Origin of the sequence: Methylicorpusculum oleiharenae (genome assembly GCF_009828925.2) — a bacterium.
GTDB classification, from domain to species: domain Bacteria; phylum Pseudomonadota; class Gammaproteobacteria; order Methylococcales; family Methylomonadaceae; genus Methylicorpusculum; species Methylicorpusculum oleiharenae.
Window position 1 is genome coordinate 1 of the sequence record NZ_WUTY02000002.1, and the last position, 115,343, is coordinate 115,343.

Annotated in this window: 94 protein-coding genes and 1 pseudogene (1 of these 95 running past the window's edge); 39 read left to right on the plus strand and 56 right to left on the minus strand. The window is 47.8% G+C overall.

Annotated elements, in window-relative coordinates:
* Positions 1-332: 332 nt before the first annotated feature.
* Positions 333-647, plus strand: a complete 315-nt coding sequence (locus tag GO003_RS23370; RefSeq protein WP_407942129.1) for a dirigent protein — start codon at positions 333-335, stop codon at positions 645-647.
* Positions 648-1,081: 434 nt separating this feature from the next.
* Here the strand turns inward: GO003_RS23370 and GO003_RS23375 are convergent, their stop codons facing one another.
* The 5 genes from GO003_RS23375 to GO003_RS23395 form a co-directional block, all read right to left on the minus strand.
* Positions 1,082-1,687, minus strand: a complete 606-nt coding sequence (locus GO003_RS23375; protein WP_159654963.1) for a hypothetical protein — start codon at positions 1,685-1,687, stop codon at positions 1,082-1,084.
* 4 nt (positions 1,688-1,691) lie between these two features.
* The gene (locus GO003_RS23380; protein ID WP_159654965.1) at positions 1,692-2,249 is read right to left on the minus strand and encodes a hypothetical protein; all 558 of its coding nucleotides are present in this window, start codon (positions 2,247-2,249) and stop codon (positions 1,692-1,694) included.
* A 151-nt stretch (positions 2,250-2,400) separates the two neighbouring features.
* Positions 2,401-3,096, minus strand: coding sequence for a hypothetical protein (locus tag GO003_RS23385; RefSeq protein WP_159654967.1), 696 nt, complete (start codon positions 3,094-3,096; stop codon positions 2,401-2,403).
* 46 nt (positions 3,097-3,142) lie between these two features.
* A complete protein-coding gene (locus GO003_RS23390; protein WP_159654969.1) occupies positions 3,143-3,799 on the minus strand; it encodes a FlhC family transcriptional regulator in 657 nt (218 codons plus the stop codon).
* Positions 3,792-4,079, minus strand: a complete 288-nt coding sequence (locus GO003_RS23395; protein WP_159654971.1) for a flagellar transcriptional regulator FlhD — start codon at positions 4,077-4,079, stop codon at positions 3,792-3,794. The genes GO003_RS23390 and GO003_RS23395 overlap by 8 nt, the downstream gene beginning before the upstream one ends.
* A 374-nt stretch (positions 4,080-4,453) precedes the next feature.
* On the opposite strand from GO003_RS23395, the gene GO003_RS23400 reads away from it, so the two are divergent.
* The 3 genes from GO003_RS23400 to GO003_RS23410 all read left to right on the plus strand — a co-directional run bounded on the left by GO003_RS23400 (position 4,454) and on the right by GO003_RS23410 (position 7,678).
* On the plus strand, positions 4,454-5,383 hold the full coding sequence (locus GO003_RS23400) for a hypothetical protein (protein ID WP_159654973.1): 930 nt from the start codon (positions 4,454-4,456) through the stop codon (positions 5,381-5,383).
* The gene (locus GO003_RS23405; protein WP_159654975.1) at positions 5,364-6,227 is read left to right on the plus strand and encodes a type 1 periplasmic-binding domain-containing protein; all 864 of its coding nucleotides are present in this window, start codon (positions 5,364-5,366) and stop codon (positions 6,225-6,227) included. Before GO003_RS23400 ends, GO003_RS23405 begins: the two co-directional genes overlap by 20 nt.
* Before the next feature lie 89 nt (positions 6,228-6,316).
* Positions 6,317-7,678: a HAMP domain-containing sensor histidine kinase gene (locus GO003_RS23410; RefSeq protein ID WP_159654977.1), complete on the plus strand. Its 1,362-nt coding sequence runs from the start codon at positions 6,317-6,319 to the stop codon at positions 7,676-7,678.
* Here the strand turns inward: GO003_RS23410 and GO003_RS23415 are convergent.
* Genes GO003_RS23415 through GO003_RS23425 form a run of 3 tightly spaced genes read right to left on the minus strand, consistent with a single transcriptional unit; the run spans position 7,653 to position 12,023 of the window.
* Positions 7,653-8,669 (minus strand): response regulator, encoded by a 1,017-nt coding sequence (locus GO003_RS23415; RefSeq protein ID WP_159654979.1) that lies wholly within the window; start codon positions 8,667-8,669, stop codon positions 7,653-7,655. The genes GO003_RS23410 and GO003_RS23415 overlap by 26 nt on opposite strands.
* A gap of 4 nt (positions 8,670-8,673) precedes the next feature.
* On the minus strand, positions 8,674-9,981 hold the full coding sequence (locus GO003_RS23420) for a cytochrome P450 (RefSeq protein WP_159654981.1): 1,308 nt from the start codon (positions 9,979-9,981) through the stop codon (positions 8,674-8,676).
* Positions 9,982-9,983: 2 nt separating this feature from the next.
* Complete coding sequence (locus GO003_RS23425; RefSeq protein ID WP_331001674.1) at positions 9,984-12,023, minus strand: TonB-dependent receptor plug domain-containing protein; 2,040 nt, start codon at positions 12,021-12,023, stop codon at positions 9,984-9,986.
* 828 nt (positions 12,024-12,851) lie between these two features.
* Here GO003_RS23425 and GO003_RS23440 point away from each other — a divergent pair.
* From GO003_RS23440 to GO003_RS23450, 3 genes are all read left to right on the plus strand, one after another.
* The gene (locus GO003_RS23440; protein WP_231089246.1) at positions 12,852-13,334 is read left to right on the plus strand and encodes a DUF1810 domain-containing protein; all 483 of its coding nucleotides are present in this window, start codon (positions 12,852-12,854) and stop codon (positions 13,332-13,334) included.
* Positions 13,335-13,528: 194 nt separating this feature from the next.
* The gene (locus tag GO003_RS23445; RefSeq protein ID WP_159654983.1) at positions 13,529-13,801 is read left to right on the plus strand and encodes a type II toxin-antitoxin system TacA family antitoxin; all 273 of its coding nucleotides are present in this window, start codon (positions 13,529-13,531) and stop codon (positions 13,799-13,801) included.
* Complete coding sequence (locus GO003_RS23450; protein ID WP_159654985.1) at positions 13,798-14,316, plus strand: GNAT family N-acetyltransferase; 519 nt, start codon at positions 13,798-13,800, stop codon at positions 14,314-14,316. The genes GO003_RS23445 and GO003_RS23450 overlap by 4 nt, the downstream gene beginning before the upstream one ends.
* 285 nt (positions 14,317-14,601) lie before the next feature.
* Here GO003_RS23450 and GO003_RS23455 read toward each other — a convergent pair whose 3' ends face one another.
* The gene (locus GO003_RS23455; protein WP_159654987.1) at positions 14,602-15,915 is read right to left on the minus strand and encodes a hypothetical protein; all 1,314 of its coding nucleotides are present in this window, start codon (positions 15,913-15,915) and stop codon (positions 14,602-14,604) included.
* 10 nt (positions 15,916-15,925) lie between these two features.
* Positions 15,926-16,576 carry a hypothetical protein gene (locus GO003_RS23460; RefSeq protein ID WP_159654989.1) on the minus strand — a complete coding sequence of 217 codons (651 nt, stop codon included), beginning with the start codon at positions 16,574-16,576 and terminating at the stop codon, positions 15,926-15,928.
* Between the two features lie 148 nt (positions 16,577-16,724).
* On the opposite strand from GO003_RS23460, the gene GO003_RS23465 reads away from it, so the two are divergent.
* The 3 genes from GO003_RS23465 to GO003_RS23475 all read left to right on the plus strand — a co-directional run bounded on the left by GO003_RS23465 (position 16,725) and on the right by GO003_RS23475 (position 20,645).
* Entirely contained in the window at positions 16,725-18,206 is a 1,482-nt protein-coding gene (locus tag GO003_RS23465) for a sigma-54-dependent transcriptional regulator (protein ID WP_159654991.1), read from the plus strand.
* Positions 18,207-18,990: 784 nt separating this feature from the next.
* Positions 18,991-20,094, plus strand: coding sequence for a helix-turn-helix domain-containing protein (locus GO003_RS23470; protein ID WP_231089248.1), 1,104 nt, complete (start codon positions 18,991-18,993; stop codon positions 20,092-20,094).
* The gene (locus GO003_RS23475; RefSeq protein ID WP_159654993.1) at positions 20,094-20,645 is read left to right on the plus strand and encodes a PIN domain-containing protein; all 552 of its coding nucleotides are present in this window, start codon (positions 20,094-20,096) and stop codon (positions 20,643-20,645) included. The genes GO003_RS23470 and GO003_RS23475 overlap by 1 nt, the downstream gene beginning before the upstream one ends.
* A gap of 686 nt (positions 20,646-21,331) precedes the next feature.
* Here the strand turns inward: GO003_RS23475 and GO003_RS23480 are convergent.
* Positions 21,332-23,068 carry a tyrosine-type recombinase/integrase gene (locus GO003_RS23480; RefSeq protein WP_159654995.1) on the minus strand — a complete coding sequence of 579 codons (1,737 nt, stop codon included), beginning with the start codon at positions 23,066-23,068 and terminating at the stop codon, positions 21,332-21,334.
* Between the two features lie 500 nt (positions 23,069-23,568).
* On the opposite strand from GO003_RS23480, the gene GO003_RS23485 reads away from it, so the two are divergent.
* Complete coding sequence (locus GO003_RS23485; protein WP_159654997.1) at positions 23,569-24,468, plus strand: DNA-binding protein; 900 nt, start codon at positions 23,569-23,571, stop codon at positions 24,466-24,468.
* A 185-nt stretch (positions 24,469-24,653) separates the two neighbouring features.
* Here the strand turns inward: GO003_RS23485 and GO003_RS23490 are convergent, their stop codons facing one another.
* The 3 genes from GO003_RS23490 to GO003_RS23500 are packed head-to-tail and all read right to left on the minus strand — an operon-like array spanning position 24,654 to position 26,990.
* On the minus strand, positions 24,654-25,037 hold the full coding sequence (locus GO003_RS23490) for a hypothetical protein (protein ID WP_159654999.1): 384 nt from the start codon (positions 25,035-25,037) through the stop codon (positions 24,654-24,656).
* On the minus strand, positions 25,030-26,088 hold the full coding sequence (locus GO003_RS23495) for a ParB N-terminal domain-containing protein (RefSeq protein ID WP_159655001.1): 1,059 nt from the start codon (positions 26,086-26,088) through the stop codon (positions 25,030-25,032). Before GO003_RS23495 ends, GO003_RS23490 begins: the two co-directional genes overlap by 8 nt.
* On the minus strand, positions 26,085-26,990 hold the full coding sequence (locus tag GO003_RS23500; protein ID WP_159655003.1) for a ParA family protein: 906 nt from the start codon (positions 26,988-26,990) through the stop codon (positions 26,085-26,087). The genes GO003_RS23495 and GO003_RS23500 overlap by 4 nt, the downstream gene beginning before the upstream one ends.
* Before the next feature lie 2,752 nt (positions 26,991-29,742).
* Between GO003_RS23500 and GO003_RS23505 the strand changes: the two genes are divergently transcribed.
* From GO003_RS23505 to GO003_RS23515, 3 genes are all read left to right on the plus strand, one after another.
* Positions 29,743-31,044, plus strand: a complete 1,302-nt coding sequence (locus tag GO003_RS23505; RefSeq protein WP_159655005.1) for a replication initiation protein — start codon at positions 29,743-29,745, stop codon at positions 31,042-31,044.
* 271 nt (positions 31,045-31,315) lie between these two features.
* The gene (locus GO003_RS23510; protein ID WP_159655007.1) at positions 31,316-31,585 is read left to right on the plus strand and encodes a hypothetical protein; all 270 of its coding nucleotides are present in this window, start codon (positions 31,316-31,318) and stop codon (positions 31,583-31,585) included.
* The gene (locus tag GO003_RS23515) at positions 31,575-32,042 is read left to right on the plus strand and encodes a hypothetical protein (protein WP_159655009.1); all 468 of its coding nucleotides are present in this window, start codon (positions 31,575-31,577) and stop codon (positions 32,040-32,042) included. Before GO003_RS23510 ends, GO003_RS23515 begins: the two co-directional genes overlap by 11 nt.
* Positions 32,043-32,244: 202 nt before the next feature.
* On the opposite strand, the gene GO003_RS23520 is transcribed toward GO003_RS23515, so the two are convergent.
* Genes GO003_RS23520 through GO003_RS26720 form a run of 3 tightly spaced genes read right to left on the minus strand, consistent with a single transcriptional unit; the run spans position 32,245 to position 33,630 of the window.
* Positions 32,245-32,400 (minus strand): hypothetical protein, encoded by a 156-nt coding sequence (locus GO003_RS23520; RefSeq protein ID WP_159655011.1) that lies wholly within the window; start codon positions 32,398-32,400, stop codon positions 32,245-32,247.
* On the minus strand, positions 32,397-33,449 hold the full coding sequence (locus tag GO003_RS23525) for a PDDEXK nuclease domain-containing protein (RefSeq protein ID WP_206444635.1): 1,053 nt from the start codon (positions 33,447-33,449) through the stop codon (positions 32,397-32,399). The genes GO003_RS23520 and GO003_RS23525 overlap by 4 nt, the downstream gene beginning before the upstream one ends.
* 22 nt (positions 33,450-33,471) lie before the next feature.
* Positions 33,472-33,630: a four helix bundle protein gene (locus GO003_RS26720; protein WP_159655033.1), complete on the minus strand. Its 159-nt coding sequence runs from the start codon at positions 33,628-33,630 to the stop codon at positions 33,472-33,474.
* 622 nt (positions 33,631-34,252) lie between these two features.
* On the opposite strand from GO003_RS26720, the gene GO003_RS23530 reads away from it, so the two are divergent.
* Positions 34,253-35,023, plus strand: coding sequence for a nucleotidyltransferase domain-containing protein (locus tag GO003_RS23530; protein WP_231089250.1), 771 nt, complete (start codon positions 34,253-34,255; stop codon positions 35,021-35,023).
* A 6-nt stretch (positions 35,024-35,029) separates the two neighbouring features.
* Positions 35,030-36,109 carry a DNA polymerase beta superfamily protein gene (locus GO003_RS23535; RefSeq protein WP_206444636.1) on the plus strand — a complete coding sequence of 360 codons (1,080 nt, stop codon included), beginning with the start codon at positions 35,030-35,032 and terminating at the stop codon, positions 36,107-36,109.
* A 391-nt stretch (positions 36,110-36,500) separates the two neighbouring features.
* Here GO003_RS23535 and GO003_RS23540 read toward each other — a convergent pair whose 3' ends face one another.
* From GO003_RS23540 to GO003_RS23555, 4 genes are all read right to left on the minus strand, one after another.
* Positions 36,501-36,938 (minus strand): hypothetical protein, encoded by a 438-nt coding sequence (locus GO003_RS23540; RefSeq protein WP_231089251.1) that lies wholly within the window; start codon positions 36,936-36,938, stop codon positions 36,501-36,503.
* Positions 36,898-37,491 carry a cold shock domain-containing protein gene (locus GO003_RS23545; RefSeq protein ID WP_159658568.1) on the minus strand — a complete coding sequence of 198 codons (594 nt, stop codon included), beginning with the start codon at positions 37,489-37,491 and terminating at the stop codon, positions 36,898-36,900. Before GO003_RS23545 ends, GO003_RS23540 begins: the two co-directional genes overlap by 41 nt.
* Positions 37,481-37,807, minus strand: coding sequence for a DUF6794 domain-containing protein (locus tag GO003_RS23550; RefSeq protein ID WP_159658569.1), 327 nt, complete (start codon positions 37,805-37,807; stop codon positions 37,481-37,483). Before GO003_RS23550 ends, GO003_RS23545 begins: the two co-directional genes overlap by 11 nt.
* Before the next feature lie 158 nt (positions 37,808-37,965).
* Complete coding sequence (locus tag GO003_RS23555) at positions 37,966-38,241, minus strand: ribbon-helix-helix domain-containing protein (protein ID WP_159658570.1); 276 nt, start codon at positions 38,239-38,241, stop codon at positions 37,966-37,968.
* Between the two features lie 257 nt (positions 38,242-38,498).
* Between GO003_RS23555 and GO003_RS23560 the strand changes: the two genes are divergently transcribed.
* Positions 38,499-39,431, plus strand: a complete 933-nt coding sequence (locus GO003_RS23560; protein ID WP_159658571.1) for a DNA-binding protein — start codon at positions 38,499-38,501, stop codon at positions 39,429-39,431.
* A gap of 831 nt (positions 39,432-40,262) precedes the next feature.
* Positions 40,263-40,604 carry a hypothetical protein gene (locus GO003_RS23565; RefSeq protein ID WP_159658572.1) on the plus strand — a complete coding sequence of 114 codons (342 nt, stop codon included), beginning with the start codon at positions 40,263-40,265 and terminating at the stop codon, positions 40,602-40,604.
* A 24-nt stretch (positions 40,605-40,628) separates the two neighbouring features.
* On the opposite strand, the gene GO003_RS26790 is transcribed toward GO003_RS23565, so the two are convergent.
* The 5 genes from GO003_RS26790 to GO003_RS23590 all read right to left on the minus strand — a co-directional run bounded on the left by GO003_RS26790 (position 40,629) and on the right by GO003_RS23590 (position 44,774).
* Positions 40,629-41,537 carry a recombinase family protein gene (locus tag GO003_RS26790; RefSeq protein ID WP_159658573.1) on the minus strand — a complete coding sequence of 303 codons (909 nt, stop codon included), beginning with the start codon at positions 41,535-41,537 and terminating at the stop codon, positions 40,629-40,631.
* Between the two features lie 247 nt (positions 41,538-41,784).
* The gene (locus GO003_RS23575; protein WP_159657960.1) at positions 41,785-41,976 is read right to left on the minus strand and encodes a hypothetical protein; all 192 of its coding nucleotides are present in this window, start codon (positions 41,974-41,976) and stop codon (positions 41,785-41,787) included.
* Positions 41,973-42,731: an IS21-like element helper ATPase IstB gene (gene istB / locus GO003_RS23580; RefSeq protein ID WP_159657961.1), complete on the minus strand. Its 759-nt coding sequence runs from the start codon at positions 42,729-42,731 to the stop codon at positions 41,973-41,975. The genes GO003_RS23575 and istB overlap by 4 nt, the downstream gene beginning before the upstream one ends.
* Positions 42,724-44,340, minus strand: a complete 1,617-nt coding sequence (istA, locus tag GO003_RS23585) for an IS21 family transposase (protein ID WP_231089252.1) — start codon at positions 44,338-44,340, stop codon at positions 42,724-42,726. The genes istB and istA overlap by 8 nt, the downstream gene beginning before the upstream one ends.
* Positions 44,340-44,774: a hypothetical protein gene (locus tag GO003_RS23590; protein ID WP_159658566.1), complete on the minus strand. Its 435-nt coding sequence runs from the start codon at positions 44,772-44,774 to the stop codon at positions 44,340-44,342. Before GO003_RS23590 ends, istA begins: the two co-directional genes overlap by 1 nt.
* 388 nt (positions 44,775-45,162) lie before the next feature.
* Here GO003_RS23590 and GO003_RS23595 point away from each other — a divergent pair, with 388 nt between their 5' ends.
* Positions 45,163-48,156, plus strand: a complete 2,994-nt coding sequence (locus GO003_RS23595; RefSeq protein WP_159654150.1) for a Tn3 family transposase — start codon at positions 45,163-45,165, stop codon at positions 48,154-48,156.
* Here GO003_RS23595 and GO003_RS23600 read toward each other — a convergent pair.
* The 7 genes and pseudogenes from GO003_RS23600 to GO003_RS23630 all read right to left on the minus strand — a co-directional run bounded on the left by GO003_RS23600 (position 48,135) and on the right by GO003_RS23630 (position 56,075).
* Entirely contained in the window at positions 48,135-51,377 is a 3,243-nt protein-coding gene (locus tag GO003_RS23600) for an ATP-dependent helicase (protein WP_159654148.1), read from the minus strand. The genes GO003_RS23595 and GO003_RS23600 overlap by 22 nt on opposite strands.
* 4 nt (positions 51,378-51,381) lie before the next feature.
* Entirely contained in the window at positions 51,382-51,993 is a 612-nt protein-coding gene (locus GO003_RS23605; protein WP_159654146.1) for a hypothetical protein, read from the minus strand.
* On the minus strand, positions 51,990-52,844 hold the full coding sequence (locus tag GO003_RS23610) for a hypothetical protein (RefSeq protein ID WP_159654144.1): 855 nt from the start codon (positions 52,842-52,844) through the stop codon (positions 51,990-51,992). The genes GO003_RS23605 and GO003_RS23610 overlap by 4 nt, the downstream gene beginning before the upstream one ends.
* A gap of 107 nt (positions 52,845-52,951) precedes the next feature.
* Positions 52,952-53,884, minus strand: a complete 933-nt coding sequence (locus tag GO003_RS23615; protein WP_231089253.1) for an ATP-binding protein — start codon at positions 53,882-53,884, stop codon at positions 52,952-52,954.
* Between the two features lie 397 nt (positions 53,885-54,281).
* Complete coding sequence (locus GO003_RS23620; protein WP_159654142.1) at positions 54,282-54,488, minus strand: DUF2934 domain-containing protein; 207 nt, start codon at positions 54,486-54,488, stop codon at positions 54,282-54,284.
* A gap of 447 nt (positions 54,489-54,935) precedes the next feature.
* A pseudogene (gene tnpA / locus GO003_RS23625) lies at positions 54,936-55,363 on the minus strand (IS200/IS605 family transposase).
* A 109-nt stretch (positions 55,364-55,472) separates the two neighbouring features.
* Positions 55,473-56,075: a cation transporter gene (locus GO003_RS23630; RefSeq protein WP_159654140.1), complete on the minus strand. Its 603-nt coding sequence runs from the start codon at positions 56,073-56,075 to the stop codon at positions 55,473-55,475.
* A gap of 773 nt (positions 56,076-56,848) precedes the next feature.
* Between GO003_RS23630 and GO003_RS23635 the strand changes: the two genes are divergently transcribed.
* From GO003_RS23635 to GO003_RS23685, 10 genes are all read left to right on the plus strand, one after another.
* On the plus strand, positions 56,849-58,138 hold the full coding sequence (locus GO003_RS23635; RefSeq protein ID WP_159654138.1) for a TolC family protein: 1,290 nt from the start codon (positions 56,849-56,851) through the stop codon (positions 58,136-58,138).
* Positions 58,131-59,531, plus strand: coding sequence for an efflux RND transporter periplasmic adaptor subunit (locus tag GO003_RS23640; RefSeq protein WP_159654136.1), 1,401 nt, complete (start codon positions 58,131-58,133; stop codon positions 59,529-59,531). Before GO003_RS23635 ends, GO003_RS23640 begins: the two co-directional genes overlap by 8 nt.
* Complete coding sequence (locus GO003_RS23645) at positions 59,524-62,676, plus strand: efflux RND transporter permease subunit (RefSeq protein WP_159654134.1); 3,153 nt, start codon at positions 59,524-59,526, stop codon at positions 62,674-62,676. Before GO003_RS23640 ends, GO003_RS23645 begins: the two co-directional genes overlap by 8 nt.
* A 151-nt stretch (positions 62,677-62,827) precedes the next feature.
* Entirely contained in the window at positions 62,828-63,169 is a 342-nt protein-coding gene (locus GO003_RS23650; RefSeq protein ID WP_159654132.1) for a hypothetical protein, read from the plus strand.
* 86 nt (positions 63,170-63,255) lie between these two features.
* The gene (locus GO003_RS23655; RefSeq protein ID WP_159654130.1) at positions 63,256-64,596 is read left to right on the plus strand and encodes an HD-GYP domain-containing protein; all 1,341 of its coding nucleotides are present in this window, start codon (positions 63,256-63,258) and stop codon (positions 64,594-64,596) included.
* Between the two features lie 74 nt (positions 64,597-64,670).
* Positions 64,671-66,917 (plus strand): copper-transporting P-type ATPase, encoded by a 2,247-nt coding sequence (locus tag GO003_RS23660; RefSeq protein ID WP_231089255.1) that lies wholly within the window; start codon positions 64,671-64,673, stop codon positions 66,915-66,917.
* 70 nt (positions 66,918-66,987) lie between these two features.
* Positions 66,988-67,344, plus strand: coding sequence for a hypothetical protein (locus GO003_RS23665; RefSeq protein ID WP_159654126.1), 357 nt, complete (start codon positions 66,988-66,990; stop codon positions 67,342-67,344).
* Between the two features lie 79 nt (positions 67,345-67,423).
* Positions 67,424-67,849, plus strand: a complete 426-nt coding sequence (locus tag GO003_RS23670; RefSeq protein WP_159654124.1) for a MerR family transcriptional regulator — start codon at positions 67,424-67,426, stop codon at positions 67,847-67,849.
* A gap of 68 nt (positions 67,850-67,917) precedes the next feature.
* Positions 67,918-68,628: a MerT/CopZ fusion-like heavy metal transport selenoprotein gene (locus GO003_RS26730; RefSeq protein ID WP_331725260.1), complete on the plus strand. Its 711-nt coding sequence runs from the start codon at positions 67,918-67,920 to the stop codon at positions 68,626-68,628.
* A 17-nt stretch (positions 68,629-68,645) separates the two neighbouring features.
* Entirely contained in the window at positions 68,646-69,086 is a 441-nt protein-coding gene (locus GO003_RS23685; protein ID WP_159654118.1) for a putative iron-sulfur cluster-binding metallochaperone, read from the plus strand.
* A gap of 330 nt (positions 69,087-69,416) precedes the next feature.
* Here GO003_RS23685 and GO003_RS23690 read toward each other — a convergent pair whose 3' ends face one another.
* The 8 genes from GO003_RS23690 to GO003_RS23725 form a co-directional block, all read right to left on the minus strand.
* Positions 69,417-72,428 (minus strand): Tn3 family transposase, encoded by a 3,012-nt coding sequence (locus tag GO003_RS23690; protein WP_206444612.1) that lies wholly within the window; start codon positions 72,426-72,428, stop codon positions 69,417-69,419.
* Positions 72,429-72,441: 13 nt separating this feature from the next.
* Positions 72,442-73,023 carry a recombinase family protein gene (locus tag GO003_RS23695; RefSeq protein WP_159654116.1) on the minus strand — a complete coding sequence of 194 codons (582 nt, stop codon included), beginning with the start codon at positions 73,021-73,023 and terminating at the stop codon, positions 72,442-72,444.
* 234 nt (positions 73,024-73,257) lie between these two features.
* On the minus strand, positions 73,258-74,382 hold the full coding sequence (locus GO003_RS23700; protein ID WP_159654114.1) for an ABC transporter permease: 1,125 nt from the start codon (positions 74,380-74,382) through the stop codon (positions 73,258-73,260).
* Between the two features lie 2 nt (positions 74,383-74,384).
* Positions 74,385-77,150, minus strand: coding sequence for a ribosome-associated ATPase/putative transporter RbbA (gene rbbA, locus GO003_RS23705; RefSeq protein ID WP_159654112.1), 2,766 nt, complete (start codon positions 77,148-77,150; stop codon positions 74,385-74,387).
* Positions 77,147-78,220 (minus strand): HlyD family secretion protein, encoded by a 1,074-nt coding sequence (locus tag GO003_RS23710; RefSeq protein ID WP_456238220.1) that lies wholly within the window; start codon positions 78,218-78,220, stop codon positions 77,147-77,149. The genes rbbA and GO003_RS23710 overlap by 4 nt, the downstream gene beginning before the upstream one ends.
* Positions 78,221-78,246: 26 nt before the next feature.
* Complete coding sequence (locus GO003_RS23715) at positions 78,247-79,647, minus strand: efflux transporter outer membrane subunit (protein WP_159654107.1); 1,401 nt, start codon at positions 79,645-79,647, stop codon at positions 78,247-78,249.
* Positions 79,637-80,245, minus strand: a complete 609-nt coding sequence (locus tag GO003_RS23720; RefSeq protein WP_159654105.1) for a TetR/AcrR family transcriptional regulator — start codon at positions 80,243-80,245, stop codon at positions 79,637-79,639. Before GO003_RS23720 ends, GO003_RS23715 begins: the two co-directional genes overlap by 11 nt.
* Positions 80,246-80,290: 45 nt before the next feature.
* Complete coding sequence (locus GO003_RS23725) at positions 80,291-80,686, minus strand: DUF2934 domain-containing protein (RefSeq protein WP_159654103.1); 396 nt, start codon at positions 80,684-80,686, stop codon at positions 80,291-80,293.
* A 225-nt stretch (positions 80,687-80,911) separates the two neighbouring features.
* Here GO003_RS23725 and GO003_RS23730 point away from each other — a divergent pair, with 225 nt between their 5' ends.
* The 4 genes from GO003_RS23730 to GO003_RS23745 all read left to right on the plus strand — a co-directional run bounded on the left by GO003_RS23730 (position 80,912) and on the right by GO003_RS23745 (position 84,664).
* Positions 80,912-81,937: an HlyD family secretion protein gene (locus GO003_RS23730; protein WP_159654101.1), complete on the plus strand. Its 1,026-nt coding sequence runs from the start codon at positions 80,912-80,914 to the stop codon at positions 81,935-81,937.
* Between the two features lie 108 nt (positions 81,938-82,045).
* A complete protein-coding gene (locus tag GO003_RS23735) occupies positions 82,046-83,548 on the plus strand; it encodes a DHA2 family efflux MFS transporter permease subunit (protein ID WP_231089301.1) in 1,503 nt (500 codons plus the stop codon).
* A 149-nt stretch (positions 83,549-83,697) separates the two neighbouring features.
* Entirely contained in the window at positions 83,698-84,306 is a 609-nt protein-coding gene (gene gstA, locus GO003_RS23740) for a glutathione transferase GstA (protein ID WP_159654099.1), read from the plus strand.
* Positions 84,307-84,400: 94 nt separating this feature from the next.
* Positions 84,401-84,664, plus strand: a complete 264-nt coding sequence (locus GO003_RS23745) for a DUF2934 domain-containing protein (RefSeq protein ID WP_159654097.1) — start codon at positions 84,401-84,403, stop codon at positions 84,662-84,664.
* Positions 84,665-84,876: 212 nt separating this feature from the next.
* On the opposite strand, the gene tnpA (GO003_RS23750) is transcribed toward GO003_RS23745, so the two are convergent.
* Positions 84,877-85,281 (minus strand): IS200/IS605 family transposase, encoded by a 405-nt coding sequence (gene tnpA / locus GO003_RS23750; protein WP_159654095.1) that lies wholly within the window; start codon positions 85,279-85,281, stop codon positions 84,877-84,879.
* A 125-nt stretch (positions 85,282-85,406) separates the two neighbouring features.
* On the opposite strand from tnpA (GO003_RS23750), the gene GO003_RS23755 reads away from it, so the two are divergent.
* The 3 genes from GO003_RS23755 (at position 85,407) to GO003_RS23765 (ending at position 89,662) form a co-directional block, all read left to right on the plus strand.
* Positions 85,407-85,880: a PaaI family thioesterase gene (locus tag GO003_RS23755; protein ID WP_159654093.1), complete on the plus strand. Its 474-nt coding sequence runs from the start codon at positions 85,407-85,409 to the stop codon at positions 85,878-85,880.
* Between the two features lie 253 nt (positions 85,881-86,133).
* Complete coding sequence (locus GO003_RS23760) at positions 86,134-86,706, plus strand: recombinase family protein (RefSeq protein ID WP_159654091.1); 573 nt, start codon at positions 86,134-86,136, stop codon at positions 86,704-86,706.
* 7 nt (positions 86,707-86,713) lie between these two features.
* Positions 86,714-89,662 (plus strand): Tn3 family transposase, encoded by a 2,949-nt coding sequence (locus tag GO003_RS23765; RefSeq protein WP_159654089.1) that lies wholly within the window; start codon positions 86,714-86,716, stop codon positions 89,660-89,662.
* Here the strand turns inward: GO003_RS23765 and GO003_RS23770 are convergent.
* The 13 genes from GO003_RS23770 to GO003_RS23830 form a co-directional block, all read right to left on the minus strand.
* Positions 89,614-92,268, minus strand: coding sequence for an AAA family ATPase (locus GO003_RS23770; protein ID WP_159654087.1), 2,655 nt, complete (start codon positions 92,266-92,268; stop codon positions 89,614-89,616). The two genes, GO003_RS23765 and GO003_RS23770, sit on opposite strands and share 49 nt — an antisense overlap.
* Positions 92,269-92,275: 7 nt before the next feature.
* Entirely contained in the window at positions 92,276-93,532 is a 1,257-nt protein-coding gene (locus GO003_RS23775) for a metallophosphoesterase family protein (protein ID WP_159654085.1), read from the minus strand.
* Positions 93,533-93,649: 117 nt separating this feature from the next.
* Positions 93,650-95,353, minus strand: coding sequence for an AAA family ATPase (locus tag GO003_RS23780; protein ID WP_231089256.1), 1,704 nt, complete (start codon positions 95,351-95,353; stop codon positions 93,650-93,652).
* A gap of 12 nt (positions 95,354-95,365) precedes the next feature.
* A complete protein-coding gene (locus GO003_RS23785; RefSeq protein ID WP_231089257.1) occupies positions 95,366-100,858 on the minus strand; it encodes a DUF3883 domain-containing protein in 5,493 nt (1,830 codons plus the stop codon).
* Between the two features lie 112 nt (positions 100,859-100,970).
* Entirely contained in the window at positions 100,971-102,608 is a 1,638-nt protein-coding gene (locus tag GO003_RS23790; protein WP_159656246.1) for a type I restriction-modification system subunit M, read from the minus strand.
* On the minus strand, positions 102,605-103,816 hold the full coding sequence (locus GO003_RS23795) for an AAA family ATPase (protein WP_159656244.1): 1,212 nt from the start codon (positions 103,814-103,816) through the stop codon (positions 102,605-102,607). Before GO003_RS23795 ends, GO003_RS23790 begins: the two co-directional genes overlap by 4 nt.
* Complete coding sequence (locus tag GO003_RS23800) at positions 103,813-105,069, minus strand: restriction endonuclease subunit S (RefSeq protein ID WP_159656242.1); 1,257 nt, start codon at positions 105,067-105,069, stop codon at positions 103,813-103,815. The genes GO003_RS23795 and GO003_RS23800 overlap by 4 nt, the downstream gene beginning before the upstream one ends.
* Positions 105,069-106,067 (minus strand): PDDEXK nuclease domain-containing protein, encoded by a 999-nt coding sequence (locus GO003_RS23805; protein ID WP_159656240.1) that lies wholly within the window; start codon positions 106,065-106,067, stop codon positions 105,069-105,071. Before GO003_RS23805 ends, GO003_RS23800 begins: the two co-directional genes overlap by 1 nt.
* Positions 106,060-109,101 (minus strand): type I restriction endonuclease subunit R, encoded by a 3,042-nt coding sequence (locus tag GO003_RS23810; RefSeq protein WP_159656238.1) that lies wholly within the window; start codon positions 109,099-109,101, stop codon positions 106,060-106,062. The genes GO003_RS23805 and GO003_RS23810 overlap by 8 nt, the downstream gene beginning before the upstream one ends.
* A gap of 77 nt (positions 109,102-109,178) precedes the next feature.
* Positions 109,179-109,496, minus strand: coding sequence for a helix-turn-helix domain-containing protein (locus tag GO003_RS23815; protein ID WP_159656236.1), 318 nt, complete (start codon positions 109,494-109,496; stop codon positions 109,179-109,181).
* Positions 109,477-109,863, minus strand: a complete 387-nt coding sequence (locus GO003_RS23820) for a type II toxin-antitoxin system RelE/ParE family toxin (protein WP_159656234.1) — start codon at positions 109,861-109,863, stop codon at positions 109,477-109,479. Before GO003_RS23820 ends, GO003_RS23815 begins: the two co-directional genes overlap by 20 nt.
* A 150-nt stretch (positions 109,864-110,013) precedes the next feature.
* Positions 110,014-110,256 carry a WGR domain-containing protein gene (locus tag GO003_RS23825; protein WP_159656232.1) on the minus strand — a complete coding sequence of 81 codons (243 nt, stop codon included), beginning with the start codon at positions 110,254-110,256 and terminating at the stop codon, positions 110,014-110,016.
* Positions 110,257-110,259: 3 nt separating this feature from the next.
* Positions 110,260-110,880 carry a recombinase family protein gene (locus tag GO003_RS23830; RefSeq protein ID WP_159656230.1) on the minus strand — a complete coding sequence of 207 codons (621 nt, stop codon included), beginning with the start codon at positions 110,878-110,880 and terminating at the stop codon, positions 110,260-110,262.
* A gap of 212 nt (positions 110,881-111,092) precedes the next feature.
* On the opposite strand from GO003_RS23830, the gene GO003_RS23835 reads away from it, so the two are divergent.
* Together GO003_RS23835 and GO003_RS23840 are read left to right on the plus strand one after the other, a co-directional pair.
* Positions 111,093-111,371 (plus strand): hypothetical protein, encoded by a 279-nt coding sequence (locus GO003_RS23835; RefSeq protein ID WP_159656228.1) that lies wholly within the window; start codon positions 111,093-111,095, stop codon positions 111,369-111,371.
* The gene (locus GO003_RS23840) at positions 111,358-111,684 is read left to right on the plus strand and encodes a hypothetical protein (protein ID WP_159656226.1); all 327 of its coding nucleotides are present in this window, start codon (positions 111,358-111,360) and stop codon (positions 111,682-111,684) included. Before GO003_RS23835 ends, GO003_RS23840 begins: the two co-directional genes overlap by 14 nt.
* A 430-nt stretch (positions 111,685-112,114) precedes the next feature.
* Here the strand turns inward: GO003_RS23840 and GO003_RS23845 are convergent, their stop codons facing one another.
* The gene (locus GO003_RS23845) at positions 112,115-112,990 is read right to left on the minus strand and encodes a LysR substrate-binding domain-containing protein (RefSeq protein WP_159656224.1); all 876 of its coding nucleotides are present in this window, start codon (positions 112,988-112,990) and stop codon (positions 112,115-112,117) included.
* Between the two features lie 300 nt (positions 112,991-113,290).
* On the opposite strand from GO003_RS23845, the gene katG reads away from it, so the two are divergent.
* On the plus strand, positions 113,291-115,343 hold the 5' portion of the coding sequence (katG, locus tag GO003_RS23850) for a catalase/peroxidase HPI (protein ID WP_159656222.1). 170 nt of this gene lie beyond the right edge of the window; only the first 2,053 of its 2,223 coding nucleotides appear in the window; it begins with the start codon at positions 113,291-113,293; the stop codon falls past the right edge of the window.

Consider the following 115,343-nt stretch of genomic DNA (forward strand, 5'->3'; position numbering starts at 1 on the left):
GTTATTCTTGCCGCGCTCTTTTTGCATCGTCCTCTGATACTCCAGAAACGAGGGCGATTGCATGAAAAACACCGAAAACGCACTCAGCGCTGCATCGACCATGGTGTATTTCTGGTAAACGAACGCCACTTCCACTAGGACCGTCGGGCACTGTTTTCGAAAACTTGCCTGATTCGCTCGACCCAGCGGGATTGCGTGAATTGTTCTTTTGGGTTAAATGGGTAAGCCATCGTCCGTTTACGGATATGAAAAAAACATCACAGTTTACCAGCATTGGCTAAATTGAGAATTGCTGCGCTGATGCGAGAATTCACACAGCTAAATTCATTGATATAGGTGAGCCAGGTGATTCGGCGGGCGATATCCTGACCTTCGATCAGCCCTTACTAAACGAAAAGGCTGAGCAGATCGGCAACAACAGCGGCACGTGCATACGCACACGCATGGGTCACAGCTTTCAATGCCAATGGACCTTGACACTCAAAAACGGCAGCATCCAGGTGGCGGGACGGGAGTTGGATCAAGGGGCATCAGACATAGCGATTGTTGGTGGCACAGGCCAATACGCGGGCATCAGCGGGCAAATGGAATCCGTCAATAATGGAGATGGTACTTTTACACAAACTTTGCACTATTGGATTAGATAGTATTCGAGAATTATTTATTAGCCACATAATGGCCTGATCACCATGCAATCCTTCCGTCTTCTTTGAAAAAGCCAGAAATCAGTTTTAAGAAGGTTAATAAAATATAAGGTTGGTTACGGCCAATATCTGCCGGCCGGGGTATTTACCAATTTGGCCCAGTGGGAGCGAAGCTACAATTTGACGACATATAAGCAAAAGCCACTTTAGACGACTCTACTCCGCGTTTCCCAAAACGCATCGGAACATCAAGTTTTGGGAATTTATTTCAGGAGACAGTTTTGAGCGATGAAAATCCGGTATTTTGAGTGGCAGATGGATATCTGGTTCGATGTCTTAAAAATGTAGGTTTTCGAGAGACTCTGATTAAAAGCCCTGACACACAAGGCTTTCAGCCCAAATGTCGTCAAATTGTAGCTTCGCTCCCACTGGGCCAGTTAGTGACTCGATCTTTCTTTTTTAATTCTTTCTTCGATTACGATCGTTTGAAGCACCGCAAGTGATCCATACAGCTGCTTGTTATCCCTATTCTCATACATCAGATCACTGATTGAATCATCTGCCTTGCCCAACTCCCTCCAATTCATCAGATAGGGACTCACTGGCAGAAGGCGTGGCTCATAAACTCTCAATACGGATTTATCTCCTATTTGAGCTTGTTTTTCGTTCAGCGCCATTGCTCTTGCCACTTCCTCTTCAGGCGCAAGGTATTGGGGGTAATGCCGTTCTCTGATTCGATCAGTCACTAGGCGCCATGTATTTTCATTGAAATACTTTTGATTTTCCGGATAGGTGAGTTTTGCGCTTTTTGAATAGCTCCGATTGCTCATCCTTTGATAATTTTCATTTAACACCAGCAACTGCTCACATTCTTTACGAATAAGCTGAGAACTTTTGTCACCACCAAAAGCTGAATTGCCTGCCCTTTCTTCCGCGCACTCTTCGATCGACAACAATCTCAACCGATCTTGATTCGTGCGATCAATGCAACAAGCCGACAATAAAATCGGTAGCAAAAGAATTAAAATGATTTTTTTTTGCATACGACTACCCCTTGCGCCGTTTAAGTTCTAAACCAATGGCCGATTCCAGTTCGCGATACCCATTGCTATTGCAAAGCGTGTCGTTGGCATGCCCAATAACAGAATTAACCGCCATCAGCTCATAAATTTCGATAAGCCTTGCGTTGGGTATTTCTTCCAATTTGTCTGGCAGCACATTCAGCAGCGCATTGCGCTCTTGGATTGCTTTTCGACGTTCCGTGGGCAAACGGCCCCAAGGTCCATTCTTCTCAATTTTCATCTCAGGATAATGTTCATCAATATAAAGACTTTTTACGAAATCCCAGCATATTGTGTCCTCGCCTAATGGGTCTTTTGCAACCCTCTCCCTTTCCGAAGGGGATTGTCTTACCAGATTCATCTTTCGAAATTTCTGAAAATTCACAATCTGGTGGCACTCGTGATGAGCTTGCAAGTATCCGTGCTGACCATTGATTTTAGATTCTGCCATCCGCTTCATCGCACATTCATCGAGCTCGGCGTTTTTTATCAGCGCAAATCGCTGAGCTTGAGTACAGCCGGATACCCCAATCGCCACCATCATTAACCATATCAATCTCATCATCCCTATCCCCTAACATCAACAGAGAGCTGTTTGTCGTGTGTTCTCGAATTTACTATTGCATACACCCTGTAGAATGCAATTTCCGGATCCAGTGGCTTTTGGTCAATTTCGCAGTGAAACAATAAAAAATTTATTTGGCGTTTCGCTGCTTGTAATTTTTTATAAGGCTTAACAAGAAATCATTTGATTCTATTGATTTGTCTATTATTGTTAGATCAAAGCTCTTTTCCATTTTGTAAAGCATTCGCAGCAGCGGCTCTTCTCCCATTGCGAGTTTAGCGTTTTGAATTTTTGATACCGTTGATGAATCAAGACCTATATCGTCTCCTACGGCTTGATTTGTTTTGTATCGAAAAAAATATTTGAAAGCTGTAAGAAGTGCGGCAGCATAATTCTCTCGCTCATCGACATTGGCTAGTTTTAGCGCAACTAATTCCTCTGCAACTTGAGCGGACGAGTTTTTCACGCCATTTCCAGTCGCGTCCAGTTTTACTTGATTTTGTGCAATTTCCAAATGTAGTTCTAAAAGCTTTTTCCCAATACTTTCCGTTGCAATTTTCTCCATTAGGCTAACAGCATTCACGCGCCCAAGTCGGTCCAAGACTTTCAGTCGTAGCCCTAATCCTAATTTCTTTGATCCGGCACGAACCTGGGACACGAAAGAATCATTCACACCCAAAAAAATCGCAACGTGATGATAATCTTCAAACCCAAAATTATCTTTTATGGCTTCAATCAGAATGGCGTCATTTTTACGTTTCAAGACAACAAACTCACCACAATTGGCCCCCAACTCAACATTATCATCTCTGACCGCCCAAACCATGGTTCAGTCTATTGGAGATCCTTTACCCAAACTATTTTTAAAAGAATCAGATAGCCTCCGAATGAAATATGTATTTTGAATAAATATCGAATTCCAACTTGTTAGTGGCGTCAATTTGCGGAAACTTCCATTTTTTCCTTCCTAGGGTGTCTCTGGTCGAGTTACACAATGGGCATAATTTATAAATATCAGGGTAATTCTGGATTGAAACGAATGTAGATTTGCAGCAACTGCAAGTCTTGCCTCCTATGTAAGACATTGTCACTTGCTGGCCGATATGCCAGGCGCGATTAATGGTAAGTAACTTTGGGCTATCCCCTACCACTTCCTCATAAAGCGTGTAGGCAGAAAGAAAAATCTCCCCTTTGGTTATATGATTGGAGGCATCTTCCGTTTCTGATGATTTGAGGTTTTTAGTTTTGGATAACATCTTATAGATGTTGAAATAGATGGATGCATGCAGGCAGTTTTGAGGCGACTTTATGATCCATTCCGGATCATACGGTAATTGCCCTGCCTTTGGTCTTTTACCGTGAATCTCTTTGTGGAATTGAAGTGCCGAGGCTTTGGATACTTGACAAACAGCTCGAACAATAGAGGGTCTCCCCCCTTTTTCTATAATCCCTTTAGCAAGATCGATCTTTCTTCTAAGTCCTATGATATCTGTCTCTTTCGGAGTCAGACGTAAGTGAGATTCAGTCATGCTCATACTCTTGATTCGATCTTGGAATGTGGATCAAGGCTGCGGCAATACTGGAAGTTATACCGGTTGGCGTTTTAGTGACTGGGATTCGAAATATTGCTTTTCCACAGTCTGACAAAGTTTTAAGTTCATCCATGGATAAGGAGGATATGTTCTTAATCTCTTTATCGCTGAGATTGAACCGCCACATAGCTTCCATAGGATTGCTTCTTGAACACTCTCTAGCGAGCATCAAAAATTGAAGGTTGATAGCCTTCAAATCTTCATTCAAAAGACTCATAAACAAAGCCCCTCTATCATTTGATATTAAAATATTCCCAGAGGCACCAAATGATTGGGCCTATGTCGCGTTCCATTTACGAGCATTTCTTTTAATAAGTAATGCACTTTATCTAAATTGATTTATGCAGTCGATATAAAGTCCGCTGCGTTTTTTTTAAACTGCCGTTCTTTGTTATGGGCATGTTATGTAATATCGTGGAGGTTGCTGTTTTTTAGCACCTAAAAATTCGTAGTCCTTGTCAATCCTCGTGGTACGATTTGACCGTGACCCTTTCAAATCATCATGTTTTATGTATGCTATTAACGTCGAAAAAAATAATATCAACAATAAGTTACGAATGCAAATACATTAATTTTTTTTAATTTGGTTTTATGAAAATGGTCTATCCTATTAGCGACTTAGGTTGCGCCGTTTTGCGAATGTCATTCTCTGATTGGCTTGATGTACGCGAACCTGAATTCTTTGATGTTGATGAAGGCGATCTTTACGGTTTTGTTCAACAGATTCCGTCCCTGTATGCTTATTCATTCACCGTAGTCTTAGTGAAGGTCGGCACTACGCTCTTCAAATTAACCGGGAAGCGGCGGAAGGAAGCGTGGGTAACCGGCACGCTGTCCAAACCTGATTACCTAACGGCCTTGATCTTCGACATGACCGAATTAGATTTTCAGACGTTATGCACTAAAGCGAAGGCAAAGCAATTTGAGGCGCTACCGCCACATGAAGTAGTGAAAGCCGCCTACAGCGAATTGGGGCTGACCTTTGTTTCCGAGAGACTGCGTAATGGATTTATCAATGAGGCTATTCATATCGCGCTAAGGGGCCGTCAACGCTCTCTACAAGACAAACGATCAATCAGAGAGCGCGAGGACATCAACATGAAAAAGGCTATTGAATTATTTAAAAACGAACTTCTATTAATAGATGGCTTACTCCCTAAATCGGATATTTTTACAACCGGTGTATTAGCCGGTTCTCTCATAATGCTCGGTCTGAATAAACCAATTACTGAATTTCTGAAACGTTTGAACAATAATCAAGGGAAAACTAAAGATGGGCTAGCTGACCCAATTGAATGTTTGTTAAAGGCAATTCATCGCCACAAGATAAGTCAGCGAACAATGCAGCCGCGAATGGCAATAGATTTGGCAAAAAAAACGGTACATGCTATTGCCATTTGGCTAGAAGGTGAGCAATCAGCTAAGTATTGGCGAATGAGGGATTTAACTGGGCATGAGTTGATGCCTCTGATTATGGAACTGAAGCAACTAAAGATGAAGAATGCGGAAAGAGATTTATAACCTATTGAAATCGATTATTATCCTTTTCAGTTGCTCATCATTCGCAAAAGACCCTAAGGTAGTCATTGTTTACTCGACGGAGGTTTTAGGGAATCCGACATACACTGAGGTAATAGCAGGCATCGAGCACATCAATAGGCATGTTCAACGAATAGAGTCTACTGGCGATAACAATAATTTAAGCGCCATTCTTGATGGGTCGCATTCAACCCGTGTTATCGCCCTTGGCAAGGGGATTGCTGAGACAATTTACAGAACTCATTATCGAGAACGAACGTTGGCAGGACTGGTATACTTTAATCGGGACCAATACAGTGGTGTAGGTTTGGCGATTGATAATCGGGCGTTGGTTGAAGACTTAGCTAGATTATTGCCGTCAATCAAAAAATTCTTTGTTGTTCAACAATCCAATTTTCAGACCATTGATTATGTGTCATCTAATTTAAAGTCCTCTGCCGTCATGGAAGTAAGGGAGGGGGTTGATTCGCTAGAGACCATTCGTGTCCTTGGCCGGTTACTGGATGAAGCCACGCCCTCTGATGCAATATTTATCCCTGCGAACTTACCAAAAAATATTCTGTACGAAGTAACTAAGGTCGCATGGGATAAAAAAATCATCCTTTTATCGACCAACCTAAGTCACTTGGAGAATGGCGCTCTCATGGCCGTTTTTCCTGATTATTTTGCTTTGGGAGAGCAATTAGGCCGCTTGGTCGAAAGTTCTGGACCTGTCTACGAAAACATTAAGGTCATTAAATACGCACTGAATCGGCGGGTTGCCCAACACCTTGCCATTGAGTTCGATCCGAGTGTGTTAGATTCATTCGCCTTTAAAATCAAATGAGCCTGCTCGACCGCTACAACATACAACAGCGGTTCAATCTATTGATTTTCATTTCCATTTTCCTGGCGTCATGCTTCTTGATCGGATTCATGAACAAGTTGATTTCCAATTACATCAACGACTACACAAGCCATTACTGGCGAGAACATACCGCAACATTTGCTGATTCAGCCATATACTCTGTAATCTTAGGCTCAACATCACAGTCTGAATCCGTAACCCATAGCTTTGCGTCTGACAAGAACGTATTGGGCGCAACGATTTACGATAATCAGGGAGAGATTTTAGCTTCTTATGGCACCCGGTCTGTATGCGAACTAAATCCGGCTTTTCGCACTGAAGAACCCAGTGATGCGGATAACCGAGACTCCTGGTGCTTCTATTCGCCTATCTACCAAGAAAGCTACTTAGGGTACGTTGAATTAGTCATATCGAAAGCTGAATATGACTTAGTCATGAAGAAGCTTTTACTAGGCTCAATATTGATTATTCTCGTTTTCTCGTTATTTTTTATAGTCATTGTCAGGCGGTTGTCACGACTATTTACTTCGACTTTGATGGAAATGGCAAGGGTCCTCAATAAGGTAAGCGTAGGAGAGCGAGGAAATCGAGTTCATTTTTCGGGGTCATCCGAAATCAATAACATGAGAATTACGCTAAATGAAATGTTGGCTAATATCGAAACTACAGAAGCAGAGCTAGAGAAAAGCGTCGAAGAGCGGACGAGTGCATTAAAAATAGCGCTGGAAAGCAGCGAAACCGCCAACGTGTATAAGGCGCAAATTATGTCTATGGTGTCCCACGAAATGAAGACGCCTTTACACGCCATAGGGGGATATTTACAACTATTGGCTGAGCGTTTACCGGATGATCCTGCCTTCACAGATAATCGAGCGTTACATGCAAAGGCATTGGTTCGCGTTAATGACTTGAATAATTTAATCGACAATATTCTGTTACATGCCAAGCTAGAGGCTGACCGTTATGAAGTGGCACTGACTTCTATTGCAATTGCCCCTCTGATAAATGCGTGCGCAGAGAATGTTACCCCTTTGCTTAACCGCAATCGAAATCAGCTACAGCTCATTGGCTCTGATGCCCTGTTTGTATCGGATAGCGAGGTTTTGCGGCATATTTTGAATAACTTATTGAGCAACGCGTGCAAGTTCACCACAGATGGTGTCATTACGCTGACATGGCGACTTAGCCAAGCTTTTTTAATTATTGAGGTTGCTGACACCGGCTGTGGAATACCCGCTGAGTTTTGCGATCAAATTTTTGATCCATGGTGGCAGGTAGACATGAGTCTAAGCCGGCGCTATGGTGGGCATGGCCTTGGGTTGGCAATAACAAAACAGTTCGTGCAACGTTTAAACGGCGACATTTCTGTTGAGCCAAACCTCGTCTGCGGCTCTGTTTTCACAATCAGGATACCGAACTCCAAATCCTAGCTTGTTCGTCTTCGGATAAGCTCTGCGGTAAGATTATTTTAATTGCATCAATAATACGTCTTGCTTTTTCTATGTTGCTACCCTTTAGCTCTCGTTCCAATTCACAGACTAAATTGCTCAATTTTTTCTGTTTCTGGTCGTGATAGTAGTCCTGATAAATGAGTTTTGCTTTATTTAATTGGCTACCGCATTGCGCTCTTAATTCCATCAATGTATACGGTTTTGGCAAATATTGACTGGCTCCGTTCAGGATAAAGTCTTTGTTATATTCTGGCTTATCAAAGGCCGTCATTACTATAACTGGCTGGTTCTTATCTAAATCCATTATTTCCGATAGCACTGCATCGCCTTTGCGCCCCGGAAGCATGTAGTCAAGCAAGATAAGATCGTGACGTTTCTTTTTCCATAATGCTACACCTTGTTCGCCGTCTGGAACTGTATCAATCTCATAGTCGCATTTTAAGGCCTCAAATACTATTTCCGAGGCGTCTTCATCGTCCTCGATGACTAGAACGCTGGCCTTGACCTGTCCTCGCCGCCCGCGAACATATCCGGCGCTATGGGCCATCTGAAGATTTTCTATCAAGTCAGCAATTGAAGTGACGTGGAAGTGATGTTCTTTGGCGAGAATAAGCGGTACTTCGGTGTCACAAGTTTCGCTTATCAAGTAAATTGGCACCGCATGCCTAATCAATTTCTTCGAATTTACCAGTTTAGATAACTGCCATATATCAGTGCCATCGAACGAATAATCTGTGACAATGAAATCATATTCATCGCTCTTTAAGGCCTCAATGAAATCATCGATTGTCTCTATGACTGATGTACTTGCGCTTGCTACACCCAGGAATTGTTTGGTGATCGCATTGCTGATTTCATAGTCACTTGAGGCAACAATCACTTTCATTATAAATGTCTTCGCTAAAGGTTTTAATTGTCCACCATGATGACCTGTATCTATAGTCAACTGTGGAGGGCTTGATTTCGACATGTACTTACATGGTCTGATTAGTTGGTGTAATTGAAACGATTACATCCCTCTCAGGCTTATACGTAATACTAACGGTTGGTTTAATGTCTTCGTTGACGAGAATTGTGAATTCTCGTAACACGGTGACAATAATCACCATCATTTCCAACTCGGCAAAATGCCGGCCAACACAATTATGCACGCCACCACCGAACGGCAGAAACGTGTATTTATGGCGCGGAGTAACGCCACTGTTTAAAAAGTGTTCTGGGTGAAATTCGTTTGGCCGCTCCCACCACCTACCATCACGATTGGTCGAATACAGGCTCATTATTACTGACGTACCTTGTGGAACCGTTTTTCCTCCTACAGTAATCGTCTCTGCTGTATCTCTACTAAGGGCGATAGCCTGCGGATATAAGCGTAATGTCTCATAAAGCGCCGCCTTGGTGTAGATCAACTGTTCTATAGTGTCTGGCGTCAACTTGTCATCCTTGAGGCCCTGAATTTCACTGGTGATCCGATTATGGACCGCCTCATGCTTACCTATGAGGTAAAAGAACCATATTAACGTATTAACAGTCGTGTCTTGTCCAGCCAGGAACAACGTAACCGCTTCATCCCTTAATAACGCTCTCGACATATGCGAGCCGTTTCTATCCCTGCCTTTCATCATTAGCGAAATTAAATCATGGCCTGTCGGTTCGATGCCATCGATTTTGGCATCAACATAGGCCACGAATTGATTGATGGCTTTCTCCATCCGCCTGTTTTGGAGAAAAAAAAGCTGTTTTAATATTCCCTTACCTAGCGTCTCTGTTAGCAAATGCGGAAATAACCCTTTTACAATGGTATCAATCGCAGACATCAATAATTCTTCACTATTAGCTGATTTTGTCTGGCCGAACATTACTTGAATCAGAATGCTTTGAATGATTGCTTTTAATTCTTCCGATATGTTTACTTTAGTGATGCCATCGTTTTTAAGCCGCATTGCCGCTTTGTCGGCTTCTTTAAGCATAATGCCGTGCCACTCGGCGATTGCTTGCTTTGTAAACAGTGGCTGCATTAATCGCCGCTGGTTTGTCCATGTAGCGCCCTTGCTGTTAAAAAGCCCATCGCCGAACATTGGTTTTTTGGCTTCATAAAGCGAGTCTCTATTCAGTAGCCCCCGCGCTTCTTGATTGAATATTTCCTCGTAATGTTCAGGATTTGATGTAAACAAAAGCCTCTTATTAAAAAATTTGGTTTGCACAAAGTCGCCATATTTTTTGTGTATAGCGGTTAATGCACCTGCCGGATTTGTAATGAGTCTAACGAGATAAATAAGCATGACTAGAATGTCGCTTTGACTTGTCCCAAGACGGTACGCCCAAGAATGGATTCATCGCCCGAAAATAAAATAGGATTTAACGTTGGCTCTTTTAGAGTTGCATTAAAAATATTGTTGATTCTAAATGTGAATTCGATTGGTTTCGCTATCTTTGTCGATAGTGTTAGCCCCGCCGTAAAATAGTCGGATAAATTACTACGCGGATCATCGGACGGCCGTTTTCGTTCCCCAATCCAATTTAGCTGAGTCCCAATCGCCCAATTGTCGGTAATATCCCAGTGTATTAAGCCTTTTACCATGTGTTCTGGCATCAGGCCTGTATAGGGAGTGGATGGCAACCCATGATAACTGTAGCTAACAGCGAAATCCGCAGCGCTATTTAATGCGTACTTTGCTTCTGTTTCGAAGCCAATCCCATCAATTGGGTCGCTGTTACGAAAACCAACAGGGGTTACACTTGAGGAATGAGTGGAGGTGATTAAATTATCTTGTTTAAACCAATAAACATTGGCAGACGTCAATAAATCAGACGACCATTTTTTTTCTATCTGGAATTCAACCGTATTTACAGTCTCCGCTTTAATTGTAGTGCCCGGAGTCAGCGGTAGATTCTTCTCAAGAAACGACGGTGGGCGAAATGCCCTGCTGTATAACAACTTGGTTGTCAAATTCAAATCGACGTTCCACACCAGCGCAATACGCGGACTATACCCGGGTGATACGTCTGAGTAATAGTCGTAGCGAAAGCCAGTAGTAAGATACCAATCTGTTGAGAAATTCCACTCATCCTGTATTAGCGCATAGTAGTTTGTTCGCTCTTTCGATGCTAACAATGGATCTCTTCCAAATGCCGATACTTCCGTTAATGGAATTTGCTGCACAAAAGTTGGAGTAATGATGTAATTGATTTTATTAGTTCCATCATTCCAATTATAAATAAGTCCTGTACCGCCTGTGATCGTGTGTTTTTTGATGCCAACGTAATTGATTTGTGTGGTGAGTCCTGTTGTACCCTGGAAACCAGACACACTATTTCTTGCGCCTGATGGCAATAATCCGCCGAATGTCCCGGCCGGCAACAAATTAGTAACGGTACTTGGATTTTGCCCCAGGAAATAAAACGTCGTTTTATTTGTTACTGTATCGGTAATTTCATTATTTAGGGATAGGTCAAGATTGTAGATATCATTATTTGTGCCGCCCGTATCATCAAGGGCATACGCGGCTCCAATACCCGTTTCTACATGTCTAAATCCTTGATAACCCGCACGAAGCCGGATCATGTCTTTGTAGGCCACGTCTAGCCGCGCATCAATGTCTCCCCGACCATTATTTGTGAATCCTGGTGCATTGGAGACATTGGTTCCAAACTGGTTATCTAGAACTGTCTGTGCGTCTTGGTTGACTCGTCCTTCATAACCATTTGTACTACCCCCTTGTATGGCTAGGCTATATTCTATGTCGCCCGATTCGTCACCGTATTCAGCCCATCCTTCATAGGTATCTTGATTGCCAAAAAACCCACCTGCATCGCCACCTTTGAGCTCTTTACCGGTTTTCAGAATAATGTTGATAACTCCGGTCGTAGCGTCACCACCATAGAGCATTGAACCCGGTCCTCTAATCACTTCTATGTGTGAAATATTCTTAACCGGCAGATTCCATTCGTATGGTTTACCTCCAAATAATGTATTCCGAACAGGTACGCCATTAATTAAAATCAATACTTGCGCGTTTGTCTCAGAATATACCCCTCGAAAACCAATTACATTAACGCCATTCCTGGCGTTGCTTACATGTACACCCGGTAAATATTCGAGAACATCCGTTAAGCGTCTAGCACCGATTCTCTCAATATCTTTGGCCGTCATAACCGACGTAACACTGGGACTTAGGCTTTGCGGCAAAGGGCGCCCTGATGCAATTGATTGCATTTGATCAGAACCATGAATCAACATGAGGTCATCTTCAGTTTCGGCAAATACGTTTCGTGTCAGACCAAAACATATCAACAGGTATTTTGCTTTTTGGGATCCAGTCATAGTAACCAATGGTTAAAGGTTATTCCATTTTATCTATTACGATATTTAATTCTTGCCCCATTGGATCTGTTGCTTCTTCAGATGGTGCGAATAGGATTCTTATGGGTATTGCTATGTCTTTGTAAGTAACTCTAAGGTATCGAACAGAGTATCTAACGTGACTATTCACGTGCTTTTTTTGCAATAAGAAACGAACAAAAATGCCCCGTCCTTACACACCAGTCCCGTTACTACTCGATACTTTTTGCTCTTATCCTGAATAATATTAATTTCTTTCACGGCTTTAGTTTTAAAAAACTCAACAAGCTCGGCTTCTTCTATAGTGTATATATTGATTACGTTATGCCAGTAACAGTGAAATGTAATTAAACACCGTTAAACTCAATAATTTTATACAATATAACAGGCGGATTCAACTCCGAAGTGCACTCACCAACACCAGGATATGAAGAAGATTAGCAGCTATAGTTTCAAGCCTTTTCAATCCGACCAAAGGCGAGAAATGACTTGAGAAACTACAACCAGCTAACCCAAAAACAAAAATACCAGATCGAGATATTAAAGAACCAAAAAGACATGGCGGAATTACTTCAGGTCTCACCCAGTCCGTTACCTGCTTCATTTTGGTTATTCGGTTATGTAATGGTAGGTCTACTAAGTTGGAAACGAGTCGGGCGCATAATAGGTTGACAGGATAAATCTTCGCTCTAAGCAATTAGCCATGATTAAACACTCGTGGTGTTTTGCAGTCAGGTAGGGTGATGGCATGCTTCTTCCTGTTAAATGAGTCGGTGCATTTTGACACCGTTTAGGGGCGAGGAGGAGTGCATGTCATCACCCTATTCCAACGTGGATTCACAAGCTCAAAGTCTCGGGAGCATGCAAATGGACGATAATTACCGTTTAATACGCTTTGTCGAAGCCCAAGCTTCTGTTTATGAGCACGTGTGCTCGGAACTGCGCCGGGGCCATAAAACCAGCCACTGGATGTGGTTCATTTTTCCGCAAATAAAAGGCCTTGGGCACAGCGCTGTAGCGAAAGAATTTGCTATTTCATCTCGCAAAGAAGCTGAAGCGTATCTGCAGCATCCGCTACTGGGCCCAAGGCTTCACGAATGCACTCGACTGGTTAACGCCCTTGAAGGCCGTTCAATCAGCCAGATTTTCGGTTATCCGGATGATCTGAAGTTTTTATCCTGCATGACACTCTTTGTCCACGCCACGACTGATAACCAAGACTTTGCTACGGCTATTCAAAAGTATTTTGCAGGCCATGAGGATCCGTTAACGATTGAGCGGCTGGAGGGGTAAATTGGGTTGCCTAGTGTTCGCATAAACCAGGACTGGTTTCATAGGGCACGGAAGTGATTGGCTTAAGTGGGCGCAGGAAATCTGCCCGGCCAACAGCTTGTGTTGTTAACCCTAATTTTTAACGCTAATTTAGCTCAATGGTACTGTGATTGTACGTACCTTACGTGCTATAGTGTCTAAAAGGAGAAAATCTTATGATTTCGAATAAACGTACAGATCGCATTGACCTTAGAATTCATCCTAAAGCTAAAGAAGCGCTTCAAGCTGCCGCATCACTTCGGCATAAATCAGTCAGCGAATTCATTCTGGAAAGCGCCTTGGATGCTGCCGATGAAGTCCTGGCGGATCGCCGGTACTTTAGCCTTACTACCGAACAGTGGGAGGCTTTTCAAGCCGCGTTGGATGCTCCACCGAAGTCCTTACCCAGACTGGAACGATTAATGCGCGAGCCAGGTTTTTTCGATTGAACCGGGAAACCCCGGAAAACCCCCAGATTGTTAAGCTCCATCAGACCCACGGTGTCGAGGCTTTTGATTGCGGCCAGGACAGTTTAAATCAGTATTTAAAGCGATACGCGTTAATGAGTCAGCGCGGCGATGGTGCCCAAACTTATGTGGGCGTATGCGGGGATAAGATCATTGGTTATTACACCCTGGTTGTCGGGGAAGTCGCTTATGACGATGCTCCGCAACGGTTAGTCAAAGGGCTTTCACGTCACGGAGTGCCGGTCATGTTATTGGCTCGTCTTGCTACAGATCTTGCCTGGCAAGGGCAAGGCGTCGGCGCTGGTTTATTAAGAGATGCAATGCAACGTACCCTTCAGGCGGCTGATATCGCCGGTATCAGGGCATTTCTGGTTCACGCCAAAGATACTAAAGCCAAGGCATTTTATGAGCATTTCAACTTTTCGCCATCACCCACCGACCCTTATCATTTGTTTTTATTAGTTAAAGACATCAGAAAAACCATGGGGAATAGTTAACATGGTCGAAACCAACTGGCAGCACAAAATCGACGTTGTAATTAACGGAAAATCCGCCGACATTGAAAAATTGATGACACTTTTTTCATCGAAATGGCCGGTGTTTTCATGGCCTTACTAGCGACTTCGATGCCAAGCTACAAAAGTCTATTGTTATTGTTCAGAATTGAGTGACGCTTTAATTCCCTAATCGGCAACATTGACATGATGCGTACGTAAGTCAGGAAGAATCAAGAGAGTCTTGACAAGATCCTTCCTTTACTTGAATCCTCCGGCACTAAGCAATTAACCCCACTCCTTCATTTCATTCAGGTAATTGCCGACAGCATTGACGATGAGCTGCTGCTTTTTTTCCAGCAATGAAGCCAGCAAGAGTACCGCCAAGCCTAAGCTGATTGAAAATAGCCAAGGTGCGTTGCTATAAGCGTCGACCACATAACCGCAGTAAAACAGAATGCCACCTAGTAAATTCAGCTGCCCTAGGAAGAAGGGCGCTTTTTCGCGAAATTTCAGCCCGCCCGTCACAACCAAGGCGATGCCGGTTGATAATGCCAACAACGGCGCAAAGGCTTGGTCACTCAACAAAGCGGTGAAAACCAAGCCAGTCGCTAATACCGATCCCAGCGAACGGTAGGCTTTAGCGTGGTAAACCACCTGGGTCGATAACGCGAACAGCGCGATGGCGACCGGGATCGCCAGAGTGTAAAAGTTATTGGGTAGGCCAAAATGTTGCACGGTCATCGGCCCTATCAACAAGACGGCAACCGTGCCGGCGCATTGGCTTAAATAAATGACCAGTGCCGATTGTGTGTAATGCTTGACAGCAACGATGCCGACGATGGCAGTCATGGTGGCCACGGCCAACGCCAGCCAGAACGACAAGGGGTATAACAGACTCCTGCCGATAAGTATCCACAAGGGCAAGCTTACCAACGCTCTTGCCGTTAGGCCTTCGGCCAGTTTCATCGTACTGTCCGATTGGAATCTACGCTCGATAAGGCTTAGCGCGGCAAATAACACAATAAGCATTACCGGCAAGCCAAAGCCTTCCCGAATCGGCAAAAGCAAGGCCAGATTGCCGAGCAAGGCCGCTTGCATCAGGGTTTTCACCTGACGTTTCGCCAACATGGAAAAACTGGTGTAGCTGACGGCAACCAACAGCAAAACGGTAATGCCTAAATCAACGGCAATTAAAGCCGGATGGACATCGCCAAATTGCAGCCAGCTATAGTCCGGTTGCGGTGCCTGAGCACCTTGCACGTAGGCATATACCATCGCACTGACTTGGGACACCTGCACGGGCAAAAAGGCCGCGCCTAACGCAAAAAACAAGCGTGCGCCGGTGCGCTCCTGTAACCCATAATTGCACACCAAGCCGCCAACACACAGCGCCAAAACGATCGCCAAACTCACCCAATAACGGTAAGCGGGCAATAAATCGGCATGACTTTGAAACATAAAACCGACCGCCGAAAGTATAATCAGCAGACTGCCAGCCCAACGCAGATAACGGATGATTTGGCGACTGGATGATTGCGGTACGGTTTCGTTTGGGGTACTGACTTCTGTCGAAGCCAAGTGATAATTACTGATAGCCATGATAATTGTCCTATTCGCTGGGGGTTTGGGTAGTGAGTTCGTCGAGCAGCATTTTCAATTCCAGGGTGCTTTCTTCCTGCACAAACTCATCGGCAAAACTGTCTTTGATGGTCGCTACCGGGCTGGTCAGTTCTGCGCCGATGACCGACTGTTCCCAGCGTTTAAAAATCGCTTGCGCCCCGGTTGAGGGGTTGACGTGTTCGGCACGTAACGAAGTGTGTAACTGAATCCGGTTTTGCCGGGCGGATAGCACCTCTTTTTGCGTGTACGATGCGTGTAACTGTGCCTGGATATCCGCTAAATCTCTCTGGCATTGGTCGAATTGCGCCTTGGCCTTAGCGAGTTCCGGCTCTATTGTCTTCATTTGCTTTTGGACTTGGAGCAAGCGTTTGACACATTCCAAAGCCTTGGCTTCGTCTTGGTCCTTGATTTTAACTGCCCGACTCGTCCAAATTTCAGCTTGTTTATTCAGGTCGACCCGTTTTGTTTCAAACTGTTGAATCATCTCTTGGAGACGATGTTGGTGGAGGCGGGTTTTACCTTGGAAAGCTTCCAATTCCTTGATGGCGACCCCGGCGACGGCTTCGTGGTTTTCAAAATCGTCGGCGACATCGTCCAATTGGGCTTTCAGAGTGACAAAAATACGTTTTAAACTGTTCATAAAGCTATCCTATCAATGTGTGATGACAGATAGGTTTTAGCAATAAAAAAGCCAGTTATTTAATGCATTAAATAACAATGAGTTAACAGGCTATACATTTGCTAAAGTTTAAAATATAGTCATAAATTGCATGCACTCTATACATAAAATGAACAAGCTAAATTCAGAACAAGACTTCTTTTTTGCCAGAATCGCAGCGTTAGCGTTTGTAAACCCCTTCAGCCGCGAACGTGAAAAGGCTGATTGGCAGGTGCTCAACCTGCATCCACAAGCCATTTCGGCTGCGGAGCGACGAAAATTAGTGATCGAAACAATAAACAGCCAGTTCCAGACTTTAACCCGGCAACAACGTTTTGATATCCGTCATTATCAAGGCAAAACCCAAGCGATGATGCAGTTGGCGTGGCTCGTTAAAGTGTTTTACAGTTATCAACAAGGCTTTGATGATTTTATCAAGGCGCAGCAACAAGCCGGGGACAAGGCCCTGGCTCTTCCGTTTGCCAAGGCCCTTAGCGAAGAATTTGAACTGGCAGGTTTTACCCCGCAACAAGCTTCACACTCCATCGCGCTGTTGTTCCAATTGCAGCGTGCCTTTCGCTTTATTGATGAAGCGGTTTCCGGCACCAGTTCGGCTATTGTCGAATTACGAACGCGGCTTTGGAACAATATTTTTACCTTTAATCCGGAGTGGTACCTCAACTACCTGTGCAAGCGTATGGAGGATTTTTCGCTGTTATTACTGGGCGAGACAGGGACGGGCAAAAGCCGGGTAGCGAAAGCGATCGGTTGCTCGGGTTATATTCCTTTCGATGCCTCAACAGGTAAATTTGTGGAAAGCTTTACCGTATCGTTCAGGGCGATCAACCTGTCGCAATATTCCACGGGTGTACTGGAATCGGAATTGTTTGGTCACAAAAAAGGCGCATTTACCGGGGCAATCGACAACCATCCCGGCTTGTTCGCCCAATGCAGCAAGCACGGCTCGGTGTTTATCGACGAAATCGGTGAACTCGACATTCCCATCCAGGTTAAATTGCTGAATGTCTTGCAAGACCGTCTGTACAGCCCGGTTGGTAGCCATGAGCAACGCCGGTTTGAAGGCCGGATTATCAGTGCCACAAACCGGCCGATCGAACAATTAATGGCATCAGGACACTTTAGAAAAGATTTTTACTACCGCTTATGTTCCGACGTGATTACCTTGCCCAACTTACAGGAGCGCCTCAGCCAAGATCCCGATGAATTACGGGCATTAATCACCAGTTTAGTGCACCGGGTCATTGACTCACCCGAAGCGGAACTCATTGACAGGATTGAAGCCCGTATTCGGGAAGTCGTCCCCAAAACGTACCACTGGCCGGGTAATGTCAGGGAACTGGAACAATGCATTCGGCGGATTTGTATTACCGGCAGCTATCAAGTCCACTCATTACCGACTGTTACCCACGCCAATGAGCGAATTGTTCAAACAGATGCCGAAGGAAAATACCTGTCAGCTCAACAGTTGTTGCAAAATTACTGCCGCTTTTTATTTGACCAGCACAATAGCTACGAGACCGTTGCCAGAATTGCGGGTTTGGATAGGCGAACGGTAAAAAAATATATTGAATTGGGCGAGCGTGGGGTGTAATAGGCTTGAAATAGTCAAAGCTTCAGCGGCCATAGGATCATATCAACCAATGCCTACACGGTCGGCCCATTTTTACAGGTCACGACTGACCGCTTTATGATACTTAATATTACGGAATGAAGTTTGGCAATCGGCTAATTGCTGACCTTGGTATTTTAGTTTTTGTGACAGAAATTAATCGTTTCGCGGCAAGCCTCATCCTGAAAACATGGCGGCATGGATGTTGAGCATTTTTGACCTGTCTGGCGACAGAATGGGATGAGTCTTTTTCTAGACAAAATCAGGGAAAAAACAAAGTCAGGACTTGCATTCAAACATTTCTTGGCGCTATGCGATTCGCATCAACAGGGTCAGCTTGCAATCATGCATTTAAAGAATTGCTTGAAAGACCGCATTCCAACCAATTTATGCCACACAATTCACGAACAACTAGGACTGGATTGGGTCAGGTGTTGACCGTCCGCTATTCAGATTCATCGCCGGAAAGCTGTCATTGAATTCCGATACCTGAAAGCGGCCATTCGTCACCGAGTTCAATCGACCCACACCTGCCGTCAACATTTCTGAGGTTTAAGGGCAGATATGCGTTGCTATACAGACGATCAGAGTTATTTTTGATAGTCGGGACACTTAAATCTCAAAGTTTTGCCGTACTTACTAAGCCAGTTTTGATTGAACGTGGGTTGCTCGTTTAGATTGATAAGGTAACTTGACAAAACTTGACGAATCCTCCTATAATTTGCATATGCCAAAATCCTTGAACCTAACCAACACAGAACGTTCGATGCAAGAAGCGGGCTTAACCCAAGCCGCCATCGCCGCCGCTCTGGATGTTTCCAGAGAAGCCGTATCCCAATGGCTCAGCCATAAATCGTTTCCGCGCCCGAATAAACTACTTCAACTTGGTAAACTTCTCAATCTAGCCTTCAGCGAATTGGTCGTTAGCGAAGAACCCAACGAACCGAAAGTAGCCTTTCGCAAAATGAAAGGCACTAAGACGCAGGATCACCATATCGAGAAGGCCAGAGAAATAGGCCGTTATTTGCGCCAGTTGGCGCCGCATCTGCCGTTCGATACCCTGGAAATGCCGCCGGTACTGAAAGCCCCGACTTGCGACTACGACTATTTGCAAAAAGCCGCGACCAAGGTGCGGGAAGACATCACCTTGGCACAGACCGATACCGTTGACTTTAAACATCTTATTCGCCGTTTTCGGGATCTACAGACCGTCGTCGTGCCGATCATGTGGGGCAGCAAGCAGCGCCACGAAAACGCCGTGCATATTTACTTACCGGACTCGCAAAGCACCTGGGTTTATCTGAACTTGGATACCAATGTGCACGACTTCAAATTCTGGATGGCACACGAACTGGGCCACTGCCTTTCGCCCAACTTGGAAGGCGACGCCGCCGAGGATTTTGCCGACGCCTTTGCCGGCAGCCTGCTATTCCCGCACGAACTGGCCGAACAGGCTTACACCGCTATCAAAAAGCAACGTTCTCCGGCCGCCAAGATTACCTATGTCATTGGCTTGGCGACATCCCACATCATTTCGCCCTATACCGTGATTGGCCAGGTTAACAAATATGCCTCCCACGTTGGTAAGCCGGAAATCATATTAGACAAAGGCTTCAACGGCGCCGTCACCAATTTCAATAAAGGTTATTTCAACATCAGCGAAACTCTATTGGCCGACGCCGAACGAGACGGTAACGGCAAACCCAGCGCAAAAGATTACATCGCCGTAGCCGAACACGTCTTCGACACACCATTTTTCGACCTGCTTCGCCGCTACTTGAAACAACACGACAAAGGCCCCGGATTCATTCAAACGGTGCTGGATATGCCATTACTAGACGCCCGGAGTCTCCACGCCGAGTTGACCTGATGGCTCAGTCGAAAATACTTGTCGACACCAACGCCTATCTCAGGCTGGCAAAGACCATCCGCCCATTGCTGTTCGTGCCATTCGGCGAAAACCAATACTGTCTCTATATACTGCCGGAAGTAAACAAAGAACTGCAAAACCATCGGCTGCAAAACACCTTTTATTGGGTGAACGAAGACGAATTCGTCGAAAACCGCAATCATTTCCCTTCCATCGGTAAAAAGCAGAAAGCCGCCATTGATTTGGTCTTCGGCTATATCTGGGATTACGTGCAAACCGACTTGCCAGGTCCTTCTCGCGTCGATGCGCTTTATATCGCCTACGCGCTGGAATTAGATGTACCGGTGGTTACCGACGACCAAGACATGACCGCCTTAGCCAAGGCATTCGATGCCAAGGTCATGCCCACCTTGGAACTGCTTAAAATCATGTTTAATTGCGGCCATACCGACATGAAAACCATCAAGGGACTTTGCGAGTATTGGCGGCAATTTGGCGACCGACCGGCCAATCTGGAAGCCGATTTCAAGCGGCTGTTTCCCGAGCAATAACTGGTGGCTTTCAGAGTTTCATTACTCCCGTCATATTTTGGTTTTTCCGCTGGAAAAATCCATTATGAAACAGGCTTTGGAATGAATGGGCCAAGGATTTTTGACCGGTCTCAGAGGAGTATTTACGTGTAAAGATACGAACATAGAAGTCAGTTTAGTAACCAAAACCAGCCGATCGTGAACGATGTTTTCAGATGCCTGAATGTCGCAAATTGGCCATAACAAGACGATCAATCTCTAATCAACCAAGCCAAGAGATATCCGAAAGTCAAATTCCAACCAGTTGATCAAATTCAACGATCAAGACTGTCGGTCATCAATCCAACCTCATTCTGCAAATAGCCCTTTAATTTTTCACTGGTCTCCATTGAGTTGCGCTTATCCTAGCTATCCTCCCCTACTCCGTTATACGACAAATCGACGTGCGACGGACTTTCTTGCCCGCACACATTAAACCCGTCCACCATTCCCTTGACAGGCTTTTTATCATCGGCAAGTCAAACTGGCATGCCATCACTGCCTGGGCGGACTACCTGACAAGCAGGGACCCACCGGCCATTGCCATAATGAAATAATCGGCGTAATAAAAAAAGCCAATTCGGACTCCCTTTCCGCATTATCCGATGAATTGTCCCGATCGGTCGCCTGCGTTAAATAAACCTGTCTTTTTATCACTGCAAAACGAGCTATTCGTCGGAAAACGCGGCACTTACCACCCGTTGCCTTTCTTTTGCATCGGTATCCAGGTACAACGAGGTCGTGCTGATGTTGGCATGACCCAGTTCATCCCTGATATAAGCCAGGGGCACTTGCCGGTCATTAGCCAGATAACTGCCATAACTGTGGCGGAGCCAGTGGGTTGAGGCTTTCTTGAGTTTGTTGGCCAGTCGCAAGTGGTTGGCGTCACCCTCCGAAGTCAGGTGATCATACATCTGCTCAAAAAAACCTGACAGAATATGGTGGATACCCCCCGGGGTAAGATGCCGACGCCCGGTCCTATCTCGCAAGTTGGGGATAAGGGGTGCTTCGTGCGGAAGGAAATCAAAATGGGTTGGCAAGCCCCTCACCCTTAAATAAGCCTTCAATTCTTCGACAAAAATCTGAGGTAAAGACGTCTTCCGTTCCTTAGTGTTCTTGCCGACCACCTTCAGGAAATAATGCTCGCCGGCCTCGTCCTCAAGACATTCGATGTCACCAAAACTAGCGGCGGCCAGTTCATGGATTCTAAGCCCGGTATGGAAGGCAAACTTCAGGATAAACAGGGTACGCCGGTTTAGGGCAAACTCCGCATCTCCTCCCTGGATCAGGCTTTCCGCATAGCTAAACACCCCTTGCATCTGCGTGTGGGTAAAGGCGCGGTTATGGGTTTGCGGGGTCGTTTGAGCAAACTTGGTGTTTTGAATACTGTCGAAATTGTTATGTTTCAGGTAGTTTTGTTTGACTAACCAGTCCATGCACGAGGAAATGACGGTCTTGGCGTAAGCGACACTACGTGGCGACAGCACCAGTTGGGGCGGCTGATTGCCCTGACTATCGGCCGATTGGCCGGTATTTTTGGGACGGTAGTAAAAGGGCTTCCAGTTGCCCCGGCTTTTGATGGCAGGCTCCAGGGACACCCACTGGCGATTGCTAGCATCCAGCGTCTTGAGGAAATGGACATACGCCTTACAGTCTGTAGTGTCAAGGGACGACACTGCTTTGCCACGCGCCAAAACCGCCCACAATAATAAGCGTTCCAGTTCCTTCTTATAGGCAGTGATGGTTTTGGCATTGCCGTCCTTGAGCGATAACCAGCTGGTGATGGCATCCAGGTCATGTTCTGCCTGGATTCGGCACGGTTCCGCCGCGCGGTTACTGCCCTGTGAGCCACTGAGCGCCTCAGGGATAGACACCCGTTCCAACGGCGCCACTTGGCTAAGAGGTACCGGCAAGGCCAAGGGCTTGCGCTTCCTATTCAGCTGGTAGCCCAGTTGTAGGGCATGGCTGTCAAAAAAGCCCAGCAAGTTTTTGAGTTTCGGTGCCAACCCCTCAGGCAAAACGATATCCCCGGCAAATGTCCCTTCCAAACAATCAACCAAGTCTGCTAGGGACTTAATGTTTCCGGGTAGTTCACTCAGAACACGTTCATCGAACCATTGCCCCACCTCATCTGCCAAGGTAGGCACGGGGTCTGGCAGGCTATTGAGGCGGTCCAATGCCTTGAGGAACCCTCTCCGCCATTCGTCGGAGGTTTGGCGTTCTCCCAGCCACTGACCAAGTGAATCGGACAGGCGATAGTACCTAGACTTATTCGCTAGACCCAGGCGCAAGACCTTGACCTGCATTCTGGCCGGCACACTGCCTTCTGGCAACTGGTCCTCCAGTACCTCCCAAGCCAAATAATGGGCCCAGCCACGCAGCAACGTGGCATCACTGAGGTTCATTGCACATCCCCTTTCTGTCCCTCAACGGGACAATTTCTTTTATCAACAAAACCAATAACTTAGTCAAAGTTTTTGGTTAAAAATCCGGTTCGGACGTCTGGCATAGTTATTATAATCGGAAATTTATTCTATTAAGTATAATTATAGTTATATTTAATATAAATTTATATTAATGAATTATTTTAGTGATTTAGTGGATAATTTATTCATTATGGCCTATCTTATTCCCCGGGAAGCGCGTCATGCCTAGAAACCGCCCAAACGGCGCTTTTTGCAAGGGATTGAGTCCGGTAATTAGGTCTCATGCCGCAAGCATCGCCTTGAAGTTGACCCCGAGTTCAAGCGCTGGGAAAACGAGTTTTCCCAGCATTTTGACTCACCTGCGTCCTTATTAACGGGTTGGGCGACTGGGAAGCCTGTAAAATCCTGCCAATATGGCCTTGAACAGTATGAAACGATCGATTTAAAGCGGCTAAATCGCCCTCTCACCCGGTGAACCGATGAACAAAACCAGCACTTACAGCAAGGCTTATGAGGCCTGTGAAGCCTTTTTTTTGGAATCGGGCCAAGTACCCACGATTGAAGCCATCAGACCGATGATTGGCGTCAATAGCCCTGCGATTATTTCCAGCGCCATTAAGAGTTGGAAGCAGGACTTATCGCTCAATGTCCGCAGCCAACAAGGGCTAGACCCTGGAACGCCGAAAGCCTTAATGGACGCGGCCACTGAACTGTGGGCACTGGCGCTAACGGAGGCAAAAGCCAGCATCAAGGATAAGATCTCAGGGCTAGATGCTAAACAACTCGAATTAGACCAATTAACGGAAGATCTCAAGAAAGAAGCTGACCGCATTGGCCAATTAGTCAAAATCACTGAAGAAAAATACCAAGAAGAAGCCACCTACCTCAAAAAGGAAAACGAACGTCTCGCCGCTGAAACGGCCTCGGCATTAGCCCAGTTAGAGAGTTACAGAACGACCGTCAGCGCAGTCGAAATGAAAAATGCCGTACTCAGCGAAGCAATCCGGCAAGAGAAGGAAAAATATCAGAAGCTCGATATTCAATATGAACGGGAACATGAGTGGTCGTTCAAACGGATCGAAGAAGAAAAAGAAAATCATCGCCGTGAGACGGCACAGGACATGTATCGTTTACAATCGGAAGCCACCAGGAACAAGCAAGCTGCGGAAATAGCCCAAACAAAATTAGGTCAACTCAGCCAGCAATTGAATGAATACCGGGACAAGGTCAGCCTATTGGAAACAAACCTAGCGGAAGAAAAACTTAAATTAGCAGGATTGACCTTGGACAAGGCTAATTTACAAAGTGAAATTAATGTCCTACAAGAGCGGATCAGAAAATTGACGACTAAAGTCAAGAAAAGTACGATTCAGAAATAACGTCATAAATTGTCAGAATGAAAGTATTTTTCTCACCCTCTCCAATTTGATTGGGAGATAGGTAGTTGAAAAGACTTACGGAATAGGGTTCTTTTCACACGCACTGTAAAACAAGCACCTATGACCACAATTCAAATCGGGCGAGAAGTTAAATATGGACTAAAGCTAACACTCAATTGATCTGGTTAGGTATTTGTAATTATCAAACCAAGCATTCTTCTGTTTATTGCTGCACGAATAATTGAAGATTGAGTAGCATTCAAGCTTGGGTTCAATAATGCTACGCGATGAGCTTCTTGATTAATTTTATTAACAACACTCTCTGGGACACTAAAAACATCTTGCGCATTTGGTTTTATCATCAGTTCAGATAAAAGGGCACCTTCCCACCCTTCTCTCGAAAGTAATTCATTTATAGCTTCTACAACCCACTTACTTTTTTGACGCATATTATAACCATCGTTAAGAATCCTAACAGGCAACGATGATTTTAGTGAAGAAGGTAATTTAACGGTTATTTTTCTAACTGAACTTGATTCTAATATATGTTGAGCTAAACGATCACCCATGTTTACGCTCCCAATAGATTAAAAATTCTTCAAAACCTTTTTTTGCATTTTTTGGGTTATCCCAATTTATTGACTCGAAATGATCTTTAAATTCACCTTCTGAGTTTGTCAGAACGAGAGTACGCAATGCCTTAAGGTTATCTGTTTTTCCAAGTGAAACTCTTGAGATTTTGTCCGGTGCCGGACGATCGCCGAACCATTTATCGTGAAGGAGTTTTCTTAATTCTTGATCAGCTTTAACTATTTCTAAAAGTTTGCTAAAGGAAACCAGGTTAGAAATAACTTTCTTTATTACCTCCATAACATAAGCATCTTTTCTACTATCAACTATTGCTAGCCATTCATAAGCCTGTGAGCGTGAAACGCCTAATGTGTCTATTAAATCTCTCCATTTTATTTTTTTACCTAAACTTTCTCGACGATCAGCAAAACTAATCAACCATCTAAGTTTATCCCCTATCGTCAAATCAACCCGTTGCATGTTATCAATCATTGCCATGCGTTCTTTTGTTAATTCATCTGGCCTACGTAATATTACCTTTACCTCAATTCGTTCAATATATAGAAGCGACATGTCAGGTTCGGGGTTTACTATTATTTCGTTATAGCCTTCTTGGTTTTCATTTTCTACAGTACGAATATGAAAAATAGAAAAAATGAAAGCCATAACTCGACGTTGACCACCTAGCAGTTGAACTTTCTTACCAGGCAAAGCTAAAGCCAATGGAGGGTTAAGAATGCCGAACTCCTTAATACTCATAGAAAGGCCGATAAGCTCTTCAAGCTGTTCTGATTTGACTTTGTAATTATCGTCACTTTCGAGAATTTTTCCCCGGTAAATATCCTCAAGGTTAAGATGAAATTTACGTGGTTGCTCATCCCAAAGTTCAATATCTGATACTGTAATTTGACGAAGTTCATATTCTTGAAGAGTAGCCGACTCAGCCGCCGCTATTTTTTCAGCCACCCTATTTATTGTCCCGGACTGAACACCCAAAGGTTTACGTTTTATCAATACACCAGGTCTTTTGGTTTTAGATTCTGTATTCATCTGAAAATCCTCTCAAATATTATTTTACAAAACTCCTCTGCCTCTATTCGGGCTGGTGTGTTTTCGTGCATTTCGAATAATGATCGTGGATTAGCGTATGTTGACGAACTATTAGCATACGTTTGAAGATATCGCATAGGTGGCTGAATAAGTTTATCTCCTAACACACTATTTTGTGACACTTGTTCTAGTGTTCGACGTTGTGCTGCCGATTGAGGGTCAAATTTAGTTGCTAAAATACCTACTAGCATTAATTTTTCAGCTTCCCTTGTTTGATTTTCTGCTTGCCACAATTGAGCCATATCTGCCATACCCGCAATGGAATCCTCTTGCATTTCAGTAGGTATTAATAAGTGGGTTGCTGCGCGTGCAGCTGAGGCGGTTAATGCTGACGTTTGAGGAGGAGTGTCAATAATTACCAAATCGAATTCTTCTTGATAATATTCTATTGATAACATTGTGCGCATGTGATCAACCACTGCCTCTTGAACGCTCTTTCTTTCAACTTGTTCAAGAAAGTTTGTTAACTCTTTTTTGTGGGATGGTATGAAGTGTAAATTAGGGATATTAGTTGGATATGGCTCAACATATCCTAGTCTAAAAAATTGGGCTATAGACCAATATCCAGGTGGTGAATACGGTAACTCATCCCAAAGGGGATCCTTTGGATCAAAGTTTGGATGTAAAGGAGGGTCCATTCCATCATTTGTCATTTCTAGAAATCTTGCAGAAAAATTACATTGTGGATCGATATCTATGCCTAAAACCCGCACACCTTCCCTAACTGAATATTCAGTTAATAATTTAGAAAGGGTTGTTTTGGCTACTCCACCTTTATGATTGCTAATAGTAAGAACCTTTAAGTTTGAGTATGTCGGTATTATTGTTTGCTCTCTGGACATTATGATTTCTCCAGCATCATATACATTTTTAAAAAACGTCCGGTACCGGACGGTATATATTCTTAGTCATACCTGCCTCTTGATAGTACCATAATAAGCAATATTTTGTGCTTCGCTAATTAAAATTTTTTCCAAATTTGGGCGTTTAACATTTTTTAAATAAGTGTTATAAAAAGTCGGCAACGCTGAATAGCATTGGATAATTTCATGCTCGTATGAAATCATGAGCAAGCACAACACTGTTATCCTCCTTCATGGACTCAAATTCCACTTGGAAGCCAAGAGAAAAAACCTGAATCACCTGCTCTAGTTCCAAATTGTGCCAGCCGCTTTGTTTAGCACAAACTTTTGTGTGATGAACCCGGAACGGTTAAAAATGGTTAAACCATAATGTGGTAGGAAGAAATGGCCTGGCAGAATAATACTGGTAGCAAGCCGACCAATAAGCTTCGTTGGGTTACGTAACATTCCTTCTCGATACTTACAGCAAACAGCTAAGGCCCTCAATTACGTGTTCAAGGACGGAGGCTTTCTACAAAAACAAGTCGTTGAGTCATCTGCAAACCTGCATCCTTCCCTATTTGCAAAATTTATTTGATAAAAGCTTTTAATGATAAAAGTTCAAAAGGTCGAGTTTAGCTTTATACAAGACGCACTGTATTAACCAAGCCCATGTCAGCTACTTTGAAGCAAAAGTAAGGATTTAACCGCCAACACACCCTTGCTCATCAAGACGATGAACAAGACAACCGGTAGACTGTTCGGACCGACACGTTTGATTTTCCGTGAGCTGTTGACAAATTCAGCTAACGAGTAAATTGTTTTAGAACCGGCGAATTTATGTGTCGGTTGCAAACATATAGCGAATAATCAGTGGCGTATGTAGGCAGTTTTATTGGCATCTGTGCAGATTAAATTTTTGCTACTGCGATTGAAAAATAATTGACTAAGTAAATCAAACCAGATTTCGACCTAAAAAAGATTTAAAGTGCGATCTGATATGATTACTTCAATTATTTAATAACGTTGACAAATAAGATTGAAGGTCATAGTAATTGTTATGGTTATATGTTGTTGTTTATAAATACAACAAACAACATTATGTTGTTGTGTACTTTAATATGCTTAACCTTTTGAATAAGAAGTAAAAAATTAAAAAAGGTCACCAAAATTGTTACTATAAGTCACAGATTTTGTTAACTATCACCCTTAAATTGGATTATTAAGTCACTACATCTGGTAATTTAAGTCACATCATTTGTTACTAAAGGTCTCTTTTTTTGTTAAAAAAATTGTATTAGGTTACTTTTTTTGTTGCTAATAAGTCACCAGATTTGGTGATAGCTTTTGTTAGGTCATATTATTTGTTCTAGAGCTTAAGGCTTACAGGTCAACGGTAAACCGATTATGGTCTAATTCACATTCAACTCGATGATAAACACAGGTAGGGATTAACAAAGTCAATGGGATGCGGGTAGAGATACACCTCAGTCAGTAACAACACAGGAAACATAGCCAGCACGGTTACCGCAAGAACTCAGCAATTGCTTGACCTGCTCTACATCATTTTAGTAATCCAGCTAAATCGGGCTCCATCGTTAAAGAACAAAGAAAAGCCCTGAACAGAAGCATATAGCACACCCCTATCAACCTGAACCCAAGCAAAGCCAGCGGATGGAATTTGTAATTTGCGTTTCCATTAACATAAATTTTGAGTGGACAACTCCTGCAGGCGACAATTTCTGACTTAAGATAATTCTGTGTTTTGTATTGAATTTTCTCAAAGTAGTTAACGTTCGGAAAACCAGACCTAAAGGTACGGGATAAAATTACTCATAGAATTAAGCGTTTATCTTAATGAGTTGATTATAAAGTCATGTGACTTTGGTTCTTTGAAATTATCGCAATATGATCAATCAAATTCAGAACAAAAAAAGGTCACCTTATTTGGTGATTTTATATTCACCATAAATTTCGATGAGTAAATTTGGTTATGAGCAAAAACATGAATAGGCGTTGTTACCATATTTTGTGACCTTGCTATAAGTGCCTTAACAAATCTTGTGACTTATGCTTTCTGAGAATAGCGCAAGATGACCTATCAAATTCAGAATATAACAAAGGTCACCTTATTTGGTGATTTGATATTGACCATAATTTTTTGACGAGTAACATCGATTTGAGTAGAAACATGGACTGGCGCCGTCAACAAATTTTGTGACTTAACCTGAAGATCCTTAACAAATCTTGTGACTTATGATTTAGGAGATTAATTCAAGATGACCTATTCAATTCAGAAAATACAAAGGTCACCTTTTTTGGTAATTAAATATTCATCATAAATTTCGACGAGTAAATTCATTTTGAGCAGAAACATGAGTAGCAGTCATTAACAAATTTTGTGACTTATGCTTTTGGAGATTAATGCAAGATGATCTATTCAATTCAGAGCAAAACAAAAGTCACCTTATTTGGTAATTTGATATTGACCATAATTTCCGACGAGTAAATTTGTTTTGAGCAGAAACATGAATTGGGTCTGTTAACAAATTTTGTGACTTAACTAGAAGAGTCTTAACAAATCTTGTGACTTATGATTAAGGTGAAAGGCGCTAGATGACACGTTTAATTCAGAAGAAAAAAAGGTCACTTTATTTGTTAATTTAATATTTTTTATAAAGTTTGACTAATTTAGAAAATTTTAAGATTATCATAAGACACCTAAAAAAATGTTTAGATTGTGACCTAACAGATGAATAATACATTCCCATTAACATTAGATTCTTTTGGCAACAAAGAATCCAACGATCATTTCAACAAGGCTGTTGGCACAATCCATATTAAAGTCCAATCCGGAAGTTTGGGGCTTGTCCAAAGGAAATTAATCAATGCATTCCATTTCATAGCTAAGGACGATCCTAGTCGAGAAACTCATTACATCAAACGTCAAGACCTGTTTGCTATGATTGGATATCATTCAAATAATATTATTGACTTTAAGGAAAGCGCTAGAAAGCTTACTAATATCAATGTTGAATGGGATTATCTGCGGGAGGATACGGAACGAGTATGGGGTGTAAGTAATATCATCTCGGAAATAGAATTTGTGACCAACGGTATTGTTGCATTTAGTTTCCCAAGACGCATCCGTGAATTCATGGCAACCCAAGAACACCGTGGGCTTGTCAATATGCAGATTCAAAAAAAGTTCACGATGAGTTATGCCTTATCGCTGTATGAAAATACGACAATTTACCGTGTCGCGGGGAGCACCCCAAAATTTAGCGTAAGAGAGTTGAAAACTCTTCTTGTGGTTGATGATGAAGAAAATACGACTTATAAGTTGTTCAAGCACTTCAATAACAAAATTATTGCTCCAGCTGTAAAAGAAATTAATGAAGTATCTGACATTATGATAGAGGCCATATTTTACAAAAACGGAAGAAATGTTGAACAGATCAGTTTTAATGTGGCCGTGAAGCCGCAGTCATTCCTTGATTTTGATGAAACGCCAAGTATATCTTCTTTGCACGAACGCTTAGTTTCGTTTGGCTGCAATCCAAAAGTTGCGTTAGATATAATAGATAAGCATGATAGCGAATACATTCTTGGGAACCTTGACTATGTGGAAAATCAGATCTTATCGCCAAGCGGAAAAGAAATTAGGAATCCCATGGGGTTTTTCATGGACGCATTGGCTAAAGATTACCGTACGAAAGAGCCAGAAATTGTAAGGAAAGCTAGGGAAAAAAGAGAGATTGAGTCTAAGAAAAAAATTGAGGAAGAAAAGCGTATATTCGAAAAAAATAACAGACTAGCCGAAGAAAACAGGTTAAAGATTGAAACAGCGAAATGCCGATTTAATGCTTTGCCTGAAGATGAAAAGGTCTATTTACAAGAGTCGTTTTTAGTTGAGACCATGGAATCAAATGCTATTGTTGCCAAAAAGTTTAAAGAGAGCGGCCTTAAGTCGACTATGGTGTCGGCTGTATTTTACTCGTTTTTGAGCAATTTATGGCTTGAAAAGGAACAGATTGAACGGTCTAAGTTTTGAAACTGTTGTTTATTAAAAAACTGTGTGAAGTAGTACTACTAAGTAGTAGGTATAACTAAGAATATATACTGTCCGGTACCGGACGTTTTAATTGTAGCTACATTTCTATAATCAAAGGTTTTGATTGAAAAATCTGTTTCGTACAGCAGATTCATACAAAATAACCTGAAAAAATCCACTAAATTTCCTGACTTTATCGTTAGATGAGTTGGACCCGCCAAACCGAAATGTAATATCAATTACGCCATATCTGGAAAGCGGCGATGAACTTATGAAATTTAATCCTAATACAAAACAACTTTTTACAAATGAAGGCGATTTGATAAAAAGGCTTCACTGCCCACATGGGGTTAATTGGAAAGACTTATATCACTCTGACGCCATCAAAAAGTATTGTCACTTCTGCGGAAAAAATATCATTGATACTCAAAATCTCGACGATGATGCAGTTATTGCTATTGTCATACAGGATGAAGGAGTTTGTTTGAAACTGGATCTCAATGACCCAGCTATACGGATAATAAACCACAATGTTTTCTGATCAGAAAGAAGCAAATAGTCTTAGGGGCATTAAGACTGCTCGAGATGAAAAATCAATAAATGAAGCTGCGCAGAATGGATTTTTTCCCTTGCTTAAGAGGGTAGAGAAATCTGAAAGCATTAAATCAAAATACGCCGTATTGCAAAATAAGAAAACTGGAGAAATCGAGGTAATAGGCGATTTTCGTGGTGATTTCGGTGGCAGAGACTACGATATGGTTATAGATTTTACCTTTTACTACCCGCATAATTTTCCATCACCCTTTGCAGCCTATTTGATACCACGAGACATCAAGGTCGGTGAGAGAGTATGTATTGAGGATCTCATCGAAGATTTTATTGGTGTTCGATGGAACCAAGGTGACACTTATCGTTTGGAATCGTGCGAGGCGATCTGGAACGGAAAAGACTTTGATATTCAATATGACGCTAACCAGTGTGCTGACTTTATCGGGTAACAAGGGGGATAACATTTAAGTCAACTCGGATGCTCCGGCTGCGGCCCCGTGCCATTCTGAAATGCAACTGCCATAGATTCTTATCATTTCTACTCAAAACCCGGATTTGGAATTTTTAGCATTGACTGCATAAGCTTCCTCAAAAGCAGCACATAATTTAGGGGGACCTTAAGGATTGCTTCGTAAATGAGTAACATCCTAATCAGGTATGCTTTAATAGAAGGGGGTTTGAAGTCCAGTTCGCCAGCAAGTCCGCCTCGCTCGGATTTTTGATGACATTCGCGTCGCCCCAGCTTCGCTGGTCCAGTTCGTGGATCACGGCAGCTTCAAATTCGGATTCTTTGGAAAAGGTGTTCATGATTTTGCTATGTATTTCTGCTCTGCCAAGCGTTCTCTGATTTCAATCAAGGCGGTGTGGAGCTTGTTCTCCAAAACCGCCTTGGATGGCAGTTCCGTCCAATACTCCGCCACCATGATGTTGTCTTTTTGCAGGTTCATCAGCTCCACCTGCTCGGTGCCTGCTTGGGCGCACAGAATCAGGCCAATGGGCGCTGCTTCATCGGGCTGGCGTTCATACTTGTCCAGCCAGTTGAGGTAAAGCTCCATCTGCCCTTTGTGAGCCGCCTTGAAACGGTCAATCTTGAGCTCAACGGCCACCAGCCGTTTGAGGCGGCGGTGATAAAACAGCAGGTCGAGATAAAAGTCTTCGCCATCGATAATCATGCGCTTTTGGCGTTCTACAAAGGCGAAGCCCTTGCCCAATTCCAGGATAAATTGCTCCAGCTCGCGAATCAGCGCCTGCTCCAGATCGTTCTCCAGGTAGCCCTGCGGCAGGCCGAGAAAATCGAAAAAGTAAGGGTCTTTGAACGAGCCCGCAAGCGCATGGGTAACGTCGGTGGCTGTGGCCAGGGCCAGCTTGCTATCCGCAATGTGCGCGCGCTCAAAGGCTTTGCGCTCGATTTGCCGGATCAGTTCTCGCTTGCTCCACACATGGTCGATGGCTTGGCGGGCATAAAAATGGCGGGCTGCATCGTCTGGCAGCATGAGCAGAACAGTGAAATGCGTCCAACTCAATTGTGACACCAGCGGTGTCACAATTCCGATGTCGGGGAACATCTCCGCGAATTGCATCATGCGGCGCAGGTTTCTGGCCTCGAAGCTCTTGCCGTACTGCGCCACGAGCTCTCCGGCGAGCGACGGTATTACCTGCTTGCCATAGGCCGCCCGCTCGCCCCGCAACACGTCGGTATTGATGCGTTGGCCCACCTGCCAGTAGGTCAGGGTCAGGGCGCTATTGACCGCAGCAACGGCTTGCGACTTCCCACGGCCGATGATCTCCCGCAAATCGGTCAACAGCAAGGCGCTGGGCATGGAAGGGGCAGTCGAGGGTGTCGGGTCGTTATTCATGGGGGGGTCAAATTGTTAGTTGTTAATAGTTTTTCTTGGAGGATTTGATGATTTCGGTGGTTTCGTGTTGGAGGCTTTGAAACTGGCTTTGATTGAGATAATCAGTTTCTTTGAGCCGCTCTAGCCAATAGAACGTCTCGTTCGTCTCTTTCTGAGCAATTCCGAGTTTATGTAAAGTCAGGGGTTGTAAGCCCTAACCCCGGAAATTTTGGAAAACTCAGTATAACAATAGCTTGCGTTACAGAATGAACAAAATTGGTGCGTTAAGTTGATTGCGTAAACGTTCGTTTATGCAATAAATCTGATCTTGTCCATAAATCAAGGGTTTGAGTGTTGCATAAACATATTGCTTTATTGCATCAATTGGCAACAGATTAATGCAATTATGCCAATTAAGTTTTAATTAGTGTTATTTGCCTTCTCAGGCGGCTACGCAAAGGGTGATATGGTGGTCAAATTCAACGGTTTGTTATCATTTGTTTTATCAGGATACCTGTAAAGCTTTGATTTTACAATACTTAAAAAATTTCTGGGGTTAGGACTTAGAACCCCTATATAGCGGATTCAACAGCTCTTTTTAGGTTTTTAGTGGGAATAAACATAAATCTATCGTTACAATTTAGATGTTTTAAATTAATGGTATTTGTTTCTACAAACAAATTCATTCAATAAAAACTGCAACAGTCTTGCTCTTTATGAGTAGCCTTAATCCTATTAGAACTGGATGAGGAAACTGCATCATCTGTGGCCCCCCTTTATTTAATCCCGAAATTATGCCCATTGAAGAATTTGTAAGTTCAGACATGCGATCACTAATCGAAACCCGTTTAGAAACCATTGCCAGAGAGCATCAGATTAAAATCCTGTATGCTTGCGAATCCGGCAGTCGGGCTTGGGGCTTCCCATCGCCTGATAGCGATTACGACGTGCGGTTTATTTATGTTCATCCCCTAGAAGGGTACCTAAAGCTTGACGAAGATCGTGATCTAATCGATCTGCCTATTGAAGATACGTCTGTCGGCCTGCTTGATATGGGCGGTTGGGATATACGAAAAACATTGCGTTTGCTCATCAAGTCAAACCCCGTTATATGGGAATGGCTGCAATCGCCGATTTGTTATGGGTGCAACCTGGATTTGAGTGAATATCGGAATATTATTGATCCTTTTTTTTCTCCGATTACGGCATGTCACCATTATTTGTCGATCTGTCGTAATACCATGAGTCAAGCACTCAATGGGTCTACGGCGAAGGTCAAAAAATATTTTTATATGCTCAGGCCTTTATTATCGGCGTCCTGGATAGAACGTTACCAATCTATTCCACCGATGGAACTGGATCTACTGTTGCCACTGCTTGACGATCAACCTGAAATAAAAATTGCCATATTCGGGTTGCAAGAGCGGAAGCTCCTCATCAATGAGCAAGTCCCGATTCCTCGCATAGCCATGATCGATGATTACTTGGGAAGTGAACTGGAGCGTCTGCAAGAAGCGGCAAAATTTTTGCCTGTGGCGACTGGCGACAGGGCAAGCTTGGATCGCCTTTTCCAAAAATGTGTGGGGTTGAAATAGAAAACCATGAGTTTGAGTATTGATGACTTAAAGTGCCATAATCTGATTTTACTCGATACTATAAGTGGTAGTAAGGCCTATGGGTTGGATACACCTGAATCCGATACCGATACTCGCGGCGTGTTCATCTTGCCCCAGGAGTTATTTTTTGGCTTCCACTACGTCGATCAAGTCAATAGCGAACGCAATGACCACGTTTATTACGAGGTAGGAAAATACCTCAAACTGTTGGCCAAAAATAATCCCGCCTGCATTGAATTGCTGTTCGCACCTCAAGACATGGTTATCTTCCGGCATCCTTTAATGGATCGCATAAAACCCGAATTTATCATGTCCCACTTGTGCAGAGAGAGTTTTGCTGGCTATGCATTAATGCAAGTCAAAAGAGCGAGAGGTCTGAACAAAAAAATTTTCAATCCGGTTTCTACTGATCTCCCCCTTCCAATCGACTGTTGCCATGTTATTCAAGCCGATAAAACGATTCCTGCTAAACAATGGCTTTCCGAACACGACATGGTGGCCGAGTATTGCGGCTTAACCGCATTGCCCCATGTTCGAGATGGCTATGCACTGTTTTATGCAGACGATTGTGAACTCGGGCAGGTTCGATTCAACGGTCTATTTCGTAGTGATCAAGGCAAATCCCAAGATGTTTGCCTATCATCGATTCCAAAAGGTATGCTGCCTCGCGCATGGTTGGTTTTCAACAAAGATGAATATTCCCGCCGTCTTCGTGATTATCATGAATATCGGAACTGGGAGCAGTCTCGTAACCAAGAACGATATCAGGGCACACTGGAACATGGTGGCGGTTACGACGCTAAAAATTTGATGCATACTTTCCGTTTATTGAGAATGGCCAAGGAAATTGCCGATACTGGACGACCGCAAATTCGCCGTCCAGATCGAGACGAATTGCTGGCAATTAAAGCCGGTCGATTTGCATATGAAGATTTAATGGCCCAGGCTGCCTCAGAATTGGAAAGTATTGAAGAAGGCTTTGCATTAAGCAAATTACAAGTTGAACCGGATGTGGGTCAGATTGAACGATGGGCGATTGAAATCCGAAAAGCTTGGTATCCGTAGCTTTAAGTGAAATTGAGCAAGGAAAAATATTATAAATTTGATGCATACATATTTCCTTGAAGCGGTATCGCTTAGAAGTAATTTTATTCAGGGTATATGGAATTGGATGTTGAAATACAATGTACCTGACATTCGAACCGACAATTATTAGAGAAGATCGCAGGCAGCACCCGGCCATTATGTAGATTGCCCAGTTATGAATAGTATAAAGGCAAGCTTAGCGGATGTGCCTTGTAGGGGTTAATTAACCCCAAATTGACTATAAACTCGCCCAATACGCCTTTCATAAATGGCGATTTCAGAAAAGCAAGAATAAGAAATACCGGAATAAGCCACCAATAGGTGCTTAGTATCGATCCCAAAGCGTGTGTCATAATTTTGGTTGTATCCATCAGTGCGTCGGGATTGGACGTTCGTTAAGCACAACTTTTTTACCATCAGCGCCAATGCGCACCTGTTCTTGGCGGCCATTACGGCAACGCATGTAAGTGTTGTTCAGGACGCCACCGGCTTTGGCAATACATTCTTCTTTGCTGCCGGGTTCGATCGTAATCCATTGCGGTTTTTGCTTTGCCATGCTGTTGCCGATTTCTTCGCCAACACCTGAGCCAAAATTGCCAATGAGACTGCCAAGCTCTTTCAACAAGGATCCCTCGGCATGCGCAAGCGATGATGTCGAAAGTAATACATAAGCTATAAAAATATTCTGGATCTCTTTCTTCATAATGCCTGCTGGGTTGATAGCTTTTAATAGTTCGATAAACAGTTGGCCCACTGCCTGTGCTTGATCAAAACTGACTTTCGCAAGGGATGCCGTCATCATCGCCATCTATTTTGGTACCCGAACAATTACGCAGGTAGAAAACGGCTTCTTCATAAGAAGTCATTTGTGAGCAATGCACCTTGCCTTGGCATTGGAACTGTGGCTCGATTTTTCTGGTTGGGTGGTATTCAACTGAGGGAATAGCGGTTGATAGGGTGATATCTTTGCGTTTGGAAAACGCTTTATAACCGACGGCAACGAGCACAATGACAATAATAATAGGGAATGGGTTAAAGCGCAGTTGCGGTTTACTAAAGTTCGCTGGCGATCTATATGGTTTTAACCTGGCCGGTGAAGGATTGGACCGTTTGCGCTCTTCAAATGCAGCCAAGGTCAGAGATTGACTGACGCCTTCTATTTTGGCATTGACCGCGCGGCTTTTACCGCTATCATCAAAGCCGAGCTGATAATGAATGACATCGCCAATAATAGGCTTCCGGCTCATGCCTTTTAATGCCGAAATGTGGATGAAAACATCCTGTTCGCCGTTGTCCTGTTTTATAAAGCCATAACCCTTGTCATCAAGCCAGCGGACCAGCGTCCCTTTGTTAATCATCATCCTGCAATCTTCTCCATAACTCGCCAATAATGACTTCAGAAGCATCATCCGGATGAACAGAACAGTATATAGCTCCGGGATGTAGAGTCTGGTTACAGGAATCAAGCAGTTTGCTTCCCTCGTCGTGCAGCCCGAAAGCATTCCGGATCGTCATGCCAAGAGTAAAGTGCAAATCGTTCAGATCTTCCTCCGGCGTGCCCGCAATCGCCAATTTTTCCTCACCACTCAGAAATTCCATGAGCCGATCGACGGCTTCCGCAACTGTTTCCGGATACCTGGAATTGTCCTGCAAAAATGTTGACCAATTTTTAGACATTTTAACTTGATGCCAGTAAGGAAGGGGGCTTCTGAACAACTTTGACAAATTAAAGACAGGGTTATCCACAGATTTTGTGGATAACCGTATCGTTGATGATAATTTATCGTCCAGTCAGACGATCGAAAACAGCGTTAGTAACGACTTGCATTTTAGATTTACCCATAAGCAATTCCTATTTTGTTTCCACAAAATTGAGTGTAGTTGAAACATTTAACTGTTGCTTTTGGGGCTTGAAAATATTTGATGTCAGTTGCATTTTTATACAAAAACGACTGGTTTCGTACATGGCAAACCAAAAGTAGGTTATAGGGTTTGTAATCCTGAACTATCCAGCCGCGTGATCGCTCCAGGTGTTCTGCCATCCGGTCGACTTTTTCGGCCAAAGGGAGCGGAACATGTGCGGTCAGTACTTTGGTTTCAGTTTTAGCCATGTTATTTCCCTATCTCGGAATTCTGAATAAGTTTTAGTCATAATGATTGATTTTGATTCAGTCAATCCGTTACCACCGCTTCCTTCACACGCCGAATGCGAGGCAACACCGCAGATCTTGGCTTGGCGATACGCCGAAGCGGTGGCATTACTTTTTATTATGTAATTATGATAATTACATAATTATGATAATTACATTTTGAGCAATAATAATTCTGCTATACTTTCCTTCAGTCACCAATGCAGAGGATTATCATCATGAGTTCACCACGCTTGACCGAAGAAGCCATACACGCGACCTGCGCCGATATTGCCAGCCAAGGCGAGCGTCCCACCGTTTTGAACGTTTACGAACGGCTGGGCCGAGGCAGCCTGACGACTATTACCAAATACGTGAATAGCTGGAAAGACTCGGGCGAGGCACAAGTGTTTAAGGCCGAGGAATTACCGGCAGTCGTAAAGTTGCCGAACGAGCTGATCAAGGAGGGCGAGGATCTTCTGAAACGCATGTGGACTGTCGCAAAAAACTTGACCGATGCGGAGTTGGATATTCAGCGCGAGGCATTGAAAAAGGCGGAGCAGGCCAATCAAAAAAGGGTGGAGGAGGCCTTCGCGTTTTCCGAAGCCCAATCCTTGAAGATTGAGCGTATGGAAAATGCCTTTGCGATATCGAAAGAAGAGTTTCTTGAGGAAGAAACCGCGCACAAACAGACTGTCGGCAAATTGAAGGAAGTCGAGATAAGCAATGTGGCGTTGACCAAGGACAACGACCGGTACCGGGATGAGATCGAGTCGCTGAAAAAGCAGGTTGCCGAATTGGCGGAAAGCCTGAAAGCTGCGGGCGAAGACAAAAAACGGCAGCAGGACCAACACGAAGCCGTTCTGAAGCAGAAAGATCAGGAAATTCGAGCATTCGACGTCCAGGTTCATACGGTACAATCGACGCTGAATTCCACCATAACCACCAACGAAGAGCTGAAAATCAAGGTCGCGGCCGCAGAGGTTGAGTTATCGAAATGTAATGTCGAGCTGGAAAAGCTGACCGTCCGGCATGAAACATCGGCAGCCGAGCTTAAATCCGCTAAGGCTGAACTGATAGCCGCGAACAAGATAGCGTCCGATGCCGAGAAGAAAGTATCGAACCTGGAAGGACAGCTTGAGGTTTACAAAACGCTTGATAAAGGTGGGTAAATTTAAACAAACGTCAGCATTGTTTCATAGGATTTTTTGCAATGCCGCGTCTGGCGTTGCTTTGAGCCACTTTTTAATTCCCCAAAAAAATGCCAGTTTTTGATAGCTAAAATTGGGAAGTGGGAAATTGACGCTGAGCCTTATGGACTGTGGCTTTCCGTAATTTCCTATGGAACTTTAGTGCAAGCCTCTCCGAAAGTGCGTTGGATTTTCTGAAAAAAGCCAGGAATACTTATTATAAACAATAAGTTGTGCGTACAGCATGAGGAAACAATTTTGTTTCTGTTCTATCTGAATTCAACCCATTGTTTTACTTTGAGTATTAAGCATTCGCCGAAGTTTATCAACGCACTTTCGGAGAGGCTTGACTTTAGTGTCGTTTGTTTAAACTCACCCATCATTGCTGAATTCACGGATAAACCCTATGAAACTTTAGAGCCTTTTGTTGATTAGCACCCAGATATCCATATGCCACTCAAAATACCGCATTTTCATCTCTCAAAACTGTCTTCTGAAATAAATTCCCAAAAGCTTGATTGATCCGATGAGTTTTGGGAGACGCGGAGCATAGTCATCTAAAGTGGCTTTTGCTTATATGTCGTCAAATTGTAGCTTCGCTCCCACTGGGCCAATCAAGATTAATGAACACGAAATGTTATTGCAGTCCGAGTTATGCACTGGACAGGAAAAGCAGGATTCTGCTATCGTGAAAAAGAATAAGAGAGATTAGAGAACGTGGTTGCAACTATTAGTGCCTGTTTTGATTTCAAACCACTATAATTATGGGCGTAAAAAATCACAAGGCTAACCGCCTAGGCAAGTGAAAAGTATATGTCTATATTAGACCTCAAAAATATCGACTTAGACAAATTGCTATATCAACTGGATACTGCACTCAAAATTAATATCGATTCCGATCTTGAATCAAATAAGGATAAAGAGCAGATTAAAGCCATTATGTATTTGGTACATGCGAAACTGATATTGCTACGCGCATTGAACAACAAACATTTACCCGTTCAGGACGGTGAGTTATTAGCATCTAGCAATACTATTCGTGACGCGCTTGAAAATGATCCCACTGTGATGTTTTTTAAAGATGAAGAATTTTGGGCAGAACATAGTGGGGTACGACAACGATTCCTTCATTTTCGGGCCATAAGGTTGCATTGATATGATTTTGGACTCATGCGACCATCACCAGCTTCGTTCTGGATCGTCCACAGAAAAAATATCCGCCTCTATAAAACAATGACGCATGTCAGCTGTGTGTTCGGCTTCAGCCATTATTTCATCGTAGATAATACTGTCGAGCTCTTCATCTGAGGTATAGGGGATCGAAAGAATATATCGGCAGTTATGCTTATCCAATTTTTCCATAGCAAACTGGCTAAGAATGAATTGTTCAATTTCATTCCGTACCTTGCCTTTTCCGCGCACAAACTTACTATTGTTTTCAATCTGCAAACATAATTCGACTTTCATCACTTTGGTGATATTTGTGTTCGCACTATCCTCTGACTGTTGTATTTTCTGCGGTGCCTCTGCTAATTTGTCCTCTGACTGCGTATATTTGTAATAGGTGTTGCGAGAAATACCCAGGATATCGCAAATTTCCTTAACGCTCCGACCTAGATCTTTCTTTAATGCCAGCGCGGCTTTACGTTTTTTTTCATCCACCCCTTTTGGCCTGCCACCTTTTCTGCCTCGTGCCCGTGCAGATGAAAGCCCGGCGTGGGTTCTCTCGCGGATGATGTCCCGCTCAAACTCGGCCAACGAAGCGAAAATATGAAAAATAAGCTTACCACCGGAAGTGGTTGTATCGATATTTTCTTGTAAACTTTTGAATCCGACCTCTCTGGCAATAAGGTCACGTACCGTCTCCACCAAGTGCGGAAGAGAGCGTCCCAACCGATCAAGTTTCCAAACAACTAGTGTATCTCCAGGTCGGCAGCATTGAAGCGCTTCAATTAATCCTGGGCGTTGCGCTTTGGCGCCACTGGCCGTATCGGTAAAAATGCGCCCACATTTTGCCGCTAAGAGTGCATCTTGCTGAAGATCAAGATTTTGGTCGGCAGTTGAAACCCGGGCATAGCCAACGAACATAAAAAGCGGCTCCTTTTCAACAGGCAGTTTGTACCATGAAACTCAACTCATATAAAAATATTGGTACGTTGATTTAGTATATGCGTTTTATGGTATAAAATTGATTATTAAATCGGCTTAATTTTGGCGTTTTACGCGTTTAAGTCACTGTTGTTAACGCCGACATAAACCCGCAACTATTTGCCGCAGGATAAAATCAAAAAAATACGGCGGACGGCACATCTTCAAAGCATTATCAAACGCCCCGCTAAAATGGGATCTCATCATTGAAATCGCACTCCTCATGTTCCGCCTGTTGTTCATCCTGTATTGTTTTGTACATGTCCAGGATTTCCTCACCATAACGTTGCCAAATGGCTTCTTTCAAATCATCGAGGAACTGATAGACGCAATCGGCCTCTTCCGGTGTCCAATGGGTGGTTATTTTCAGTATTTTCATTTGGCGCCCCCTTGTTGTCTGCTGCGTCGTTCCGCCGCTTGTTCTTTGGCCTCTTTCATGCGGTAAGATTTTCCCTCGATCGCGATGATTTCACTATGATGAACCAGTCGGTCAACCAGAGAGACGACACAAGCGGCATTGGGGAAGACGTCGTTCCATTCGGCGAACGGGCGATTGGTGGTGACCAGCGTTGAACGTTGTTCATAGCGTTGATTGACGATTTCAAACAGCAGATCCGCGTGGCGGTTGCTGTAGGAGAGATAGCCGACTTCATCGATGATTAACAAAGCCGGTTTGGCGTAGTGCTTGATTCTTCGCCGCAGGGCGTTGTCACTGTCCAGGGCGGCCAGGTCATTGAGCATGTTGGCGGCCGTTGTGAACAAGACCGTATGGCCGCGCATCACCGCTTGATAGCCGAGGTTTTGCGCCAGGGTTGATTTGCCCACGCCGTTACCGCCCAGTAGGATGAGATTATTGGCCCCGGTTAAAAAATCCAATTGCATTAACGCATGGATCGCTTTTTGATCTATTTTGTCCGGCCACTGCCAATCAAATTCGGTTAAAGGTTTAAAGCGTCCTAGTTTGGCGTGACTTAAACGGCGCTCCAGTGAACGCTGTTTTCGCTCTTGCCGTTCCCAATTTAATACGGTTTCCAGCCAGGGATACTGTGCTTGCGTCAGTTCATGCCAATGCGCCTGCACCCCATGAAACTTGAGCTCAATCGCTTGTTGCTTGAGTTGTTCGGCATCAATCATGGTTTTCCTCCTTGGTTATCGCTGTTATAGCGTTCTCCGGCTCTGGTTCTTTCTTTTGCTCATTCTTTTTCTCCTTCTCCTTCTCCTTGTCCTGCTCTGTTTCGCTGTCATTGACCGGGCCGTCCTCATGACTGGGATTGAGTTGGTCATAGTCAGCCAGGTTGACCGCTTTGATGTGGTACGGCTTGACTTTATCGGGTACCGCGACAGCCAGGGGCGGCGGTTGCCGTTTTTCATCACGCCGGCGTTCCAGGATTTGTTGCACCGCTTGCGGGTAGGGCGATTGCTGTTTGAGCGCTTCGTCGAGCGCGCTGTGCAATTCGTCCCGGCCATAGTCATCCAATAGCTGATTCAGTAAGCGAAGGGTGGTGGTTAACACATGACCCCGTTGGATGGCTTGCTGCAGGAAAAGGGGAATATGCGCGGAAGCGGCGCTTAAGCGGTCTTGCCCGCGGTGCTGCTTGGCGTTGGTTTTTTGCAGCCATAAGGCATTGATATGGCTTTCATCTTCGATTTGCCTGCCTTTATCAAAACTGCGTCGATGTTCGGCAATCACGTGTTCGCCATCTAGGATGCATAGTTGCTTAAGATCGGCGATCACCGTCAGCGGTTTTTGGACGTGCTGATGCGGAATCGAGTAATCATTCCAGTCAAAGCGGATATAAGGCGTTTTTCGGGCCGTGACCGGTTTCCTTTCACGGGTATCAAACGGGTTGTCCGGCAGACTGAGTAAACTCGGTTGCTCTTGATGAAAAGCCTCCTTCACCGTCAACTCGGTATTTTCCGGGCAGCGCCGCTCGCCGCTAACGCCTTGACACCATTGATCGGCCTGTTGATTCAGTTCTTCGAGTGTTTGAAAATGCCGCGCGGCAAAAAAATTATCCCGGATATAACGAATCGCCCGCTCCACACGGCCTTTTTCATTGCCGCGCGCGACGGCGACCGGGCGTGGCTCAAAGCGATAATGCGCGGATAAGGCCAGCAACGTGGGATGAAAACGGATGGCGTCGCCTTGGCGTTCCAGCACGGCCGACTTGAGATTGTCATAGAGCAGCACCTTGGGTAAGCCATTCCAGGCCTCGAACGCCGCCACATGACCGCGTAAAAAGTTTTCCATTTGTTGATTGAGGTAAAACTGCAAATAGATTTGCCGCGACCAACTTAACACCATCACAAACGCCATTAACGGTCGTTTGGCTTTGCCTATGTGAATCGAACCAAAGTGTCCCCAATCGACTTGGGCTTGTTCACCGGATAAGGTTTTTAAGCGCAAATAGGCTTCCGGCTGTTTGCGCGGGCGCAGTTGACTGATGCGCTGGCGAAACTGGCTGGGGCCACCGGGATAACCCCGTTGTTTCGCCATCTCATACAATCTTGCGGCCGTCAGGGTCGGAAACTGCGCCAATGTCGCCATGATAAACGGCAAATACGCATCGATGATCGATGGCCGCGGTGAGCGTTCAACCTTCGGGAGGCCTGCTTGCGATAACACGCGGTCAACAACAGAATGATGGATGCCCAACTGTGTGGCAATCGTGCCGACTCGCCACTGCTCCACAAAATGATAACGCAGTATTTTCGCTTCAATGTCTTTATTTAGGGTCATCATCACCCCTCACCCGCGTAGCGGTTCCGGAATACAGGTAAAATCCGGCCGGCATGGACAAAATCCCGGCGTAACAAAGGCGCACAAACGGCACCGCAATGGTGACAACGCAAATGACCGTCCATGAGTTCGATGGTTTCGGTTTTTTCGAGCCCGGTGCGCTTACGTTTCAGTACATCATGAGCGGTCACCTGTAGGGAACCCTGATGCGTTACTTTTTGTTTCTGTCGTTCTCGAAACCGTTGTTGACGGCTGGCATTATGGAAGCGTCCTGAGCGTGTGGACTGATATTTTTTCCCGGCGCGCCTGCGGGACTCTAAACGGGCGGACGCGGCGCATCCGCCGGTGCAATAACGCTGACCACGATCACAACGTGAGCAGATGATGACCTGTGTATGACAACGGTGACAATAATAAAGGCGGGCGGTGCGGCACATCGACACAAAGGCCGATGAGGGCTGAATTTATTCCTCAGATATGTCACACTGAGGATCGTGCTTCGGCACGGTTTTGGGGGTATGGCGTCAGCGTTGACCGTCAAATCTTTGTGGCGTCATACCTTCTCTCAACGACACCGCTCTTTATACCGCTGACCGTGTTGTTTTGCTTGATTATTGATGAATGGTGTTCGTGAAAAAACAGCCATCACGATTATTTCAGCATGCTATTTAAAGCTGGGGGATAACGGGGGGATTTTACTATTCGGCAAATAACTGCGGATTTGGGCTGGTTTTTACAACTGTACCATAAAAACGGTCGTTTTTATGGTACAGGTTGTCAGCCTATTGATCTAATCACTTTTGCTTTCAATAAGGTTCTTTATCCTTGCCAACGATTCAAGAAACCGCATACCCGCGACTAAAAAGTCATGTTTCAGTTCGCGATTTGGCTATCATTTATACGCCTAATGTGGATGAATTATCCTTGGCTAAACAAGTAACCCGTGGGGCGGTTGCCCAGTTGGGATTCCTAGTTCTTTTGAAGATTTTTCAACGCCTAGGATATTTTGTTCCAATCAGCCAAGTACCATCGGCTATCATTGAACATATCGCCGGCGTGGCTCAGATTCAACCCGCTATCACTGAGCTGGCCGGCTATGATTCGTCTGGAACGCGCAAGCGCCATTTACAAATCATACGCCAGATACTCCATATCAATTGCTATGATAAGGATGCCCGCCATATTCTGATGCTGGCCATGAGCCAAGCGGCCAGGACAAAAGAAGAGTTGGCTGATCTTATCAATGTCGGCATTGAAGAATTAGTGCGTAAGAAATATGAGCTTCCCGCCTTTGACACGTTGGTACGCGGAGCTCGCCATGCACGCACCATTCTCTATCGGCAGTTCTATCAGCAAGCGGATGCCAGTCTGAGCACAGAAGAAAAGAAACGCATCGAAATGCTGTTTATAGCTGAACCAGAATCGCGTTTTACACCCTGGAATACGCTCAAGCAGGAACCTGATAGTCCAACCCTAACGAACCTCAAAGTCTGGTTAGATCGGAAGGCCTGGTTGGCCCAGTATCACATTGATCAACAAGTTCTTGCCGATATTCCTGATGTAAAAATCCAGCACTTCGCTGCGGAAGCCAGAACCTTGGATGCCGCGAGAATGTTGGAAATCGAACCCAAAAAACGCTTAACTCTGGCGGTTTCGTTGCTGAAAGTTCAGTCGTATCGAGCCCTGGATGATTTAGCAGAAATGTTCATCAAGCGCATGTCGACCATCCATCAGAAAGGCAAAGATGCGTTAGCAGATTATCATGCACGCAACCAACAGCGTGCCGACGAATTAGTACAAACCTTACGCGATTTGGTTATTGCCTACCGCACCGAAGGATCCGCCCAGGATAAGATCACAGCAATTGATGCCTTATTGGCAGATCAAGGTGATGTTATTCTCCAACGCTGCGATGATCATATCGCTCATGCGGGCGACAACTACTTTGTATTTCTGTGGCGCTTCTACAAGAGTCATCGCTCAACGCTTTTTCGCCTACTCAGGTGTATCACGGTGCAGACCACTACCCAGGATACAACATTCGTGGCGGCGCTGCATTTTCTGCTAGAGAATGAACACAAGACCGGTGAATGGCTGACAACACCAAAATCCCCCTGTCTTGATCTCTCTTGGATGCCGGAAGCCTGGTGGCGTTTGGTTACAGAGTTGCACAATCATGATGAAACACCAAAACGTTTGCACCGTCGCCATTTCGAACTATGCGTTTTTTCGCAGCTGATGATGGAGCTAAAGTCCGGTGATTTGTGTATCCTTGGAAGCAATCATTACGCCGACTATCGTGACCAGCTCATCTCCTGGGAGGAGTATCACCGCGATATCGCCGCCTATGGTGAAATGGTCGGATTGCCCACCGAAGGCGCTGCTTTCGTAGTGCACATGCAAGCACGATTAACTGAAGTTGCTCAAAAAACTGACCACGCTTTCCCCGATAATACGGATTTACGTATTGAGAATGGCGAACCTATTTTACGCCGACCCACGAAAGCAACGACGCCCGCTGGATTACGTAATTTCGAACAACTCGTGGCCGACCGGTTGGAACCCACGCATTTATTGGATGTGTTACGTGACACCGAACACTGGTTGAACTGGACGCGATTTTTTGGCCCCATTTCCGGCCACGACACCAAGCTCGACAACCCTGTTTCACGTTACCTGACCACTACATTCTGCTATGGTTGCCACCTTGGGCCGGCACAAGCAGCGCGTTCACTGGGTAACGTCGACAGACGGCAACTTTCCTGGATTCATTGGCGGCATATAACAGAGGGAAGCCTTGAAAAAGCGATTCGGGAAATTATCAATGCCTATCACCGTTTCGACCTGCCCAAACACTGGGGGACTGGCAAAAATGCCTCCGTCGATGGCACCATGTGGGATCTGTATGAGCAGAATCTATTATCCGAGTACCACATTCGCTATGGCGGATACGGTGGAATTGGCTATTATCACGTCTCCGACACCTATATAGCGTTGTTCTCAAACTTCATTCCCTGTGGGGTCTGGGAAGCGGTCTACCTGCTTGATGGGTTGCTCAAAAACTTTTCCGACATCCAACCCGATACGATTCATGGCGATACCCAGGCGCAAAGTACACCGGTTTTTGCCCTGGCGTCGCTTCTGGGGATTTCCTTGATGCCCAGAATCCGTAATTGGAAAGATTTAAAAATGTATCGTCCTGACAAAAACAGCACTTACAAGCATATCGATACGCTGTTTTCGGATACCATTGACTGGAAACTGATCCAGACTCATTTGCCGGATATGTTACGGGTAATTCTTTCTATTAAAGCTGGCAGGATTACTGCGTCAACATTGTTGCGAAAATTGGGAACCTACAGCAAAAAGAATAGGCTATATCAGGCGTTTCGTGAGCTTGGGCGTGTTATCCGAACCGAATTTTTGTTGAAATACATCAGTGACTCTGAATTGCGTGTACTTATCCAGGCAGCGACTAACAAAAGCGAGGCATTCAATGGATTTTCGCAGTGGCTAGCTTTCGGAGGTGATGGCACAATATCGACAAATGACCGGGATGAGCAGCGCAAAATCATTAAGTACAACCATCTCGTGGCTAACTGCCTAATTTTCTACAATGTATTCTCTATCAGTCGAGTATTGCAAGATTTACAGCGTGAAAACTATCCGCTGGAACCTTGGCACATAGCCGCACTGAGCCCATATTTGACTTGGCATATCAATCGTTTTGGTCGGTACGATTTGGATATGGAAAAACAGCCACCAGAATTGCTCTACGACCTATGGACACATGAGAGTCAAATCCTTATGGCCCAATAATGAAGGAATCGTTGTCGTACCCCCGCAACGTCCCCCGACGCTAGATAAATCGTTTCTACGCTGATTTGTTTGCCCGGATAATACTGCTGGGCACCTCGCCGCAGCAGAGCGTAAAGAGGCTGATCGAGTTCCGATTTCGTTTTCTTGCCGGTGCGGTTCCGCTGCGCCCGCACAACGCCTTCCGGAGTAATTATGACCCGATCAGGAGTAACGGATACGACCGACGTCCCGAGTGTGACTTTCCATTCCTGGCGTTCATATGCTCCGACTTCCCCCGTGATCGCAGCCGCCATTGCCCGTACCATTCTTTCAGCCACGTCCCGGTAATAAGCTTCGAATCCGTGGCCCACTGGTCCTCGCGCCGCCCACTCCGTTTGAAGACGTTCTAACCCAGCCGCAAGGTCCACATTCCGTTCCGCTTGCCGTTCGCTTTCAAGCCAGCCGAAGGTGGCATAAACGCAACGGTGAAATTGCACATACGGCGTCTCGTTGCGCCCCCCGCGCAATCCTTCAACAATTTCGTATCGATATCGCGCCGGGCAATTCATGTAAATCGATAATTCGCGCTCTGGATAGGTATCCCGTCTCGCCTGGGGAATTTTCATCAAAGGTGGCGCAAAGGATTTTCCTGAGCCACTGAACCTGACGTTCGGCAGACGAACAATGTCGAGAAATTTTGAGGCGCTCGCATTTTGCTTGGCGTAGCGCTCTGCGCGGCTCAGCGAGAGATAGTCCCGCGCCCGCGATAATGCGACGAAAAATAGGCACTCCTCTTCTGCGTCGTGATCACCTGAAAGAGACAAGAGTTCCGTCAATGTATCTGGAGGTGGACAACGAACTCCTTGCCTAGTCGTTGGCATATAGCGTGTAGCAAGTGCAGGTAAATGCACCGCTCCAAATTCAAGGCCTTTGCTTCCATGAATCGTCAGGACGCGCACAGCGTCAATATCGGAGGCTTCCGACGAAACAGCACGAAATACACTGTCTTGATTGAGCGCCTCCAGGCGCCGGATGCGGGCTAGAAACCGTTTGCGATCATGTACTCCAGCCGTATATTGCTCACCGCATACTTTTAGCAATTGATAGATTGCGATCAGTTTCTGACGCGATGCCGCATCATTGGCTTCAAGGAGCGGCCTGAGGTACGAACTTCTTTCAAATAGCCACGTCGTCAGGTAAATCCACGGCGGAGCCTGCTCTAATCCTTTGAGTTGATCGCCGAGACGCGTAAGCCCAACCCGCCCTTCGGTGCTAATGTCTGAAATCTCGTTCACACGGCTTAGGGCCTCAATGATTGAGATATTGGATGCTTCGGCCCAATGGCGGCATTTGATGGCGTCTTCTCGAGCGACTGCATATTCCGGGAGTTCGGCAATCCGTGCTAGACCGACATTCCCGTACTCACTGTCAAGGGCGATGAGGGAAAGCAAATCCCTGATTTCTTTACGCTCGAAAAGGTCGCCCAAGTATAGCAACGGAACGCCTAGATGTTCTAGAGCTACCGTGAGTCGCGCAAGCGTCAAGTGCGTTCTTGCGAGAATAACCTGATCGCTATATGTAATGCCAAGTTCGCGAAACTGCTCAATCTGACTTGCGATATATTCCGCCTCCGCCGCGACCGTTGGTGCAACCGCCATCGTTACAGAGCCGCCAACATCACGAAATGCCTCCCATTTGCCACGCTGTGAGCCATCGCCCATCGAAGACGAGAAGGTCTCGAAAGCGCGGACGATTGGGGCGTGTGAGCGGTAGTTTGTAGAAAGGGAATGAGATTTTCCAGCAAACTCATCCGGGAAGCGCGTCACATTGGATGGCTCTGCGCCCCGAAAGCGGTAAATTGATTGGCGCTGGTCTGCCACAACCCATGGCACCGCGCCCTGTTTACAGATTTCCCGCAGCATCCGTGCGCTTGCAAGGTTAACGTCTTGGTATTCGTCGACATGAATGACCTTGAACTGTGAGATGTAAGCTTGAACATCTTTGTTAGATTCGATGAGTTTGCTTGCAAGTAATACTAGGTCGCCAAAATCAACGGCATCAGCATCCTTAAGCGCTTCTTCATAGACACGATAGATGTGAGCGATTTCCAGCGCCTTTTCGGCGGCTGCAATGGCGTCTTCGTTTCCGGAGGCCAGAGCAGAGGCATAGGACGTATTCGCCTCCCTTCGATACTCTTCAGGTGAAATCAGCTCATCTTTGCACCGAGAAATCGCACGAAGAACATGCGTAAGCTCGTAAGCTGGTTCATACAGATTTTGAAAATGATTGAGGGACAACTTCTCCAAATTAACCTCGAGAAGCGCCAGCGCACTCGCTTCATCGATAATCTTCACCTGCGGTGAGCGCCCAATACCCGAGGGCCAGCGCGTGATGAGTTCCAGCCCAAAAGAATGAAAGGTTCCGACCCACATCTCCACGGATGCTTTTGCATCCATTGCGGACAAGCGTTCGTGCATCTCTTCCGCGGCCTTGTTGGAGAATGTCAAGGCAAGAATACTTGCGGGTGCTATACCCGACGCAAGGCAGTGCTTGATTCTGTGCACAAGTGTACGGGTCTTACCAGTTCCTGGGCCGGCGTCAACTAGTAGAGCCCCAGCGTCCCATGTTGCTGCGGTCTTTTGGCTGGAATCGAGCTCAATCTTTGCGCCCGGCTCCTGCTTAGCGGGCTCCCTGAGCGGGGGCAAGAGTAAAGTGCGGATAATTTGGTTTAATACCAGTCTGACTGGCAACTTGAGGTCGTTTGCGATTTGAGTCGGACGGCATCCATGAATAACGTATTGCTCACGCGCCCAGTCGGCGGGGCAGAGAAATTCCCCTGCAAAGACGTCGGCTTGCACTTCCTGCCGCTGTCGGGAAGAGTAGCCCTCGACTTTTCCTGCCGCACCTTCGACAGGGTCTCCACCCAATCCTGCATACGAAATGGTCACCTCATGCGATGGATCAGTATGCAGTTCGTAGTGCCCTATTTCGTGCGCGATAACTACCTGCTCTTCTTCCGGGTCCTGGCCCGAGGCGACATTGACAACTTGGGCGGTCCGTTCAAGTGAGCCAAACACCTCCTCTCCAAATCGTGTGCCGGGCGCATAGTAGCTTTTTTCAAGATCGAGAATTTGAAGTGCAGCATCGATAAGTGCATTCGCGCGGCGGTCGCCATTCGTCGCTGTAAGGGCTTTCGTATGGAGTTGACGCGCGTTGCGTCTTATCTCGATCCATGTATCCATTCAGTCAGTCCTCGTCAAGCCAGTACCGAATTTCCTCGTTTGACATACCACTTGTCCTGATAACTTCTGCAAATGGCCGAGCGATGACCGCAGAAATATTTCTTGCTTTGGCCATGCCTAGTTTTGGCTGACCAAGTGCATATTGGAGCAGATCACGAACTTTATCGGCGGGAATTGCGAGGGTACGTTGTAACGCTTCAGTCATCCTCTGACTAAGCGGAGGCGAAACTCGTCCGCCAAAAAGATCGGCAATGATGCTTCGACGAATGTCGATTTCATTAGCTAAAGAGGGAATCGTTTTCCCGCGTGCCTCCAATACCGCTTCAAATGACTGATACGTAACCGATTCAGAGGCGGCGTTTTCAAGGTCAGCGGAATAAAGTGCGCTTAAGGCGCGGCTATAACCCTGCCGGAACACAGTATCAGGCACTTCCATCGGATTTTCTTCTTCGTCAGCCATATCCCGCGTAATCCCAGCATGAATACGAATGTCTTCCGCAAATTGCGGATATCTGCGTACCCATGTCGAAATGTCATCGGCAGTCGGCCGAGAACATTTCTGATGAAACGCGAACAACACGTCGTCGCGGTCGGCATTTACATTGTTGTAGGTCATGATGATCTCCTTACTTGCTCTCTCAGTGTTTCCTGGACCTCCTTTACCCACGCCCTGGCCGTACTCTCATCAACCCCCATAGCCTCTGCGATGGAATGGGTCGTCGCGATTCTTTTTGTCTTGTACGGGACGTCATCCATAAAAAGGCGAAACGCTAGGCGTTTTCGTTCATCCGGAACATGCTTTTTCAACAGGCGATCGACATCCATCTGATCGATAAAGTCGTTGACCCCGTCAAACATCGATGGGTCGTAAGATGTTTGTTCCTGTAACGTCTCGTCATCGTAATTAACGACTGGTTCATGGAACGATACAATCCGTTCGCCATCCAATTCGATGAGGTCTTCCTCGTCTTCTATCAACTGGTCGTCTGCCCCAAGGCTTTTCGGCTCGTCGTTTCGTGTGGAAGCCTTAATTTTCGCCTTGTCTGCCTTCTCCGCGAGGATATCTTCTTCGGTTCTGCGCAGTTGGACTTCCTTCGCGAGGGCATCTTTGATCCTAAAGCTGAGTCGGGCGTGAAATGCTTCCCGGAACCCTGCACCGTCCGACGAATTCGGTTTCGCGGCTGCCGTGAAAACGGATTCATGTGTTCGCCAAATTATGTCCCATCCCTCGTTTAGATGATAGCGGCTGACTTTCCGACGGAGTTCTGCAATGACAAGATCGCTAAGTTGCTTGGCTAAGGCATTCCGCACCTGCCCGTTCGCCTTAGCGCCCAATCCCTGGAGGGCGCAGAACAACACCTGTACGCCGTATTCGAGGTGAAGATTCTCCGCGATGGCACATTGCCAGCCGTTGTGGTCATTTGAGTCGGGCGGAGGTGGAACAGTTTGTTTCAGGTTTTTATTCATGTAACATCCTTTTCTTCTCATTACATATAGGTAAGCGACTCAAGCGCTAAAAATGCGGGGAAGGCTACTAAAATTTTTTGAGTCATGTGCAATAGGGTGACCAGGATTCACAAAAGGACAATGTTTACTTGTTTTCCAAAAACCTCGTGCACCGCTGGAATCAAATGGTCATGATGGCTCAGGAAGATGACTTGGGTTTGTTCGGATAATGCCTTAAGTGCTTCAAACCCCGCTTTTGATCGGACATCATCGTAGTTGATAAATAGATCGTCGGCGACGAATGGCAACGGCATGGCTTGTTCCAGGTGCATTTCCAAGGCCGCCAGTCGAAGTGCCAAATAAAGCTGATCTCGTGTGCCGTCACTCATGCCCGAAATACCAACCAACTTGCCATCGGCGCGCAACCCCTCCAACACCATCGGCTCCCGTTCAAAATCCACCATCAGCTTACTAAACGATCCGGATGTTAATGTCGAAAAGATCGCACCTGCTCGTTGCAACAGTGGCCCCTGCTTCTCTTCTCGATAGCGGTCAATTGACCAACGGAGCAAGCGGCCGGCGGTGAAAACTTTCACATAGCGTTCTGCCGCATCTGCCATTTGCGCAAGCGCCTCTTGGCGCTGAGCCTCAGCTTGTGTCGCCGCGTCTGAACCACCGATTTCGGACAAAACCCGCAAGGCGTTTGCATGGTCAGCCGAAAGCATCGTTTGCTGCTGCACGGCATCAGCAATTTCATCGTTGATGTGTGCGAGCTCAGCGGCCAGATGAAGCAGATTAGCCGCATCAATCTCCGCTTCGATTTGCAGCCGCGTTAGGCCATCTCCCCCATTGAGAAGTGTCGCCTTAGTCTCTGCAAGCTCGGCATTGAGACGACGTTGCTCGTCAGATCGAGCAATGGCTGCATTCAACAAAGTCGTGGTGTCGACGCCTGCTTTTTCCATTAACGGTTTCAAACTCGCCGTGGCGGTTTGACTGGATTCTTTGGCTTCCAATACCTGGCTGTTTGGGGTAGGACAAGCAGTCGTGTCACCAGCCGCCATTTTGATCTCTCGAAAGTACGGTCGCTGGGCGGAGTGGCTATATAAACCGGAACAGAACATGTGACCCCAGCTCATGGATGTTGTCATGCTGGATGAGCTACGGAATTTGCCATTCCCAGTCTCAGTCGATGCGTCTTTACTATTTCATCTGGATATTAAAGCCCTAGATCGTGCTGATAAACCACTAGCCGTTCGGTCTGCTTCGTGGCGGCATAAAAAATTCTTTAAAATGAACAAATTGCTCCGTCGACACGCAATTCCCTATTGAATACGAGTAACGGCGCGGGGTATGGTGTTCTCGAAACAGGGTACGCGTATACTCGTCGACCTGTTCCATTTACCATAGCTTGCTGTTATTTATTGATGGAGGTCAGATTTCAAAACTTAACCGGAATTTTTATAAAACGTCGGATTTACCTGCAAGCATTTCTTGTTCCGCTTCATACCAGTCCTCTATTTCGTGGCCCGGCGCAAACCCTCTTTTTTCGGCTTTGTAATAGGCACATTCGGCAATTTCGGCGGTTAAATCGGGTGAGCAACAGCCTTCATTAGCGCATTCTTCGCTTGTGGTTTCTTCAATACTGCTTTTCTTATTTGAGGCCATCGTTTACTCCTTAATCAGATTAACAACAGAAATCAGCTACAACACACTTGCAGTAGCAAGAGTTTTTTTAAATCGATCAAAAAATAATCGCTCTAAACATCCATTTGAATAAAAAGTGACTTTAGGTTTCAAAAGAGCTGGATAAAGGTTAAATATCTAGGCGGCCTTTGGTACGAGCTGGTAAACCGGTTTTTAAAAGGACAAAACCTAACGACTAAAAGTTCATACGCTTAGTTGGTTTACTGATATCGAAACATCGCGTCGGAATCCGTAAAGCACGTCCAAGCGGCATAATGCCTAACAACTTTTACGTTTGGAGCATGACTATTGTCTGAGTTCAGTAAGTATCCCCCGGCAAAGCCGGGGGCTTTATGTTGTGAACCGCTCAAAGCGGTAAATAGGGTCGCTAACGCGGCCCTTTCATAATGGCCGCCCATAGGCGGCGACTCACTGCCAAAGGTTCATTTGTTCAATTCGTTGGTCTTCCTGTTCTTGATGCCGGATATACTCCCGAATCATCGTTTCATCCCGACCTACCACACAAAATAACCTCTCGCCCAGAAATGTTGCCTTACAAAATTCCGTTTCTGTTCACCATAAACCCGCGCCAAATGAATCGCGCTCTTGCCCTTGATGTGACCAATCACTTGCGACACCGCATATTTCGGCGGGATCGAAATCAGCATGTGCACATGATCCGGCATCAAGTGACCTTCCAGTATCCGGCTCTCTTTCTGGCCCGCAAGCCTCCGAAACACCTCCCCTAAATGTTTTCGCAATTCCTTGTACAGCGTTCGACGCCGGCACTTTGGTATAAATACCACATGATATTTGCACTCCCATTTCGAGTGGCTTAAGCTTTCGTTCTCGTCCATCAGGTTCTCCTTTTTCGCGTTTGCTTGGCGGCTCACGCGTTCGAGTGTCCTGATGGACTCCTCTAAATATCAAACTTTTGCTGTCTCCCCGGCAGAGCCGGGGGATTTCTCATTTTTGGTTAATTGAACCACGAAGAACTCTTATTGACGACAAAAGTAGAAGTGTGGCCAATAAGGCTGCGACGATTAGGTCCGGCCAATGATTATCCAATGCCCAAACGCCTATTGCGGCTATAATGACCGACAAATTGGACGCAATGTCATTGCGCGAACACTCATAAACAGAACTCATGTTGATATCTTCGTGACGATGTCGCCAAAGCAGATAAAGGCAAAGTCCATTCGCGGCTAAACCGGCCAAGCTGAATATACCCATGACTTGATACGACGGTAGTTCCGGGTTTGCCAGACGATTGACAATTTGTGCTACCACACCCGCCGATGCTGCAAAAATTAATCCGCCTTTGAACAGTGCAACGCGAGCTTTGGTTTGGGAATTGCGGCTGACGGCAAACAGGCTCAGGCCATAAGTCATTGCATCGCCCAAATTATCCAGGGAATCGGATAGCAAAGCGGTGGACTTGCCATACAGCGCCGCAAATACAATGACTGCGAACATCACCGCGTTGATCAACAATACCTTGATTAAGGTACCGCGCTGCCTCTCCAGAAGTGCTTCCGCCGCACAGTCGTTTTCGCAACAGGATGCCATGGGCTAATCTCGAAACATTGAAATTAGATTAAATGATGGCATAAACTTCATTCGTTTATCAAACCCGAATGCAACGTAAATCCGAAACATCGAATGGCAACAGGCTTTAGGAAATATTACAGTTTTTCAACCTTGCCAGTGGTAAGTTCTCAAATTCGGTAATAACCGGTAAATTAGCAGACCATCAGGGATTTAAATTTCAAAAGTGTTTGTTTTCTTAGCAAATTAGGTATAGGCTTAAAAGAAGGATCATTTCGCTACTATAGAATCTAAGATATCCAAAATGTTCAGCCGCAGGCTAGTCGTATTGTTAATGCTCATCATGGCAGTCATGCCTGTAAGTGTGACGTATGCGCATTACTCCGGCAACGAATTATTTTCTACAGTGCATTCCATTTCCAGTGATGATTTGGCGACTGACAAGAACATATCAAACGTCGGACAAGACCATCATTGCCATCCCAGTAAATATCATCCTTCTACTTGCAACTTTCATGTTTGCGTCGATTGTGCGCTTGCTTCGTCTTTCATATTCCTTTCATTGCAGCGCGTAACTAACTACGTCGCGTTTGCAAAGCCGGAATTCCTTTCCCTCCATCTCCCGCCTAACACAAAGCCACCTACAGCGACCCTTTAAGCGTTTTAGAACGGCCTTCCAACACCTGGTTTATAAGGCCTTCAAGGCAATCGCGGTTCAGGTTTTCCAACGCGCTATCGCTGATTAGTTGGATCGCATTGATTGTCGTCGCCAATATGACGTTTTGAGGATCATTATGTCGCCAGATTTACCCATTACCCGCTACCATCTGATAGCGGTATTGTGGCTTGCCTGTAGTGCCGCCTACAGTACGGAGCAACCTGTTTTGTCTTTACAAGCCGCCACCGAACTTGCCGTGCAGGACAATCCCGGCTTGGCGCAGATCAACGCACGAGCCCAAGCCATGGCCGCTATCCCATCGCAAGTCGGCACGTTACCCGACCCGGCCATCAGTTTCAGTTCGCTGAACTTGCCGACCGATACCTTCGATACCCGGCAGGAACCGATGACGCAAATGCAATTCGGCGTATCGCAGAGCATACCCTTTCCGGGCAAATTGGCGTTAAACGAACAAGCCGCCGGTTTTGCGGCCGAGGCCGCCGCGCACGATGTCATCGAAGCGAGGTGGCGATTATTGCGCGACGTGAAAAAGATCTGGTGGTCGCTGTTTTATCTAGACCGTGCACTGGAAATTATCAAGGCCAATCAGGATTTACTTCGGCAATTCGTTGCGATCGCGCAAACCAAATATCAAGTGGGCGAAGGCTTACAACAGGATGTGCTATTGGCGCAACTGGAACTATCCCGCCTGCTAGATAACGAACTTGTTCTCGTCGGGACTCGCGAACGAGCAAAAGCGCAATTGAATGCCTTACTCGATAGGCCGGCGGATCAGCAAATCGCTTTACCCAAAGCGGTTTCGGAAACATTGCCCAACTTGATGGCGGAGTCTGCATTATTCGAACAAGCGGAAAACGCCAGGGCATTGCTCGCTTCCCGGCGCGAATCGGTCAATGTGGCGCAAACGCGTTTGGAGTTGGCCAAGAAAGACTATTTTCCGGATTTTAATGTCGGTGCCTCTTATGGCATTCGTGACAACACACTCGCGAATGCCGATCGAGCGGATTTTCTTAGTATGAAATTGAGCATGACGGTTCCGATTTTTTTGGACAGCAGACAAGCCAAGGCGGTTGATCAACGTACCAGCGAATTGATGCAGCAAAGGTATGAATTACAAGACGAGTGGAACCGTGTACGAGCCGATATTTCAACCGCCTATAGCGATTTTCATCAAACCAAGAATCAGGTGGTTCTATTTAAAAGCGGCATCATTCCCCAGGCTCGGCAAACCGTTGCCTCTATGTTGGCCGGTTATCAGGTGGGCAAGGTCGATTTCCTGAATCTGGTGCGCAGCCAAATCACCTTATACAACTATGAAACCCAATACTGGAAGGCTTTAAGCGAAGCCAATCAGGCGTTAGCTCAATTGAGTGCCATGGTCGGCAAGGAAGAAATCTATGAATAAGACAAGTTGGCTGGTTTCCGTTCTAACATTAACGATAGGGATCGGCATAGGCAGCTGGTTGACCGAATACCATCAAAATACATCTGAGCATAAAGATAGTCGCGCTAATGCAAAAACAAACGGCGAAACAAAGCGCCTCTTGTTCTACCGCAATCCGATGAATCCCTCCGTGACTTCGCCCGTGCCGGCGAAAGACCCCATGGGTATGGATTACGTTCCAGTCTATGCCGATGATTCAAACGGCGCCACCGAGCCGTCAGGCACCGTCAAAATCGATCCAGTGACCGAACAAAACATCGGTGTCCGTACGGCCATCGCTCGCCAGGAAACGCTATCGCACATCGTTAGGGCGGTGGGCCGGGTTGCCTACGACGAAGAACGCCTGATTCGACTACATCCAAAAACAGAAGGCTGGATAGAAACTTTGCGGATAGATAAAACCGGGGAATGGGTCAAAAAAGACGACGACTTGCTCAGTATTTATTCTCCCCAACTGGTGGCGAGTCAACAGGAATACATTCTGGCGCTGAATAACCTCAAAGCCCTGGAAAATAGTCCTATCGAGGATATTCGCCGTGGAGCCGAGGAATTGCTCAGAAGTTCGCGTGAACGCCTGAAACTACTGGATGTGCCAACCCATCAACTGCACGACCTGACTCGCACGCAGCAAATCAAAAAAAGTCTACATATTCATTCTCCGGCCGCAGGCATCGTCATGAATATTGGCGTTCGCGAAGGTCAATATGTCACGCCGGCCACCGAGCTTTACATGATAGCCGATCTCTCCACCGTCTGGGTCTACGCCGATATTTATGAATATGAATTGCCTTGGGTCAAAGGAGGCGACCCGGTTGAAATGCAGTTAGCGGGAATTCCGGGCCGCACTTTCAAGGGTAGGTTGGCTTATGTCTATCCCTATGCCGAGGCCAAAACGCGATCCATAAAAGTCCGGCTGGCGTTCGACAATTCGGAACTGTTACTGAAACCGGACATGTATGCGCAAGTCGCCATCATGGCCCGTAGACAGTTGAAAGCGGTGACCCTGCCCAGCGAAGCGATCGTCCGTTCAGGCACCCGAGATCAAGTCTTCGTGAAGCGGGCTCCGGGCAAGTTCGAGCCGCGCCTAGTGACGCTGGGGCTTGCCTCTAACGGCAGAGTCGCCGTATTGGAAGGCGTTGAAGCCGGTGAAGAAGTGGTTACCTCGGCACAATTTTTGATCGATTCGGAATCCAAGTTACGCGAGGCGACCGTCAAGATGATCGCTCCCGGTCACGCCGCCGACGAGCCGGTCGATAGCGATTCCGTGCCCGAGCATCAACATTCGAAGGGGCCGCTTGAACCCATCGATACTGGAGAACATGCCGTGCAACAGGGAGACCATCGACATGATTAATGCATTAATCAATAGTTCGCTCAAAGACCGTTTCATCGTGCTATTGGCGGCTATTATCCTGGGATTGGCTGGACTATGGTCCTTCAAAAATATACCTTTGGACGCGATACCGGACTTATCCGACGTGCAAGTCATCGTCTTCACGGAATACCCGGGACAAGCGCCTCAGGTCGTCGAAGACCAGGTCACTTATCCTTTGACTACCGCCATGCTGGCCGTGCCGAAAACCAAAGTCGTTCGCGGTTATTCGTTCTTCGGTTTTTCTTTCGTGTACATCATTTTCGATGACGGCACCGACATGTATTGGGCCCGATCGAGGGTGTTGGAATATCTCAACTATGTCAGCGGCCGCTTGCCGAAAGGTGTCAATCCATCCTTGGGGCCGGACGCCACCGGCGTCGGCTGGGTGTATGAATACGCATTGGTCGACAAAACCGGCAAGCACGATTTGGCCCAACTGCGTTCCATTCAAGACTGGTATATGCGTTATCCGTTGCAAACCGTGTCCGGAGTATCCGAAGTCGCTTCGGTCGGCGGTTACGTCAAACAGTACCAGATTGAAGTAGACCCTAATGCGCTGACCGCCTACGGCATCTCATTGAGCAAAGTCAAGCAGGCGATCCAGCGCTCCAATAACGATGTCGGCGGCCGCTTGGTCGAAATGTCCGAAACCGAATACATGGTGCGCGGCCTTGGGTATATACGGAGCATCGATGACATCAACGGCATACCGGTCGGTGTCGACGCCAACGGCACACCCATCCGCATTCAGGATATCGCTCATGTCCATATAGGGCCGGAACTGCGCCGTGGCGTGGTGGAACTGAATGGCGAAGGCGAAGTGGCCGGTGGTGTCGTCATCATGCGCTTTGGTGAAAACGCCAAACAGACCATCATCGGGATCAGAGCCAAGCTTGAGGAACTGAGCAAAGGCCTGCCAGAAGGCGTCGAAATCGTCCCGGTTTATGATCGAGGTGATCTGATCGAAAGTGCGGTTGCGACCTTGTACGAGGCATTGACCCAAGAATTGATCATCGTATGCGTGATGGTTGGCTTGTTTTTGCTGCACTTGCGATCATCGTTGGTAATCGTGATTACCTTACCGCTGGGCGTGCTGATCGCTTTTATCGTCATGAAATTGCAAGGGCTCAACGCCAACATCATGTCCTTGGGCGGCATCGCCATTGCGATTGGCGACATGGTCGATGGCGGCATCGTCATGGTCGAAAACGCACATAAGCATTTGGTTGAAGCAGCCGAAAAGAAAAAGGCCGACCTGACGGAACGAGAACGGTGGCAAGCCATCTCCACGGCATCGAAAGAGGTGGGGTCTACGCTGTTTTTTTCGTTGCTGGTAATCACTGTTTCATTTATTCCCATTTTTGCGATGCAGGCTCAGGAAGGCCGGCTATTCAGCCCACTCGCCTTTACCAAATCCTACGCGATGGCCGCCGCGGCAATGTTGACAGTCACTGTCGTACCGGTATTGATGGGGTACTTTATTCGCGGCAACATTATTCCGGAACACAAAAATCCAGCCAACCGCTTCCTGCATATCCTTCATTCGCCCGTGTTAAGAATCGCCATGCGTTGGCGCCTAACTACGCTATTGATTGCCGCAATTGCGCTGGGGTCTACTGCTTATCCTTTGTCCAAGACCGGCAGCGAGTTCATGCCGCCTTTGGATGAAGGCGATATCCTGTATATGCCGTCGACCTTTCCCGGCATATCGATCACTAAAGCGAAAGAACTATTACAACAAACCGACAAGATATTAAAAACCTTTCCCGAAGTACAGCATGTCTTCGGTAAAGTCGGTCGGGCCGATACCGCGACCGATCCGGCGCCTTTATCGATGATTGAAACCACGATTCGGCTCAAGCCCAAAGATCAGTGGCCGGACCCGAATAAGACCACTCGGCAATTAATGAAGGAAATGGATCAAGCCATTCGCTTCCCCGGTATTGCCAATGCTTGGACCATGCCGATTAAAACCCGCATCGACATGCTGTCTACCGGCATCAAGACGCCGGTCGGCATCAAAGTGTCCGGACCGGATTTGAATGAATTACAACGCTTGTCCAAGGAAATTGAACAGGCAATGAAAACGCTGCCGGACACGCTGTCGGCGTTCGGCGATCGCTCGGTTGGCGGCTATTACCTTGATTTCGACATCGATCGGGACGCCGCCGCACGCTACGGTTTGACGGTCGGCGACGTGCAAGACATCATCCAAAGTGCGATCGGCGGTATGAACGTGACTGAAACGGTGGAAGGCCTGGAGCGTTATCCGGTCAACCTTCGTTACCCGCGCGAACTCAGGGACAACCTGGAAAGCCTGAAACGGGTTCTGATTCCGGCCCCAACCGGCGCCCAAATCCCGCTGGCGATGGTGGCCGATTTAGAGCTCAGCCGCGGACCGCCTTCGATTAAAAGCGAAAATGCTCGCCTGAACGCCTGGATTTACGTCGACATTAAAACCTCCGATATCGGCGGCTTTGTCGCTCAGGCCAAACGAACCCTGGAACAACAGGTCGAGATACCGAAAGGCTATACGGTCAGTTGGTCGGGCCAGTTCGAATACATGGAACGGGCGGCACAGCGGCTGCGCATCGTCGTACCTTTGACCTTGCTGTTGATCTTCTTGCTACTGTATTTTTCTTTCAGAAATATTGCAGAGCCGATCATCGTGATGTTGACGATTCCCTTTGGCCTGATAGGCGGGATTTGGACTATTTACTGGTACGATTTCAATTTATCGGTGGCCGTCTATGTCGGCTTCATCGCCCTGGCCGGCACGGCCGCCGAGACTGGCGCGATGGTACTGAATTTCATCGACATAGAAATCGCCAAACTACGCGCGCAAAAACAGTCGCCGTTAACGGGGCTGGAAATCAAGGACGCCGTCGAAGCCGCTACGGCCATGCGCGTCCGTCCGGTTGCAATTACGGCCTTCACGACCATGTTGGGTTTGGTTCCGATCATGTGGGCCACTGGCACCGGTGCGGACGTAACACAACGCATCGCTGCGCCGGTACTCGGCGGTATGCTGACGGTCTTGATGTTGAGTCTTTTGGTATTTCCAGTGATCTATAGTCTGGTACTGCAATTCCAGGAAACCCGTAAACATAGCTTGTCAAACTGAATCCATATTCAAGGACATGTGCAACTAACAGATCAGTGGAATGATTTAATCTATTCGACACTTACCAAGGAGTCAAGCCTATGATTACTCGTTATTAATCTTAAAATTGCTGGATATTCAACACTCAATCGCATTTTACCGGAGAACACCCATGAAAACTTACCTGCTAATCCCCCTATTTTTAACCGTAGGTTTGCTGCTGCCTGCCTGTGCCGAAATGGATACTCATCCCATGGACATGAGCCAAGCTGTTCAAGACGCAAAAACCAAAGCCGACCACGAAGCGTTGGCGCAACACTACGAAGAGACTGCGAAAGAGATGCAGCTTAAAGTCGATGAACATAAAAAACTGCTGAGTAAATATGAATCACACGCCTATTTGTACGGAAAGCAAGCCGAAAACTTAAAAGGCCATTGCAGAAGGCTGATTTCGATCTATGAAAATGCAGTCGAAGCGAATTTAAGCATGGCAAAAGCACATCGCGAAATGTAAATCTTACCAGCCGGCGAGGGAGCGGATTTGCTCCTTCGTCGTAACGCCCGATGCAGCTTCCCCAATTAGCGTTTCTTCGTCAGAGAATGCCAAAGATAAAAGCTAAGTTTAAATCGATTCCGACTCACTCAATCAGTCGAACGGTACACCGATTGATTTTGACCAGATTGTTTTTCGGATGGTTATGCCTCAGCCTGGCGATTGGTGGCATCGTTCTTTGGCTGGAGGTCAATCGCGTTCGACATTTTGTGCATGAACTTGCGCTCAAAGAGTCGGCAAGTTTTAGCGGTGAATCCGCTCATAATATGGATAGACTGGATGCCGACGCTAGGCTTCATCTTCGAAATTTGGCGGAACAATTAGTTAACCAACATTTTTGGGTGGTTGAGTTATACGATCTCAACAAACAACTCCAACTTGAAACCATTAGGCAAGGATTTGAGGTTGTCGAACATGATATTAATCGTTTCCGCCATCGGTTTCCGCAACAGGGTGAGTTTTCACATCAGTTTCATCTGATGCATGGCAAATTGCTTCTGGTGATTCTAGTCCCTTTATTGGATGCTCAAAATAGCTTGATTGGCTATTTCGAGGGTGTTTATCAAGTCGATAAAAATACTCTCGACACTATTAAATACGGCCTGTTTCGCAAATTAATGTTTGCGACGCTTGGAATTACGTTCGCAGCGCTATTGATATACCCGATCATCTTGTTGCTGAACAGAGAATTGATAAGACTTTCGGCAGACTTACTTAAAGGTAATCTCCAACTAATGAATGTGCTCGGCGGTGCGATTGCCGAACGCGATTCCAACACCAATAGCCATAACTATCGAGTGACCTTTTATGCCTTGCGTCTAGGTGAAGCTATCGGCCTACCCCAAACCGACATCCGCGATCTAATTACAGGCGCTTTTTTACACGATGTCGGCAAAATCGGCATCCGTGACCTGATCTTGTTGAAATCGGGGAAATTATCGCCGGAAGAATTCGAGGACATGAAGTTGCATGTGGCCTTAGGCGTCAACATTCTGAACAAATCAAGTTGGTTGCAGGGGGCAAAAGACGTGGTCCTATATCATCATGAACAATTCGATGGTAGCGGCTATTTGGAAGGCTTAAAGGGCGAGGCGATCCCTTTGAATGCAAGGATATTCGCCGTTGTGGATGTATTCGATGCCTTAACCTCGAAACGGCCGTATAAGGAACCATGGCCTGTAACGGATGCCATCGCCGCACTTGAACAGGGTCGCGGCAATCACTTTGATCCACGCTTAGTTAATGCGTTTACACCGATTGCACGCCGTCTGTATGACGAAATCGGTGGGCTTGAAGAGCAACAGATTGAAGTAATGTTACATCAGCTTATTGCCCCATATTTTTTAAACACTGATTTTGAAAGATGCTCGAAAAAATTATGTACGTAAGAAATTTCACCATTCATTCGATTCGAACTGGTCTCGCGTCATCAACGTTCGGCCGCAATTAGCAGGAGATGGTCATGAAAACACCCTGGCAAGCGCAAGTCTATACCTGTCCCATGCACCCGGAAATTAGACAGATACAGCCAGGGATTTGTCCAAAATGCAGCATGGCTTTAGCTTTGATAGTTACTGAGGAAACGCAGCCGCTTATCGAATATGTGTGTCCAATGCATCCGGACGTGGTGCAAAGACAACCTGGTTCTTGTCCCAAGTGCGGCATGACTCTGGAGGCCCGTAACGTTCCGGTGAAAGCAGAAGATAACACCGAGTTGGCGATCATGAGTCGCAGATTTTGGCTTTGCACGGCATTGACCTTACCGGTGTTCATTTTGGCGATGACGCATGATATTTTGCCGAACTTGATTACCAATGCTTTCGTCAACCAATGGCTGCAATGGTTCGAATGCGCTTTAGCGACTCCAGTTGTTTTATGGGGCGGATGGCCTTTTTTCCAGCGAGGTTGGCGTTCTGTAGTAGATCGTAGTTTAAATATGTTTACCCTGATTGCACTGGGTATCGGGGTCGCCTGGGGTTATAGCTTGGTGGCACTTTTAGCGCCGGATATATTCCCAGCTATTATGCGTAACAGCCGGGGCCAGGTGGCGGTATATTTCGAGGCCGCAGCAGTGATTACTAGCTTGGTTTTGCTTGGACAGGTATTGGAGTTGCGAGCACGCAGCCGCACCAATATGGCCATCAAGCTACTGCTGGAACTGGCACCAAAAATCGCGCGACGGGTGCATAAGGATGGCAGAGAGGACGATATTGCACTGGAACAGGTCAAACAGGGCGACATACTGCGCGTTCGTCCCGGAGAAAAGATTCCTGTAGACGGAGTTGTGTCCCAAGGCGCGAGCCATGTCGATGAATCCATGGTGACAGGCGAACCGATGCCGGTGGCAAAGAATGTGGGAGATAGGTTGATAGGTGCGACCATGAACACGACTGGCAGCCTAATATTGCGGGCGGAGAAAGTCGGTAACGATACCTTGCTGGCCCAGATTGTCAAAATGGTCAGTGAAGCACAGCGTAGTCGGGCTCCAATTCAGAAGCTAGCTGACACAGTAGCGGCTTATTTTGTGCCGGCTGTTGTGATAGCGGCTATTGTGACATTGGCTTGCTGGTGGCAATGGGGGCCGGAGCCTCGTTTGGCACATGCCGTTGTTAATGCTGTTGCGGTACTCATTATTGCTTGTCCCTGTGCGCTGGGTCTAGCCACACCTGTTTCGATAATGGTTGGCACTGGCAAAGGCGCACAGATTGGAGTATTGATTAAAAATGCCGAAGCTCTGGAACTCATGGAAAAAGTCGACACGCTGGTGGTCGATAAAACCGGCACCCTGACAAAGGGTGAGCCTAGTTTAATGGCGGTAATTGCCACTCCAGTGTTTTCGGAGCAAGAGGTATTGTATTTCGGAGCTAGTCTGGAAAGGGCTAGTGAACACCCTTTAGGAGCCGCTATTGTCAAAGGTGCTGAACAAAAAGGCATTGTACTGTCAGCCAGCGAGCGTTTTACATCTCTCACTGGGAAAGGCGTTTGCGGCAACATAGAAGGCCGCCAGGTTTCACTGGGTAATATTCAATTAATGGGGGCGCAGAACATCGATATCAACCCTTTGAAACAACAAGCAAACGAGTTACGCCAAACGGGGCAGACAGTCATTTTCGTGGGTGTTGACGGTAAACTCGCTGGACTTATCAGCGTTGCCGATCCAGTCAAATCCACAACACCGGAAGCACTGAAGGCCCTTCACGCAGCCGGTATCAAAGTGGTCATGCTGACTGGCGACAATAAAACCACCGCCCATGCAGTCGCCAAAAAACTCGGTATAGATCGGGTTGAGGCTGAAATATTGCCGGAAAAGAAAGCTGAAATCGTTAAACAATTACAGACTAAGGGCTCTATTGTAGCGATGGCGGGTGACGGTATCAACGACGCCCCAGCCCTGGCCCAAGCGCATGTAGGCATTGCCATGGGTACGGGTACCGACGTGGCGATAGAAAGTGCGGGAGTGACGCTGGTCAAAGGTGATTTGCGCGGCATCGTCCGCGCACGGCAATTAAGTCGAGCCACTATGCGTAATATTCGACAAAATCTATTCTTCGCTTTCATTTATAACGCACTGGGTGTGCCGATTGCCGCAGGTATGCTATATCCGTTCTTCGGCATCTTGCTTTCGCCGATGATTGCCGCCGCCGCGATGAGTTTTAGTTCTGTATCGGTAATCAGTAATGCACTCCGATTGAATCGGATGAAACTGTGAAGCAACCTCGATATGTTGCACAAGGCTCGATGCTACGGAATTTATGTAGTCAATAAGAAGGATGTACACTATGAGCATAATAAAAATAATACTAAGTGCCGCAGTTTTAAACTTGCTGGTAAGTTGCGCCCAACATTATCCTCACCGCATGGATATGACGGTGGCCATCGAAAAAGCTAAGACCAAGGCTGACCACGAGGCGCTTGCTGCGCATTATGAGCAGATGGCCCGTGAAATGAAAGCGATGTCAGAAGAACACAAAAAGCGTTTGGCAGAATACCAAGCACTTCTTCCTGTAGAAGATGAGCAGTATAACGAATTCATACCTCATTGTTTAACCCTAATCAAAATCTACAGTCAGGCCGAGCACGAAAACCTGGAATTGGCACATTTGCAGCATTCAATTGCTTCCAAATTCCCAAATTAATCAGTCAAGGGCTAAAAGTGCGTAGCAGTTAAAATATATCGGATATGACCGCCGAACGCTTTAGAGAGAGAACCTAAAAATGCCACCTTTGACCATAGGCAAACTGGCCAAACAAACCGAAGTCACCATCGAAACCATCCGCCACTATCAACGCATTGGTTTACTGGCGGAACCGGCGAAGCCCGATGACGGTTATCGAATGTATTCGGTTGATACGATAGCCCGAATGCGCTTCATCAAGCGCGCGCAACAGGCCGGATTTACCTTGAAAGAAATTGCCACCTTGTTATCACTTGATGGAGCGCACTGTGCCGATGCGCGACAACTTGCCGAGCAAAAATACCAGCAGATCGATCAACAAATCAGAGATTTAACGACTCTCCGTCAGGTATTGGGAACTCTGGTCGAGAACTGTCAGCAAACAGAGCCATCCGCGCGTTGCGCGATTCTCGATGCGTTTAGCGATGATGCATCAACCAACCCTGATTTTAAATTACGCACTTGACTCTGTTCTAAACAACAGGGTTTAGACTCCTTGCCCACATCGCGCATGGTTTGGCTTAGGAGATTGGCATGACTAAAGACCGTGAAAATGCAGTTAAAACCTCGTCATGGTTGGGTCTCGGAGCTTTTATGGCCGCTGTTGGGGCTTCGGCCTGTTGTGTCGGGCCTTTTTTGCTGTTGTCGTTGGGTATTGGCGGCGCATGGATCAGCACGTTGACGGCTATGGAACAGGCCCGGCCATTTTTCATTATTCTAACCCTGATTTTTATCGGACTCGGTTATCGAAAACTCTATCTGACGCCTGAGCGCTGTAATGTCGGTGAAAGCTGTGCCGCAGCTCATAACCAAAGCCGACGGCGCCTACTGTTTTGGCTGGGTTCCGCATTCGTTTTAAGTCTACTGGCCTTTCCCTGGTTGGCGCCTTTTTTCCTGGCTTGAGAGAATTACGCTATGACCATTAAATCCGGATTGTTACTGATAAGCTTGTTGTTACCGACCACTTTGTGGATGCCAGCGGCCTATGCTGAAACCACAGTGGCACTGCCAAACCAACAACAGACGGTGACACTGAAGTTAGAGAATATGACCTGTAGCCTATGTACAGTTACTATCAAGAAAGCCTTGCAGAAAGTCGACGGCGTGCAAAAAGTGGCTGTCGATTACGATGCCAAAACGGCCGTGGTTACTTTCGACGTCCACAAAACCAATAGTGCCGCCTTGATCAAAGCCACGACGGATGCCGGTTATCCGGGTTCTCTCGTCACACCTATTACCCAATAAGGACGAGGATACCGTCTATGTCTGATTGCTGCGGCTCCACGACTACCAAACAGATTTGTCCGGAATGCGGTTCCGCATGCAAAAGCGTTAGCATGCCTACGCTGTACCATCAGGTACGGTTTCCCGAGAATCAGTCAATCGTTACCGATAGCTATTATTTTTGCCCGGCAAAAACATGCCCGATTGCTTACTTTTCCAACGCCGGCAACACCCTTCCCAAACAGCACTTAAGAAGCTATCAAGCGATTCAGAACGACGCGCTTTGTTACTGCTTTGACATAAACGCCGAGCAGTATTTATCGGCGTTAAACGATCACCAGGCAGAGCAGATCAAGACTTTTGTCATGCAACGCACCAAAGCAAGCGAATGCGCCTGTGAAATCAGGAACCCATCAGGCCAATGCTGTTTAGCAAATTTTAAACGTTTAGAAAAAAGTGGTTGGGACACTCTCATATAAGTGTAGTGACCAGAAAAACACAAGCCCCCAAATTTATTCACGCCGAAGTCTTAGCGTACTATTTTTTCCGAATTCTGCGACTACCTTATATATGGGCTTCTTTCATGTTTACACAGCATCAATTAGAGGCAATATAAGTGTCGCAAAACATCTGTTTTACGACATGTATGCGATTTATGACCAAAGCGCTTCTTTAATAGCTTAGCAAATATACGTAAAACACTGTCGTAAAATGATATTATACGGAAACATCAAATTTATGGTTTTCCGTTTATGTTAATTGGCTATATGGATGACCGTAAGGATTCTTACGAAAATGGGAAATAGCGGCTAAGCTAATTCCATTTTGTCTTCGTTCCTCACGAGTTCAAGCTGCACGTCATAATCTATCGGCCCAGCCTCGCTATCCCGTAACTCATACATACCGAATCGACTGGGGTGCTGCCGATACGGACTCAACGCCCGCAAAATGTCTGGCGTCAATGCCATGCCATCATCTTGCATTTCCTTCAGCGCCTCCGTCATGCTCTTACAATTGTGGAAGATCAGCAGATTGGCGATCAGATGATTATATTTGATGACTTTCAGTTGCTCGTCCCGTACATTTTCCTGAATCAAGTCAGAAGCAAAGTAGACCCACTGGGCGAACTTGTTAAAACTCTCGCATCGATTCGTTGCGCTCTGAATGAGGCGTCGCAACTCTTCGCTATTCACGTATTCCAGAAGAAAGCAGGTTCGGACAACCCGACCCAGTTCCCGAAATGCGTAATATAATTTGTTTTTCCGACTGGCAGTGCCGAGCTTACGCAGGATCGTCGAAGGTGCGATGCGGCCAGCCTTGATCGACAGCGCAATCTGTAACATATCCGGTAGATGCCGGGCAATCAACTCCCAATTGATATTGTCCTTGGTGAATAACTCGTCAATATGGTTGTAACTTGCTTCTGATGTGGGCTTGTAGCACTTCAAATCTTTCCAGTTTCGGATACGCGGCATCAATTTGATGCCCAACAGATAAGCAAGACCGAATACTGGCGTACTTTGCGCCTGTGTATCGCCATGCAGCGTATCCGGTTGGATGTCGGATTTGTTTTTGGTCAGTCCGTCAAGAATATAGATCGCCTCCCAAACGCCGCAAGGGATAAAATGGGAAAACAGGGCAATGTAAGTGTCACTGACATGGTAGTAAGCGACACCACCCCAGCTACCGTAGCGGATGTGGTACTCCGACAGCAGATTGTTCTCGTAGAGATCCCACTTGGTGCCGTCGGCACCAGCACGCTTTGCATCTCCCCAAAGCTTGGGTAGCCAGAAGCGATTATAGGCATTGATCACTTCACATATCGTTGCTTCGAGTTTTTCTGTCGTCACATGCCGTTGATTGACGAATGCTATCTGTCTGTCGCTGACACCGGACACGCTCTTTGCAACCTGCGTCGGACCGAGTCCTGTGCCATAGGCGAATGTCGTTAGTATTTGCCGCCGCTCCTCATCTTCCAGTTTGCTTTCATGCCCGCTTAACGGCCCAAAGAACTTCCCCCAGTTCAGCCATCGCATCGTATCGCCAAGCACATCAAGCATCGATAGGTCGAGTGCTTGCAATTTTTGGGTCAATGCTTCTTCAACAACCCGAAACCCTTTGGGATCGGGCTTCTTAGTCAGCCTTGCCAGTACCGGACGGCCATTGACGATATTGAAATAGGTGTTGCTCAGGTATTCTCGGTCAACAGCATTGGCGGTATCAAGGAGCTGGGTACGCACATGGTCGACGAACGCTTGGCTTTCAACCGGTATGCCCACCAGTTCCCCGTACTCCGCTAAAGCAGCGTTACACTCCTCCATGGACAGCAACTGCTCGCGCGAATCCGAGTAGGTATCGCTGCCTGGAACACAGATGTCAGCCGATTTCAGTTCCTGAACCAATTGCCGGCAGACGCACACCTCGAACTGACGGCGGTTCACCCGACTTGGTTCCGCTTTGTCGTCATTTTCACCGGTAACGAGTTTCCACCATTTCGCCGGCACCCAATCCAGGTCTTGCCGCGTTAGGACTGATTCGCCCTTGCCCTCCAATGTAAGCCAGTCGGCATGGCGACGGTGGTTAGCCAAAACGAAGGCCAAGGCACGTTCAAAGCTTTCATCCTGACTGGTAGCCACCAAGCGAAGCTTGGCCAGAATGCGGAACAGTTCTCCTCGACGGACTTTGAAGTAGCGCCACATGAAACGACACTCGTTCTTGCCGCCAAATTCTGAGTGGACTCGCGAGAACTCGCATAAATCGGGACGCGCAGTGACCAACTGACGGGCTATCGCTATCTGATCGCCTACCGGTTGGTCTGACTGTAGCAGGGTATCGAGCTGGGCGAAGCGGCGCAGAATTTCATCGGTCTTATCCTGATTGGCCGTCAGGTACTGTTCGAGTTCTGCATCCGCAAGATGCTGGACTTTCATCATCTGTTTGCAGAACATATCGCACAGATCATCGGTCACCCGTGCTAATTGTCGCTCGATCAAAGCCAACGAGACGGTGTATCGTTTTTTCACTTCCATGTCCGCCATGCTGGCTGCATCCAGGCTTAGGCCTTCCAGGGATAACTGATGCCGTTTGACAATCGGGATATTCCGCAACAATTCTTGATTGCCAGCCAGGGCAGAGAGTTGGCCATAGCGATTCAGTAGTTCCCGCAACCCGTGAATGGTCACCTTGGGCGCATCGAGTTTGAGATCGTTCCACGGGCTGGTCCGGCAACCATCGCCAACCAGAAACAGGGCATCAAGTGCAGAGCGGTCAACCTCGCTCAAGCGATCATAGACATCCCGAAACAGCGTCTGATAGGTGGCTGCCCGCTGATCCTTGGCTTCGCGCAGCAACGTCCCAAAGGCGGGTAGTTCGTAACGGTGCTTCACCAGTATCTCAATTCCGACGTTGACGATGTCCGCCAAGTCGTCCTTGGTCAGCGCGGCATCAACCAACGCTTGGCATAACAACCTGTGCGCTTCGCTATCAAACGGGTTAACGTTCAAATAGCCACGGATAACACTGACATGGGTTTTCCGCGAGCGTGAGATGTCGTAGCGCTTCAGTGCCTCCCGGTCTACGGGAGTCCCTTCGATATTCGCCAGATGATCAATGATGGCGTCAGGGATTTGATCCGATGTCACAAAGTGGCCAAGACGCTGAAAGGTCTTCAAGGTGAGAAGAAAACCGAATCGGGTACTCTGGCCCCGCACAACCGTTGCGCAAAAGTCACACTCTTCAGGTGTGGGGGAATACCACCGCTCTAATTCGCCAGCGTTGAAGCTGGTTTTTAATCTGGGGTAGGCAGTATCGCTCGCTAGCATGACAGAAACTTGTTCATTGCTGGCTGCTCGGCCAGCCTATTCGAGCCAGGGTTTCGATCAGTGTGGTTCGTTTAACGCCAAAGTTACGACATACTGCCGCTTTGGACATACCGCCTTTTAGCGCCGTAGTGATTGCCTCCAATTTTTCACCCACAATGGCGGGTGGGCGTCCGCCAATTCGTCCTCGCCGTTTGGCAGCAGCCAAACCAGCAACAACCCGTTCCTTTGTTAAAGCTCTTTCATACTGGGCCAGCGCCCCGAATACATGAAACAATAATTCGCCGGATGGTGTTGTTGTATCCATGCCCTCAGTCAGTGAGCGAAAGGCAACCTGATTTTCCTTTAGCGCATTGACGATGGATAGCAGGTGAGACAATGAGCGCCCAAGCCTATCCAGCTTCCAGACCACCAGGACATCACCAGGGCGGACGAACTCCAGTGCTTTTGATAATCCTGGCCGATCATCTTTGGCGCCGGAGGCATGATCTTCAAATAAATGCCGACTATCGACACCTGCCGCCATCAGCGCATCGCGCTGTAAGTCGGTTGTCTGGCGATCTGAGTCGGACGATACCCGCATATAACCAACAAGCATGTACGAAAAACCCTTAGAAAGTAATTTGCGTATAGTACATCATTACGACAGTGTTTTTCGTACATTTTATGAGGCGGTTTGAGCGATAATAGTGGTACGTTTTCGTACCCACCGGAAAACAAGTGTTTTACGACAGGCTGACAACGGTCATGAGCTGCAACTTATCTTCAAGCTGAAGAACTTACGATGGTTAAGGTTGTTGGGCACGTTTTTCATGGCGTGCTCAAGACCTAATCAAGCCATCGAGCTAATGGTCTTGCGGAAACGGGTCAGCGCCAGCACGAAAAAGACGCTGCCGATTGTGATCAGGGCCAGAAACTGCGGCCAGACGAGGCTGATGCCGGCGCCACGATACAGGATCGCCTGGGTCAGCGAGACGAAATGGGTGGTCGGCGCCGCCAGCATGATGTTCTGCACCAGTTCGGGCATACTCTCGCGCGGCGTCATGCCGCCGGAGAGCATCTGTAGCGGCAGCAGGATGACGAGTAGCAGCAGGCCAAACTGCGGCATTGAGCGTGCCATTGTGGCGAGAAAAATACCTAATGAGGTGGTCGTGAACAGGTATAGCGTCATGCCGACGACGAACAGTGGGATTGATCCATGAATCGGCACCTCCAGCAGCCCCTGCACGACGAAAACAAGCGACGCGGTCGCCACGACCACCACGATCAGACCCATAGCCCACACCTTGGCCATCATAATTTCAAACGGCGTCAGCGGCATCACCAGCAAATGCTCGATGGTACCGTGCTCGCGTTCGCGGATCAGCGCGGCGCCGGTGAGGACAATGGACAATGCGGTGATGCTGTTGACCAGTTCCATTACCGAGCCGAACCAAGTCGAGTTCAGGTTCGGATTGAACAGCGCCCGCGTTTCCAGCTCGATCGGCAACGTCGCGAGTGCGCGATGGCCCTGGACGAAGGTCGACACCTCGCCATTGACGATGGTCTGCACATAGTTGTTGCCGATGAAGGCTTGCGAGATGCGGGTGGCATCGACGTTGAGCTGAATCGCCGGTTGCCTTCCGGCCAACAGGTCGCGCTGAAAATCAGGCGGGATATCCAGAATGAAGGTGTAGAGGCCGGCATCCATGCCGAAATCGGCGGCGTACTGATCAATGATCACTGGCGCCAAAAAATAAGGCGGATAAAAGGCATTGGCGATACGCGCCGATAATGGCGAGCGGTCTTCATCGATGATGGCGATGGGCGCCTTGTTCAGTGATTGTGGAAGGCCGGTAGCGACCACGTAGATCTGACCGCTAAACGCGAACCCGATCATCACCATCATCAAGGTGTCACGTCCGAGACTTCGCAATTCTTTAATGCCAAGATGAAAAATGTTGAGCAGTGTATACATGGCTAACGCTCCTGTTTAGCGAGCAGCAACACACTCAAGCCGACGACCACCAGAATCGACAAGGCCAGCGGCAGCAGGTAGGAACTCAGCTCAGCGAAACCCAGCGCTTTTGAGAAGATGCCGCGACTGAAGATCAGGAAATAGGTGCCGGGGAAAATCTCACCCGCCAGCCGCGCACCATCCTCCAACGACGACACCGGATCGATCATGCCGGAAAATCGGCTGGATGGAATAAAGGTGAGAATGAAGGTGGCGAAGATGGCGGCTATCTGGCTGCGGGTGAAAACCGAGACCAATAAGCCTAAGCCGGTGGCGAAGGTCACATAGAGCAGCGCGGCCAAGGTCAGTAGCAGGAAGTCGCCCTTGAGCGGCACGCCAAAAACCCACACCGCCATCGCGCACAGTAGAAAGAAGTTGATCATGCCTATGGCGATATAGGGTAGTTGTTTGCCAACGAGAAATTCGAACTTGCTCACCGGAGTGACGTAAAGGTTGAGGATGGAACCGAGTTCCTTTTCGCGTACCACGCTGAGCGCACTGAGCATGGATGGAATCAGCATCAGCAGGATCGGGATTACCGCGGGCACCATGGCGGGCAGGCTAAGGACATCAGGGTTGTAACGAAAGCGCGTCTCAATGGTCATCAATTCAGCCGGTGCTTGGTCGGTGGCATGGCGACGCATTTGCTCCCGCAACCAGACCTGGTGCATCGCCTGCACGTAACCGAGTACGCTTTCGGCGCGAGTCGGCATCGCGCCATCGATCCAGGCGGCAATTTTGACCGGATCACCGCGCCGCACATCGCGCGCGAAGTTGGGTGGAATCTCCAGCGCCAGACTCAGTTCGCCGCTACGCATACGGCGGTCGAGTGCGTCGTAATCGGCGATGGCTGGCTGGGCGATAAAATAACGTGAGCCACCGAGGTCGAGTGCGTAGTTATTGCTGAGTGTAGTCTGGTCGCGGTCGAGTACCGCAAAACGCAGATTCTCGACGTCCATGGTGATGCCATAACCGAAAGTAAGCATCAGGAATAAGGTGCCGAACAACGCGATTGAGACGCGGATGGGGTCACGGTACAGTTCGAGGGCTTCGCGCACGCAGATGCTGTACAAGCGCAGCAGGCTGAAGCGGGTGCCAGGCTGAGTTGCCTGCTTATGCGCCGGCGCCGATGGCGGCATGGGCGGTGTCGCCATCGGCGCTTCGTCCGTTGACTCGCCGTCGACACCGCCCGCTTCCTTCAGATAAGCAATGAACGCTTGTTCCAGCGTGGCGTGACCGTTACGTTCGACCAACGCGGCAGGGGCGTCGCTGGCGAGCACCTTGCCCGCATGCATCAGCGAGATGCGGTCGCAGCGTTCGGCTTCGTTCATGAAGTGGGTGGAAATGAAAACCGTGACCTGGTCACGGCGGGCGAGATCGACGATCAGCTCCCAGAACTTGTCGCGCGCCACCGGATCGACGCCGGAGGTCGGCTCGTCGAGAATCAACAAATCCGGCCTGTGGATCACTGCTACCGCCAACGACAGACGCTGGCGAATCCCCAGGGGTAATTCATCAGGCAGGCTGTCCATGGCGGTGTTAAGCATGAAACGTTGCGCCATTTCGGCGACGCGGGCTGGAATCCCTGCGTCGGGCAAGTGGAACAGTTTGGCGTGCAGCTCCAGGTTTTGCCGCACGGTCAGCTCAGTGTACAGCGAGAATGCTTGCGACATATAACCGACGCGTCGTCGGGTGGCCATATTGCCGGCGTCGACGATGCGGCCAAACAGCCGGGCTTCGCCTTCGCTCGGTTGCAACAGGCCGGTGAGCATTTTCATCGTGGTCGACTTGCCGCAACCGTTGGAACCCAGAAAGCCGAAGATCTCCCCGCGCTCGATGCGTAGACTGACGTTATCGACGGCGACAAAATCGCCGAAACGCATGCTCAGACCGTGCGCCTCGATGGCAATTTCCTGTGTGCCACCGCCGGTGTTGCGCGGTGAAATCACTACTGCTTTGTGACCTTGGCGCTTTTCCTCCGGCAGCAGGCGGATGAACGCCGCTTCCAGGCTGTCGGCATCGGTTTGCTCGCGTATTTCAGGCGCGGTGCCGGTGGCGAGTATCTTGCCCGCGTCCATCGCCACCAGCCAGTCGAAGCGCTCAGCCTCGTCCATGTAGGCGGTGGAAACCAGTACGCTCATGCCGGTATGGCGTGTACGCAGACGTTCGATCAACTCCCAGAACTGGGCGCGCGACAACGGATCGACGCCGGTGGTCGGTTCATCCAGCACCAACAGATCGGGGTCGTGGATCAGTGCACAACAAAGGGCGAGTTTCTGTTTCATGCCGCCCGACAGTTTGCCTGCCGGGCGGTTATGGTACGGCGCCAGGCCGGTGCTCGCTAGCAGTTCGGCGATGCGTTGATGGCGCTCAGCCTGCGCGTGGCCGAACAAACGACCGAAGAAATCGACATTCTCGAACACCGACAGCGTGAGATAAAGGTTCTTGCCTAGTCCCTGCGGCATGTAGGCGATGCGCGGACATACCGCACGGCGGTGGGCCGCGTCAGCGATGTCGCCGCCCAGCACTTCGATATGTCCTTGCTGCATTTTCCGTGCGCCTGTGAGCAGCGACATCAGGCTGGATTTGCCAACACCGTCGGGGCCGATCAGACCGACCATACGGTTGGCGGGAATCGCCAGGCTGACGTTATCGAGGGCGAGGTTGTCACGATAGCGCAGGCTGACGCCTTCGATGCTGACCACTGGGGCGATGGCGTCGGTATTCATTCCGGTAGCTTGACCGCGAGTTCGGCGGGCCATTCGGCGGCCGGATCGAGTTTGACATAGGCCTTGCCGGGCAGGCCGGTCTTGACCTGATCAAGATGCTGTTTCAGCAAGGCGGGATCGATGCGTGCCCGCACGCGGAACATGAGTTTGAGGCGTTCGCTCTCGGTCTCCACCGTTTTTGGCGTGAACTGGGCGACGCTGGCGACGAAGCTGGCTTTGGCCGGAATCACGTAGTTGGGCAGGGCATCGAGCACCAGTCGGATGTCACTGCCGAGCGCAACCTTGCCGGCGGCGGCGGTGGGTAGAAAGAAAGTCATGTAAACGTCGGACAAGTCCACCGTGTTCAGTGCCCGGCCACCGGCGGCCAGCACTTCGCCGGGTTCGGCGATGCGATATTGCACACGCACGTCGCGCGGCGCTTTCAGTTCGCTGTCGTCGATGTCCGCCTGCAGGCGGACGACAGTGGCTTTGATCGCCTCGATCTGTGCCTGCGCTTGTACTATCTGGGATTTCGCCGCCTCTATACCCGCCTGTGCCGCCGCAACTTGGGCTTGCGCAGCGCTAATCATAGCCTGAATGCCTAGCACCCTGGCGTTATTATCGTCCACCTCCTGTTCCGGCATGGCGCCCTCGCCGACCAGACGTTGCGAGCGTTTCAAGCGTTTTTCAGCGGCATTGAGTTCGGCGCGGTGCTGAGCGACCACGGCCAGTGCGGCGTTGTGTTCGCTTTCACGTTGAGTGACGACGGATTTGGCGGTTTGCAGGGCGCTCTCGGCATGACGCACCTGAGCCAGTGCTTCTGCTTTCTGGGCTTGCAGCGTTTGCGTGTCCATGCGAGCTAGAACCGACCCAGCCTGTACGAAGTCACCTTCCCGTGCCAGGACTTCGGCAATACGGCCGGGAATCTTGGTGGCAATATCGATATCGGTGGCTTCGATGCGGCCATTACCGCTGACCATGCTTTCCTGCAAGCCGTTGGGGCGTAAGACCCACCACGCCACGGCCGCCGTAGCGATGGCAATGCCGACGAGGGCAAGGGTCAGTATCGATTTTAACTGGCTACTCATCATTTCTCCTGGAATATTTGCAGCTGCAGTTAGACGTTCGCGCCGCCGCCCAACGCCTTATACACGGCGATCAGATTCGTGGAAGTCTCGGCTTCGGAACGAGCCAGCTCGATTTCTACAACAAACAGCGCGCGCTGGGCATCCAGCACGTCCAGAAACGAGGAAACGCCTTCCTGATAACGCAGTTGCGACAGACGTACCGATTCCTGATGGTCCACCACCGCGCGGGCGAGCGTCTGCCGGCGAATTTCCTCCTTCAGGTAGCGGGTCATCGCAGTCTCGGTTTCCTGGAGTGCCTCAAGCACTGCCTTTTCATAGCTCAGATAGGCTTCCTGCTGCTTCGCATCGGCCATATCGATTCCGGCACGGATACGGCCAAAATTAAGCAAGGGCTGCAACAGATTGGCGGCGGTGCCGTAGGAGAAGGCGGCCGATTTGAACAGGCTTTCGATATCGGTGTTACGCAGACCTACAAAAGCCGACAACGATATTTTCGGAAACAATTCCGCGATCGCCGCCCCTTGCATGGCCGTTGCCGCCGCGAGTTGGCGTTCAGCCACGCGAAGGTCCGGGCGGCGGCGTATCATTTCCGCGGGCGAAGCCAGGATTTCCCGTCCCGGCGCTGCCGGCACGGCTTCGGTGGAATTTAGTTCGGCATCCAGCGTGCCGGGCTGGCGTCCCACCAGGACTTCCAGTTGCCGCAATGCAGCGACCAGCCTTGCTTCCAGCGCCGGAATTTGGGCGTCCGTAGTCTCGGTCTGGGCCCGTGCCCGCACCACATCGTGCCGGGTTCCCACGCCTTCGGCGTTGAGTCTTTCAGTCAGTTCCAGCGTTTGCTGCTGCGACTTCAGGTTCGAGCGCGTTATTCGAAGTTGATTCTGAAGACTGCGGTAGTCAACATAACTGCGCGCCAGCTCGGCCGTCAGCGTCACCAGGGACTGGTGATACTGCTCGCCAGCGCCCTCCAGATCGGCAGTGGCGGCCTCCAGTCGGCGTTGCTGACGGCCGAACAAATCGACTTCCCAGAGGGCGTCGAAACCCAGCTCGAACATATTGTATTTGATACCGGACGCCAAGCCGGGGAACGGATTCTCTTGGCGTTGCGCACCGGTTGTTATGTTGACGGTCGGGAACAGTTCCGCACGGGTGCCGCGACGCTCGGCGCGGGCCTGATCGATACGGGCCAGCGCTATCTTGACATCCAGGTTTCCCGCCAACGCTTGGTCCATGAGATGGTTCAGGTGCGCATCGCCAAAATTTTTCCACCAGTTTTTCAAGTCCTCCGGACTGGCCGGTTTCAAGCCCGCTTGCGGTACTTGTGCGGCCTGCCAATGCTTCGGGGCCGCCGGCTCGACTTTGCGGTAATCGGGACCCATCGTGCATCCGGCCAAACCGCCCAGGAGCAATAACCAGTTAGCTTTATGCATCATGACCATGACCTTTGAGAAATAAAGAAACCGTGGCATCAATCAAACGTTGTTTTGCCGCTTCACTCAAGCCGGATTGTAAGCCCAACAGGCAGCGAAAATGTTCATCGCCTTTCAACATATCCAAAAATAATCGACTCGATGTTTCTATGTCGGCGATGTTCAGAATACCTCGCGCATGCAGTTCGGCGAGGTAAGACGACAATTGCCGCAACACCGGTTCAGGCCCGGAACGGTAAACCAGTTCGCCCAACTCAGGAAAATATTTCTGCTCGGCGATGATCAGCCGGTAAAGCTGCAAGGCTTCGGCGGCATAAATCAGCTCGACAAAAGCGCCGGCGATGGCTTTCAAGCCGGCGACCGGATCGCTGAGTTCAGTTTTGACGCTGGATAGGGTGTTCAATATCGCCTCGCACTGACTCTCGATCACTGCGGCGAATAACTCCTGTTTGCCTTTAAAATGGTTGTAAAGAGTCGGTTTCGACACTGGCGCGGCTTCGGCGATGGCTTCCATGCTGGTGCCGCTGTAACCGTGCGCGATAAAAGCGCGCTTGGCCGCATTGAGAATAGCCTGTCGTTTTGGGTTATTTGGTTTGTTCATTGTGTTGTTATATTAATATGTTGCATTAGCAGGGTATCCACCGACTTATCGATACCATACAGAAATCAATTTTCGACATTCCCTTCTCCATTTACAATCCATTTCTTCACAAAGCCTATTGGGTTCATAACGAAAACAGGGGCGGTGTTTTGTGGCATTTTGAATAGCTTGTATCAGTTCTACATCCGAATTAAACACATCAGTATGTTCAATACCGATTAAGGCTGCTAATTGCTTCAACCCGGAAATGGTTAGCGCAGCATGATCTTCTTCCAACGTGGCAATATAAGTCGTTATCAGTATTTCCGAATACGCCATTTCAGCCGCCAGCCAATCATCTAATTCTTTGCCGGACTCAAAACCTCTTGTTTCCGCATTGAAATAAGCGGCTTCTGAGATCCACTGATGCCGGTTTATAGTCTTTGCAAAATAACTTACCATGGCCTCTACCGCTTTATGATGGTTTGGCAATGTGGCATCGCCGACTTACGGTCACCCGCTTAGACCCTAACGCCGGAGCGTACCGATATAGCCTTGGCCTAGAATGGACTATCGTTTCGGGGGAGGGGGGGCTTGTTTCATCCTGGCGCGGAATAAATTCGTTGCATTGCAGTGAAGTTAATGATTATACTAAACCACACCGTTTAGTTAAGCAAATAAAAATTTATGTCTCTCCATCTATCCAAAAAAACCCTAATAGTCTCTTTGCTGCTCATGGCCGTAACCGCAGCTGGCATCGTCTATTGGCTGAAAGCGATCCATCCTTTCGAGACTACCGACAACGCCTATCTGAAGGCGCACATCAGCTTGATTAGCTCCAAGGAGACCGGGTATGTCAAGGAAGTGTTGTTCGTGGATAACCAGAAGGTGAAGCCAGGCGACCTGCTGGTGGTGATCGATGATCATGACTTTAAGGCCCGTGTCGCCGAGGCCGAAGCCCAGGTGCAGATGGAAACAGCGCACATCCAGACTCTGGAAGCTAACAAACTCACCCAAAACGCCAAAATACGCGAGGAGGCGGCGAATATCGCTGCTGCCAATGCCGACCTGGATCGCGCCGGCAAGGATTTGAAGCGTTACGGCAATCTCGCCCAGGAGGGGGCTATTTCCGCGCAATCTCATGATAGCGCCCAATCTACTTATACCCAGGCATCCGCCCATCGGGATAAATTCAGTTCGGCCGTGCAGGGAGCGAAAAGCGAATTGGCTGCTCTGGATGCGCAGATCGAGGAGTCCAGCGCCCGTATCAAAGCTGCCGAAGCCGCTCTGGAGCAGGCCCGCATCGACTTGGGGAATACCCGTATCGTAGCGCCAATGGCTGGCGTCATCGGCAATCGCAGCGTGCAGGTCGGGCAATTGGTCAAACCCGGTAATGCACTCGGCTTTCTGATTCCGGACGATGGCCTATTCGTGGAAGCGAACTTCAAGGAAACCCAGATCGCCCGGATGCGACCGGGGCAAGCGGTGGAGATTCATGTTGATGCTTACCCCGATGAGGTTTTCGAAGGTTCGCTGGACAGTTTCGCACCCGCGTCCGGTTCGGAATTCAGTTTGTTACCGTCGGAAAACGCCACCGGTAATTTCACCAAGATCGTGCGCCGGGTGCCGGTGAAAATTCTGTTCCGGCCGGACACTGATTTAAGCCGCCTGAGACCGGGGCTATCCACGGAAATTAAGGTTAGGGTAAGGTAGCGTAACATGATGGAAACCACAGAGGTTGCCCCCAAAGACGCGCTGGAGAGTCATGCCGGCGCGACTGAAAAGCCGCTCACCCCGCAACAATGGATCGGCTTTTTCGGCATGGTGTTCGGCATTTTCATGGCGATTCTCGATATCCAGATCGTCGCCAGCTCCATGCAACAAATACAGGCAGGATTGGCGGCGACCCGCGACGAAATCGCCTGGGTGCAAACCGCTTATTTGATTGCCGAAGTGGTGATCATCCCTCTGTCCGGCTGGCTGGCCCGGGCGCTGTCGACCCGTTACCTATTCGTGCTGTCTTGCGGCGGCTTTACGCTGATGAGCCTGTTTGTCGCCTTGTCCTGGAATCTACCCTCGATGATCGTTTTTCGAACCCTTCAGGGCTTGTTTGGCGGCGCGATGATCCCCACAGTGTTTGCGGTGATCTACACGATGTTCCCGAAGCGTTTGCAACCGTCCATGTTTATCGTCGTCGGCTTGGTGGTGACTGTCGCACCTACGGCGGGGCCTGTGCTGGGCGGTTATCTTACCGAAGCATTTTCCTGGAAAGCGCTGTTTCTGATCAATCTGCTGCCGGGTTTTTTGGTGTGTCTGAGCACCTGGCTGTTCGTGCGGGTGGATGAACCGGACTGGGAATTACTCGAAAAAATCGATTTTCTCGGCATAGTCTACATCATCATCTTTCTCGGCAGCATGCAATTCGTGTTAGAAGAAGGGGTGCGGAAGGAATGGTTTGATAGCCATGAAATTTTATTTTTTAGCGTGGTTGCCGCCGTGGCAGGCATCGCTATGTTCTATCGTGAATTGACCATCGAACACCCGATTGTCGATCTGTGGGCCTTCCGTAATTTCAACTTCGCTGTCGGCTGTGTATTCAGCTTCATCCTGGGTGTTGGAATGTATACCACCATTTATTTGATGCCGTTGTATCTGGCTAGCGTCAAAGGCCTGAATAGCCTGCAAATTGGCCAATATGTGATGGTCACAGGACTATTTCAACTGTTGTCGGCCTTTGTCGCCGGCCCACTCGCCAAGGTGCTGGATTCACGGTTGATGATGGCACTGGGTTTGTCTCTCTATGGGCTGGGTTCCTGGATGAACGGCGATCTCACGCATGAGTCAGGCTACTGGGAGTTTTTCTGGCCACAGGCTTTGCGCGGCTTCGCGCTGATGTTTGCCTTTTTGCCCATCAATACACTGGCCTTGGGTACGTTGCCGCCTGAAGAAGTCAAAAATGCCAGCGGACTGTACAACCTTATGCGCAACCTGGGTGGAGCGATAGGTCTGGCGGTCGCCAACACTTTGATGATTCAGTTGAACAAGCAACATTACGCCGTGTTGCGCGAGTCGGTGACACCGGGCTCTCCACAAGCGCAATCACTACTGGCGGGCTTGCAGGAACGCATGGTCAGATTGTCGTTACCGGATAGCGAACTGGCCACGCTCAAGCAGCTTTACGGCCTGGTGATGCGAGAAGCCGAGGTGATTACCCTTAACACACTTTTTCATATCCTCACCCTGGTTTTTCTCTTGGCGTTATTGCTGATGCCATTGGTCAGAAAAGTGTCGGCGGACGCCGGTGGCGCGGCAGGCGGCCATTGACCGCATGAAGCTTCTTGTTAATTTCCTGCGGAGTAACCTATGGATCAATAAATTTGCAGCGCTCAACCTGATTGTCTCGCCTGCATCACCTGCGGTGACGAGCACAACTGATACCGACTACCCATTTTTTAGCCTGAGGAGGCCACACCATGAAACTTTATTACAGCCCTGGCGCCTGTTCGTTATCACCCCACATCGTCCTCGAAGAGGGCATATTCAGATATGAAACCGAGCGGGTCGATCTGACCAGCGGAAAAACCGAAACCGGCGCCGATTACCGCACGATCAATTCCAACGGCTACGTGCCCGCCTTACTACTCGACGACGGTCAAGTGTTGACCGAAGGCCCGGCCATTGTCCAGTATCTCGCCGACCATGCACCGGAAACACGTCTTGCACCGCCTGTCGACAGCATGGAGCGTTACCGCCTGATGGAATGGCTCAACTTCATCTCTACCGAACTGCACAAGAGCTTCGGCACGCTGTTCAATCCACAGGCGCCTGAAGCCTGGAAAGACCTTGTCAAGACACAACTGGCCCGGCGTTTCGATTATGTGAACAGCCGACTTGATGGCAAGGTTTGGCTGATGGGCGATGATTTCACCGTGGTCGATGCCTATCTTTTTACCGTACTGGGCTGGGGCAATTACGTCGGTGTCGATCTTGCCCCATGGCCAAATCTGATCGCCTATCAGGGCCGCGTCGCCGCACGACCTGCGGTGCAGGCGGCGCTCAAGGCCGAAGGATTGATTGAATAACTATTTTCACACCCTGCCGGCGCGAGCTGTCGGCGGAGGCAAAATAACCAACGCCAGCGCGCGTAAAACCACTGCTTAAATAGGAGTACACCCCATGACCAAATCCAAATCAAAATCCACTGCCGCCCCTGAAAAGATGGCTCAAGCCGTTGCCGAGCAACTAAATCGTCCGCTCGTATCACCGGAGGAGCGCAATCGAATGATCGCAGAAGCCGCCTATTACAGCGCCGAAAAGCGCAGCTTTGCCGGCGGCGACATGGCGGAAGATTGGTGCGAAGCAGAAGCGGAAATCGACCGCATCCTACAACAAACAAATGAGGAAACCATCACCATGAACAATCATGAGATCCAACAATAGGTTCAAACCGCGCTCGAAAGCAAGCCGCTTTCATAAAAAGGTTGTATCAATATTTCACTGAATTATAACCAAGATACAGTAAATATCCCCCGGCAAAGCCGGGGGCTTTATAAAGTGAACCGCTCAAAGCGGTAAATGGGGACGCTAACGCGGCCCCATATCAATAGCCGCCAATAGGCGGCGACTCATTGCCAAAGGTTCATTTGCTCTATTCACTGGTCTTCCTGTTCTTGATGCCGGATATAGTCCCGTATCACCGTTTCATCCCTGCCTACCGTCGAAACAAAATACCCTCGTGCCCAGAAATGCTGACCCACGAAGTTGCGTTTCTTCTCGCCATAGACCCTCGCCAAATGAATCGCACTCTTACCTTTGATGTAGCCTATTACTTGCGACACCGCGTATTTCGGCGGTATCGAGATCAACATATGTACACGATCCGGCATCAAATGACCTTCCAATATTCGGCTTTCTCTCTGGCTGGCTAAACGCCGAAACACTTCGCCTAAATGCTTTCGCAACGCCTTGTACAAGGTTCGACGGCGGCATTTCGGTATAAACACCACATGATATTTGCACTCCCATTTCGAGTGACTTAAGCTCTCGTTCTCGTCCATCAGGTTCTCCTCTTACGTTTGCTTGGCGGCTCACGCAAGGGAGTGTCCTGGTGGACTCCTCTAAATGTCAAACTTAGCCTGTCTCCCCGGCAGAGCCGGGGGATTTCTCATTATTGGTTAACCCTATGAACTTACGTCATTTTATCTGGACCACGCCTTTATTATCAGATAAAAAAAGAATAGAGTGCCTACCCTTTTTTTGGTTAATGCGTATTAAAGTACTGGTTTTGTCTCCCGACTGGTGCACTATCAAAATCCGTTTGCCACATAGCTGGATTGCAACTAATGTCGGAGGTAGTTTATTTGGCGGATTCCAAGCCTGTCTGGCTGATCCTATTGCAGCAATGGCATGTCAGAAATTATTTCCCAACCATAGGGTTTTGACAAGTTCGTTACAGCTGGATTTTATAGCAAAAGGTCTAAGTGATTTAGAACTCATTTTTCATATGCCTCCGGAAATAGAGCGGCAAATACGCACGGATTTGGCCAAAAAAGGCAGAAGTACTCCGATGTTTGAATACGGTTATTATCAGGAAAATGGTACTTTGTGCACGCTTATTAAGGCAAAAGTGGCTATCCGTCCTATTGCTGACTGCTAAAAAGGTAGGCGTGATGATTGCTTCGTAAATGCGTAATTAATAGAGCCCTCTACTAACACTCGTCAGCGCTTTTAAGTTTTTCAATCTAATCGGATTAGGAATAGACAATTGTCATTATTTCTGTTGATAGTCTGGCTTGGGTCGTTTGCGAACCCTCGACCCGTAACGTAAGCAACCAGGCTTCATAGACGTGTCGTCACATGAGTTTATCTGCTAATGCCCATTTTCGCACGAATCCTTACGGTCACCCTATATGCGTGTTTCATCGGAATCGGATCGGCAAAGCACTGATTTACAACGTGATGCGTTGCTGGCCGCCGGTGTCGATGTTCGGCATCTTTTTGAAGATCGAGCATCAGGGGCCAAGGATGATCGTTCCGGACTGACCAATGCATTGGACTTTGTCCATCCTGGGGATGTGCTGGTCGTGTGGAAATTGGATAGGCTAGGTCGCTCTTTGTCTCACCTGCTTTCGATTATCAACACGCTCAAAGAGAAACAAGTGGCATTTCGTTCGCTCACCGAGGGCATGGATACCACTACGCCATCGGGCGAACTGTTGTTCCATGTCTTTGGCGCTCTCGCCCAATATGAACGTGCTTTGATTAAAGAACGTGTTTTAGCTGGCCTTACCGCTGCCAGAAAACGCGGACGAATTGGCGGACGCCCACCCGCCATTATGGGTGAAAAATTAGAAGCAATTATCGCCGCATTGAATAGCGGTATGTCTAAAGCGGCAGTCTGCCGTAACTTTGGTGTCAAGCGAACCACACTGATCGAAACGTTGGCTCGCATCGGCTGGCCTGCTTCAAATCCAAATCCATAACGGTGCGATGGACAATAGTGGCGATAAGGATCAGTGGGTACTAACACCCGCCGAACGCTCGCTGGTCATGGCCAAGAATCGAGCAAACCGGTTAGGGTTTGCAATTCTGCTAACGTTCTTCCGCGAACGCGGCAGGTTTCCGCGCGATGAATCCGAAATCGAAATCCAAGGCGTAGCCTTACTCAGTCAGCAACTGGAAGTGCCGATTCCAATAGATGGCGAAGCCATTCCTACTGGCCGCACTGCCGAGCGGCTACGCGCTGAAATTCGAGTCCGTTTCGGTTTCCGGGAAGTCACGGTTGCCGATGGGGAAATGCTGACAGCTTGGCTGCGTGATCATGTTGCCGGTGAAGTCGGCGGCGATATAGACCCGATGGTTGCACGATTGGAAGCACGTTGCAAAGAGCTCTCGATTGAACCGCCTACACCTGATCGAATGGATCGTATTGCACGTAGTGCGCTGCATGCGCATGAAGACCTGTTCCACAATGCAGTCTATGAACGTCTTTCGCCCGAACACCGCGAGAATTTGGATGCCTTGTTACGGTCTGAGAAATTCGGTAGCGAGAATAGTGAGCAAGATGATATTACCGGCAGCGCGTCAGCCCTCTTACTGACGCTGCGTAGCAATCCTGGCCGCCCCAGCCTCGCCAGTATGCAGGATGAACTGGCGAAATTAGCGCTCATCAGGAAAATCGGATTGCCAGCTGATTTATTTGATAAGGTTTCACCGCTTGATTTGGAGCGTTGCCGCAAGCGCGTTTCGGTCGAAGTGCCCCGCGACCTGCGTAGACATCCCGATGCCGCACGCATTACTTGGTTGGCCGCATTCGTTTACTTGCGTGCCCGCAGTTTGACCGATGATCTTGTGGACTTGCTGATCGAAACTATCCACCAGATCGGCGCACGCGCTGAGCGCAAAGTCGAACGGGAATTGTTGGAGGACCTTAAGCGTGTTTCCGGCAAACAAAACCTATTGTTCGAACTGGCTGACGCCACGTTGGCCCAGCCAGATGGTGTCGTGCGTGACGTAGTATTTCCCGTGGTCGGAGAACAGACGTTGCGTGATTTGGTAAAAGAGTGGAAAGCGACCGGACCCACTTACCGAATCACACTCCGAACCGTGATCCGTAATTCGTACAAGGGACACTATCGCCGCATGGTGCCTACTTTGCTGGCCGCGCTGGAATTTCGGTGTAACAATGACCTTCACCGTCCGGTGATGGACGCGCTTGAATTGGTAAAACGTTTTGCGGACACCAAAGCTCATACCTTTCCGGTGGATGAAAATGTGCCGCTCGATGGCGTTGTGCGCGGATTATGGCGTGAAGCCGTGATGGATAAGGACGCAGCCGGACGGGATCGCATTAATCGCATCACTTATGAAATTGCGGCGCTGGAAGCGTTACGCGAACGACTGCGCTGTAAGGAAATTTGGGTAGTCGGCGCAAACCGTTACCGCAACCCCGATGAAGACCTACCCACAGATTTTAATGCGAACCGTGAAAACTACTATCAGGCGTTAAATCTGCCGCTCGACGCGGAGCAGTTCATCGCCAACTTGCAGGCCGAAATGCGCGCAGCATTAAACACCTTCGACACTGGCCTGAAAAAGAATCCGTACGTCCGGCTAAGCAACAAAAATAACGGCTGGATCATCTTAACACCGTTGGACGCACAGCCCGAACCGCCAAATCTGGCAACGCTCAAAGCTGAACTGAATGCCTTGTGGCCTATGACAAGTTTGCTTGATGTGGTTAAGGAAACCGATCTGCGGTTGGGTTTTACAGATGTATTGAAAACGCCAACCTCTTATGAAACGATGGATCGCTCGGTGTTGCAACCACGCTTATTATTATGTTTGCACGGTCTTGGCACCAATGCGGGTCTACAACGCATGGCCGGACTCGATTCCGGTACAACGGCAAGAGACTTGGCTTATGTACGTTGCCGTTACATTGGCGTTGACGCTATGCGGCGCGCAATTGCCATTGTCGCCGATGGTACGTTACATGCGCGTAATCCGGCTGTATGGGGTAGCGGCACCACCGCCTGTGCATCCGATTCCAAGCATTTCGGCGCATGGGATCAAAACCTGACTACACAATGGCATGTTCGCTATGGTGGACGCGGCATCATGATTTACTGGCATGTCGAACGCAATTCACTGTGCATCCATTCGCAACTTAAATCGCCGTCCTCTTCGGAAGTGGCATCAATGATCGAAGGCGTTATCCATCATTGCACCGAGATGGAAGTTGACCGTCAATATGTCGATTCTCATGGCCAAAGCACGGTTGCGTTTGCCTTCTGCCGATTATTGGGGTTCCAGTTATTACCCAGACTGAAAGCCATTCACTCACAAAAACTGAGTCGCCCAGATGTTGGCATGGCCGATGCCTATTCAAATCTGCAAGAAATTTTAACGAAACCTATTGATTGGGATTGCGTGCGGCAGCAATACGATCAAATGGTTAAATACACGACGGCTCTACGCCTTCGAACAGCGGAAACCGAAGCCATCTTAAGGCGTTTTACTCGAAAGAACGTTCAGCATCCGACTTACAAAGCATTTGCAGAACTTGGTAAGGCGATTAAGACTATATTTCTTTGCCGCTATTTGCATGACGAATCTTTACGCCGGGAAATCCATGAAGGCCTGAATGTGGTTGAACAATGGAATGGTGCAACTGATTTTGTGTTTTTTGCTCGTCGCGGTGAAATGTCGAGCAATCGCAGGGAAGACCACGAGATTAGCATGCTAGCCCTGCATCTCATTCAAAACTGCATGGTTTACATCAACACGTTAATGATCCAAAAGGTGTTAGCGCAGCCACACTGGCAGGGCAAGATGACAACACGAGACTACGCCGCGTTAACTCCCCTTATTTGGGAGCATATCAACCCCTATGGGCGATTTGACCTTGATATGAATACCCGGCTTGACTTACTGTAATCGAAATGGCGGCTGGTGACACGACTGCTTGTTTTACCCCTGTTTGCAATACGCAGAGCTTCTTGAAGCCGTGTACTTTCCGCAAAAGACTTGCGGGCTCGATCTAAACGATTGGCTAATGTGAGAGCAATTTGCTCGGCTGGCTGATCTTTAAGCTCAACGGCAATGATTTGCGCGAGTCGATTAGCTTCAACAGCAAACGCCTTCAGATCAGCCTGCATGGTGTCGATACGCTCGACTTGAATTTGCCGCATCTTGTCTAACTTTTCGGCGATTTGCTCGATGAGTTCAAGGGCGCCTTCCGCCGTGCCACTATCGGTGTCCGGGGATAACCCCGCTTTGGCGAGCGTTGTTGACCAGGCTTTAGACCAACGGCTTGCCTCCGTTTGCGCCTCCTCAGTGGTTTGCTTTAACGTAGTCGCCAGTGACTGCGCGGCAAGCCATTGCGCCGATAAGGTTTCATGCCGAATTGTAGCGTTGTCGATAGCTTGGATATGCTGTTCTGCCTGAACGCACAGGACAGACAAACGCGCCGTCTCGAGAACAGGAAATCCCGCTTCTTGCAATGCATTGGCGAGATTGAGTCTGGACTCTGCCACTAAGAGGTGAAATGAATCAAATTCATCCTTGGCATCCTGATAGGCAATACCCCCAGACAGCGCCCTCTCCCGCCTAAGCAGCCAGGCCCCCATGCCCTCTAAGTTCATGCCGGCCAAATCCATGCCGACGGCCGCTTGTGCCCATTGGTCATCAAACCGCTGCAGAGCTGCTGCCCATTGTGAACATTGGCCTTCGATCAGCGTTAGACTCTGCTGCTCTCGCTCCAGCAACTGATTCAAGCTCTGGAGCTCGGTGGCTTCTTCGACATCGTCGAGCCGCCTATCGGCCACTTGATCGGCATGGGACATCTTCTCCTCAAACGTGTGTCCCTCACGTTTCAGATCAATCTCACCCGTTTTAATCGCCTCCCACGAGGCATCGCGTTCAGTCCGCGCTTCAATCACCGCCTCCCGTGTCGTCGGCTGATGTAGTGCTTTAAACTGGGCAATTTGCAATTCAACTCGGGCAACCTCGGCAGTTTGATTTTTTAGCCGTACTGATTCCGCTTTTTGGTCAGAAAGCAGGGTTTGCCGCTCTTGCATCAAACGGGTTAGTTTTTCTTGGCTAGGAGGCTGTAGTGCCATTAATTCGGGCAAAGGCTTGCGCCATTGCCCCAAATCCAACAATAAACCGTCCAACGCTGATTTCGCTTTGGTCAGCGTAGTCTGTTGCTTTTGGAGAGCTATTTCGGTGTCACCGCATGATTTGGCGTTTGCTAACGCCGCACGTAGCGCGGGCTTGATCTCGCCAGTTTGCAACTCAGCCAGTTGTGCTGATAGCGATTTGATTTCAGAATCCTTGGCCTTTTCCGCTTGTTCGGCTGACCGTAATGCTTGAAAAATGCCGCCACGGTCGCGGACCAGTTGCCTGAGTTCGCGCCGGACCAGCAGTGTGGGTAGGCGCTGGGCAATTGCGCTTTCAGAGTCTTGGACCCAACCCAGCTGGGCGCAGGCTTGACCAACCGCTTGCCAATGCCCGGCTATTTCCTTTTTTCGATGGGCGATATCGCGTTCATAGGCACTATATTGCAGGCGAAGGTTATCCAGGTTGGTGATGTCGGCAGCCAGTTCAAGGATGGCTTCGTCCACCTCGATGTGTGATAACGCTTCCGTGAGGTTTCCAACCTCGCCATTGCGCAGTTCTAGTCGTTCCAGGGCGATAGCCAGCTCCCGTTCTGCGCTGGCGAGAATGGCCGCGGCCTCTGCCGGTAGCTCTATCACCTCGCCCAGTTCGGCCAGTTTCTGTTCGTTTTCCCTGAGCGTCATCAGAAACGGGGCTAGCCGGCGGATGCGTTCCAGGCTGTTGCGCTGGCTTTGGCGTTGCTGATGCCGTTCGCGCTCATGACTGAGCGCTGCTTGTAGAGATTCGACCTTGCTATTGGCGTCCACCCAGACTTTAGTGCGAACAGTGGCTTCCTTTAACGCGGTGCTCGCCTTGTCGAGCTGATCTGAAGCGATGTAATAGGCCCGCTCATTGGATTTTCGCGGAGCCCACAGCTTATCCGCCTCGGCGACCAGTGCATCGCGGATTTTGCCCAGGCTGGCAACACCGGCTGCCGATTGAAACAAAATTTGCCCCACGTCGTTCTCGGCATTGAGGATGCTATTGCCGCCGTTCACCAAGCGGGTATGGTCAAGGCCGAACATTTGGTCAAAGAAACTTCTATCGGCAGTCCCAAGGAACGGTGTCAACGCGGAATCCGACAAGATGGCATCCAGTGGCGAGCGCAGGGTTTGTTTTTGCGCTTTAGCGCGCTGAAATTCAAGCGTGCCTGCGGCATTGCTAATGTAAGCCCCTAAGCGCAATTCGTTGAGCGGGTGCAGGAAACTATGAACGGAACGCGGCGGGATGCCAAACAACAAATCAACAATGGAGGCTCGCAAGGTGGACTTGCCGGCCTCGTTGGGTCCGACAATCAGATGAAAGTCCTGTTTGGCCGCTGGAAATTCCACCGAGCGGTCAGAGAATTTGCCGTATTTGATTAGGTCCAAGCGGTGGAAGCGCATTGTCTGTTCACTCCACCTTGGCTAAATGAGACAGCAGCCCTGGACGGACTTCGCGAACCAAGTCGACTAACTCGCCTGAGCGGATGGCTTTAAAGTAAGGGACCGTCGTTTGCAACTCCAAGGGCGCTTTGTTGACCAAACCCAGCAGATCATCTTGCAAGCTTTTAAGAAAGTCGGCGTCAGACTCAGCGGTCTGCAACAGGTCCTGTAAATCGGATAGTGCATCGGCACGTGCTTGTAGCGCCTCAACGTCATCCGCCGCCGAAGTGGCCACCCTCACCTTTTCAATCCAAAGTCGCTCTGCCCCCATGGCGACGGCCAAGGCCAAGACTTCGGCGCGCAGTTGCGACTCCAGTCCGAAAAGATCACCGTGCGCGGCTGTTTTGCCGGTGACGGTGACTCTAACAGCCATAGGAATGGTCGCCGGGCTGCTTTCTACCAGTTCATCGAGCGCTTTGCCGACCCTGGACACTACGTCTGATAGCGTCTTACACTCGGTAGCATCGACTTCCAGACTGGCCCAGCGCAAAACATCGACGAACAGGCGCTGAATGTCTTGAATGCCCTGCTCGTCTGCCGTCACCATCACAGCGCCACGCGGTCCGGTCTCTCGAATATGCCGGCCTTGGAGGTTGCCTGGAAAAACTACGGTCGAGGCACCTTTCCATAGCTGATGTTCATGTACATGACCCAATGCCCAATAGTGATAGCCCTTGGCATGCAATTCATCCAAACTGCACGGGGCATAGCTGGCATGCGCCGCATTACCCTCAAGCGCGGTATGCAGCACACCAATATTGAACAGGCCGGGCACTGGTGCCGGATACCCTGTAACGAGGTTTTCTAAAGTCTCTTTTTCCTTAAAGCTCCGGCCATGCAGGGCAACCTTGAGGTTATCCAGACGAAACGTGTTGGGTTTGCGGGTGTCGAAAGCCAAGACGTTGTCAGGCAGTTGCAGTTTCTTGGTCATTTCACTTTCGGCATCGTGGTTGCCGAACAGCAGAAACACCGGAATGCCGGCTTTTCTCAGGCGCCCCATTTCTTTACAGAAATAAATGCCGGTGTTGTGATCCTTCCAGGTGCCATCGTAGAGGTCTCCGGCAATCACCATGAAGTCAACCGCTTGCTCAATCGCTTCGGTAACCAGATTGGTAAAGGCATCGCGCGTCGCCGTGCGCAGTATTTCCACCGGAGCGTCAGGGTAGGCACTCAATCCGGTCAACGGACTATCCAAGTGTATGTCTGCGGCATGTATGAATTTCACTTTTTCCTTTATTTGGTGGGTAGACCAGAAAGATTCCTAACTGATTGGAAGTTGTTGAAACTTGCATGCCTTCAGAAAGACATCGCCTGCGTATTTAGGCACGGGGTTTTCCTACAACTAAACTCTTGCTCCCACTGAGCCTAACTGTGAAGTTTTCCCTCTATCGCCCACTAGGAAAAGTCTTGATCTTGCTCGCGACAGAGCTACGTATATAAGCTCCTTATTGGCTTCTATATCTATCTGATCTCCAATCCAAAACAAAACGATAGCGCTCTCAAGTCCTTTAAATCTTTTCACCGTATCAACTAAGATGGTTTTGGGTTGCCATAGGGATTCAAAGCTCCAATTGGTGCCGCTTGGACAACCAGCATTTTGCAATGCTTGATAATAATGATCCTTTTGAATGGCCAGAACCAAAATAACCACATCATGAAGAGCCACTTGCTCATTTGTGATTAATTCAGAGACCTTATCTTTGATTAGTTTTGCTTGTTTATTCAATCCACTGGCTTCTAATACCTCATGGGGAGCCCCTTCGATATCAGGTGGATCAACTTCATCGCCAATATAATACTGATAAGCTAACTCGTGTATATTTTTGGTATTGCGGCAGTTTTCAATTAGCAATAATGGCGGGTCCTGAATAGGAAATGTTGATGCATTCCGATAGACGGCTTGGTTAGGGTCAAAAAATATATAAAGATAAGCATCTTCCTCATCGTCCAGTAACAATTCAATCGGCAGCCAATATTCGTCGCCAAAGTCTTGTCCTTCATCTACTACGATTGCCTGGTATCGAAATTTGTCCAGCTCGGTCGATCTGGAAAGCGCATAGGGCATTTGTAGATCAAATAATGAACTTCCCGGATAAGCTTGTTTGGCTTCTTCAAGCAAATATTGGCCTGTAACTTTGATTCGCCAATCACACAGTTGATGAAAGGATAAGGCATGCAAATTTTCCAGACCTTGTGTTTCCCATTTCAAAAAATCAGCAAGTGCTCTGTTGTAGCAGACCAGAAGTGTTTTTATACCTTGTGAAGCCAGTAATTTTGCATGCTGTAAGGCAAGGAGAGTTTTCCCGGTTCCAGCACCGCCGGAAACAGCAGCCCGCTTTCTATAACGAAAACTACGCAAAACTCTTGCCTGACGCTCAGTTAGTTCAATTTGGCGTCGGAACTCTTGATCAATGGTTAGTGCTAACGGCACGTCAACTCTGATGCTGTGACAATAAAGAGACTCGATAATCCGCATTCCCCTCTGTCCCAAAGGTTGTGCTTGATAGCTCCCTTTGCTCCAGAACTCAAATACTTTGCTTACCCAAGCAGATGTATCATTGAGTACAGCCAGGCTACCGATTATTTCAATCGGTCTTTCGGGAGAAATCAGTGCATTAATATCAGGCAGATCAGGAAATACTGCTGCATGCCCTATCGTTATGCGCGGCATTCCGGTTATGCCCCATCCTTTTTCAGCTTTGAGATTTCTAAGAATTTCATGTTTAGCGTTTTTTGCTTGACGAAACGGATCTTTAATCGAATGCAGATTTTTATAACGATCTATCGACCACCACTGGCGATCAATGGCATCAAATTTGATCCCACCGCCTTTAACCTCAATGACCAAAATCCCTCGGTTTGGATCAAAAATAACGAAATCAGCTTCCGCGTCTTTGGGGCTATCATTTGCGGAATTGACAACTAATTCTAGAGAATGTACGACAAGTACATCGCCCTTAAGGCCATCTCGAAGTGAACAATAAACTGAACGTTCTGCCGCAGAAGGTACCAAGCTTAAGGCCGTCTCATTAAGTTCAGGAATCATTCGAGCCATTGCTTATAATCTCCGCCAGCTTGGATTCCAGGAAACTGTAGCAACCGAGTCGTCTGCTAATTTAATTTTGACTTTCCATAATAAGCCGCGCTGGATGGCTTCTAAAATCGTAACAATTGAATTATCCCGCTCATACTGCGCGCCAACCTCTGGTTTGCTGTTTGGTTGTGCTTTTAGAACATGGAAGGGATCGGAATGAAAGTCTCTCCAACCAGCATCAAATCGAAATTCCGTAGCTTGATGGAAAGGATTTTGGATTGTAGTCACAACTGACCGTGCTCCATCCCTAGCGTGTTCAACAATATAAAGCCACCAATTCTGACCCAATTTAATTGCTGTGTCGTATTGAGCGCGAGTAACACCCACACCTCTTGCCCCCCAAGCACCATCAATACTCTTGACTTCTATATAACGAGGTCCTTCTGAGCTTTCAGATACGATATCGTAACCCTCGTTATTGATAGGCATTTTCTTGGGAGTACGACCGGCTTTCGTTTCCCAATTCATTACGATAGATTCACCTGCGTCACCAATATCCTTGGCCGTGGATCCAGTTGGTTCAGTATCATAATCGCTTTGCTCTTTTTCATGCACATAACTGCGAAGGCGAGCTTGATTGGACCTATTCGATTCCTTATTTAACCCTTCCATCCAGGAAGTGCTGCTGCCATGCCCTGGTTCAATTGGCGGGGAGTTCTGGTCAGAGGATTGATATTCGGAAAAATCCGAAGTCCCTCCTCGGGTACTTGAGCTTGTAGATTTAGACCTGGCTCTGAATTTTCTATAAGCGCTACGACTAAATTGTGGCAAGGTATGGCGATGTAGTACCGGAACTGGCTCGGATTCATTTTCGACCATATCTTCCATCCGAGAACCATAATTTTCACCAACAAAAATATTCAAGACGTCACTATTATCATGCTGAATATTTTGATCAACCGAAGTGGTATCTTTTTCGTATGATGCTTCGTCAAATTCATTGTCGCCTAAATCCAGTGATTGGCCGGTTGGAATTATTGCTACTTCGTCTTCGTCCAAAACTCTGGACATGTCTTCAGGCTCTTTCTCAAGAATTCGACTTAATCGTAGCTGATCAGAAAGCTGGCAAAGATCGCAAATAGTTCTGACTAATTCATCCAACATACGGCGGCGAGATTTACGATCTTTTAGCCACAGCCTAGAATAATTAGTTTCATTCTCCAAAAAACTTGAGGCATCAGAAATTTCGAAAGCGACAATTTCCTCTCCAGCTATGTCGATAACACTTTCTATTTGAATGGTTGATGTAATGCAAATTACAAGTTTTTTTGGGCTGTCTAATATTGGGTTATTTACAACCTCCATTGGATCTGCGTCATTTTTCGCTAAAGCTTCTTCATATGCTATACGAATTAGACATTCCCGAAACTCTCTGGATCTAATTCGATATTGAATTTTTTTTGCAATGTCCTGATTCTCGATAAGTTTTGGTGATACTGCTAACTTATCCTGAAGTTCAGCATGTAGGGATCGTGCTCCAGAATACCTGCCAACATCAATTGCATCATTATTGTCCTCAATCAATGGCAAGGCGGTTTTGCAATCGACCTTTTTCAATCTCGAATCGTCCGGAATTAAAGAGGATGAGGCATTCTGCAATTTTCCTGATGCAAGAGGTACTAAAATATCGTTTCGTTCAAGCCATTCAGGTGGCGCTGAACGCAACTGTCTAATTACACGTCGCGCCTGATTTAGAGCATCTGGGGTTAAGACATCATACTCAGAGGCTTCCGCTAAATCGATCAGCATTTGGCGCCAATCATCAAGTTCTGGAGTTTGACGAACTCCTAGACGTTCCAAGCCAAGTCGCAGTGCTTGATCATTATTGGGGAATTCATCCTTTAAAGCAGCTGCCCAAGTTGTCGCAAAGGGTAAATGAAAAAAACTTCGGGTGGGTAGCCACCAATTATCAGCTATAAGAATACAGCGCTGTGGAGATAATTCTGATATAGCCTCTGAGTTTGCTTTGTTTAACGCCCAAGGAATATCAGACTGCCGACCAATAAATCTGTATACATCAAAAGCACAACGGCGGACCATATCAAGTTCAGCTTCGGTAGTCGGATTTGGTAAATTCCGGACTATGGCAAAATGCTCCATTACATCAATAATCGTTATATCAGTTTTAAGTCCTAATGCTTCCGTCATTTCTTCTCTAAATTCCTGGCTGTCTAATACTGGATATTTAGATGACGCGATATTTCCAAGCCGAGAGGGTACTATTTGGTCTGGCCTCCAAAGCGAGTCCTGCCAGCCTGAATAATAAGCAGCATATTTGGCAAATTCGGCAGGTACAGCGGGTAACCAATCAATTTCTGATAACGTTTGCGCAAAGGTTTTGTATTCATTACATTTTATATCGGCTAATTGATCCCAGTTATCGCTGATATGAGCTATCAGGTTTTTAAGTGGAGTACGAATCGCCGCAACCCCTTGTTCATGGGATATGTCGACTAAAGTTCGTATTTCATTGAGCAAATCAGATGCTAATGGCTTCCAAGGAAGTCTAAAATCGTCAAAAAATTTATTCCACAGATCTTGATCGGATGAAAAAAACTGTTTGTCAGGAATTCGAACGCGATTACCGAAAAGTTTTTTGGGTTCACTCGCATTAGGGCGATAAACTTTAGATGGCGCGCCATTGCCTCCACCGCTAATAGGCAAAATCGGGGAATTACGAATCAACTGATGAAGTCGTTCACGATCGGTTTGTTCTAGGTCTCTGGCAATAAGCTGATATTCGTCACGAAGCCAAACAAGCAGACAATGGCGTTTTTCATTAGTGATATTCGATGAAAAAGTCGGCAATAAGGCGTTTTCAACAAACGTGCTCCCATTAAGAATATTCATGCCAAGGTTTGAGAATATCAAACGCCATTGATCATTCTCACCAGTATCTAAAAGTTGATACTCCCCTTCAAAACCTGTTGGCGGATGGAATGAACCCGGTATGTAAGCATTGGGTTCTTCGGCATTTATCCTTTGACCACTGGTAGTAGGCAAAAATCTTAATTGCCGTAGAAAAGGGAGGCGACTGTCATCAGATTTTATCCAGTTTCTATCTGATGCGAGAAAGTCTAGTAAGGGAAACAGCACATTCTCTCTGTCGTCTAAAGCACTATCGTCAAAAGCTTCGTTCTCAGCGTAATCTTTGAGATTGTAAGCAATATCGTTAGGGGTTAGTTGCCATACAAATCCGCTATGCTTCGATGCAAACCGATCTATTATTTGTACCAGCTCAAATGAGCCTTCAAGCAATGGAATTTTAAGGGTAGTCAAAGCATTGAGTAGACGCTTATCCTCAACTTTATGCGTTATAAGCGGCGTCTCAATTAATCCCATTTCTCGAAAACTCCCGAACTGATCGGGAACTACTTTCAATGCTTTGATTTTATCGGCATTAACTTTAATAACATCTGGGCTTTGTCGTTCAAGATAATCAAAAAATGCACATAACCATGAGTTATCGGGATTCCCCTTATCTAATATTTCAGGAACCCAGTCTAGAAAGTTATCAAGATCAAATGTTACAGCTTTAATTTTATCGAAGGCTTTTGAAATGCTAATTGCAGCTTGATATTCAGCGTCAAACAATCGTTCTGGACTCGCCTGTAGCAATGATCGAATATGTTCGGATTCGTCATCTATAAAAATAACTCCGCAGGCTGTGTATGTATGCAGCAAGCCATCACTGAGTATTGCAAGGGGTAAGTTGGCTAAAGAATTAAAATTTCCACCTGAACAAAATTTCGCTAACGAATAAATCCACTTTTTATTTCTGAGCATTTGCTTTGGAGCGTCGTCTAGCTCGCAGGCAATGTCCACCGCACTGTCAACGTCTAATAAATAGTCACGTAACAATGCAGGCGTTAAACTTGATATTGATTGGTCTGCTTCATCAAAACCTTGTTTTACAAAGTCATTCAAAGGGGGAATACAGATTGACCAACCCTCCGCTATAAATGGCTCTATTAGTTGACTGTGCCACGATTGCGACAAATCGAGCACACCGTCGTTTAGTCCGTACCAATGATAGCCGTCAGAATTAATCCCTCTAATTAGAGGCAATGAAGCGGCAACCCGATAAAATCCCAGAATAAGCGCTTGATTTATATCGTCTGGAAGTTCTTCTGTTGGCCAAAGCTTATACGGCTCAACATTATGCTCTGCATCTCCTGCTACCTGAACCATCAACATCGCCCATGCTTTAGCAACTGCATGTTCCGTTAATGATTTGTTCCATTCATAACGGTCATGGTTTGACCCGCCTACTTCCGCAGATCGAGTTATACCCCGCCGATTGGAGCTCAGATCAAACCAGCCATGCAACCAAATCGGCCAATCGACCTTCTCAGGCAATGGGAGAAAACACGCTAAACCACCGGAAACTGCATTTGCTCTGGTTCCACTCAGCATCGTTGCCGCCCCTGCCCATGGAATAGCTTTTTCCCGATGCCTGCAAACTTTAAGTGCATCCTCCAACAATTGATCGTTTGGGCCGCGAAATAATCCAGAGGTAACAGCCCACGTTTCATTATGTGCTATCCCGTCAGTACCCAACAAAGAAAAGGAATGATTGTATTGAACAACTGGTAACTCTTCGTCTGATGCCAACCATTTTTTGAGCAAATCCTCAGGCCTTCCATCCACTATATTTCTGAGAATGGAACGATTTTTTTCAACCTCTGACTCGTTTATGGTGGACAGTTGATATTTAAGCTGCTCGGCGCCGTCCTCGCCTATCTCCAAGACTTCAAGCGTATTGACCGACCGTAAGAAAATAATTAATGGTGGACCGACTTGGTTGAGTTCTTCCAAAATTGAGATGAAATCTTCGTAGGTAAAAGGTTCATCACAAATCTCGCTAATAACAGCATCCCCGCTTGTACGTAAAGGAAGCCGAAAAGCCGTTCCAGACAAATACCCATCGCCGGGCTTTAATCCCACCGGAGCAAAGGTTTCTAGCCAATTTGGGAAATATTCTTGTGCGACAGGTACTGACCAAGCTCGAGCATTTTTTCCCTTTGGAAATATACGTTGATGGGGATCGAACCAGGCGATTTTATCGGCAGTTAACAGGCTAGGATGATCGGAAACACTATAACAAGTATTGAATCCCAGACCGAACCGGCCAGTACGATTCGAATCACTGACTTTTCCACCATTCCCTATGTTTTGTATTCGCTGAAAATCGGCATCGGTGAATATTTGATCGTTGAAAAATAGGAGAGAGGGCGTTAAAGCCACCGCCATTGCTGTATTTTCCAAAGCGCCTTTATGCAGGCGGTGATCATAGATGATCCGCAACTTCGATGCGCCGGCGTCGTCTGCATTTTGCAGAAACTCTTTAAAAAGACCTAAACCCTTTGGGTAATTTCTTACTAAATCTCTAAGGCGATCAGTGATACGTTCAATTTGATCAAAATCAATTTCTGGGGGGCTATGATTTATATTCACTGCTTAATATAAGATGTTGAATTCCAGCGTTACAGAAACGTACCGCTGGGTTTCAGACCCCAAGATGTTGACGATTGGTGGTTTCTGTATTTCCACAGCGGTTTTGAAATCGTTACTTACTTAAAACGCACGGCAAAGGTGGCAATCCGAGTTCCATGAGAAATTGGTTATGTTTGTCAGTGCTTGCGGCAATGCTTTCCTCTAAATTCACCAACTCGGCGTTGACCACCTGCAAGTCAATTTGCTCTTCTGCTTTGGCGGTACTGATATAACGGGAAATGTTAAGGTTGAAATCATTTTGCTCGATCTCGGCCATCGCAACCCGGCGTGAATAGCGTTCTTCCTCTTTGCGGTATTGGTAAGTATCGACAATCTTGTCGATATGCTCAGGCAGCAAGCGGTTCTGGCGTTTGCCTTTTTCAAAGTGTTCGCTGGCGTTGATGAACAGGACGTCGTCCGGCTTCTTGCACTTCTTCAATACCAGTATGCATACCGGAATACCGGTCGAGAAAAACAGATTGGCGGGTAAACCGATCACGGTATCGATGTGGCCGTCTTTTAACAGCTTGGTGCGGATACGTTCTTCGGCGCCGCCACGAAACAGCACCCCATGCGGCAAAATGATAGCCATCGTGCCTTGGTCGCTGAGAAAGTGAAAACCATGCAATAAAAAGGCAAAGTCGGCGGCGGATTTCGGGGCGAGGCCGTAGCTTTTGAAACGAAAGTCCTCGGCTAATGCGTCGTTGGGTTCCCAGCGAAGGCTGAACGGCGCATTTGCCACGACGGCATCAAACAACAGTTTTTTGGCTGGGTTCATTTCCTTCAAAATAGCCCAATCGTTCAACAAGGTATCGCCGTGATGAATTTCAAATTCCGAATCCTTCACGCCGTGCAACAGCATGTTCATGCGTGCCAGGTTGTAGGTCGTGATATTGGATTCTTGGCCGTAAATCTTGCCGATACCATGCTGGCCCAGTTGCTTGCGGACATTGAGTAACAACGATCCGGAGCCACAGGCAAAATCCAGTACCTTATCCAGCTTCTTCTTTTTGCCCATAGCCGGTTCCTGACTATCCAGGGCAACGATAGCGGACAGAATGTCGGAAATCTGTTGCGGCGTATAAAACTCACCGGCTTTTTTGCCAGAACCAGCGGCAAACTGGCCGATCAGGTATTCATAGGCATCACCCAAAATATCGCTATCGGTGGAAAATTGCGCAATGCCGGCAGCGATTTTACTGATGATGGTGCATAGCTTGGCATTACGATCCGTGTAACTTTTGCCCAGCTTTTCGGAGTTGAGGTTAATCTCCGAGAACAGGCCTTGAAAGGTACTGTCAAAGCTTTGGTTTTCGATGTACTTAAAACCCTTTTCCAAGGTGTGCAGCAATTCGCCGTTTTGGGTTCTCGCCAGTTCGGCAATGCTACTCCAAAGATGCTGCGGCTCAATTACATAATGCACTTTGCGGCGCATTTGTGTTTCAAATCCAGCCACATCGTCTTTGTTTTCTTCATACCAGATCTGAAGTGGCGACCTAGCCCCCATTGTTTTCATAACATCCGGGGCTACATCAGGGTAATCCGGCCCCAGTTCCTTCTGCGCGGCGGCTTCGTAGTTATCCGACAGATAGCGCAAAAACAGAAACGACAGCATATAGTCGCGGAAGTCGTCGGCGTTCATCGCGCCCCGCAACTGGTCGGCGATATCCCAGAGGGTTGCGCCAAGTTTATTTAGTTGTTGTTCGGTCATGATGTTAGTGCTGCCTTTGGTGTTGGTTCGCTGGGCCACAATGCTGTGTTGAAGGGATAGCGTGCGAGAAAAGCATCAAGAATTTTTCCAAACATTTTCTTATCTGTGTCAGACAGTACTTCTGGCTCATAAATAGAATATTTGGTGTGACTTTTTACGTTAAGAAATCGGCTATAAAGAGCCCTTTCTTCAATCCCATCAAAGCACGTTGAAATATGCTGACTACCAAAAAATATCGCCGTTTTTTCTAAAATACTTCGTAGCGTGTTGAAATGATACGGATAAATTTCACCTGATTTTTTAGCTTTCTGCAATTCGGAAAGTGCAAACATATGATGCAAAAATGGAGTTTCCCCAGTATCACGTAGTGAGTAAGTGATTGATCCTTGTGGACGATGTAAAATATACGCTTTTTTTGTGATCTCTAACTTCTCTCCGGAAGCAGTCTTCCCGCTTTTCAGCTCATTAAACATGACATTAAAGAAAAGACCATGATGTGTTGAGATAACAACTTTCATTTTGTCTTTTCCTGCCTTCAATAGCTTAGCTAGTTGTGAGGCAACAGTAATAGAGTTATGCTCGTCCAAGGAGGATATTGGATCATCAATATAAATAAATTTGACCCAATCATATGGTTCCCCCTTTTCTGCCTCGATAGCCAGCTGTGCAATAGCGAGAAAAAAACACCAAATAAATATATTTTCTTCCCCTCGGGAAATTTTGATGCCTCCGATCCTCTCACTTCTCCCTTTGATAAGCACATCACGGTGAAATGTTATTTCAGACTCTTCATAGTTAATGGTGAAATCGAAATCGGCATACCTGTGCAAATGCGGACGTATCTGGTTTTCAATACCCATTCCATCAAGTCCAGTGAAGAATTGTGAATGTGACTTGAATTTGAGCTTTCTTTCTTGGTCGTTTTCAAAATCGTTATCCCAATCAAATAAATCTTCTGTAAATGCATTGAAGTAGAGGGTGTCGCGCTTCCCTCCTCCTTTTCCAATGTCCTTAAAATCCATGGATAGACGGGTTTTTCCGACCCCGTTATGCGCAAATATTAAGATGAAGTCGACCCCTTTTATTGGCGTGATCCCTTTGCTCCTTGTAGTCTTTTTTTTTCGACGGACTCCATTGAGGTCTTTGCGCAGTTTTTTTGCCATCGAATTCAATGATCTGTATTTTGGTGATTTGAGCGTTGCGCTCATGCTTCAGCCTCGTCAGAAGATGGGAATAGCTGCTGCATCAGGCCTTTTTTATGGTCTTTGAGGGCGGATAGCTTTTGGGTTTGGGTGGTAATCAGGTCATCAATGGAAGTCAGGCATGCTGCGATTTTTTGTTGCTCATCAGTCGAAGGAAAACTCACCAATACTGATGAAAATAATGACTTATTTATGATTGGTACGGCTTGTCTACCAGCAAGCGAAGCTATTTTTGATGCGTCGTTGTCTAACGAGAAGTAAATAAAGCCACTTGAATAATTTTTCAAAGGTACCAGAGCATTTATCTGCTGGTTTGTGGCGCATTCGAACTTATTTTGAGCTACTTTGCCAATGGTTGAGCCTATACAAACAAAAAGAACGCTATCTTCTGGTATATATCTTGTTTTTGAAAACCCTTGTTCACTTAATGTCGTTTTAGTATGAGTGATATATCTACCATCTGAAATATCTGCTGGAGATACGAACAGTTTTTTACCACCATAATTGTCTGAATCAAAAGTGCTTGGTGTATTTCCTGTAATTATTTCAGCGACTTTTCCTAAAGGCTTTGGCTCCCACTCCCGCGCATCCCTAAACTCAGGAAAGCGCAGTTTGGGGACGGTTTCGCCTTCGGCGGGGAAAAGCTGCTGCATCAGGCCTTTTTTATGGGCTTTGAGGGCTTCGACTTTTTGGGTTTGTGCGGTGACCAGCTCGTCGACGGAAGACAGGCAATCAGCGATTTTTTGTTGTTCGGCTGATTTAGGTACGTAGAACTTATATTTAACGAAATTACTACCGTTAATTGAATTGATTGTTGCGCCTAAGTCGCCATCTACTTGACTTTGATAGGCTGAAGTTTGGAAAAGTTGAAAAACAAATTCCGCTGACGGTGATCTAAAAACTGTCATAAAAGCGCCGTGAGTACTTAACGGCATACCCTCGGGGATTAAGGCATTTTTACCAATTAAGGCTTTTGAGCCATTTCTCACGCAAATCAGAATATCATTTGGTTTCGATAAGTTAGCGCCCTTAACATTGGGAGTCACATAGACATTATCTTCGAGTCTAATTTCGCCATTCTGAACGTTAGAAGACCTTAAGACTAGAAGTCCATTTTCTCTTATATCATCTGGGCTATATGTCAGGCCTTGAACAAGATTACCTAGCTGTCCCAGCTTAATTTCTTTCCATTCCCCCTGATCCCGAAATTCAGGAAAGCGCAACACCGGCACTAAACCCTTTTTCGTTGGTTCGCTCATCACTCGCCCTCCAATTCTTGTGCCAGCAGCTCATGCAGTTTGGCCTGTATCAGTTTTTTATCCGGCAGTTGCAACTGGTATTGAGCGATCAAGGTCGGCGAAAGGTTGCGCGATAGCGCATATTCCACCACTTCGTCGTCTTTGTCGCGGCACAGCAAGACGCCGATGCTGGGGTTTTCATGCGGTTTTTTGACATCGCGATCCAGTGCTTCCAAGTAAAAACTAAGCTGGCCCATGTGTTCCGGTGAGAATTTGCCGATTTTCAGTTCAAAGGCTACCAGCGCCGACAGGCCTCGGTGGTAAAACAGCAGGTCGATATAAAAGTCCTGATTGCCAACTTGCAGGCGGAATTGTTCGCCCATGAAAATAAAGTCGCCGCCCAGTTCCAGAATAAAGCCCTTCATGTGCCGGATCAGGGCTGTTTGTAAATCGTTTTCGCTGTGGGTTTCCGGCAGTCCCAAAAACTCCAGCACGTACTGGTCTTTGAAGGTTTGCTGAATGTCGGGATGTAATTCTCTCGCCAGTGGTGAGAGTTTTGCGCTCAGCAGGCTGCGCTCGAATTGTGCGGCGTCTATTTGTCGTTCCAAATCCCGTTTGCTGAGTCTGTCGTTACGTGCAATCGACAGGTAGTACGTGCGTTCTTCGGCGCTTTTGCATCGGGAAAAGATAATGGTGTTGTGTGTCCAGGGTAAATCTCTCACCAGCGTTGAGAGTTTTTCATCGGCTTGATAGGTTTCGTAAAATTGCTTCATGCGCCAGAGGTTTTTGTCGCTGAAGCCTTTGATGTCCGGGGCGTTTTGGGCGATGTAACGCGCCAGTTCGGTAACGACGCCTTTACCCCAGGCTTCACTTTGCACTTTGTGGCTGATGGTTTTACCAATCAACCAATACAGGTCAATCAGCGCCGTGTTGGCTTGGCTAAAGATTTTGTGCCGCGCTTGCTGGATGTGTTGCAGCACTTCGCTGAACACCGGGTTGGCTGTGGCCGGTTTATTCATACGCCGCCAATCCTGAAATTTCGCGGCCTTGGGCCAGTTTGTGCAATAAGGGCAGCAAGTCGTCCATCAAGGCCAGTTCGGCTTGGGTGCGGGCTTTCCAACCCAGTTCCAGGGGGCTGAGTAGATCACTGAGTTTTTCGCCATCGAAAATCATCCGGCTCATGATGGTATCAACAAAGATTTGCAGGGCCGAGGCTTGCAGACCGTGCTTTTCAGCGATGACGGACAAGTCGCTGGCGGCCTTGGCGGCTTTGAAGGCTTGGTAACCGTCACGAATGGCGTTTTCATTGAGGCTTTGCCCGACGGGCAAACTGTTGATGTACGCAATGATGTCGTCGCGCTCGTCCAGCAAATTGGCGCTGGAACTGATCAATTCGATCAGCTCTTCGCGGTTCATTTTTTGTTTGCTGGTTTTTTGAGTGAATTTGGCGATCAGGCTCATGATGTAGTCGTAATCGATGACCGCCGAGGCGAACAGCACGAACTCAAATTCCAGTTGTTGCACCGTGCTGGTACCGTCGCCGCCTTTGCCTTGTTGGGCTTTCAGGCGTTGGGCGGTGTCCAGATACACGCCTTTAAAGCCGCGCAAAGTGTCTTCGGGTAGCAGTTGTTCGACTTGGGCGTGTTGGTCTTCGCCGAGGTCGGTGTATTGATCTAGCTGGGTTTTCAGGCGCTGCACTTCTTTGAAGTGGTTGATGAATTCGGCGCGGGCCGTGTCCCCCTTCAGGTTGGCGACTTGTTCCGGTGCGCAGTCCAAACCTTGCGCTTTCATAAAGGTTTCCAATTTGCCGACCGCCGTTTGCAGTTTGTTGATGACCGTCGGCGCGGGATCTACCAGCCAGATTTCTTTGGCTTTATCGATGGACTGGCCGGAAAACAAGGCGATGGCGGCATCGACCGCTTGTTCCTGGCCGCGAAAATCCAAGACGTTACCCCAAGGTTTGCTGTCGTTCAGTACGCGATTGGTACGCGAGAAGGCTTGGATCAAACCGTGGTATTTGAGGTTTTTATCGACATATAAAGTATTCAGGTACTTGGAATCAAAGCCGGTGAGCAGCATGTCCACCACAATGACGATGTCGATTTTGTGTTTGCGCGGGTAATCCTGATTGGAATATTTGTGGTCTTTAATGCGTTGTTGTACGTCCTGATAGTACAGGTCGAACTCGTTAATGGTGTGGTTGCTGCCGTACTGGGCGTTGTAGTCGGCGATAATCGCCGATAACGCGGCTTTTTTCTGTTCGGGCTGTTCCTGATTATCGGCTTTTTCTTGCGGTAGGTCGTCTTGCAGTTGCTTGATGTCAGCCAAATTTTTGCCGTTTAGCGTGTCGTTGTCTTTGGCCAGTGCTTGGGTGGGTGGCGAGAACACGCAAACGACATTCAGCGGTGCGTAGCTGTCGTCTTCGGTCTGTTTTTTGGCCTGAACGGTTTTGAACAAGTCGTAATAGGCAATCGCATCGTTGATCGACGCCGTAGCCAAAACGGCGTTAAATCGGCGCGAGTTGGTAGCGGCATCGTGTTTGTTCAAGATCGCGTCGACGACGGCTTGCTGGGAGACGATTTCGCCGGGTTTGAGTTTGGCCTTTTTACCGTTCTGGTCTTCGGGCTGAAAATAATCGATGTGAAAACTCAGTACGTTTTTGTCATCGATGGCATGGGTGATGGTGTAGGCGTGCAGTTGTTTTTCGAAAATATCCTCGGTAGTTTTGAATGACCCGACCGTGCCGTCGATTTGCACGTAGTTGGCGTTGTCGTCGAAAATCGGTGTGCCGGTAAAGCCGAACAGTTGCGCGTTGGGGAAGAATTCTTTAATGGCTTTATGGTTTTCGCCGAATTGCGAGCGGTGGCATTCGTCGAAGATAAACACGACACGCTTGTCGCGTAGCGGTTCCAGGCGTTGCTTGTAGGTTGGCTTGCCTTTTTGGCTATTGGTTTGGTTGCGTTTGCTGTTTTCGTCCAGTGCCAGGCCAAGCTTTTGGATGGTGGTGACGATCACTTTGTCGGCGTAGTCTTCGGAGAGCATGCGCCGCACCAGGGTTTCGGTGTTGGTGTTTTCTTCGACGCAACCTTCCTGGAAGCGGTTGAATTCCTCGCGGGTTTGCCGGTCCAGGTCTTTACGGTCCACCACAAACAGGCATTTTTCAATATCCGGATTGTCTTTGAGCAGCGTGGAAGCCTTGAACGAGGTGAGGGTTTTGCCGCTGCCGGTGGTGTGCCAGATGTAGCCATTGCCCCGGTTTTGATGAATGCAATCGACTATCGCCTTGACCGCATAGATTTGGTACGGGCGCATGATCATCAGCTTTTGCTCGCTGGCGACCAGTACCATGTAGCGACTGATCATTTGGCCCAGTGTGCATTTGGCCAGAAAGCTGTCGGCAAAGTCGTGCAGGTGGGCGATTTTTTGATTGGCTTCGTCGGCCAGTTGGTAAATCGGCAAAAAGCGTTCGTCGGCGTTAAAGCTGAAGTGCTGGTTGTGGTTGTTGGCAAAGTAATAGGTATTGCTTTCGTTGCTGACGATAAACAACTGCATGAAGCACAGCAGCGTGTTGCTGTAGCCGTTGCCTGGGTCGTTTTTGTACTCGACGATTTGCTCCATCGCCCGGCGCGGGCTCACCTGGAGGGTTTTCAGCTCAATCTGCACGACCGGCACGCCGTTGATCAGCAGAATCACGTCATAACGGTGATGGCTATTGTCGGTGTTAATGCGCAGCTGGTTGATGACTTCAAAGTCGTTTTTGCACCAGTCTTTGATATTGACCAGGGTGTAATGTAAAGGTGTGCCGTCTTCACGTTGAAAGTAATTCCGTTCTCGGAGGGTTTTGGCGGCAGTAAACACGTCGGCAGTGACGATTTCGTCGCGCAGGCGGGCGAATTCGGCATCGGTCAAATGAACACGGTTTAACGCCTCGAATTTTTGGCGGAAGTTTTGTTCTAGCGATTCGCGGTCGCGGATGTCTGCGCGGTAACTGTATTTGAGATCGGTGAGTTTGTGGATCAGGCTTTGTTCGATCTGGTTCTCTTTTATGCTCATTGAAAAGACGGAAGTCCCTTTACTCGAAAAAATAATATTGGTGAGAACATCTCTGTTTTGGATTGGCCTATTTCACTTTAGGCAATCGCTTCCAGTCCGTTTTTGGCGACCAGGGACAGGAGCTTTAAGGATGCCCCTTGCGGGTGTTTCTCACCGCGTTCCCATTGACTGACCAAGCCGGTCGTAACGTTCAAATGCCTTGCAAATACGGCTTGGCTTGCACGTTCACGTAGCCGAAGCGCGCGGATTTCTTCCGGCTGTAAGGGTTTGACCGGAGTTAAGCATAGTTCATCAAATTTGCGCATAGTGCGCTTATCCATGACGCCCGCCTCATGCAAGCCTTCGGCGGTTTCATGCACGGAGGCCATCAAACGGCTACGGTATTGTTTTTTCATCGCAGATTACCTCTATCAATGTCTTATTCGCCAATGCGCAGTTCAGTGCTGCATCGTCATACTCCAGCATGACAGCCGCTAATTTCCGTAAAGCGACCAATTCATCATCATCTATGTTGGCCTGTTCATTTTTGGCAAAACCATGCACAAAAAACGCGAGTGAACCGATGCGGAACAAAATCAGGGTGCGGAACCCGCCAGATTTGCCGCCACCACTGCGGGCGACACGTTGTTTAATGACACCACCGCCCAAATCAGCATCTAGTAATCCCCTTTCGGCATCACTGACTGCCTTACAGAGGCTTGAATCGTCTATTCCTGATTTTTTGGCAAATCGTGTGAACGCCTTATTTTTGAATATCCGCACGCAGTCCTGTTGGTTTATTCCACCATTTTTGTCTTTTAAATATAGCGCTTAGTGCTACAGTTTGCAATAAAAAGACCAAGTTATTGGCAGCGATCCGACCGGCCTTTTCGCAGTGCATAAGAAATAAACCGGAACATTAAATGCCTAACATCATTTTTCTGAGCGAATAGTTCGATAGCCCTTTTTACATTTAGCTGTACACAACTTCTTCCCGGCGACGATGGCGTCTTCCTGGGTGTCAAACCACTCCTTTCTGACGGTACCGGGTGAGCCAACCCTGCCCCACTCCTTGATCAGTGACCAATCATCAAACAGGCCTGGCGTGACAAACATCTGGTAAAACCGATGCATGTTGTTTTCGGTGTCGTGTCTTTCAAGATATAGATGATTCATCAGTTACCCCCCAGAAGAGTGGACCGTATTGTCAGTTTGCGGTGATTTCATCACCGCTTCCCGAATCCGCATAATGGTTTGCCGGGTGGTTTTAAATTCCCGAGCCAACTCCGAAACATTGCTGCCAGTGGCCAATCGTTTGACAACGTCAGCACGCGCTTCCGCATTAAGTGCCGGTGGTCGGCCAAACTGTTTACCCGCTGCCTTCGCGCGACTAATGCCCGCTTGGGTTCGCTCAATCAGCAAGTCACGCTCAAACTCAGCAACCGCTGCGATGACCTGCATAGTCATCTTGCCGGCAGAACTGGTCAGATCAACCCCGCCTAACGCCAGACAATGGACCCGCACGCCGGAATCAGAAAGGTGCTCGACCGTGGCTCTGACATCCATGGCGTTGCGACCGAGCCGATCCAGTTTGGTCACCACCAACACATCCCCCGCTTCCATGCGGTCGATTAACTTATTAAAGCCAGGTCTTTCTTTAGCCGCGACTGAACCACTGATGCTTTCTTCAATCAAACGATGTGGCTGGATAGCAAAACCGGCGGCTTGAATTTCCCGGCTTTGATTTTGGGTCGTCTGGTCTGTGGTCGACACTCGACAGTAAGCAAAAACGCGTGACATGCGCTAATTCCGTCCGAAAAGGATGTACGAATTATAACACATGTCCGTAATTCAATTAGCCTACTTTAGTACATACCCTGTGAGGACTGTCCGAAACCGGTTGGTTTCGTACCGCTGATATTGAAATACAATCCCATGATTTTGGCTCACCAACATCGCAATATTGGTGCTATAGTGCCATCGTGCATTAGTAATACTCTGGAGGTTATATAATGTCATCAGTAACTACTCAACCTAGCGTCAAGGTCATTGGCGCAAACGGGCAAATCTCACTCGGCAAACAATACGCTGGACGACAAGTCCTGGTGGAAGAGCAGGAGCCTGGGGTCTGGCTGGTACGCACAGCGACTGTCATTCCAGACAACGAACGCTGGCTGCACCAACCCAAAATGGCGACTGATCTGCAAAATGCCTTGTCTTGGGCGCAAGCCAATTCACCCAGCGATAGCAATGTTGACACGCTGCTGGAGAAACTGAATGGCCAAAATTGACCCGGATGGACTGGTCAGGCTTGACCTTAATAACCCCGTTTTTCAAGAAAATCTACTGACACTGCAAAAGGTAGAAAGACACGCAGCTATAGAAACCCTTAACAAGCTTCGGCAGATGACCTGGAACCAGGTCTATCGCGACAGCGGCCTGAAGTGGGAAAAAATCATTAGTATCAAGCCACCGAACGGAATTGATGCTATCTATTCGTTGCGTATTACCCAAGCACGAAGAGCAACGGCCTATCGAGAGGGTGAGTTTATTCGCCTTCTGACCATAGCCTCTGATCACGATAGCACCTACGGCAAGAAATGATGGATTTTGCCCATCGTGGTTGAATATTCGGGTAAATGTCGCCAGGAAAAATAAATCGTAGCCCATTTCTCTTTTTGGCTGCGGGTTGACGGGCAAGTACCGACCCATTTTTGCCACTCGCGCTCCTCCAAAGCCGCCAGTCGACCGAAGCCAGATTCTGGAACTAGAGGGCAAGAAAGCAGACATTGGCGACCTCACCCAATCGGCTAATTTGCGACATTCAGTTAGCTGAAAAAGATTGTTCACCAGCGGCTGGTTTTGGTTGTGGAGCTGACTTTTAGGTTCAAGCGCGGTTATTCCGGGGATTGCAAACTGGATGCAACAAACGCCAGCAATAAGCAAGAGTAATTGGGGTATTCGCTGCCAATTTCAGCTTCAGTTGCGATACTGCATTTATGGTGTTCAATTATCCAAATTTCAAAATTGAAGGTCAGGACAGCGGTTTATAAGCCATTAGCTTGGCCAATGTCTCAAGAATGGCGCTACGGGGATGAGACCGCTGCCAAACAAGCGCAATTGTCCGGCTCGGCCGCTGACTGATATTGATATAGCGAATGTCGTTATCCTCAGGCTGAACGGCGACGGAAGGCATCAACGTAACCCCGACGCCGTTTTTGACCATGAAACGCAGGGTTTCCAGGCTGGAAGCCCGAAAGTCGTGTTCCACGAATCGCGATGGATCGCACAACTTCAAGGCCTGATCGCGCAGGCAATGACCCTCGTCCAGTAACAGCAGATTCTCCTTGGCCGCCATGTTTAAGTCTACTTTCTCCAGATCAGCCAGAGGGTGATCTACGCCTACTGCCAAAGTAAATGGGTCTTCAAATAGTATTCGACATTCCAAAGAGTCATGCTCTACCGGCAGGGCTAGTAAAGCCGCGTCCAGTTTTTTGCCGAGCAGCAATTCGATGAGCGAATTGGTTTTTTCCTCGACCAGTTGTAACTTAAAATCCGGATAGTGTTGCTTGATGCGAAATACATACTCCGGCAGCACATAGCTCGCTAGAGAAGGGAACGCCCCCAGCGACAGCATGTTGCGATGCCGACCGCTGGCGTGGATGGCGATTTGCCGAATGCCCTGAACGTCGGCGAGAATTCTTTTCGCAATCGGTAAAATTTCTTGGCAAGTATCCGTCACTTCCACGCTATTTTTCTCGCGCACGAACAGGTCTACTCCCAAGTAATCCTCTAGTTTTTTGATCTGAGTGCTCAACGTTGGCTGGCCGATCGAGCATTGGTCGGCCGCCTGACTAAAATTTCTTAATTCCGCTACCGCCACCAGGTAGCTCAAATCACGCAAGTTCATCGCTAATTATTCCCTTCAGGGTGAATTGTTCGGCAAAAAGCCGGACGATTTTAAATAGTACCACCTTGCGATTTAAGCCTATTGATTTGAAAAATGGGGCTATCGATGAAATGAATTTCAAAATAGCTGCATAATCCTATTAAATAGATTCACCGAAATGATCAATTAGCAGATTTTTAAGTCGTTGATTCGCCCATTAGTAGATAAAAATCGGCGGTGCCTTATTGATCGCTTCCGCTACCTGAAGCGAGATGGGCATGATTTTTAGCATTCACTCACAACAAGGAATAGAGGTGCACCATGAAAACCAAACAAATTTTCTTAGCTTCCGCATTGTCGGTAGCCATATTGGCAGCGTTGACCGCCACGCCGGTTATGGCCGAGTCGCAACCAACGATGAACAGCTTCTGGTGGCCGGAGCAATTGGATTTGAAACCACTGCGCCAGAATTCGGTGGAGTCAAATCCGTTTGGCAATGCCTTAAATTATGCCGAACAATTCAAAACTCTGGACTTGAAAGCGGTAAAAAAAGACATCGCGAGCGTCTTGCATACCTCCCAACCCTGGTGGCCGGCGGACTATGGTAATTACGGTCCGTTTTTTATCCGCATGGCCTGGCACAGCGCTGGCGTATACCGCATCTTCGACGGGCGGGGCGGCGCTTCCGGCGGCCAGCAACGCTTCGAACCGCTCAACAGTTGGCCGGATAACGTCAACCTGGACAAAGCCCGCCGCTTACTGTGGCCGGTCAAGCAAAAATACGGCGCCAAACTGTCCTGGGCCGACTTGATGGTCCTGGCCGGTAACGTCTCGCTGGAAGAGATGGGCTTTAAAACCATTGGCTTTGCCGGTGGTCGCGCCGACGACTGGGAAGCCGAGATCGTCAACTGGGGTATGGAAAAGAAATTTCTCGCAGACGAGCGCCACGATGCCAAAGGTGAACTGGCTAAACCGCTGGCTGCCGTGCAAATGGGGCTGATCTACGTCAATCCGGAAGGGCCTGGCGGCAACCCCGATCCTCTGGCGGCTGCTAAACATATCCGCGAAGCCTTTGGCCGCATGGCGATGAATGACGAAGAAACCGTGGCTTTGATTGCCGGAGGCCACACTTTCGGCAAAGCGCACGGTGCGCATAAACCGGACGAATGCGTCGGCAAGGAACCGGCCGCCGCCGACATCGAACAGCAGGATCTGGGTTGGGTTAACAAATGCGGTACCGGAAACGGTGCTGACACCGTCAGTAGTGGCCTGGAAGGCGCATGGTCGACCAATCCGACCCGCTGGACCCACGATTACCTGACCTGGCTGTACACCTTTGATTGGCAACAAACCAAGAGCCCGGCCGGCGTCACGCAATGGATTCCCAAAGACGGTAAAGGCGAAAACTTTGTGCCGGATGCGCACGATCCTAATAAACGCCATGCGCCGATCATGTTTACCACCGATATTGCCTTGAAAATGGACCCGGAGTATCAAAAAATATCCAAGCGCTTTCTCGATAACCCCAAGGCATTTGAAACCGCGTTCGCCAAGGCCTGGTTCAAGCTGACTCACCGCGACATGGGGCCGAAGGCCCGCTACGTCGGAGCAGAAGTGCCGACTGAAGATTTCATCTGGCAGGATCCGATTCCCAAAGTTGATCACAAGTTGATTGACGCCAAGGATACCGCTAAATTGAAATCGACCATCCTGGCCTCGGACTTGACCATTCCGGAACTGGTCAGAACCGCCTGGGCTGCAGCGGCGACTTTCCGCGGCACCGATATGCGCGGCGGTGCCAATGGTGCGCGGATTCGCCTGGCCCCGCAAAAAGATTGGGAGGCCAACGACCCTACCGAACTGGCCAAGGTACTGGCTCGGCTGGAAACCATCCAAAGCGACTTCAATCGCAGTTTGAAAGGCGGCAAGAAAGTGTCACTGGCCGATGTGATCGTGCTCGGCGGTTCCGCTGCTGTGGAAGAGGCCGCGAAGAAAGCCGGTGTCAAGCTGCAAGTCCCATTCAAACCGGGCCGGATGGATGCGTCGCAGGAACAAACCGACGTGCATTCCGCGGCGGTGCTAGAACCCAAAGCCGACGGTTTCCGCAATTATTTCGGCAAGGAAAATCCGCTTTCGCCAGCGGAAATGCTGGTCGAACGCGCATACTTCCTGACCTTGAGCGTGCCTGAAATGACCGTGCTGGTTGGCGGCATGCGGGCGTTGGACGCCAACGTCGACCATGCTAAACACGGCGTATTCACTAGTCGGCCGGGCACATTAAGCAACGACTTTTTCGTGAATTTGCTCGATATGTCCACCCAATGGAGCAAGTCGGCAATCGACGGCATCTACGAGGGAAAAGACAGGGTCAGCA

Bases quoted from the DNA above. Each gene is read 5' to 3' on its own strand.
- GO003_RS23500 (WP_159655003.1), bottom strand. From the start codon at position 26,990: ATGTCCAGAGAGCAAACAATAATACCGACATACTCAAACTTAAAGGTT.
- GO003_RS23620 (WP_159654142.1), bottom strand. From the start codon at position 54,488: ATGGCCTCAAATAAGAAAAGCAGTATTGAAGAAACCACAAGCGAAGAA.
- GO003_RS26790 (WP_159658573.1), bottom strand. From the start codon at position 41,537: ATGTTCGTTGGCTATGCCCGGGTTTCAACTGCCGACCAAAATCTTGAT.
- GO003_RS23660 (WP_231089255.1), top strand. From the start codon at position 64,671: ATGAAAACACCCTGGCAAGCGCAAGTCTATACCTGTCCCATGCACCCG.
- GO003_RS23700 (WP_159654114.1), bottom strand. From the start codon at position 74,382: ATGTATACACTGCTCAACATTTTTCATCTTGGCATTAAAGAATTGCGA.
- GO003_RS23600 (WP_159654148.1), bottom strand. From the start codon at position 51,377: ATGGATACATGGATCGAGATAAGACGCAACGCGCGTCAACTCCATACG.
- GO003_RS23830 (WP_159656230.1), bottom strand. From the start codon at position 110,880: ATGTCACGCGTTTTTGCTTACTGTCGAGTGTCGACCACAGACCAGACG.
- GO003_RS23590 (WP_159658566.1), bottom strand. From the start codon at position 44,774: ATGTGCCGCACCGCCCGCCTTTATTATTGTCACCGTTGTCATACACAG.
- GO003_RS23530 (WP_231089250.1), top strand. From the start codon at position 34,253: ATGCGATCACTAATCGAAACCCGTTTAGAAACCATTGCCAGAGAGCAT.
- GO003_RS23805 (WP_159656240.1), bottom strand. From the start codon at position 106,067: ATGAATAAACCGGCCACAGCCAACCCGGTGTTCAGCGAAGTGCTGCAA.
- GO003_RS23485 (WP_159654997.1), top strand. From the start codon at position 23,569: ATGAACAAAACCAGCACTTACAGCAAGGCTTATGAGGCCTGTGAAGCC.
- GO003_RS23610 (WP_159654144.1), bottom strand. From the start codon at position 52,844: ATGAATAAAAACCTGAAACAAACTGTTCCACCTCCGCCCGACTCAAAT.
- GO003_RS23540 (WP_231089251.1), bottom strand. From the start codon at position 36,938: ATGGCGATGATGACGGCATCCCTTGCGAAAGTCAGTTTTGATCAAGCA.
- GO003_RS23560 (WP_159658571.1), top strand. From the start codon at position 38,499: ATGAGTTCACCACGCTTGACCGAAGAAGCCATACACGCGACCTGCGCC.
- GO003_RS23550 (WP_159658569.1), bottom strand. From the start codon at position 37,807: ATGTCTAAAAATTGGTCAACATTTTTGCAGGACAATTCCAGGTATCCG.
- GO003_RS23515 (WP_159655009.1), top strand. From the start codon at position 31,575: ATGTTTTCTGATCAGAAAGAAGCAAATAGTCTTAGGGGCATTAAGACT.
- GO003_RS23670 (WP_159654124.1), top strand. From the start codon at position 67,424: ATGCCACCTTTGACCATAGGCAAACTGGCCAAACAAACCGAAGTCACC.
- GO003_RS23645 (WP_159654134.1), top strand. From the start codon at position 59,524: ATGATTAATGCATTAATCAATAGTTCGCTCAAAGACCGTTTCATCGTG.
- GO003_RS23415 (WP_159654979.1), bottom strand. From the start codon at position 8,669: ATGTCGAAATCAAGCCCTCCACAGTTGACTATAGATACAGGTCATCAT.
- GO003_RS23665 (WP_159654126.1), top strand. From the start codon at position 66,988: ATGAGCATAATAAAAATAATACTAAGTGCCGCAGTTTTAAACTTGCTG.
- GO003_RS23400 (WP_159654973.1), top strand. From the start codon at position 4,454: ATGAAAATGGTCTATCCTATTAGCGACTTAGGTTGCGCCGTTTTGCGA.
- GO003_RS23480 (WP_159654995.1), bottom strand. From the start codon at position 23,068: ATGAACCTCAGTGATGCCACGTTGCTGCGTGGCTGGGCCCATTATTTG.
- GO003_RS23755 (WP_159654093.1), top strand. From the start codon at position 85,407: ATGAACTTACGTCATTTTATCTGGACCACGCCTTTATTATCAGATAAA.
- GO003_RS23770 (WP_159654087.1), bottom strand. From the start codon at position 92,268: ATGCGCTTCCACCGCTTGGACCTAATCAAATACGGCAAATTCTCTGAC.
- GO003_RS23575 (WP_159657960.1), bottom strand. From the start codon at position 41,976: ATGAAAATACTGAAAATAACCACCCATTGGACACCGGAAGAGGCCGAT.
- GO003_RS23845 (WP_159656224.1), bottom strand. From the start codon at position 112,990: ATGAACTTGCGTGATTTGAGCTACCTGGTGGCGGTAGCGGAATTAAGA.
- GO003_RS23380 (WP_159654965.1), bottom strand. From the start codon at position 2,249: ATGATGGTGGCGATTGGGGTATCCGGCTGTACTCAAGCTCAGCGATTT.
- GO003_RS23425 (WP_331001674.1), bottom strand. From the start codon at position 12,023: ATGACTGGATCCCAAAAAGCAAAATACCTGTTGATATGTTTTGGTCTG.
- GO003_RS23460 (WP_159654989.1), bottom strand. From the start codon at position 16,576: ATGAACAGTTTAAAACGTATTTTTGTCACTCTGAAAGCCCAATTGGAC.
- gstA (WP_159654099.1), top strand. From the start codon at position 83,698: ATGAAACTTTATTACAGCCCTGGCGCCTGTTCGTTATCACCCCACATC.
- GO003_RS23405 (WP_159654975.1), top strand. From the start codon at position 5,364: ATGCGGAAAGAGATTTATAACCTATTGAAATCGATTATTATCCTTTTC.
- GO003_RS23490 (WP_159654999.1), bottom strand. From the start codon at position 25,037: ATGGGTGATCGTTTAGCTCAACATATATTAGAATCAAGTTCAGTTAGA.
- istA (WP_231089252.1), bottom strand. From the start codon at position 44,340: ATGATGACCCTAAATAAAGACATTGAAGCGAAAATACTGCGTTATCAT.
- tnpA (WP_159654095.1), bottom strand. From the start codon at position 85,281: ATGGACGAGAACGAGAGCTTAAGTCACTCGAAATGGGAGTGCAAATAT.
- GO003_RS23715 (WP_159654107.1), bottom strand. From the start codon at position 79,647: ATGATGCATAAAGCTAACTGGTTATTGCTCCTGGGCGGTTTGGCCGGA.
- GO003_RS23630 (WP_159654140.1), bottom strand. From the start codon at position 56,075: ATGGCATCCTGTTGCGAAAACGACTGTGCGGCGGAAGCACTTCTGGAG.
- GO003_RS23690 (WP_206444612.1), bottom strand. From the start codon at position 72,428: ATGCTAGCGAGCGATACTGCCTACCCCAGATTAAAAACCAGCTTCAAC.
- GO003_RS23385 (WP_159654967.1), bottom strand. From the start codon at position 3,096: ATGGTTTGGGCGGTCAGAGATGATAATGTTGAGTTGGGGGCCAATTGT.
- GO003_RS23825 (WP_159656232.1), bottom strand. From the start codon at position 110,256: ATGAATCATCTATATCTTGAAAGACACGACACCGAAAACAACATGCAT.
- GO003_RS23760 (WP_159654091.1), top strand. From the start codon at position 86,134: ATGCGTGTTTCATCGGAATCGGATCGGCAAAGCACTGATTTACAACGT.
- GO003_RS23505 (WP_159655005.1), top strand. From the start codon at position 29,743: ATGAATAATACATTCCCATTAACATTAGATTCTTTTGGCAACAAAGAA.
- GO003_RS23655 (WP_159654130.1), top strand. From the start codon at position 63,256: ATGCCAAAGATAAAAGCTAAGTTTAAATCGATTCCGACTCACTCAATC.
- GO003_RS23640 (WP_159654136.1), top strand. From the start codon at position 58,131: ATGAATAAGACAAGTTGGCTGGTTTCCGTTCTAACATTAACGATAGGG.
- GO003_RS23710 (WP_456238220.1), bottom strand. From the start codon at position 78,220: ATGATGAGTAGCCAGTTAAAATCGATACTGACCCTTGCCCTCGTCGGC.
- GO003_RS23410 (WP_159654977.1), top strand. From the start codon at position 6,317: ATGAACAAGTTGATTTCCAATTACATCAACGACTACACAAGCCATTAC.
- istB (WP_159657961.1), bottom strand. From the start codon at position 42,731: ATGATTGATGCCGAACAACTCAAGCAACAAGCGATTGAGCTCAAGTTT.
- GO003_RS23565 (WP_159658572.1), top strand. From the start codon at position 40,263: ATGTCTATATTAGACCTCAAAAATATCGACTTAGACAAATTGCTATAT.
- GO003_RS23375 (WP_159654963.1), bottom strand. From the start codon at position 1,687: ATGCAAAAAAAAATCATTTTAATTCTTTTGCTACCGATTTTATTGTCG.
- GO003_RS23555 (WP_159658570.1), bottom strand. From the start codon at position 38,241: ATGGCTAAAACTGAAACCAAAGTACTGACCGCACATGTTCCGCTCCCT.
- GO003_RS23800 (WP_159656242.1), bottom strand. From the start codon at position 105,069: ATGAGCGAACCAACGAAAAAGGGTTTAGTGCCGGTGTTGCGCTTTCCT.
- GO003_RS23615 (WP_231089253.1), bottom strand. From the start codon at position 53,884: ATGGCGGCTGGTGACACGACTGCTTGTCCTACCCCAAACAGCCAGGTA.
- GO003_RS23795 (WP_159656244.1), bottom strand. From the start codon at position 103,816: ATGAGCGCAACGCTCAAATCACCAAAATACAGATCATTGAATTCGATG.
- GO003_RS23545 (WP_159658568.1), bottom strand. From the start codon at position 37,491: ATGATGATTAACAAAGGGACGCTGGTCCGCTGGCTTGATGACAAGGGT.
- GO003_RS23420 (WP_159654981.1), bottom strand. From the start codon at position 9,981: ATGCTTATTTATCTCGTTAGACTCATTACAAATCCGGCAGGTGCATTA.
- GO003_RS23470 (WP_231089248.1), top strand. From the start codon at position 18,991: ATGCAAGAAGCGGGCTTAACCCAAGCCGCCATCGCCGCCGCTCTGGAT.
- GO003_RS23475 (WP_159654993.1), top strand. From the start codon at position 20,094: ATGGCTCAGTCGAAAATACTTGTCGACACCAACGCCTATCTCAGGCTG.
- GO003_RS23510 (WP_159655007.1), top strand. From the start codon at position 31,316: ATGAAATTTAATCCTAATACAAAACAACTTTTTACAAATGAAGGCGAT.
- GO003_RS23495 (WP_159655001.1), bottom strand. From the start codon at position 26,088: ATGAATACAGAATCTAAAACCAAAAGACCTGGTGTATTGATAAAACGT.
- GO003_RS23790 (WP_159656246.1), bottom strand. From the start codon at position 102,608: ATGACCGAACAACAACTAAATAAACTTGGCGCAACCCTCTGGGATATC.
- GO003_RS23525 (WP_206444635.1), bottom strand. From the start codon at position 33,449: ATGAATAACGACCCGACACCCTCGACTGCCCCTTCCATGCCCAGCGCC.
- GO003_RS23685 (WP_159654118.1), top strand. From the start codon at position 68,646: ATGTCTGATTGCTGCGGCTCCACGACTACCAAACAGATTTGTCCGGAA.
- GO003_RS23720 (WP_159654105.1), bottom strand. From the start codon at position 80,245: ATGAACAAACCAAATAACCCAAAACGACAGGCTATTCTCAATGCGGCC.
- GO003_RS23745 (WP_159654097.1), top strand. From the start codon at position 84,401: ATGACCAAATCCAAATCAAAATCCACTGCCGCCCCTGAAAAGATGGCT.
- GO003_RS23780 (WP_231089256.1), bottom strand. From the start codon at position 95,353: ATGATTCCTGAACTTAATGAGACGGCCTTAAGCTTGGTACCTTCTGCG.
- GO003_RS23465 (WP_159654991.1), top strand. From the start codon at position 16,725: ATGAACAAGCTAAATTCAGAACAAGACTTCTTTTTTGCCAGAATCGCA.
- GO003_RS23520 (WP_159655011.1), bottom strand. From the start codon at position 32,400: ATGAACACCTTTTCCAAAGAATCCGAATTTGAAGCTGCCGTGATCCAC.
- GO003_RS23810 (WP_159656238.1), bottom strand. From the start codon at position 109,101: ATGAGCATAAAAGAGAACCAGATCGAACAAAGCCTGATCCACAAACTC.
- GO003_RS23695 (WP_159654116.1), bottom strand. From the start codon at position 73,023: ATGCTTGTTGGTTATATGCGGGTATCGTCCGACTCAGATCGCCAGACA.
- GO003_RS23815 (WP_159656236.1), bottom strand. From the start codon at position 109,496: ATGAAAAAACAATACCGTAGCCGTTTGATGGCCTCCGTGCATGAAACC.
- GO003_RS23395 (WP_159654971.1), bottom strand. From the start codon at position 4,079: ATGAGTCTTTTGAATGAAGATTTGAAGGCTATCAACCTTCAATTTTTG.
- GO003_RS23445 (WP_159654983.1), top strand. From the start codon at position 13,529: ATGATTTCGAATAAACGTACAGATCGCATTGACCTTAGAATTCATCCT.
- GO003_RS23730 (WP_159654101.1), top strand. From the start codon at position 80,912: ATGTCTCTCCATCTATCCAAAAAAACCCTAATAGTCTCTTTGCTGCTC.
- GO003_RS23765 (WP_159654089.1), top strand. From the start codon at position 86,714: ATGGACAATAGTGGCGATAAGGATCAGTGGGTACTAACACCCGCCGAA.
- GO003_RS23735 (WP_231089301.1), top strand. From the start codon at position 82,046: ATGGTGTTCGGCATTTTCATGGCGATTCTCGATATCCAGATCGTCGCC.
- GO003_RS23535 (WP_206444636.1), top strand. From the start codon at position 35,030: ATGAGTTTGAGTATTGATGACTTAAAGTGCCATAATCTGATTTTACTC.
- GO003_RS23635 (WP_159654138.1), top strand. From the start codon at position 56,849: ATGTCGCCAGATTTACCCATTACCCGCTACCATCTGATAGCGGTATTG.
- GO003_RS23455 (WP_159654987.1), bottom strand. From the start codon at position 15,915: ATGGCTATCAGTAATTATCACTTGGCTTCGACAGAAGTCAGTACCCCA.
- GO003_RS23725 (WP_159654103.1), bottom strand. From the start codon at position 80,686: ATGGTAAGTTATTTTGCAAAGACTATAAACCGGCATCAGTGGATCTCA.
- GO003_RS23840 (WP_159656226.1), top strand. From the start codon at position 111,358: ATGGCCAAAATTGACCCGGATGGACTGGTCAGGCTTGACCTTAATAAC.
- GO003_RS23390 (WP_159654969.1), bottom strand. From the start codon at position 3,799: ATGACTGAATCTCACTTACGTCTGACTCCGAAAGAGACAGATATCATA.
- GO003_RS23605 (WP_159654146.1), bottom strand. From the start codon at position 51,993: ATGACCTACAACAATGTAAATGCCGACCGCGACGACGTGTTGTTCGCG.
- rbbA (WP_159654112.1), bottom strand. From the start codon at position 77,150: ATGAATACCGACGCCATCGCCCCAGTGGTCAGCATCGAAGGCGTCAGC.
- GO003_RS23835 (WP_159656228.1), top strand. From the start codon at position 111,093: ATGTCATCAGTAACTACTCAACCTAGCGTCAAGGTCATTGGCGCAAAC.
- GO003_RS23440 (WP_231089246.1), top strand. From the start codon at position 12,852: ATGTCATCACCCTATTCCAACGTGGATTCACAAGCTCAAAGTCTCGGG.
- GO003_RS23650 (WP_159654132.1), top strand. From the start codon at position 62,828: ATGAAAACTTACCTGCTAATCCCCCTATTTTTAACCGTAGGTTTGCTG.